110 protein-coding genes and 2 tRNA genes (1 of these 112 running past the window's edge) are annotated in these 112847 nt (G+C 66.8%); 57 read left to right on the forward strand and 55 right to left on the reverse strand.

Translation table 11 applies throughout. The features are described 5' to 3' along the window. Nucleotides 1–132 precede the first annotated feature (132 nt). The 4 genes from WQQ_RS11430 to WQQ_RS11445 form a co-directional block, all read right to left on the reverse strand. Nucleotides 133–681 (reverse strand): MSMEG_0567/Sll0786 family nitrogen starvation N-acetyltransferase, encoded by a 549-nt coding sequence (locus tag WQQ_RS11430; protein WP_007185332.1) that lies wholly within the window; start codon nt 679–681, stop codon nt 133–135. Nucleotides 682–685: 4 nt separating this feature from the next. Further along, entirely contained in the window at nt 686–1759 is a 1074-nt protein-coding gene (locus WQQ_RS11435; RefSeq protein ID WP_040454279.1) for an MSMEG_0568 family radical SAM protein, read from the reverse strand. A gap of 70 nt (nt 1760–1829) precedes the next feature. Next, nucleotides 1830–2813 carry a Nit6803 family nitrilase gene (locus WQQ_RS11440; RefSeq protein WP_007185334.1) on the reverse strand — a complete coding sequence of 328 codons (984 nt, stop codon included), beginning with the start codon at nt 2811–2813 and terminating at the stop codon, nt 1830–1832. A gap of 110 nt (nt 2814–2923) precedes the next feature. After that, nucleotides 2924–3406, reverse strand: coding sequence for an MSMEG_0572/Sll0783 family nitrogen starvation response protein (locus tag WQQ_RS11445; protein ID WP_007185335.1), 483 nt, complete (start codon nt 3404–3406; stop codon nt 2924–2926). A gap of 398 nt (nt 3407–3804) precedes the next feature. Here WQQ_RS11445 and WQQ_RS11450 point away from each other — a divergent pair, with 398 nt between their 5' ends. The 11 genes from WQQ_RS11450 to WQQ_RS23025 all read left to right on the forward strand — a co-directional run bounded on the left by WQQ_RS11450 (nt 3805) and on the right by WQQ_RS23025 (nt 12365). After that, the gene (locus tag WQQ_RS11450) at nt 3805–5205 is read left to right on the forward strand and encodes an aminotransferase-like domain-containing protein (RefSeq protein ID WP_007185337.1); all 1401 of its coding nucleotides are present in this window, start codon (nt 3805–3807) and stop codon (nt 5203–5205) included. An 11-nt stretch (nt 5206–5216) separates the two neighbouring features. After that, nucleotides 5217–5753: a gluconokinase gene (locus WQQ_RS11455; RefSeq protein WP_157534665.1), complete on the forward strand. Its 537-nt coding sequence runs from the start codon at nt 5217–5219 to the stop codon at nt 5751–5753. A gap of 55 nt (nt 5754–5808) precedes the next feature. After that, nucleotides 5809–6402, forward strand: a complete 594-nt coding sequence (gene rsmD / locus WQQ_RS11460) for a 16S rRNA (guanine(966)-N(2))-methyltransferase RsmD (protein ID WP_007185339.1) — start codon at nt 5809–5811, stop codon at nt 6400–6402. 34 nt (nt 6403–6436) lie between these two features. Next, a complete protein-coding gene (gene coaD / locus WQQ_RS11465; RefSeq protein WP_007185340.1) occupies nt 6437–6940 on the forward strand; it encodes a pantetheine-phosphate adenylyltransferase in 504 nt (167 codons plus the stop codon). Nucleotides 6941–6977: 37 nt separating this feature from the next. After that, on the forward strand, nt 6978–7994 hold the full coding sequence (locus WQQ_RS11470; protein ID WP_007185341.1) for a bile acid:sodium symporter family protein: 1017 nt from the start codon (nt 6978–6980) through the stop codon (nt 7992–7994). Between the two features lie 11 nt (nt 7995–8005). Further along, nucleotides 8006–8296, forward strand: coding sequence for a YfhL family 4Fe-4S dicluster ferredoxin (locus tag WQQ_RS11475; protein ID WP_007185342.1), 291 nt, complete (start codon nt 8006–8008; stop codon nt 8294–8296). Between the two features lie 161 nt (nt 8297–8457). After that, nucleotides 8458–10128 carry a gamma-glutamyltransferase gene (gene ggt / locus WQQ_RS11480; RefSeq protein ID WP_007185343.1) on the forward strand — a complete coding sequence of 557 codons (1671 nt, stop codon included), beginning with the start codon at nt 8458–8460 and terminating at the stop codon, nt 10126–10128. 118 nt (nt 10129–10246) lie between these two features. After that, a complete protein-coding gene (locus WQQ_RS11485; protein ID WP_007185344.1) occupies nt 10247–10879 on the forward strand; it encodes a MotA/TolQ/ExbB proton channel family protein in 633 nt (210 codons plus the stop codon). 10 nt (nt 10880–10889) lie between these two features. Continuing rightward, nucleotides 10890–11273 carry an ExbD/TolR family protein gene (locus WQQ_RS11490; protein ID WP_007185345.1) on the forward strand — a complete coding sequence of 128 codons (384 nt, stop codon included), beginning with the start codon at nt 10890–10892 and terminating at the stop codon, nt 11271–11273. Continuing rightward, a complete protein-coding gene (locus tag WQQ_RS11495; RefSeq protein ID WP_007185346.1) occupies nt 11270–11680 on the forward strand; it encodes an ExbD/TolR family protein in 411 nt (136 codons plus the stop codon). The genes WQQ_RS11490 and WQQ_RS11495 overlap by 4 nt, the downstream gene beginning before the upstream one ends. Before the next feature lie 13 nt (nt 11681–11693). Further along, nucleotides 11694–12365: a TonB family protein gene (locus tag WQQ_RS23025; protein ID WP_007185347.1), complete on the forward strand. Its 672-nt coding sequence runs from the start codon at nt 11694–11696 to the stop codon at nt 12363–12365. Nucleotides 12366–12411: 46 nt separating this feature from the next. On the opposite strand, the gene xth is transcribed toward WQQ_RS23025, so the two are convergent. Beyond that, the gene (gene xth / locus WQQ_RS11505) at nt 12412–13176 is read right to left on the reverse strand and encodes an exodeoxyribonuclease III (protein WP_007185348.1); all 765 of its coding nucleotides are present in this window, start codon (nt 13174–13176) and stop codon (nt 12412–12414) included. A gap of 304 nt (nt 13177–13480) precedes the next feature. On the opposite strand from xth, the gene WQQ_RS11510 reads away from it, so the two are divergent. The 6 genes from WQQ_RS11510 (at nt 13481) to WQQ_RS11535 (ending at nt 22080) form a co-directional block, all read left to right on the forward strand. After that, nucleotides 13481–14362, forward strand: coding sequence for a 4-hydroxy-tetrahydrodipicolinate synthase family protein (locus WQQ_RS11510; RefSeq protein WP_007185350.1), 882 nt, complete (start codon nt 13481–13483; stop codon nt 14360–14362). Between the two features lie 165 nt (nt 14363–14527). Continuing rightward, nucleotides 14528–15151, forward strand: a complete 624-nt coding sequence (locus WQQ_RS11515; protein ID WP_007185351.1) for a TIGR02466 family protein — start codon at nt 14528–14530, stop codon at nt 15149–15151. A 10-nt stretch (nt 15152–15161) separates the two neighbouring features. After that, nucleotides 15162–17732, forward strand: coding sequence for a fused MFS/spermidine synthase (locus tag WQQ_RS11520; RefSeq protein ID WP_007185352.1), 2571 nt, complete (start codon nt 15162–15164; stop codon nt 17730–17732). A 171-nt stretch (nt 17733–17903) separates the two neighbouring features. Further along, nucleotides 17904–20174 carry a hypothetical protein gene (locus WQQ_RS11525; protein ID WP_007185353.1) on the forward strand — a complete coding sequence of 757 codons (2271 nt, stop codon included), beginning with the start codon at nt 17904–17906 and terminating at the stop codon, nt 20172–20174. 92 nt (nt 20175–20266) lie between these two features. Beyond that, the gene (locus tag WQQ_RS11530) at nt 20267–21130 is read left to right on the forward strand and encodes a peptidyl-prolyl cis-trans isomerase (protein ID WP_202800656.1); all 864 of its coding nucleotides are present in this window, start codon (nt 20267–20269) and stop codon (nt 21128–21130) included. Beyond that, nucleotides 21127–22080 (forward strand): HupE/UreJ family protein, encoded by a 954-nt coding sequence (locus tag WQQ_RS11535; protein ID WP_007185355.1) that lies wholly within the window; start codon nt 21127–21129, stop codon nt 22078–22080. Before WQQ_RS11530 ends, WQQ_RS11535 begins: the two co-directional genes overlap by 4 nt. Nucleotides 22081–22317: 237 nt before the next feature. Here the strand turns inward: WQQ_RS11535 and WQQ_RS11540 are convergent, their stop codons facing one another. Continuing rightward, nucleotides 22318–24093, reverse strand: a complete 1776-nt coding sequence (locus tag WQQ_RS11540) for a monovalent cation:proton antiporter-2 (CPA2) family protein (RefSeq protein ID WP_007185356.1) — start codon at nt 24091–24093, stop codon at nt 22318–22320. A 288-nt stretch (nt 24094–24381) separates the two neighbouring features. On the opposite strand from WQQ_RS11540, the gene WQQ_RS11545 reads away from it, so the two are divergent. The 3 genes from WQQ_RS11545 (at nt 24382) to WQQ_RS11555 (ending at nt 28024) form a co-directional block, all read left to right on the forward strand. Continuing rightward, nucleotides 24382–24777 (forward strand): Hsp20/alpha crystallin family protein, encoded by a 396-nt coding sequence (locus WQQ_RS11545; RefSeq protein ID WP_040454057.1) that lies wholly within the window; start codon nt 24382–24384, stop codon nt 24775–24777. A gap of 20 nt (nt 24778–24797) precedes the next feature. Further along, nucleotides 24798–27248, forward strand: a complete 2451-nt coding sequence (gene lon, locus WQQ_RS11550; RefSeq protein ID WP_007185358.1) for an endopeptidase La — start codon at nt 24798–24800, stop codon at nt 27246–27248. 203 nt (nt 27249–27451) lie between these two features. Then, complete coding sequence (locus WQQ_RS11555) at nt 27452–28024, forward strand: SMI1/KNR4 family protein (protein ID WP_040454059.1); 573 nt, start codon at nt 27452–27454, stop codon at nt 28022–28024. 65 nt (nt 28025–28089) lie between these two features. On the opposite strand, the gene WQQ_RS11560 is transcribed toward WQQ_RS11555, so the two are convergent. Further along, nucleotides 28090–30405: an acyl-CoA dehydrogenase domain-containing protein gene (locus tag WQQ_RS11560; RefSeq protein WP_007185360.1), complete on the reverse strand. Its 2316-nt coding sequence runs from the start codon at nt 30403–30405 to the stop codon at nt 28090–28092. Between the two features lie 187 nt (nt 30406–30592). Here WQQ_RS11560 and WQQ_RS11565 point away from each other — a divergent pair, with 187 nt between their 5' ends. Together WQQ_RS11565 and WQQ_RS11570 are read left to right on the forward strand one after the other, a co-directional pair. Beyond that, nucleotides 30593–31465 (forward strand): acyl-CoA thioesterase, encoded by an 873-nt coding sequence (locus WQQ_RS11565; protein ID WP_007185361.1) that lies wholly within the window; start codon nt 30593–30595, stop codon nt 31463–31465. Nucleotides 31466–31502: 37 nt separating this feature from the next. After that, nucleotides 31503–33371 (forward strand): M1 family metallopeptidase, encoded by a 1869-nt coding sequence (locus WQQ_RS11570; RefSeq protein ID WP_007185362.1) that lies wholly within the window; start codon nt 31503–31505, stop codon nt 33369–33371. Between the two features lie 117 nt (nt 33372–33488). Here the strand turns inward: WQQ_RS11570 and WQQ_RS11575 are convergent, their stop codons facing one another. Further along, nucleotides 33489–33749 carry a YkgJ family cysteine cluster protein gene (locus WQQ_RS11575; protein WP_157534667.1) on the reverse strand — a complete coding sequence of 87 codons (261 nt, stop codon included), beginning with the start codon at nt 33747–33749 and terminating at the stop codon, nt 33489–33491. Between the two features lie 67 nt (nt 33750–33816). Between WQQ_RS11575 and WQQ_RS11580 the strand changes: the two genes are divergently transcribed. Next, nucleotides 33817–34563 carry an SDR family oxidoreductase gene (locus WQQ_RS11580; protein ID WP_007185364.1) on the forward strand — a complete coding sequence of 249 codons (747 nt, stop codon included), beginning with the start codon at nt 33817–33819 and terminating at the stop codon, nt 34561–34563. On the opposite strand, the gene WQQ_RS11585 is transcribed toward WQQ_RS11580, so the two are convergent. After that, nucleotides 34554–35492: a LysR family transcriptional regulator gene (locus tag WQQ_RS11585; protein ID WP_007185365.1), complete on the reverse strand. Its 939-nt coding sequence runs from the start codon at nt 35490–35492 to the stop codon at nt 34554–34556. The genes WQQ_RS11580 and WQQ_RS11585 overlap by 10 nt on opposite strands. Before the next feature lie 122 nt (nt 35493–35614). Between WQQ_RS11585 and WQQ_RS11590 the strand changes: the two genes are divergently transcribed. Together WQQ_RS11590 and WQQ_RS11595 are read left to right on the forward strand one after the other, a co-directional pair. After that, on the forward strand, nt 35615–36232 hold the full coding sequence (locus WQQ_RS11590) for an FMN-dependent NADH-azoreductase (RefSeq protein WP_007185366.1): 618 nt from the start codon (nt 35615–35617) through the stop codon (nt 36230–36232). Between the two features lie 160 nt (nt 36233–36392). Continuing rightward, complete coding sequence (locus tag WQQ_RS11595) at nt 36393–37247, forward strand: pirin family protein (RefSeq protein WP_007185367.1); 855 nt, start codon at nt 36393–36395, stop codon at nt 37245–37247. 77 nt (nt 37248–37324) lie between these two features. Here the strand turns inward: WQQ_RS11595 and WQQ_RS11600 are convergent, their stop codons facing one another. Genes WQQ_RS11600 through WQQ_RS24655 form a run of 4 tightly spaced genes read right to left on the reverse strand, consistent with a single transcriptional unit; the run spans nt 37325 to nt 42440 of the window. Further along, entirely contained in the window at nt 37325–39139 is a 1815-nt protein-coding gene (locus WQQ_RS11600; RefSeq protein WP_007185368.1) for a DUF885 domain-containing protein, read from the reverse strand. Between the two features lie 51 nt (nt 39140–39190). Next, nucleotides 39191–40576 (reverse strand): sigma-54-dependent transcriptional regulator, encoded by a 1386-nt coding sequence (locus tag WQQ_RS11605; RefSeq protein ID WP_007185369.1) that lies wholly within the window; start codon nt 40574–40576, stop codon nt 39191–39193. Then, nucleotides 40573–42219 carry a two-component system sensor histidine kinase NtrB gene (locus WQQ_RS11610; protein WP_192812973.1) on the reverse strand — a complete coding sequence of 549 codons (1647 nt, stop codon included), beginning with the start codon at nt 42217–42219 and terminating at the stop codon, nt 40573–40575. The genes WQQ_RS11605 and WQQ_RS11610 overlap by 4 nt, the downstream gene beginning before the upstream one ends. Beyond that, nucleotides 42216–42440, reverse strand: coding sequence for a hypothetical protein (locus WQQ_RS24655; protein WP_007185371.1), 225 nt, complete (start codon nt 42438–42440; stop codon nt 42216–42218). Before WQQ_RS24655 ends, WQQ_RS11610 begins: the two co-directional genes overlap by 4 nt. A 150-nt stretch (nt 42441–42590) precedes the next feature. On the opposite strand from WQQ_RS24655, the gene sucC reads away from it, so the two are divergent. Together sucC and sucD are read left to right on the forward strand one after the other, a co-directional pair. Then, a complete protein-coding gene (gene sucC / locus WQQ_RS11620; protein WP_007185372.1) occupies nt 42591–43757 on the forward strand; it encodes an ADP-forming succinate--CoA ligase subunit beta in 1167 nt (388 codons plus the stop codon). Nucleotides 43758–43760: 3 nt separating this feature from the next. Continuing rightward, complete coding sequence (gene sucD / locus WQQ_RS11625; protein WP_007185373.1) at nt 43761–44639, forward strand: succinate--CoA ligase subunit alpha; 879 nt, start codon at nt 43761–43763, stop codon at nt 44637–44639. A gap of 92 nt (nt 44640–44731) precedes the next feature. On the opposite strand, the gene WQQ_RS11630 is transcribed toward sucD, so the two are convergent. Beyond that, nucleotides 44732–46801 carry an NAD(+) synthase gene (locus WQQ_RS11630; RefSeq protein ID WP_007185374.1) on the reverse strand — a complete coding sequence of 690 codons (2070 nt, stop codon included), beginning with the start codon at nt 46799–46801 and terminating at the stop codon, nt 44732–44734. Between the two features lie 86 nt (nt 46802–46887). Then, nucleotides 46888–47820: an outer membrane protein assembly factor BamD gene (locus WQQ_RS11635; RefSeq protein ID WP_007185375.1), complete on the reverse strand. Its 933-nt coding sequence runs from the start codon at nt 47818–47820 to the stop codon at nt 46888–46890. 96 nt (nt 47821–47916) lie between these two features. Between WQQ_RS11635 and rluD the strand changes: the two genes are divergently transcribed. Beyond that, nucleotides 47917–48942 carry a 23S rRNA pseudouridine(1911/1915/1917) synthase RluD gene (gene rluD, locus WQQ_RS11640; RefSeq protein ID WP_007185376.1) on the forward strand — a complete coding sequence of 342 codons (1026 nt, stop codon included), beginning with the start codon at nt 47917–47919 and terminating at the stop codon, nt 48940–48942. 21 nt (nt 48943–48963) lie between these two features. Here the strand turns inward: rluD and yrfG are convergent, their stop codons facing one another. Then, on the reverse strand, nt 48964–49644 hold the full coding sequence (gene yrfG / locus WQQ_RS11645; protein ID WP_007185377.1) for a GMP/IMP nucleotidase: 681 nt from the start codon (nt 49642–49644) through the stop codon (nt 48964–48966). Nucleotides 49645–49661: 17 nt separating this feature from the next. On the opposite strand from yrfG, the gene cysQ reads away from it, so the two are divergent. Both cysQ and WQQ_RS11655 read left to right on the forward strand, forming a co-directional pair. Then, entirely contained in the window at nt 49662–50468 is an 807-nt protein-coding gene (cysQ, locus tag WQQ_RS11650) for a 3'(2'),5'-bisphosphate nucleotidase CysQ (protein WP_007185378.1), read from the forward strand. A 7-nt stretch (nt 50469–50475) separates the two neighbouring features. Further along, the gene (locus tag WQQ_RS11655) at nt 50476–51003 is read left to right on the forward strand and encodes a M15 family metallopeptidase (protein ID WP_007185379.1); all 528 of its coding nucleotides are present in this window, start codon (nt 50476–50478) and stop codon (nt 51001–51003) included. A 14-nt stretch (nt 51004–51017) separates the two neighbouring features. Here the strand turns inward: WQQ_RS11655 and mtnC are convergent, their stop codons facing one another. The 7 genes from mtnC to radC form a co-directional block, all read right to left on the reverse strand. Beyond that, nucleotides 51018–51695, reverse strand: coding sequence for an acireductone synthase (gene mtnC, locus WQQ_RS11660; protein WP_007185380.1), 678 nt, complete (start codon nt 51693–51695; stop codon nt 51018–51020). A 139-nt stretch (nt 51696–51834) separates the two neighbouring features. Beyond that, entirely contained in the window at nt 51835–52416 is a 582-nt protein-coding gene (locus tag WQQ_RS11665; RefSeq protein ID WP_007185381.1) for a 1,2-dihydroxy-3-keto-5-methylthiopentene dioxygenase, read from the reverse strand. Beyond that, nucleotides 52413–53021, reverse strand: a complete 609-nt coding sequence (locus WQQ_RS11670) for a methylthioribulose 1-phosphate dehydratase (protein ID WP_007185382.1) — start codon at nt 53019–53021, stop codon at nt 52413–52415. The genes WQQ_RS11665 and WQQ_RS11670 overlap by 4 nt, the downstream gene beginning before the upstream one ends. A gap of 156 nt (nt 53022–53177) precedes the next feature. Continuing rightward, nucleotides 53178–54641, reverse strand: coding sequence for a magnesium transporter (gene mgtE, locus WQQ_RS11675; RefSeq protein WP_007185384.1), 1464 nt, complete (start codon nt 54639–54641; stop codon nt 53178–53180). Nucleotides 54642–54792: 151 nt separating this feature from the next. Beyond that, nucleotides 54793–54963 carry a 50S ribosomal protein L33 gene (gene rpmG, locus WQQ_RS11680; protein WP_007185385.1) on the reverse strand — a complete coding sequence of 57 codons (171 nt, stop codon included), beginning with the start codon at nt 54961–54963 and terminating at the stop codon, nt 54793–54795. A gap of 4 nt (nt 54964–54967) precedes the next feature. Continuing rightward, on the reverse strand, nt 54968–55204 hold the full coding sequence (rpmB, locus tag WQQ_RS11685) for a 50S ribosomal protein L28 (protein WP_007185386.1): 237 nt from the start codon (nt 55202–55204) through the stop codon (nt 54968–54970). 249 nt (nt 55205–55453) lie between these two features. Then, nucleotides 55454–56128, reverse strand: coding sequence for a RadC family protein (radC, locus tag WQQ_RS11690; protein WP_007185387.1), 675 nt, complete (start codon nt 56126–56128; stop codon nt 55454–55456). 66 nt (nt 56129–56194) lie between these two features. Between radC and coaBC the strand changes: the two genes are divergently transcribed. The 3 genes from coaBC to argB are packed head-to-tail and all read left to right on the forward strand — an operon-like array spanning nt 56195 to nt 58819. Then, on the forward strand, nt 56195–57409 hold the full coding sequence (coaBC, locus tag WQQ_RS11695; RefSeq protein ID WP_007185388.1) for a bifunctional phosphopantothenoylcysteine decarboxylase/phosphopantothenate--cysteine ligase CoaBC: 1215 nt from the start codon (nt 56195–56197) through the stop codon (nt 57407–57409). Between the two features lie 36 nt (nt 57410–57445). Then, nucleotides 57446–57904 (forward strand): dUTP diphosphatase, encoded by a 459-nt coding sequence (gene dut, locus WQQ_RS11700; protein ID WP_007185389.1) that lies wholly within the window; start codon nt 57446–57448, stop codon nt 57902–57904. 51 nt (nt 57905–57955) lie between these two features. Then, nucleotides 57956–58819, forward strand: a complete 864-nt coding sequence (gene argB / locus WQQ_RS11705) for an acetylglutamate kinase (RefSeq protein ID WP_007185390.1) — start codon at nt 57956–57958, stop codon at nt 58817–58819. 41 nt (nt 58820–58860) lie between these two features. On the opposite strand, the gene pyrE is transcribed toward argB, so the two are convergent. Continuing rightward, nucleotides 58861–59505, reverse strand: a complete 645-nt coding sequence (pyrE, locus tag WQQ_RS11710; RefSeq protein WP_007185391.1) for an orotate phosphoribosyltransferase — start codon at nt 59503–59505, stop codon at nt 58861–58863. Between the two features lie 73 nt (nt 59506–59578). Here pyrE and WQQ_RS11715 point away from each other — a divergent pair, with 73 nt between their 5' ends. Continuing rightward, nucleotides 59579–60358 carry an exodeoxyribonuclease III gene (locus WQQ_RS11715; protein ID WP_007185392.1) on the forward strand — a complete coding sequence of 260 codons (780 nt, stop codon included), beginning with the start codon at nt 59579–59581 and terminating at the stop codon, nt 60356–60358. 16 nt (nt 60359–60374) lie between these two features. Here WQQ_RS11715 and WQQ_RS11720 read toward each other — a convergent pair whose 3' ends face one another. The 23 genes from WQQ_RS11720 to WQQ_RS11830 form a co-directional block, all read right to left on the reverse strand. Further along, complete coding sequence (locus WQQ_RS11720) at nt 60375–61688, reverse strand: AmpG family muropeptide MFS transporter (protein ID WP_007185393.1); 1314 nt, start codon at nt 61686–61688, stop codon at nt 60375–60377. Nucleotides 61689–61751: 63 nt separating this feature from the next. Next, complete coding sequence (locus WQQ_RS11725) at nt 61752–62384, reverse strand: GNAT family N-acetyltransferase (protein ID WP_007185394.1); 633 nt, start codon at nt 62382–62384, stop codon at nt 61752–61754. A 33-nt stretch (nt 62385–62417) separates the two neighbouring features. Beyond that, nucleotides 62418–62714, reverse strand: coding sequence for a DUF6763 family protein (locus tag WQQ_RS11730; protein WP_007185395.1), 297 nt, complete (start codon nt 62712–62714; stop codon nt 62418–62420). A gap of 69 nt (nt 62715–62783) precedes the next feature. Beyond that, nucleotides 62784–63698 carry a phosphoribulokinase gene (locus WQQ_RS11735; protein WP_007185396.1) on the reverse strand — a complete coding sequence of 305 codons (915 nt, stop codon included), beginning with the start codon at nt 63696–63698 and terminating at the stop codon, nt 62784–62786. A gap of 165 nt (nt 63699–63863) precedes the next feature. Continuing rightward, a complete protein-coding gene (gene trmB / locus WQQ_RS11740; protein WP_007185397.1) occupies nt 63864–64556 on the reverse strand; it encodes a tRNA (guanosine(46)-N7)-methyltransferase TrmB in 693 nt (230 codons plus the stop codon). Next, nucleotides 64553–65368, reverse strand: coding sequence for a thiazole synthase (locus WQQ_RS11745; RefSeq protein WP_007185398.1), 816 nt, complete (start codon nt 65366–65368; stop codon nt 64553–64555). Before WQQ_RS11745 ends, trmB begins: the two co-directional genes overlap by 4 nt. Before the next feature lie 25 nt (nt 65369–65393). Next, nucleotides 65394–65594 (reverse strand): sulfur carrier protein ThiS, encoded by a 201-nt coding sequence (gene thiS, locus WQQ_RS11750; protein ID WP_007185399.1) that lies wholly within the window; start codon nt 65592–65594, stop codon nt 65394–65396. A 216-nt stretch (nt 65595–65810) separates the two neighbouring features. Beyond that, entirely contained in the window at nt 65811–66137 is a 327-nt protein-coding gene (locus WQQ_RS11755) for a hypothetical protein (protein ID WP_157534668.1), read from the reverse strand. Between the two features lie 190 nt (nt 66138–66327). After that, a complete protein-coding gene (ltrA, locus tag WQQ_RS11760; RefSeq protein ID WP_050997669.1) occupies nt 66328–67998 on the reverse strand; it encodes a group II intron reverse transcriptase/maturase in 1671 nt (556 codons plus the stop codon). Nucleotides 67999–68018: 20 nt separating this feature from the next. Continuing rightward, nucleotides 68019–68092: transfer RNA gene (locus tag WQQ_RS11765), tRNA-Gly, on the reverse strand. A 1130-nt stretch (nt 68093–69222) separates the two neighbouring features. Beyond that, nucleotides 69223–69450, reverse strand: coding sequence for a hypothetical protein (locus WQQ_RS11770; RefSeq protein ID WP_007185401.1), 228 nt, complete (start codon nt 69448–69450; stop codon nt 69223–69225). Nucleotides 69451–69493: 43 nt separating this feature from the next. Beyond that, entirely contained in the window at nt 69494–70183 is a 690-nt protein-coding gene (locus WQQ_RS11775; RefSeq protein WP_007185402.1) for a glycine zipper 2TM domain-containing protein, read from the reverse strand. Between the two features lie 138 nt (nt 70184–70321). Beyond that, complete coding sequence (locus WQQ_RS11780; RefSeq protein ID WP_007185403.1) at nt 70322–71305, reverse strand: AgmX/PglI C-terminal domain-containing protein; 984 nt, start codon at nt 71303–71305, stop codon at nt 70322–70324. After that, nucleotides 71302–71817: an ExbD/TolR family protein gene (locus tag WQQ_RS11785; RefSeq protein ID WP_007185404.1), complete on the reverse strand. Its 516-nt coding sequence runs from the start codon at nt 71815–71817 to the stop codon at nt 71302–71304. The genes WQQ_RS11780 and WQQ_RS11785 overlap by 4 nt, the downstream gene beginning before the upstream one ends. Next, nucleotides 71814–72338 carry an ExbD/TolR family protein gene (locus tag WQQ_RS11790; protein WP_007185405.1) on the reverse strand — a complete coding sequence of 175 codons (525 nt, stop codon included), beginning with the start codon at nt 72336–72338 and terminating at the stop codon, nt 71814–71816. The genes WQQ_RS11785 and WQQ_RS11790 overlap by 4 nt, the downstream gene beginning before the upstream one ends. Nucleotides 72339–72360: 22 nt before the next feature. Continuing rightward, nucleotides 72361–72990 carry a MotA/TolQ/ExbB proton channel family protein gene (locus WQQ_RS11795; RefSeq protein ID WP_007185406.1) on the reverse strand — a complete coding sequence of 210 codons (630 nt, stop codon included), beginning with the start codon at nt 72988–72990 and terminating at the stop codon, nt 72361–72363. Between the two features lie 58 nt (nt 72991–73048). Next, on the reverse strand, nt 73049–73387 hold the full coding sequence (locus WQQ_RS11800) for a hypothetical protein (RefSeq protein ID WP_007185407.1): 339 nt from the start codon (nt 73385–73387) through the stop codon (nt 73049–73051). Further along, complete coding sequence (locus tag WQQ_RS11805) at nt 73384–76719, reverse strand: tetratricopeptide repeat protein (RefSeq protein ID WP_007185408.1); 3336 nt, start codon at nt 76717–76719, stop codon at nt 73384–73386. The genes WQQ_RS11800 and WQQ_RS11805 overlap by 4 nt, the downstream gene beginning before the upstream one ends. Continuing rightward, nucleotides 76716–78185 carry a tetratricopeptide repeat protein gene (locus WQQ_RS11810; protein WP_007185409.1) on the reverse strand — a complete coding sequence of 490 codons (1470 nt, stop codon included), beginning with the start codon at nt 78183–78185 and terminating at the stop codon, nt 76716–76718. Before WQQ_RS11810 ends, WQQ_RS11805 begins: the two co-directional genes overlap by 4 nt. Continuing rightward, the gene (locus WQQ_RS11815; protein ID WP_007185410.1) at nt 78182–78733 is read right to left on the reverse strand and encodes a hypothetical protein; all 552 of its coding nucleotides are present in this window, start codon (nt 78731–78733) and stop codon (nt 78182–78184) included. The genes WQQ_RS11810 and WQQ_RS11815 overlap by 4 nt, the downstream gene beginning before the upstream one ends. Further along, nucleotides 78730–79416 carry an outer membrane beta-barrel domain-containing protein gene (locus WQQ_RS11820; RefSeq protein WP_007185411.1) on the reverse strand — a complete coding sequence of 229 codons (687 nt, stop codon included), beginning with the start codon at nt 79414–79416 and terminating at the stop codon, nt 78730–78732. Before WQQ_RS11820 ends, WQQ_RS11815 begins: the two co-directional genes overlap by 4 nt. Beyond that, nucleotides 79413–79766: an SH3 domain-containing protein gene (locus WQQ_RS11825; protein ID WP_007185412.1), complete on the reverse strand. Its 354-nt coding sequence runs from the start codon at nt 79764–79766 to the stop codon at nt 79413–79415. Before WQQ_RS11825 ends, WQQ_RS11820 begins: the two co-directional genes overlap by 4 nt. A gap of 201 nt (nt 79767–79967) precedes the next feature. Next, nucleotides 79968–80897 carry an alpha/beta hydrolase gene (locus WQQ_RS11830; RefSeq protein WP_007185413.1) on the reverse strand — a complete coding sequence of 310 codons (930 nt, stop codon included), beginning with the start codon at nt 80895–80897 and terminating at the stop codon, nt 79968–79970. 168 nt (nt 80898–81065) lie between these two features. Between WQQ_RS11830 and WQQ_RS11835 the strand changes: the two genes are divergently transcribed. The 16 genes from WQQ_RS11835 to WQQ_RS11910 all read left to right on the forward strand — a co-directional run bounded on the left by WQQ_RS11835 (nt 81066) and on the right by WQQ_RS11910 (nt 98227). Beyond that, entirely contained in the window at nt 81066–81314 is a 249-nt protein-coding gene (locus tag WQQ_RS11835) for a FeoA family protein (protein WP_007185414.1), read from the forward strand. Continuing rightward, the gene (gene feoB / locus WQQ_RS11840; RefSeq protein ID WP_007185415.1) at nt 81311–83146 is read left to right on the forward strand and encodes a ferrous iron transporter B; all 1836 of its coding nucleotides are present in this window, start codon (nt 81311–81313) and stop codon (nt 83144–83146) included. Before WQQ_RS11835 ends, feoB begins: the two co-directional genes overlap by 4 nt. After that, nucleotides 83143–83430 carry a hypothetical protein gene (locus WQQ_RS11845; RefSeq protein ID WP_050997671.1) on the forward strand — a complete coding sequence of 96 codons (288 nt, stop codon included), beginning with the start codon at nt 83143–83145 and terminating at the stop codon, nt 83428–83430. Before feoB ends, WQQ_RS11845 begins: the two co-directional genes overlap by 4 nt. 106 nt (nt 83431–83536) lie before the next feature. Continuing rightward, nucleotides 83537–85339: a M61 family metallopeptidase gene (locus WQQ_RS11850; RefSeq protein ID WP_237715056.1), complete on the forward strand. Its 1803-nt coding sequence runs from the start codon at nt 83537–83539 to the stop codon at nt 85337–85339. A 31-nt stretch (nt 85340–85370) separates the two neighbouring features. After that, nucleotides 85371–87251, forward strand: coding sequence for an AMP-dependent synthetase/ligase (locus WQQ_RS11855; protein ID WP_007185418.1), 1881 nt, complete (start codon nt 85371–85373; stop codon nt 87249–87251). 103 nt (nt 87252–87354) lie between these two features. Beyond that, nucleotides 87355–88029: a glycerol-3-phosphate 1-O-acyltransferase PlsY gene (gene plsY / locus WQQ_RS11860; RefSeq protein WP_007185419.1), complete on the forward strand. Its 675-nt coding sequence runs from the start codon at nt 87355–87357 to the stop codon at nt 88027–88029. Nucleotides 88030–88039: 10 nt separating this feature from the next. After that, on the forward strand, nt 88040–88990 hold the full coding sequence (locus WQQ_RS11865) for a biotin--[acetyl-CoA-carboxylase] ligase (protein WP_007185420.1): 951 nt from the start codon (nt 88040–88042) through the stop codon (nt 88988–88990). Next, on the forward strand, nt 88990–89718 hold the full coding sequence (locus tag WQQ_RS11870) for a type III pantothenate kinase (protein WP_007185421.1): 729 nt from the start codon (nt 88990–88992) through the stop codon (nt 89716–89718). Before WQQ_RS11865 ends, WQQ_RS11870 begins: the two co-directional genes overlap by 1 nt. Before the next feature lie 75 nt (nt 89719–89793). Next, nucleotides 89794–89869: transfer RNA gene (locus tag WQQ_RS11875), tRNA-Thr, on the forward strand. Nucleotides 89870–90692: 823 nt separating this feature from the next. After that, the gene (locus WQQ_RS11880) at nt 90693–91583 is read left to right on the forward strand and encodes an SDR family NAD(P)-dependent oxidoreductase (protein WP_007185422.1); all 891 of its coding nucleotides are present in this window, start codon (nt 90693–90695) and stop codon (nt 91581–91583) included. 69 nt (nt 91584–91652) lie between these two features. After that, entirely contained in the window at nt 91653–94214 is a 2562-nt protein-coding gene (locus WQQ_RS11885; RefSeq protein WP_007185423.1) for a TonB-dependent receptor, read from the forward strand. A gap of 70 nt (nt 94215–94284) precedes the next feature. Then, a complete protein-coding gene (locus WQQ_RS11890) occupies nt 94285–95529 on the forward strand; it encodes an NADH:flavin oxidoreductase (RefSeq protein WP_007185424.1) in 1245 nt (414 codons plus the stop codon). Between the two features lie 20 nt (nt 95530–95549). Next, the gene (locus WQQ_RS11895) at nt 95550–96182 is read left to right on the forward strand and encodes a YtfJ family protein (protein WP_007185425.1); all 633 of its coding nucleotides are present in this window, start codon (nt 95550–95552) and stop codon (nt 96180–96182) included. A 176-nt stretch (nt 96183–96358) separates the two neighbouring features. Then, complete coding sequence (locus tag WQQ_RS11900; RefSeq protein ID WP_007185426.1) at nt 96359–96712, forward strand: hypothetical protein; 354 nt, start codon at nt 96359–96361, stop codon at nt 96710–96712. Nucleotides 96713–96826: 114 nt separating this feature from the next. Then, the gene (locus WQQ_RS11905) at nt 96827–97576 is read left to right on the forward strand and encodes a CoA transferase subunit A (RefSeq protein ID WP_040454068.1); all 750 of its coding nucleotides are present in this window, start codon (nt 96827–96829) and stop codon (nt 97574–97576) included. Nucleotides 97577–97579: 3 nt separating this feature from the next. Beyond that, nucleotides 97580–98227, forward strand: a complete 648-nt coding sequence (locus WQQ_RS11910; protein ID WP_007185428.1) for a 3-oxoacid CoA-transferase subunit B — start codon at nt 97580–97582, stop codon at nt 98225–98227. A gap of 13 nt (nt 98228–98240) precedes the next feature. On the opposite strand, the gene WQQ_RS11915 is transcribed toward WQQ_RS11910, so the two are convergent. Continuing rightward, on the reverse strand, nt 98241–99305 hold the full coding sequence (locus WQQ_RS11915) for a T6SS phospholipase effector Tle1-like catalytic domain-containing protein (RefSeq protein WP_007185429.1): 1065 nt from the start codon (nt 99303–99305) through the stop codon (nt 98241–98243). A 268-nt stretch (nt 99306–99573) separates the two neighbouring features. Between WQQ_RS11915 and WQQ_RS11920 the strand changes: the two genes are divergently transcribed. Continuing rightward, on the forward strand, nt 99574–99996 hold the full coding sequence (locus tag WQQ_RS11920; protein ID WP_007185430.1) for a hypothetical protein: 423 nt from the start codon (nt 99574–99576) through the stop codon (nt 99994–99996). On the opposite strand, the gene WQQ_RS11925 is transcribed toward WQQ_RS11920, so the two are convergent. Continuing rightward, nucleotides 99973–100185, reverse strand: coding sequence for a hypothetical protein (locus tag WQQ_RS11925; protein WP_007185431.1), 213 nt, complete (start codon nt 100183–100185; stop codon nt 99973–99975). The genes WQQ_RS11920 and WQQ_RS11925 overlap by 24 nt on opposite strands. Nucleotides 100186–100256: 71 nt before the next feature. On the opposite strand from WQQ_RS11925, the gene WQQ_RS11930 reads away from it, so the two are divergent. Beyond that, nucleotides 100257–100610 carry a hypothetical protein gene (locus tag WQQ_RS11930; RefSeq protein ID WP_007185432.1) on the forward strand — a complete coding sequence of 118 codons (354 nt, stop codon included), beginning with the start codon at nt 100257–100259 and terminating at the stop codon, nt 100608–100610. Between the two features lie 49 nt (nt 100611–100659). Here the strand turns inward: WQQ_RS11930 and WQQ_RS11935 are convergent, their stop codons facing one another. Then, on the reverse strand, nt 100660–100857 hold the full coding sequence (locus WQQ_RS11935) for a hypothetical protein (RefSeq protein ID WP_040454071.1): 198 nt from the start codon (nt 100855–100857) through the stop codon (nt 100660–100662). A gap of 143 nt (nt 100858–101000) precedes the next feature. Between WQQ_RS11935 and WQQ_RS11940 the strand changes: the two genes are divergently transcribed. Beyond that, the gene (locus WQQ_RS11940; protein WP_007185435.1) at nt 101001–102869 is read left to right on the forward strand and encodes an ATP-binding cassette domain-containing protein; all 1869 of its coding nucleotides are present in this window, start codon (nt 101001–101003) and stop codon (nt 102867–102869) included. A 22-nt stretch (nt 102870–102891) separates the two neighbouring features. On the opposite strand, the gene WQQ_RS11945 is transcribed toward WQQ_RS11940, so the two are convergent. After that, nucleotides 102892–103728, reverse strand: a complete 837-nt coding sequence (locus tag WQQ_RS11945) for an SDR family oxidoreductase (protein WP_007185436.1) — start codon at nt 103726–103728, stop codon at nt 102892–102894. A gap of 100 nt (nt 103729–103828) precedes the next feature. Between WQQ_RS11945 and WQQ_RS11950 the strand changes: the two genes are divergently transcribed. Beyond that, complete coding sequence (locus tag WQQ_RS11950; protein ID WP_040454072.1) at nt 103829–104749, forward strand: LysR family transcriptional regulator; 921 nt, start codon at nt 103829–103831, stop codon at nt 104747–104749. 21 nt (nt 104750–104770) lie between these two features. Here the strand turns inward: WQQ_RS11950 and WQQ_RS11955 are convergent, their stop codons facing one another. Both WQQ_RS11955 and WQQ_RS11960 read right to left on the reverse strand, forming a co-directional pair. After that, entirely contained in the window at nt 104771–106102 is a 1332-nt protein-coding gene (locus WQQ_RS11955) for a GGDEF domain-containing protein (RefSeq protein ID WP_007185438.1), read from the reverse strand. Between the two features lie 67 nt (nt 106103–106169). Then, on the reverse strand, nt 106170–106658 hold the full coding sequence (locus tag WQQ_RS11960; RefSeq protein ID WP_040454073.1) for a GAF domain-containing protein: 489 nt from the start codon (nt 106656–106658) through the stop codon (nt 106170–106172). A 152-nt stretch (nt 106659–106810) separates the two neighbouring features. Here WQQ_RS11960 and WQQ_RS11965 point away from each other — a divergent pair, with 152 nt between their 5' ends. Then, nucleotides 106811–108040, forward strand: a complete 1230-nt coding sequence (locus WQQ_RS11965; protein ID WP_007185440.1) for an HPP family protein — start codon at nt 106811–106813, stop codon at nt 108038–108040. On the opposite strand, the gene WQQ_RS23030 is transcribed toward WQQ_RS11965, so the two are convergent. Further along, nucleotides 107989–109071 (reverse strand): phospholipase A, encoded by a 1083-nt coding sequence (locus WQQ_RS23030; RefSeq protein WP_050997672.1) that lies wholly within the window; start codon nt 109069–109071, stop codon nt 107989–107991. The two genes, WQQ_RS11965 and WQQ_RS23030, sit on opposite strands and share 52 nt — an antisense overlap. A 70-nt stretch (nt 109072–109141) precedes the next feature. Further along, entirely contained in the window at nt 109142–109750 is a 609-nt protein-coding gene (locus WQQ_RS11975) for a type IV toxin-antitoxin system AbiEi family antitoxin domain-containing protein (protein WP_007185441.1), read from the reverse strand. A gap of 163 nt (nt 109751–109913) precedes the next feature. Here WQQ_RS11975 and WQQ_RS11980 point away from each other — a divergent pair, with 163 nt between their 5' ends. Continuing rightward, a complete protein-coding gene (locus WQQ_RS11980) occupies nt 109914–111671 on the forward strand; it encodes a monovalent cation:proton antiporter-2 (CPA2) family protein (RefSeq protein WP_007185442.1) in 1758 nt (585 codons plus the stop codon). A gap of 87 nt (nt 111672–111758) precedes the next feature. Next, nucleotides 111759–112847: the 5' portion of an adenylate/guanylate cyclase domain-containing protein gene (locus WQQ_RS11985; protein WP_007185443.1), read on the forward strand. The gene runs 195 nt beyond the window's last position; only the first 1089 of its 1284 coding nucleotides appear in the window; its start codon is at nt 111759–111761; the stop codon falls past the right edge of the window.

Raw genomic sequence — 112847 nt, forward strand, 5'->3', positions numbered from 1 at the left:
GTGCGTCACCAGGGTGTGCTTTCTCTTGGTTACTTCTCTTTGCACAAGCAAAGAGAAGTAACGCCCGACCGGCGAGGTCAAAACTCTCCGTTCGCAACGACACCCGCGCGGTAGCCCCAACAGGCGCCATCGCTAAGCCGCCATCCGAACGCTGCTATAAAACCGCAACTCGTTCAAATCACGAGGCGCATAAACCGCAGCCGCCAGATCCGCCTCCATCAACACATGCGGCCTGCCTTGCACCACCACCGCCTCCAGCGATCGCCAATGCAAGCGCTCGAACAGCCGCACGTTCTGCACCTGCACGGTTGCCAAGAACCGCGAACAACCCCGCGCATGCGCCGTGCTCACCGCATGAACGATCAACTGCGTTCCCAGCCACGCCGCCCCGCGATAATGCGCATGCACGGCCAGCCGCGATCCGTACCACAAGCCGTCATCGGAAGCGCGATGGATGCGCACCGTCCCCACTACGTCCTCGGCCATGCCGGCGACACAGGCGATCGCCGCGATCGAAATCGCCCGCTCGTCGATCGCATCGCGATCATCGTCCTCGAACACCTGCTGCTCGGCGCAGAACACCGCGCGCCGCAGTGCGAGGCAGCCGCGCTGCTCCCAGCTGTTCTCGACGTGCTTGACGATGTATTCGCCCGGAATGAACGGCGTCGGCGCAATGTTCATTGGCTCACTTCTTCTCGTAGGCGGACAAGGACGAGCAGGCGCCGCAACGCCCGCAACCGGCCTTGATGTCGGCCGACTTCAGGCCGCCCTCGACGAGCATGCGGCCGAGCGGTTCGACGATGGCCCGCATGAACATCGGATCGGGCGAAGGATGGTTTTCGAGCGGCGTGCCCGAGTTCGGAACGAAGGGCACCACGAACGGATAAACGCCGATCGCGATGAGCCGCTCGCACATCTCGAGTATCGCTTCGCGCGTGTCGCCGAGGCCCGCCAGAATGTAGGTGCTGACCTGCCCGCGACCGAACACCTTCACCGCGTCGGCGAAGGCGGTCATGTACTGCTCGATCGTCACCGTGGCCTTGCCGGGCATGATGCGTTCGCGCACTTCGGGCGTGACCGCTTCGAGATGCATGCCCAGGCTGTCGACGCCGGCGGCTTTCAGGCGCGAGAACCAGATCGGGTCATCGGGCGGCTCGCATTGCGCCTGGATCGGCAGATCGACCGCCGCTTTCACGGCGAACGCGGACTCGCACAAAATCTCGGCACCGCGATCGGTGAAGTTCGGCGTGCCGGTAGTCATCACCATGTGCTTGACGCCGTCGAGTTCGACCGCGGCTTTCGCCACTTCGGCGAGCTGCTCTGGCGTCTTGCGATTGATCGTGCGGCCGTTGGCGAGCGATTCGCCGATCGAGCAGAACTGGCAGCTCGTGCTGCGGCGTCCGTAGCGGATGCAGGTTTGCAGCACGGTGGTCGCGAGCACGTCGTGGCCGTGCAGCTGCGCGATCTTGCCGTACGAAATGCCGTCCGCGGTTTGCAGCCTGGTGAATTTCGGTTGCTTCGGAAAGCTGATCGTTGCGAGCTTGCCGCCGTCGCGATGCAGGCGCACGCGGCCTTCGGCATCGGGCGCATCGGCATAGAACGGCGATGCCGCCGCTGCGCCCGTATGCACCGGAATCATCACCGTGTGGCCGTCGATGGTCACGGCCTTGTGATCGGACGGCCCTGCGCCGCCGCGACGGCTCGGCGCGCCGGCATCGAGATCGGCGAGGCGCAAGCCTTTCGACTGCAACTCGGTGATCAGTTCATTGATCGATGCGCCGATCGATGCCTCGACCGGTTCTGCGTCGAGCTTCAACGAGGCAGCAGCGTCATTCGGCAGCGGACGGTTCATCGCTCGTGCTCCGTGGCAGCGAAAGGGAATCGGATGAGGACAGATGCCGCGGCGCGGCGGCGCGTGCATCGAGGTTCAGCGACAGCAACTCCGGTCGCGCGTAGTGGCCGACCGAATCCATCATGCGTTTGCGCTTGGTGACCAGCGCCATGTCGAGCGTGGCCACGACCATGCCTTCGCCTTCGCGCAGGGGCTCGACCACGTGCTTGCCTTCGGGCGAAATCACCGCGCTGTAGCAGCCGCCGCGCATCGCCTTCTGCAATTGCGGATCGGGCGTGATCTGCGCGATCTGCTGTTCGCTCAGCCAGCCCGTCGCATTGACGACGAAGCAGCCCGATTCGAGCGCGTGATGGCGCATCGTCACTTCCATCTGCTCGGCGAAGATCGGGCCGACCAGCGAGCCGGGAAACTGCGAGCAATGGATCTGCTCGTGCTGCGTCATCAGCGCGTAGCGCGCGAGCGGGTTGTAGTGCTCCCAGCAGGCGAGCGCACCGACGCGGCCGACGGCGGTGTCGACGACTTTCAGGCCCGAGCCGTCGCCCATGCCCCAGACCATGCGCTCGTGATACGTCGGCGTGATCTTGCGACGCTTGAGCGCCAGCGTGCCGTCGGCGTCGAAGATCAGCTGCGTGTTGTACAGCGTGCCGTGGTCGCGCTCGTTGACGCCGAGCACGACCACGGCCTTGTGCTTGCGTGCCGCAGCCGCCACCGCATCGGTGGCCGCGCTCGGCACCGTCACCGCCTCTTCGTAAAGCTTCAAATGCGCCGGGCCCATCTGCACGGCCGGCGTGATGAACGAAAAGTACGGGTAGTACGGCACCACGGTTTCGGGAAAAACGACCAGCGTCGCGCCGCGTTCGGCGGCTTGCGCGATCGCATCGCAAACCTTGGCGATGGTGCCTTCGCGGCTGCCCAGTACGGGCGACAGCTGCACGGCGGCGACGGTGACGGAGTGGCTCATGACGGCGCTCGGTGATGAATCCAGCACGGCGGGTCGCGACCCGCCCTACGCAGCGGTCGCAGGGTGGGTTGGCGCGTAGCGCGTCACCCACCACCACGACGCCCCGTTCCTTACAGCGTCCAGGTATCCAGAATGAAAGCGCCGGCCTTGCGATGCAGCAGGATCAGGTCGAGCACGTCGAGCGGATTGATCGGGCGAATGCCCGGCTGCAACGAGGGTTCGCCGTGGCCGTAGAGCGCCTGCAGTGCGAAGCGGCAGGCGTAGACCTTGCCGCCTTCGTCCATGAAGGCCTTGAGCTGGTTGTTGAAGTTCTGATGGCCCGGAAACGCTTCGTCGCCGATCTTCGGAAAACCGCGCTGCACGCCGAGCGTGACGCCGGGGCCGTAGAGCAGCACGGCGGTTTCGAAGCCCTTGCGCTGCAAGCGCTTGGCCTGCAGCAGATTGACGAGGCCGATGGAGCCTTCGAACGCCACGGTGTGGAACGTGATCAGCGCTTTTTCGCCGGGGTCGGCTTTGACGTCGGGAAACACTTTCTCTTCGTAGTCGACGAAGAAATCGCCTTTCTCGTGAGCGGGTTTGTTGACTGCGGGCATGACGGTCTCCGGTGGGTTTGATGGACCGTCGCGTCTCGCGCCGGCCGCTTGCTGCACCGGAACAAGGGCAACCGATGTGCCATTGATCGCACGATCAAAGCGCCTGCGATGCGATCAATAAGAGACATTACGGAAGCGATTCGAAAAATTTTTCGAGCTGTTTTCTAAAGATCGGAAGTGTTGCGCATTGATCGCATGCGTTTCCGACTTCGCTCGCGGAATGCCGGACCCGACGTGTGCCTCGGCGCGGTGCGGGAATGGCCCGTGACGGGGCAATCGAGCACCATCATTGATCGCATTGAAATGCAATCAAAAAGCAACAATTTTCGGAATGTTGCGGCTATAGTGCGATCACTTCATCCCGCGCTCGCACCGCACTTCGGAAGCCTCACGACTCCATGTCCAACGAAGCCAGCCGCTGGGCCGCCGCCATCCGCGCGAGCGACAAGCCCGCCTATCTCGCCATCGCCGACGCGCTCGCCGACGACATCCAGTCCGGCAAGCTCGCCGCCAATCAACGCCTGCCGACGCTGCGCGTGCTCGCCACGGCGCTCAAGCTCAACTTCACGACCGTCGCGCGTGGCTATGCGGAGGCGCAGCAGCGCGGGCTCATCGATACGCGCGCGGGCAGCGGCACCTTCGTGCGCGAAACCGTGCGCAGCGGGCCGGTGCGGCGAGCCACGTCGAACGTGCTCGTCGACATGACCATGAACATGCCGCCCGAGCCGCAGGATCGCGCGCTGCTCGCCCGGCTGCGCGAGGGCATGAGCTCGCTGTGGAACGAGAGCGATGCCTATGCGCTGCTGCGCTATCAGGAATTCGGCGGTCACTTCGATGATCGCGAAGCCGGCGCGCACTGGCTCGCGCCGAACGTGCCGGGCATCAACGGCTCGCGCGTGCTGGTCTGCCCGGGCGTGCAGGGCGCCTTGTTCGCGCTGTTCACGGTGCTCGCGCGGCCCGGCGACGGCATCGCCTGCGAGGCGGTGACCTATCCGGGCATCAAGGGGCTTGCGGCCCAGCTCGGCATTCGCCTGATCGGCCTGCCGACCGATGACGAAGGCATCGATCCCGAAGCCTTCGGCGCGCTCTGCGCGTCCGATCTTCCGAAGGCGCTGTACCTGAATCCGACCTTCAACAATCCGACCACGGCGACGATGTCGCGCGAGCGTCGCGAGGCGATCGCCGAGATCGCGCGCCGCTACAGCGTGCCGATCATCGAGGACGATCCCTACGGCATGCTGCCGGTGAAAACGCCGGTGTCGCTCGCCGCGCTCGCGCCCGAGCTGACGTTCTACGTCACCGGCTTCGCCAAGTGTCTCGGCGCGGGATTGCGCATCGGCTACGTGACCTTGCCGAACGCGCGCTACGCCGCGCGTGTCGCGGCCGCGATGCGCACGACCACGGTCATGGCCTCGTCGTTCATGGTCAAGCTCGCGACGCGCTGGATCAACGATGGCACCGTGCAGGCGGCGACGAATGCGATTCGCGAAGAATCCAGGCTGCGCCAGCAGATGGCGCGCGAGGTGCTGCGCCAGGCGCGCTATCGCTCGCAGCCCGAAGCCTTCCACTTGTGGCTCGAGGTGCCCGAGCCGTGGACGCGCATCGAGTTCGCCACGCATCTGCGCGCGCACGGCGTCGGTGTGGTGGTGTCGGATACCTTCACGGTGACCGGGCCCGCACCCGAAGCCGTGCGTGTCTGCCTCGGCGGACCGGCGAGCCGCGAAGAGTGCCGGCACACGCTCGAAATCATCGAAGACGCCATCGAGCAATCGCCCGCGATGGCCTCGCGGGTGATGTGATGACGACGACGATGAAGACGGCGTGCGTGATCGTCTGCATGGGCGTTTCGGGCAGCGGCAAGAGCACGCTCGGGCGTTTGCTCGCCGAGCGGCTCGGCTGGCGTTTCATCGAGGGCGACGAGCTGCACACGCCCGGCAATCTCGCCAAGCTCGGCGCCGGCGTGGCGCTGACCGACGAGGACCGCGCGCCCTGGCTCGCGGCGGTCGCGCAGGTGATCGACGATTGTTTCGCTTCGGCAGACTCGGCCGTGGTGAGCTGCTCGGCGCTGCGGCGACGCTATCGAGACCGCATTCGCGGCGCGCACGCGCAGGTCGGCTTCATCCAACTGCATGCGGACGAGGCGCTGCTGCGCGAGCGGCTGGTGCGGCGGCGCGATCACTTCATGGCGGTGTCGCTGCTGCGCAGCCAGTTCGAAACCCTGGAGCTTCCGCAGCCCGACGAGCCGGCGCTGAGCCTCGATGTGGCAGCGCAGCCGCTCGCGGCGCTCGTCGACCGGGCCGAGCCCTGGGTGCGAGGTTTGGAGCAAAGCTTCAAAATCGCCGAATGACTCTGCTTCGCTCTGACTTCAGCTTCACCGCGCCCGTCGCGACGGGTGCCCGCGCATGAGCCGGCGACCGCTCGGCAAGCTGCGCATCATCGGCGGCCAGTGGCGTAGCCGCATCGTCGATTTCGTCGACGGTGACGGCGTGCGGCCGACGCCCGATCGCGTGCGGCAGACGCTGTACGACTGGCTTGCGCCGTACATCGAAGGCGCCGAGGCGCTCGACCTGTTCGCGGGTTCGGGCGCGCTCGGGCTCGAGGCGCTGTCGCGCGGCGCGGCCTTCGTGACCTTCTGCGAGCGCGGAGCCGAGCAGGCGCAGGCGATTCGCAGCGCGCTGCAAAAGCTCGGCGCCCACAACGCGCAGGTGCGGCAGGACGAGGCGCTTTCGCTGCTGGCCCGCGAAACCCGGCAATACGATCTCGTGCTGCTCGATCCGCCGTATGCGAGCCCGCTGCTGCAGCAGGCGCTCGATGCGCTGCCGGCGCGGCTCAAGGCCCACAACCGCGTCTACCTGGAATGGCCGCGTGGCCAGCCGCCGCAGCTCGCCGCGGGCTGGAGCCTGCTGCGCGAGAAGCAGGCCGGGCAGGTCTGCTTCGGGCTCGCGAGCTGGAGCGCGCCTTCGGAGCCGCCGGCCGGCGATCCGGCCCTCGGGTAGACTGGCCGCCCGAGCCATCAGCGGAGACCGAACGGTGAACAGCCTGCCGCCCATCGTCGCGGCCTACAGCGGCACCTTCGATCCGGTGACGCTGGGCCACAGCGACATCATCCATCGCGCCGCGCGCATGTTTCCGCGCCTGATCGTCGCGGTGGGCCACAACGTCGCCAAGAACCCGCGCTTCTCGCTCGAAGAGCGCGTGGCGCTGATCCAGCAGGTGGCCTCCGATCTGCCGAACGTCGAGGTCAAGGGCTTCTCGGGCCTGGTGGTCGATTTCGCGCGCGACAACGGCGTCAACGTGCTGGTGCGCGGCGTGCGCACGGTGGTCGACGTCGACTACGAAAAGCAGATGGCGGTGATGAACCGCGATCTGTATCCGCAACTCGACACCGTGATGCTGACGCCGGCGCCCGAATACGCGCACCTGTCGTCGAGCCTCGTGCGCGAGCTCGCGAGCCTGGGCGCTCCGGTCGAAAAACTGGTGCCCAAGGCCGTCATCAAGCCGCTGCTCGAACGCTTCGGCCGGCCTTCGAATTGATTGATGGCTGAGTGATGCCCCGAGCGGTTTTACCGAAGTGAAGACGCTGCTGAACCGCCTGCCGGTCGACGGCTTCGTGCTGCTGATGATCGGCACCGTGGTGCTCGCCGCGCTGGCGCCGCAGATCGGCGCGAGCGACGGTCCGCTGCATCTGGACGTGGTGACCGAATTCGGCGTCGCGCTGGTGTTCTTCTTCGCGGGCGCCGGGCTGTCGTTCGCGAATCTCAAAGCGGGTGTGACGAACTGGCGGCTGCACCTGCTCGTGCAGCTGTCGACCTTCGGCGTGTTTCCGCTCATCGGCATCGCCTTCATGCTGATCGGCCGCGGCTGGCTGCCGGAGGGCCTGCTCGCCGGCTTCTTCTATCTGTGCGCGCTGCCGTCGACGATCTCGACCTCGATCGCGATGACGACGATGGCGCGCGGCAATGTCTCGGGCGCCATCTTCAACGCCACGCTGTCGAGCCTGCTCGGCATGGTCGTCACGCCGCTGCTGGTGAACCTGTTCCTGCATGTGGGTGGCGACGGCGGCGCATCGGGCGGCTCGATGCTCGACCAGTTCAGCAAGATCGCGACGCAGCTGTTTCTGCCGCTGGTGGCGGGGCAGATCGCACGCCGCTGGATCGGCGGCTGGGTGGCCCGCAACAAGTCCTTCGTGAGCAAGTCGGATCGGCTGGTGATTCTGCTGATCGTCTATTCGGCCTTCTGCGATTCGACGCAGGCCGGCATCTGGTCGCAGTACGGGGCGATCACCTTGCTGCAGACCGGCGTGCTCGCGCTGATCCTGCTCGCACTCGCGCTGAGCGCGACGATGTTCGCCGCGCGGCGCTTCGGCTTTTCGAAGGAAGACGAAATCGCCGGCGTGTTCTGCGGATCGAAGAAGAGCCTCGCGGTCGGCATTCCGATGGCCAAGCTGCTCATGGGCGACACGCCGCTCGGGCTCATCGTGCTGCCGATCATGTTCTATCACCAGCTGCAGCTGATGGTCTGCACGGTGATGGCCCAGCGCTACGCCGCGCGCGCGCAGCCCGGCGCAGACGGCGTGCCGGCCCGCTAGGAACGCAGACGATGTCGCTCAAGATCACTGACGAGTGCATCAACTGCGATGTCTGCGAGCCCGTGTGCCCGAACCAGGCGATCTACCAGGGCATCGAGATCTATGAGATCGACCCGTCGCTTTGCACCGAATGCGTCGGCCATTTCGAGGTGCCGCAGTGCCAGCGCGTGTGCCCGGTGAACTGCATTCCGCTCGATCCCGAGCACGAAGAGTCGCGCGAGCAGCTGCTCGACAAGTATCAAAAGCTGGTGGCGCTGGCCAAGCTCGAGCCTGCGTCGCCGCCTGATGGAGATGAGGCATGAAAGGGATGGTCATCCGGTTGCTCGAGCTGGCGCTGCAACTGAATCATCCCCTCTCCCGCGTGCGGGAGAGGGGCAGGGGTGAGGGAGCGCTGTTGGGTGATCGCGTGCGCTTTTCGGGCAGCGCTCCCTCTCCCGCACGTGGGAGAGGGGAACAGCGTGTTGTGGCTGCGCTGCTGCTTTGCTGCGGTTTTGCACTCAACGCACAGGCTGCCGAACTTGCCACCAAGCCCACCGCCTACGCCGTCGCGAGCGCGCATCCGCTGGCGACCGAGGCCGGGCTCGAAGTGCTCGCCGCGGGCGGCAACGCTTTCGACGCGGCGGTCGCGGTCAGCGCGGCGATCGCGGTGGTCGAGCCGACCGGATCGGGCATCGGCGGCGGCGGTTTCTGGCTGCTGCATCGCGCGGCCGACGATTTCGAAACTTTCGTCGATGGCCGCGAAACCGCTCCGCTCGCCGCGAGCGCGACGATGTACCAGGACGCAGCGGGCAAGGCCATCGACAAGCTGTCGCGCGACGGCGCGCTGGCGGCCGGCATTCCGGGCGAACCGGCTGCGCTCGAACATCTCGCCAAGACCTACGGCAAGCTGCCGCTGGCGCGGTCGCTCGCGCCGGCCATTCGCTATGCGCGCGATGGCTTCGCCTGCGACGACAAGCTCGCCGATGCCTTCGGCTACAGCTGGAAGCGGCTCTCGCCGGCCGCCAAGGCGACCTTCGCGGTCGATGGTCAGCCGCCCAAGACCGGCGCCCTGCTGCGCCAGCCCGAGCTCGCGGCCACACTCGAACGCCTCGCCGCGCAAGGTCGCGATGGCTTCTACAAAGGCGAAACCGCGCGCCTGCTGCTCGCCGGCGTGAAGGCCGAGCGCGGCATCTGGACCGATGAGGATCTGCAGCGCTACGCCGTGATCGAGCGCAAGCCGGTGGAGCTGCATTTCCGCGACTACCGCATCGTCACCTCGCCGCCGCCGTCGGCCGGCGGCATCACGCTCGGCGAAGTGCTGCAGCAGCTCGAACTGCTCGATTTCAAGGGGCTGAGCAAAGGCGGTGTCACCGCCAGGCATCAGCTCGTCGAAACCCTGCGCCGTGGCTATCGCGATCGCGCGGCGTATCTCGGCGACCCGGATTTCGTGCAGGTGCCGACGGCCGAGCTGCTGTCGCGCAGCTACGCGCGCGAACTCGCTGCGAGCGTGACGCCGAACAAGGCCACGCCGAGCAGCGTGCTGCCGCCCGCCAATCCGTACAAGGAAGGCGACAACACCACGCACTTCTCGATCCTCGACGCCGAGGGCAATCGCGTGGCGGCGACGCTGTCGATCAACCTCTCGTTCGGCTCGGGCTACATGCCGCCCGGCACCGGCGTGTTCCTCAACGACGAGATGGACGATTTCGCCGCCAGCGAAACCGCGAGCAACGCCTATGGGCTGATCGGCTCCAAGGCCAACCTCGTCGCGCCCGGCAAGCGCCCGCTGTCGTCGATGACGCCGACCTTCGTCGAAGGCCCGCGCGGCCTGCTGGTGCTCGGCACGCCGGGCGGCAGCCGCATCATCACCATGGTCTTGCTCGGCCTGCTCGATTGGATCGACGGCGGCTCGGTGGCCCATCTGGTGGCGCTGCCGCGCATTCACCATCAATATCTGCCCGACGTGGTCGAGTTCGAGCCCAACGCCCTGAGCGCCGAAGAGCAGCAGGCGCTGCGCGGCATGGGCTACGAGCTCAAGCAGTCGCGCACTTACGGCAACTTGCAGGCCGTGAGCTGGGACCCGAAGAGCGGCGTCGTCGAAGCGGCCTCGGACCCGCGGGCGGTCGGCCAGGCCAAGGTGGTTCCGGCGCGTTGACGTGTTCTGTTCCTGTCTCCCGCGTGCGGGAGAGAGTCCCGCCGAAGGCGGGGAGAGAGGGGCTTTCGACGTTGCCGTTCGAGCCCGACAAAAACGCAGCAAACAAGAGAACTAGGGAATGTCACAGGCTTTGGAATGGTTGCGGCTCGGCGGGCCGACCATGGCGGTGTTGCTGCTGCTGTCGGTGGCCACCGTCACCATCGTGCTCGTCAAGCTGTGGGAGTTCTGGGACCAGCGCATCTGGGATACGCGCTTCGTGCCGCGCGTGATCGAATCCTGGCAGCGCGGCTTCGCCGACCAGGCGCTGTCCGCCATTGCGGCTTCGCCTTCGCCGCTGGCCGAAGTCATGCGCGAGGCGATCACGCTGCGCGTCGACGACACGCTCAACGATGCCCAGGCGCGCGAGCGCATCGAAAGCTTCGCGGCCCAGCGGCTCGACGCCTTGCGTGGCCTGCTGCGCCCGCTCGAAGTGATCTCGCAAATGGCCCCGCTGCTCGGCCTGCTCGGTACCGTCGCCGGCATGATTCAGGCGTTCCAGCAGCTGCAGGCCGCCGGTGATCGCGTGAGCCCCGCGATCCTGTCGGGCGGTTTGTGGGAGGCGCTGCTGACCACCGCGGGCGGCCTGGCGATCGCCATCCTCGCGCTCGCCGCGTTCAACTTCCTCGAACGCCAGGTCGAGCGCCTGCAACTGCGCATGGAGGCCGTGCTCACGCAGCTGCTGACCTCCGGCCCGGCGCTGCGCGGCAGCTGAGTTCGCCTTCGTGCGCCTCGCCGCCAGGCCGCCGCGCCGACGCAACACCATCGTGCTGACCTCGCTGGTCGACGTGATGTTCGTGCTGCTGTTCTTCTTCATGCTGGTTTCGAACTATGGCGACTGGCGCAGCTGGAGCCTGGCGCTGTCGAATCCGGTCGACGCGGCGAGCGGCGAATCGCTGGTGATCGAAGTGCTCGGCGACGGCCGCTACCGGCTGGCCGGGCAGAGCGCCTCGGTCGGTGAAGTGGACGCCGCCTTGCGTCGTGGCCCGGTGCGCGCGGTGCTGGTTCCGGGCGCCGGCGTGAGCCTGCAGCAGGTCGTCGACGCGCTCGACACGCTCAAGCCCTCGGGCGCCGAACTCACGCTCGGCCGCGCGGCCGAAGCGCCATGAAGCTCGCGACGCCCAAGCCGCGTTCGTCGGTCTCCATCGACATGGTGCCGATGATCAATTTCGCGTTCCTGCTGCTGATCTTCGTGATCCTGGTCGGCGCGATCGCCGCGCCCGACGCCTTGCCGGTGAATCCGCCGCGTTCGAACGCAAGCGCCCAGCAGCAGCCCGACCCGGACACCGTCGTCATCGATGCGAGCGGCCGCGTCGCCTTCGAAGGCCAGATCGTCGAGCCCGACGAACTGCTGCTCAAGGCGCAGAGCTGGCAGGCCGGCGCGGGCGACCAGGCGCTGATCGTCAAGGCCGATGCCGAAGCGCAGGCCGAGCGCGTGGTGGTGATACTCGAAGTGCTGCGCGCCGCTGGCGTGATCCGGGTGCAGCTGCTGACGACGCAGCGCGGCGGCGGCTGAGGCCTGGCCGGCCGTGAAGACGGCGCTCTCGCTGTACGTCGCGATCGCGGTGCATCTGCTGATCCTGCTCGGACTGGTGCTCGGTTCGGGCAGCGGGTCGCAGTTGCCGTTCGGCGTAGGCAACGGGCTCGGTGATGGCAAGTCCGAGCAGGCTGCGCCGCTGGCATCAGAGGCGGACAAGCCAGCTGCTGCGTCGCCATCGCAGCAGCAGCCGCAGCAGAATCCGAGTCCGGAACGCATCGCCGACAGGCTCGGGCTCGCAAGCAAGCCCGTGCAGCTGGGCAGGCCCGCCGCATCCGAAGCCACGCCGCAGACGTCGGCCGGGATTTCGTCTGCGCCGCGCACGAACCAGAGCGGGGCGCCCATCGCAGCGGGCGCATTCGCCAGAAGTGGTGGCTCTGCCGGCGGTGGACGCGGGGGCTATCTGGCCGACCTGCGTCGTCACCTCGACCGGCATCGCCGCAGCCTGCCCGGCGTGCTCGCCTCGGCGCGCAGCGAAGTGGCGTTCACGGTCGCGGCGGACGGCGGCGTTTCGGCATTGCGCCTGCAGAAAAGCTCCGGTGTCGCCGCACTCGACCAGGAAGCGCTCGCTCTGCTGCGACGCGCCGCCCCGCTGCCGAAGCCGCCCGATGGTTTGACGCGCGAGCTCATCGTCCCGGTCTCGGTTGGCGCTCCGCGCCCGTAGGGTGCTTGGCGGCGCGGACGCGTCAGCCGCCGTCGTTGCTCGGCCCTCAGTCGAAGACCGCGATCACCGGCGCATGGTCCGACGGCCGCTCGAGGCGGCGTGGGACCAGGTCGATCGTCACCGCCGTGAGCGTCTGCGCGAGCACGGGCGAGGCGAGCACGTGGTCGATGCGCAGGCCCATCTTGCGGCGGAAGGCCATCTGCCGGTAATCCCACCAGGTGAAGCGATTGCCCTCGGGCGTCTTCTGCTCGAAGCAATCGACTAGGCCCAGCGCCAGCAGCTTCTGCAGAGCTTCGCGCTCGAGCGGCGAGCACAGCACGTCTTCAGCCCAGGCCACCGGGTCGTAGACGTCGGCATCGCCAGGCGCGATGTTGAAATCGCCGACCACGGCGAGCTTGGGATATTTCGTGAGCTCCACACGCACGTACTCATGCAGGGCGGCGAGCCAGCGCAGCTTGTATTCGTACTTCTCGCTGCCGACGGACTGGCCGTTGACGACGTAGCAGTCGATCACGCGCACGTCGCCGATGGTGGCCGCGATCACGCGCTTCTGCGGATCGTCGAAGCCCGGAATGTCGCGCGACACGTCCTGGGGTGGATCGCGCGCGAGGATCGCGACGCCGTTGTAGGTCTTCTGCCCGTTGGTCACCGCATGCCAGCCGGCGGCCGCGAGTTCCGCATGCGGAAACGCCGCGTCTTCGAGCTTGAGCTCCTGCATGCCGAGCACATCGACGGGATTGGCGGCGAGCCAGTCGAGCAGATGCGGCAACCGCACGCGCAGCGAGTTGACGTTCCAGGTGGCGATCTTCATCAGGCATCGAGCGATGGATTTGAGGTGCATGATGCCACGCGGCAGCGCGCTCCTCGATTGACGCTGCGTTTGGCGCCCGGGGATACTGCGCGCATGTCCATCGTTCGCGCCTTCCTGTTCTGCACGCTGCACGGCTTCGCCGCCGCGTCCGGCTGCGCGAAAGACAAAAAACCCGCGTCCTCCTGACCGGGCGCGTGTCCCGTCAGGTTCGCTGACGGGCGTTTCATCCAAGCGTTTTTCTGATCCTTCGAACCCCTCGCGAGCCTGGCCTTTTCGGTCGGTTCTTTCGTCATGGGAGTTTGAAATGAGCAGTACTGCCGCAACTGATTTTTCCGGCATCTGGGTGCCGCTGGTGACGCCGTTCTCGGCCGACGGATCGGTCGATCACCCCGCCTTGAGGGCGCTCGCGACGAAGCTCGCGCCGGATGTGGCGGGCTTCGTCGTCTGTGGGTCGACCGGCGAGGCGCATGCGCTCGACGAGCGCGAGCAGCTGGCAGTGCTCGACAGCGTGCGGGCCGCGGTGCAGGGCGCGCGCATCGTCATGGGCCTGGGCGGGCCGCATCGCGGACGCCTGCACGAGCAGCTCGCGGCCTTGCGCGAGCGTCCGCTGGCCGGCCTGCTGGTGTCTCCGCCGTATTACGTGCGGCCCTCGCAGGCCGCGATCGTCGATTACTTTCTGGATCTGGCCGATCGCGCGGCTTGCCCGCTGATCGCCTACAACATTCCGTATCGCACCGGTGTGGCGATGGAGTTCTCGACTTTCGAGCGCATCGCAAGGCACCGCAACATCGTGGCGGTGAAGGACTGCGGAGGCAGCCCGGCGCTGACGCTCGACCTGATCACGCGTACGCCGCTGCAAGTGCTCGCGGGCGAAGACGGCAACATCCTGAGCACGCTGTGCGCGGGCGGCGTCGGCGCCATATCGGCTGCGGCGCATGTGTTCCCCGAGCGCTACACCGCACTCTTCGAGGCCATTCGCGAGCAGCGCTCGAACGAGGCGCGCGAGTTGTTTCATGGGCTCTGGCCGCTGATTCAATTGCTGTTCGAAGAACCCAATCCGGCCGGCGTCAAGGCGGCGCTCGCGCATCAGGGGCTCATCGATGCGCGCTGTCGCGCGCCGATGGCGGCTGCGACACCGCCCATGCGCGAGCGGCTTGCGGCCAGGCTCGCCGCGATGGGCGCCTGAGCATCGCCTGCATCGCTTGAGCGCTCGGCAGCGCGGGCCGGTCGCACGCGGCCGGCCCGCGGCTGACACGAAACGATCATCTGCGCCGGGCACCATGGCACGTTCCGTGGTGCCGCTGGCGGCCGCGGTCATCGGCACACGATCGGCAAAGAGACTCGACGCGGCATGGATGAAATCATCGGCCTGTTCCCGACGCCCTTCCTGCGCGCGCGGGCGACGCTGGGCCCTGCACTCGTCAAAGGCCTGGCCGAGCATTTCGGCCGCAACACCACCAACGAGAACAACTCCTCGACCAGGCTCTCGCACACGGCGATGCTGCAGCCGAGCGAAAGCCCCCTGTTCTCCGAGGCGGCCGGGCTCATCACGCCGAAGATCATCGAGTTCGGCGCGCAGCTGTTCGGCGAGCAGATGGGCTGGGCGATCAAGGAAATGTGGGTCAACGTGCTCGAAAACGGAGGGCACCAGGCCATGCACACGCATGCCAACAGCTTCGTCTCGGGCGTGGTGTATCTGACGCCGGTGCATGCATCGGCGCAGACGGTGTTCATGAAGTCGCCCGGCGGCAGCGAGTTCATCTTCAAGAACGATCATGCGCGCACCAAACCCGGCGCCTACAACGCCGACAAATGGGTCAGCCCGGCGCCGCAGCCCGGCGACCTGGTGCTGTTTCCGAGCTATCTGATGCACGCGGTGCCGCACAACCAGGGCGAGCGGCGCATCACGCTGTCGTTCAATGCCATTCCGCTGCGGCTCGACTCCTGGGGCTACACGATCCGTTTCGGCGCTTGAGTCATCGCTCATGTGGCGCGTGAAGGCTTCGCTGCTGGTGATGGCGGCTTCCGGTTTCGCCGGGCTGGGCTATCAGATCGTCTGGACGCAGCAATGCGCGCTCTGGCTCGGCCACGAATCGGCGAGCGTGCTCGCGGTGGTCGGCGCCTTCTTCGGCGGGCTCGCCGCCGGCGCGCTGCTGTTCGGATCGCGCATCGAAGCCAGTGCGAAACCCTTGCGCTGGTACGTCGGCTGCGAACTCGCGATCGCGGCCTGGAGTCTGGTGCTCGCACTGGCGATGCCGTGGATGAGCGATGGTTTGCTCGGCCTGATCGGAGCGCAGCCATCACCGCCCTGGCAATGGGCGGTGGCGTTCGCTGGAAGTTTTTTGCTGCTGCTGCCGGCGACAGCGGCGATGGGCGCGACCTTGCCGGCGATGGAAAAGCTCGCCGCGCAGTGGCAGCGCCGCGGCCGCTCGATCGCGCCGCTCTACGCGAGCAATACCGTCGGCGCGGTCTGCGGCGTGCTTGCGATCGCGTTCTGGCTGGCGCCCGAACTCGGCTTGCGGCGCACGGCGGCGGTCTGCATCGCGCTCAATCTGCTGTGTGCGTTCGGAGCCGCCTCATTGTTTCCACAGCGCGCGACGGCTGCGATCGCGCCGGCCGGCGGCGAGGCACGCCAGGCTCGTTCGCTGCTCATCCGGCTCGCGGCGACCGGCCTGCTCGGCATCGGCTTCGAAGTGCTGGTGGTGCGCGTGCTCAGCGAAGTCGCCGAAGACACCGTGTACACCTTCGCCTTGCTGCTCGCGGTCTATCTGGTCGGCAGCGCGCTCGGCGCCGCGGTTTATCAGCGACTGCGATCACGCGTGCGCGATGCGGAGCGCTTCGGCGATGCGCTGCTTGCCGCGCTCGCGGTGAGCTGCCTGCTTGGCACTGCGAGTCTGTGGTACGCCGATGCGCTCAAGCAGCAGTGGCTTGCGCTGTTCGGCTTCGGCATGCGCGCCGCGCTGAGCGTCGAAGCGCTGCTCGCGCTCGGCGTGTTCGCATTGCCGACGCTGTTCATGGGCGCGGTGTTCAGCGATCTGAGCAATCGCGCGCATGCGGCCGGCGTGCCGTTCGGCCGCGTGCTCGGCGTCAACACGCTCGGGGCGGCGGCGGCTCCGCCGCTGTTCGGCGTGCTCGCGCTGCCGATGCTCGGGCCCAAGTTCGCACTGCTGCTGCTCAGCGCAGGCTATCTCGCGCTGATCGCCGCGCGTCGCTGGCGTTCGCCGATGCTGTGGTTGCCGGCGGGTGTGGCGTCCTTGCTGGGTCTGCTCGCGCCTGCACTCGCGATCGTCGAGGTGCCCGAAGGCGGACACGTGGTCGAGTACCGCGACGGCGTGATGGCCGCGGTCAGCGTGGTCGAGGATGCGCAGGGGGTGCGTCGGCTGCGCCTCGACAATCGCCAGCAGGAAGGCAGCAGCGCGAGCCTGCGCGTCGATGGGCGCCAGGCCTGGCTGCCGATGCTGCTGCATCCGCAGCCACGGCGTGCCTTGTTCCTCGGGCTCGGAACCGGCGTCACCGCCTCGACCGCCGCGCTCGATACCGCCGTCGAAGTCGATGCGGTGGAACTGTTGCCCGAGGTCATCGATGCCTCGAAGCACTTCGCCGATGTCGTTTCGGCACAGCCGAATCCGCGCCTGCATCGGATCGCGGCCGACGCGCGCCGCTACGTGCGGGCGAGCGAGCGGCGCTACGACGTCGTCGTCGCCGACAATTTCCATCCGGCGCGCAGCGGCTCGGGCTCGCTCTACACGGTCGAGCATTTCGCGGCGGTGCGCGAGCGACTGAGCGACGACGGCCTGTTCTGCCAATGGCTGCCGCTGCATCAGCTCGACAACGAAACGCTGCGCAGCATCGTGCAGTCGTTCGTCGTGGTCTATCCGCACGCCAGCGCGATGTTCGCGAGCAACAGCCTGCAGACGCCGGTGCTCGGGCTCGTCGGCCGGCGTGACGACGGAGGCTTCGACTTCGAATCGCTGGGCCGCAGGCTCGCGAGCGTGCGGGCCGAGCGCATGCCGGCCGAGTTCGGCATCGAGGACGAATTCGCGCTGCTCGGTGGTTTCGTCGCGGGCCCCGCCGCGCTGAAGGCCTTCGCGGGTACTGCGCCGGCCAATACGGACGATCACCCGGTGGTGGCCTATCGCGCTCCGGCGATCACCTACGCGCCCGATTCGCTGCCGGGCGATCGCATGATCGAACTGCTGCGGCAATGGCGCATCGAGCCACGGGAACTCCTCGGCCCCGCTGTCGGCGCGGACCCTTTGCATCGGCTCGCCGCGTACTGGCGCGCGCGCGATCGCTTCGTCGAATCCGGCCGCGCGGTGCAGCCTTCACCCGACGCGCGCCGGATGCTCGCGCAAGTGCGTGAGCCGCTGCTCGAGGTGCTGCGCACGAGCGCGGATTTTCGTCCGGCCTACGACCCCTTGCTGTCGATGGCGCGCACTCTCGCAGCGGTCGACGAGCGTGCCGCCCGCAACTTGCTCGAACGGCTCGCCGAGCTCGCGCCCGCGCGCGCGGAAGCGCCGGAGCTGCTCGAAAAAATGGCTCCGCCAGCCCCTTAAATAAAAATTTAGGCTCCTGTTTGGGAGGCAGTTGCCGGATGCCGCGATCGATATAACCAAAACGTCACGGTCTGGTCATTCAGCCCACAGACACTCCCGCCGCTACTCGTGCCGCGATTCGTCACGGCTCGCCGGTAGAACAACTTTTCCAAAAGATTTGGGAGTACAGGGATGAAGATGAGCGGCAATTTCAGCAAGACCCAGATGGCCCTCGCGGTGGCCGCTGCGGTCGGTGCGGGCGCGGCGATGACGCCGGGCAGCGCCGAGGCGGCGACCGGCCATTACGTGGCGGGCGATTTCCACAACCACACGACCTGCTCGGACGGCGCCGTCTCGATGCAGAAGATGATCGGCAAGTCGACCGACAAGGCCGACGGCAGCTTCGGCCTCGACTGGTTCGTCCAGGCCGGACACGGCGGCAGCGGCAACCGCAACTGCACGCTGGTCGAAGACGAGAGCCTGACCACCCCGGTGTACCCGTACGTCGCCGGCCAGGGCCCGACCACGACCTGGCTCAACAGCTCGCCTGCGGTCCAGCCCAAGGGCCTGGTCTCGGGTTCGGGCAACAGCCGCAACATGTGGCGCTGGCAATCGATCCAGGAGTACCAGTACCCGGTCAACGAGTACCTCGGCACCCTGAAGAAGATTCCGGTGTTCACCGGCGTCGAATCCAACGGCCCCGGCCACGAACACATTTCGATGGCGGTCATCACCGGCCAGATTCCGGCTTCGCTCGACAAGCCCAAGGCCACGCTGCCGCAGGGGCCGATCGTCGCCCCGAACACCAGCCGCTATACCGCGGTCGGCAACGCCGACGCGCTGGCGCAGTGGGAGTACTGCTTCGACCGTAACGACACCGACACCAGCCGCGGCAACGCGGTGGTCGGCAGCTCGGTCGGCAACAACTGGGACTGCTCGGTTCCGGGCCTCGCCAATTCGGCCGACGTGAGCTGGAACGCCACCGCGCTGAAGCTGATGCCGGCTTCGGGCACCGGCACCGGCGACCGTGGCCACGCCAAGTCGCTCGCCTCGCTCGAGTGGATGGAAGCCTTCCATCCGGAACAGTCGTACTACGTGCCGGCTCACCTCGAACGTCCGGGCCCGTTCAACCCGAACGGCAACAACGGCTACAACATCGAGCACCTGCGCGACTTCAACAACGCCGCTCCGCAGGTCGCCTTCGGCTTCGAAACGCAGCCGGGCCACCACGCTTCGGACAACCGCGGCGAATACTCGGTGGGACGCAACAACTTCGGTAGCGGCGTCGGCCAGGTCGACTCGGTCGGCGGCACCACCTACGGCGGCACCGGCGTCTACGGCGCGGTGGTCGGCGGCGTGTGGGACGCGCTGCTCGGCGAAGGCCGCAACTGGTGGTTCTTCGGCAGCTCCGACTGGCACAACCGTGGCCAGTTCAGCCCCGATGACCGTCGCTCGACGCAGGACTTCTACCCGGGCGAATACCAGCACAACTACACACTGGTGCGCGACCGCAAGAACCGCCAGCAGCCGCAGGACATCGTCGACGGACTGCGCACCGGCAACACCTTCGTCACCGAAGGCGAGCTGATCGATCGCCTGTCGTTCGTCGCCTGCGTCGCCAAGCCGGCCGAAGGCGGCAAGAACGAAGCGCGCGTCAACGAGATCTCGCTCGAAGCCGCCGCCAACAACGAAGCGCTCGGCGTGAAGGGCTGCGCCACCATGGGCGAGAAGCTCGTGGTTCCGGCCGGTGCGGACGTGATCGTCTCGATCGTCGTGCGCGATCCGGCGGGCACCAACTTCTCCCCGTACACCTTCCCCAACCCCTCGCTCGCCCAGGTCAACATCACCCAGCCGATCAACGCGCCGGTGCTCGACCACGTCGACCTGATCCGTGGCCTGGTGACGGGCTACAAGAGCCCGAGCTCGGGCGAGTACTACGGTGAATGGCCGCGCAACACCGCCTGGCTGAAGGAAGACGGCACCACCGCCGATCTCTCGGTGGTTCCGGCCGGTGCGAAGAACCTCAGCGCCGCGGTCGTCAAGACCTTCGGCAACGGCGGCGCCAGCGCCTGGAAGCCGGTGCTTTCGCCGGTCGACGGCAGCACCTTCCTGCAGATGAGCTACCGCATTCCGGCGGTCAACGCATCGCAGTACGTGCGTCTGCGCGGTACCAACCTGCCGGCTTCGGTTCCGTATGAAACCGACGCCAACGGCAACCCGCTGGCCGACGTCTACACCAACGCCGGCAACACCGCCCGCCTGGCCATTCCGTGCAACACGGCGCACAGCGCGAACAGCCAGTTCGACGGCTGCCCGGATCACCTGCCGACCGCGTCGGCCGGCCCGATCTCGGGCAAGAAGGCGGTGGCATACGACGTCGCGGCCTGGTCCGACCTGTGGTTCTACAGCAACCCGATCTACCTCGAAGCGGTGGGCGGCACGGCTGTGGCGGGAGTCCAGTAAACACCGATGGCGAGTGTTTGAAGCTGCATGAGCGCCGCGCGATTTCGCGCGGCGCTTTTTTCGTTTTCTTAGTCGAAACAGATCAGAGCCGCATGTCCACACTGCATTCCACCTCCAACCAGGGTTTCTCCACCTCCTCGATCCGCTCCGCGTCCGCGACGAGTTGGCTGCGCGAGCCGCTGCTGCATTTCGTCCTGCTCGGCGCCCTGCTGTTCGGGCTCGACCATCTGTTGCTCGAACCCGAGAGCGACGGGCACCTGATCGTTGTCGGTCCGGAGGTCGATGCCGAAGCGGTCGCGACTTTCGAGCGCATCCGCGGGCGCAAGCCCAACGTCGAAGAGCTCAATGCCCTGCATCGCATCTGGCTCGACAACGAAGTGCTTTATCGCGAAGGCCTGGCGATGCAGGTCGACAAGGGCGATCCGGCGATCCGCGAACGCGTGATCTTCAAGGCGCTCAGTGTCATCGACGCCAACGTCAAGCTGCCGCCGATCGACGAAGCCGAGCTGAAAAAGTGGTTCGAGGCCCGCCACTCCAAGTACGACGAGCCGGCGCGCTACGATTTCCAGGAAGCGGCCATCTCGGGCGACCACTCCGAAGCGGCCGTGCGCGATTTCGTCAAGGCGCTCAACAACGGCACGCCCGGTGATGCGCAGGCCGGATTGCGCGTGTTCAAGGATCGCCCGATCGCCAATCTCGTGCAGGCCTACGGCGCCGATTTTCCCAAGCAGCTCGAAGCGGCGACGGTCGGGCAGTGGCAGCCGATCCAGACGCGCGACGGCTGGCGCGCGATTCACGTCGATGCCGTCAAGGCTCCGGTGGCTGCCGACTTCGACAAGCTGCGTCCGGTCATCTATCAGGATTGGAAGGACGCGACGGCCTCCGAGCAGCGCTCGGCCGCAGTCGCCGAATGGGCCAGGAAGTACCGCATCGAATACCCGGCGGTTGCGCCGTGAACGGCCTGCTTCGTTGGGCCTGTGCCGCGATCCTCGCGCTGCTGCCGGCCTGGGCGCATGCGCATGAAATGACCATGGCCGAGATGGAAGTTCGCGAGATGGTGCGTGGCGACTTCCTCTGGCAATGGTCGGCGGTCAGCGACAAGCGCCCGGAAGAACTGGAGCTCAGGCCGATCTTTCCGCAGAGCTGCAGAGTCGACGAGAAGATGCTGCATTGCGGTGACGGCGGCCTGCGCGGCACGCTCGAGATCGTCGGCGTCGGCAAGGGCTATTCGGCCGCGATCGTGAAGATCACCTGGCTCGACGGCCAGACGCGCGTGTTCACGCTGACCGGCGGCCAGCCGAGGATTCAATTGTTCGGCGGAGCCGAGGACGAGCGCGGCAATGCGGAGATCGCCAAGGCGTATTCGATCCTGGGTGTCGAGCACATTCTGTCGGGCTTCGATCACCTGATGTTCGTGATCGGCCTGCTGTTCCTGGTCGGCTTCAACAAGCGCCTGCTGTGGACCATCAGCGCCTTCACGCTCGCGCACAGCATCACGCTCGCACTGAGTTCGCTCGGCCTGCTGACGCTGCGTCCGCCGCCGGTGGAGGCGACGATCGCGCTGTCGATCATGCTGGTCTCCGCCGAGGCGATGAACCCGAAGCTCACACTCTCGCGCCGCTTTCCGGCCGCCGTCGCGTTCCTGTTCGGCCTGGTGCACGGCCTCGGCTTCGCCGGTGCGCTCAAGGAGATCGGCCTGCCGCAGCACAACCTGTTCATGGCGCTGCTGAGCTTCAACCTCGGCGTCGAAGCCGGGCAGCTGCTCGTGGTCGCCGCGGCGTTCGTGCTCTACAAGCTGCTGTCGCGCTTGCCGCGTTTCGGGCTTGCACGCAAGCCGGCGCTTTATGCGATCGGCAGCGTGGCGGCGTACTGGTCGATCGGTCGCATCGTCGGCATCTTTTACTGATGGACTGATGGACTGATGGACTGATGGACTGATGGACTGATGGACTGATGGACTGATGGACTGATGCACTGATGCACTGATGTGCGTTCGCCCGCCGAAGGCGGGGAGAGAGGGTTCACCTGAAAAGTGCGCGCACTTTCCGAGCCTCCCCTCTCGGTCCTTCGGACCCCCTCTCCCGCGAGCGGGAGAGGGGACCAGCACACGCAGCCGCATCACCACCACGCGCCAGGCGAAGCACTAGGTCCCGTTCCGCTCCAGGTCCCGGATCGGCAGATTGCCGACGATCAGCGCGCGGCCCGCGAACAGGCCGCCCGCGAGTTCGAGCGCAAGGCGATCGGCGTCGCGGCGGCGGAAGTCGGCGATCGACTCGGCGGCCTCCTCGGGCGTCTGGCCGAGCTGTTCGAGCGCGTGTCCGGCCATCGCGAGCGCCGATTCGAAAGTCTCGCGAATGTAGTAATCGGCACCCGCGTGCTCGAGTTCGAGCACGTGCTCGCGGTCGAACGCGCGCGCGAGCACCGGCACCAGCGGAAACTCGGCCTTCACGAGTTCGACGATCCTGAGCGTGGCCTGCTTGTCGTCGGTCGCCACGACGACGAGTCGCGCATGGTGCGCACCGGCCGCATGCAGGATGTCGAGCCGCGTGCCGTCTCCGTAGTACACCTTGAACCCGAACGCTTCCGAATCGCGGATGTGCTGGGCATCGGTCTCGATGATCGACAGCGAGCAGCCCTGCGCGATCAGCGGCTGGCTGACGATCTGGCCGAAGCGCCCGAAGCCGATCACGAGCACGCTCGATTCGAGATCGGTCGCATGCTCGACCCCGTCGAGCGAGGTGGCGATCTTCGGCATCAGCTTGTCGTGCGCGATGATCATGAGCGGCGTGAGCGCCATCGAGACGATGATCGTCGCGGTCAGCAGCGCGCTGCCTTCGGCGTCGATGATGCCGACCGCGGCCGCAGCCGCATACAGCACGAAGGCGAACTCACCGCCTTGCGCCATCAGCACCGCGCGCTCGATGGCCTGCCGATGGTTGCTCTTGAACAGCCGCGCGATCACGTAGATGCCGAGCATCTTGAGCAGCATGTAGGCGACCACCGAGATCGCGATGAGCCGCCAGTGATGCGCGACCACCGACAGATCCAGTGCCATGCCGACGCCCAGAAAGAACAGGCCCAGCAGAATGCCGCGGAACGGCTCGATGTCGGCCTCGAGCTGATGGCGGAACGCGGATTCCGACAGCAGTACGCCGGCGAGAAACGCGCCCATCGCCATCGACAGGCCGCCGAGCTGCATGAGCAGCGCCGCGCCGAGCACGACGAGCAGGGCCGCGGCCGTCATCACTTCGCGAGCGCGCGAGGTCGCGAGCAGGCGGAACAGCGGATCGAGCAGCCAGCGTCCGGCCGCGATCAGCGCGCCGACGGCGGCCAGACCGATGAAGATGCTCACGAAGCGCTCGGTCATCGTCGCGCTTTGCGTGCTCGGCGCGAGAAAGGCGACGAGCGCGAGCAGCGGCACGATGGCGAGGTCCTCGAGCAGCAGCACCGCGACGATCTTCCGGCCGCTCGGAGCGTTGAGCGTGCGGCGTTCCTCGAGCACCTGCATGACGATCGCGGTCGACGTCAGCACGAAGCCGGTGCCCGCGATCAGCGAGGCGGCCAGCGGATAGCCGAGCGCCACGCCCACGCCGCAGAGCAGGCCCATGCAGACCAGCAGCTGCGCGAGCCCGAGGCCGAAGATCTCGCCGCGCATCGCCCACAGCCGAGTCGGTTGCATCTCGAGCCCGATGACGAACAGGAACAGCACCACGCCGAGTTCGGCGACGTGCAGGATCGCCTGCGCGTCCGAGAACAGGCCCAGGCCGAACGGGCCGATCGCGAGCCCGGCGGCGAGATAGCCGAGCACCGAGCCCAGGCCCAGCCGCTTGAACAGCGGAGCCGCCACCACGCCGGCTCCGAGCAGGGCGACGATGGGTACGAGATCGAAGCCGTGCGCGGCGGTTTCGTGCGCCGTCATCGGCCGGTTTTCCTGCTCGCTCGCTCGTGCATCCGTTTATCTCGTTCGTTTCGCCGACGAAAGGTCGGCGCTTCTCGATCCATGAGAGCCATCGTGCAGGCTCCGGGCGATTTTCTCCCGATTCCGGCTCCGATCGCCATGCCGCATTCAGCCGGCTCTAAGCGCCATGGGCGCACACGGGACGGAGCAGGCGGCGAACGCCGAGCCGGCAGCGGATTGAATGCGGCCTGGTCGTCACCACATAGAGCGCAAGGACAAATCGGTCGTTCGATCGGGGGACTCCAGCAAATGAGCCGTAAGGATTCGCAATGGATGTGGGCGGAGGCCGTCGAGATGCTCGGCCGGGCCGAGCGTCTGCAACGGCAATTCTTCCACCCGGTGCGCGGGGCCGCGCAATCGGCCTGGGAGCCGCCGGTCGATGTGTTCGAAACGCACGAAGCGTTCTGGGTGATCGTCGCGCTGCCGGATGTCGCGCCGGCCGACGTGGAACTGATCGTCGATGGCCATGAGCTCGTCGTCGCCGGTCTGCGTGCGACTCCGCGCGAACTGCGCGGCGCCGTCATCCATCGCATGGAGCTGCCTTACGGCCGCTTCGAACGCCGCATCGCATTACAGGGCCGCTTCGAACTCGTCGAACGCCGGCTCGAAAACGGTTGCCTCACGCTGGGTCTGCGCAAGCTTTGACGCTTGGAGCCAAAACTCGAATGAACATCAAGAACACGATGCAATTGTCGGGCGAAACGCCGACGCCGCTGCGTGCCGAGAACGCGAACGCCGCGAGCAACACCGCGCCCTCATCGTCCGCAGCTCCGGAGAAGCCGCGCTACGAACTGCCGGATGACGCCATCATCCTGCTGCCCGTGCGCAACATGGTGCTGTTTCCGCAGATGGTGCTGCCGCTGTCGCTGGGCCGCGACTGGGCCATCGAGGCTGCGCAGGAAGCGGCGCGCACGCAGCGCCCGGTCGGCATCCTGTTGCAAAAGGACCCGCAGACCGAAAGGCCCGGCGAGGGCGACCTGCATCGTGTCGGCACGGTTGCGAACATCCTGCGCTATGTCACCGCGCGCGACGGCGGGCATCACCTCGTGCTGCAGGGTGAGCAGCGCTTTCGCGTGATCGAATTCCTCAAGGATCTGCCGTTCGCTGCGGCGCGCGTCGAGCGCATTGTCGAGGACGACACCCGCAGCACCGAGATCGAAGCGCAGTTCCACGCGCTCAAGCAGCGCGCGGTCGAGGCCGTGCAATTGCTGCCCGATGCGGCGGCCGAACTGGTGCCGACCGTGCAGGCGATCGAATCGCCGGGCCAGCTCGCCGATTTCGTCGCCGGCTATCTCGACATCAAGCCGGCCGAGAAGCAGGAATATCTCGAGACCTTCGATCTGCTCAAGCGCCTGCAGAAGCTGCAATGGCTGCTCGCGCATCGAGTGGAAGTGCTGCGCCTGTCGCGCGACATCGGCCAGCAGACCAAGGAGACGATGGAGAAGCGCCAGCGCGAATTCATGCTGCGCGAACAACTCAAGACGATCCAGAAGGAGCTCGGCGACGACGAGGAAGGCGGCGCCGAACTCGAAGAACTCGAGAAGGCGATCGCCGAAGCCGGCATGCCCGAGGACGTGGAAAAGCAGGCCCGCAAGGAGCTCAAGCGGCTGCGCGCGATGGGCAACAGCGGCGCGGGCGAATCGTCGATGGTGCGCACGTATCTGGACACCCTGGTCGAGCTGCCGTGGAGCAAGCTCGGCGGCCACGACGTGGACATCGCCAAGGCGCGCGCGGTGCTCGACGAAGATCATTTCGGGCTCGACAAGATCAAGCGGCGCATTCTCGAATTCCTCGCGGTGCAGAAGCTCAATCCGCAAGGCCGCAGTCCGATCCTGTGCTTCTCGGGCCCGCCGGGCGTCGGCAAGACTTCGCTCGGCCAGAGCATCGCCAAGGCCACGGGGCGCGCGTTCGCGCGCGTCTCGCTCGGCGGCGTGCACGACGAGGCCGAGATTCGTGGCCACCGTCGCACCTACATCGGCTCGCTGCCGGGCAACATCATCCAGGCGCTCAGGAAGGCCGGCACGCGCGATGCCGTGATCATGCTCGACGAGATCGACAAGCTCGGCGCGGGCGGCTTCCACGGCGATCCGTCGTCGGCGCTGCTCGAAGTGCTCGACCCCGAGCAGAACGGGACGTTCCGCGACAACTATCTCGGCGTGCCCTTCGATCTGTCGAAGGTCATGTTCATCGCCACCGCCAACGTGCTCGACACCATTCCGGGCCCGTTGCGCGATCGCATGGAGATCATCCAGCTCGCGGGCTACACCGAGGCCGAGAAGCTGCAGATCGCCCAGCGCTATCTGGTCGAGCGCCAGCGCAAGGCCAACGGCTTGAGCGCCGAGCAGGCCAGCGTCAGCGAGGCCGCGCTGCGCGAGATCATCGGGCACTACACGCGCGAATCGGGCGTGCGCAACCTCGAGCGCGAGATCGGCACGGTGTTTCGCGCCGCGGCGATGAAGATCGCCGAAGGCACCGCGCAGAAGGTCGAGATCGATCGCGATCAGCTCACCGGGATTCTCGGTGCGGCGCACTTCGAGAACGAAGTCGCCCAGCGCGCCGGCGTGCCGGGTGTGGCGACGGGTCTCGCGTGGACGCCGGTGGGCGGCGACATCCTGTTCATCGAGGCACAGCGTGCTCCGGGCCGCGGCCATCTGACGCTCACGGGCCAGCTCGGCGACGTCATGAAGGAAAGCGCCCAGGCCGCGCTGACCTTGGTGAAATCACGTCACCTGGAGCTCGGACTCGACATCGAAACGCTCGCCAGGACCGACGTGCACGTGCACGTTCCAGCCGGTGCGACGCCCAAGGACGGACCCTCGGCGGGTGTCGCGATGTTCATCGCCCTGGCTTCGCTGCTGACCGGCCGCAAAGTGCGCGCGGATGTCGCGATGACCGGTGAAATCAGCCTGCGCGGCCTGGTGCTGCCGGTCGGCGGCATCAAGGAAAAGGTCATCGCCGCGCATCGCGCGGGCATCAGGACGGTGATGCTGCCGGCCCGCAACAGGCGCGACTACGACGACATTCCGCAGGAGGTTCGCGAGGACCTGAAGTTCGTCTGGCTCGAGCGCGTCGACGAGGCGGCAGAGGTCGCGATGGAGGCATCGTTGGCGGCGTGACCCTTTGCCTGGGTGCAATGAGGTTTCCACCCAGGCAAAGGTTGCTCGTCAGACACAAAGACGGCCCTCGGCAGATGACTCCAGATTGGTTGGTCAATAGTGAGGCGCGAGCTCCCGTTTGGTTGTGCTCGGTGTTCGCTACGGTTTTTCGTGCGCGCGACTTTGGTTTTATCGAGCATGCGAGCGGTGCCTGCTCGATAGGAATGAGGGACAACTTCCGAGTCGGTGAAGAGCGTTGGTTTCATACGCTCTATCCCGGGCTCCCATCCACGACCTGTCGCCTTCTGCATGACGACTTTGGCGCCAGGATGACGGCTCCCGCTCAGGTGCATTGGCCCCTGGGCGGGCTGCGAGAAGCGCTGTCCTACCGTGGCCCTGTTCCGCCATTTCCCCAGGCATATAAAGAATTCCTTTCGCTGCTGAATGGAGCGCGGTTGTTCGCGGGGCATCTGCGCCTTTTCGGCGTGAGCACCTGTAGAGATTCAGCGGAGGGAAACTGGCAGCCGCACGAACTCATTTCCGCGAACATCTTCAACAGGCCGCGTAACGTCGAAGACAGCTTGCTGATCGTCGGGCAATACCCGTGGGACGGTTCGGTCCTTGGTATGCGTGAAGACGGCGCGATTGAATGGTGTGATCGTTTGACTGGTGTTCGGAGACGCCGATGGTCTTTATTTGGTGAGCTGTTGCTCGAGGAAGTGGAGCGCCTAACTGCCAGATTTGACGAGCGTGGTCAGCTCATCGATTCCAACCGGCCTACGATCCCGAACTACTGATCGTTTTCTTCGTCATATAAGTCAACGTGAGGGCAAGGCTTTTGTGAAAATGCCCTCATAGTCGACTAAGCCACCCCGCCGTCGCGCCAGTGCTGCCAGTCCTCGCAGAGGTTGTAGGCGCTGCGCAGGCGGTCCACTTCGACGCCGTCGATGATGCCGAGCTTTGATGCCTGGGCGATCTGATCGAGCGGGAAGGCCGGTTCGATGCGGCCGTCGTCGATCGCCTGGTGCAGCTTGCGTTGCGCCGGCGCGGCGGCTTCGAGGGCGATGTCGATGCGGTCGAGCAGATTGTCGACGGTGCCCGGGGCGGTGGCGTTTGGCAGGGCGCAGAACAGGCGCTGGCGCATCGGCCCGGGCGTCTGCAGCCAATGCACGATGCGCGCGGCCTCGGCGTCGGAATGCATCGGCGTGAGCCGGCCGGCCGGCAGCAACAGCAGGCGCAGCTTGGCCATATGCCGCTTGGTCGGCTGCTGGAAGATGAAATCGTCGAGCCCGGCTTCGATGCGCCGGCAGCTGCGCTCGCACCAGGCGTCGAGCAGCGGCAGCTCGTCGCGCCCGGTGCTCTGGCCGGAGGCGTCATAGAGAGCGGCGGCGAGCCCTAGCGTGGCGGCCAGCGCCTCCATGAGGCTGGCCTCGGCGGCGCCGTCGGCCGGGCCCCGATTGCGCCCGAGAATCCAGGCGTCGGCCGCACAGGCGAGCGCGGCGCGGTAGCGCGCGAGGCGTTGCCAGTGCCGCTGCATCCCGGTTTCGGGAACGCGCGCGAGGCGTCCGTTGGTGAGCGCGAGCAGCAGGCTGCGCGCCTGATGATGGGCGAGGGCGCCGAGCAGCGGCCACAGTGCGGCGTCGAAGCGAGCCAAGGCCAGCCCGTAAGGCTGGGCGCCGGCGGCCGACAGCAGCGCCTGCAGGGCCGGGAAGCTGGCGAGCAGCAGCGGTTCGAGGCGCGGCTTGGGTAGCAGCGGCGACAGGCTGCGACTGCCGTCGCCGGGGCCCCGGCGCGGCGACAGCGGAGCGAGCTGGTGCATCACGCTCTCGTGCAGGCGATCGGCCAGGAACGCGGCCAGGGCCGCGAGCGCCGGCGACAGCTCGCCCGCGCTGCCGGCGAGCAGGCGCTGCACGAGGTCGAGGCCGTAGCTGTCGAGCGCGGCGTCGCTGAGCGCACGGTCGCGCGCGGCCGGACGCGGGGTGGGAATGCGGTGATGGGCCAGGATGCGCGACTGCGTGGCCGCCCGGCGCAGCGCCCGCATCGCCTCGCCGGACGCGATCGCCGCATGCGCCCGGCACAGGGCGATCAGCCCGGTGTCGAGCTGGGCGCGGCCATCGCCGGCGTCGGCCGAGGTGCCGAGCAGGCGTTCCATCGGCACGAACACCGCGTTCGCGCGCAGGCCCACGAGCGGCAGCAGCAGGTCGTCGGTGGACGGGGCGAGCAGTTCCAGGCCCTCGATGTCGCGCGGAACCAGGATCGCGGCGCTGCGTGCTCCGGCTGCGGACTCGGCGCCGAGCAGGTTCTCGGGATCGTGCAGCGGCAGGCTCAGCAGGAACTCGTCGGCCATCGGCACTGCGCTCTTCTCGAAGCGCAGTTCCAGGCCGAGATTCTCGCGCCCCTTCCAGAGGCCGCGGCGCACCAGCGCGCGGTCGGGCGACTGGCGCTCATCGTCGGCCCAGGGCGAACGGTGGGCCAGCGTGCCGAGTTTTTCGCCGCTGCCGAAGCGCGGCAGGAACAGCCGCTGCTGGAAGTCGTTGCCGTGCGCCCGCACCGCGCTGGTCGCCGCGCCGGTGACCGCGAGCAGGGCCACGGCCGGACCGCCGCCGTCGAGAGCGGCGATCGCCTGCAGCACATGGTTGCGCTCGGCCGGGTGCAGGTTCAGGCCATCGAATTCGAGCGGCAGATCGAGCCCGAACAGACCGGACTGGCGCAGCGCCGCGAGCGCGGCGGGCGACAGCGCGTCGGGCTGCGCGGCCAGGCGCGGGGCGAGGTTCTGGACCGCGGCGGCCCAGCCGTCATCGTCCGCCTCGGCGCTGGCGGGCGGCTCGGCGCTGGCCGGGTGGCGCAGCACTTCGGCGTCACCGAACAGGCGCTGCTCGGCTGTGGGCTGGCCGGACGGCGGCTGCAGATCGCGCAGGCCCGGGCGCGCCGGCAGCAGGTAGCGCTGCACCGCGTCGAGCGCCGGCCGCGTGAGCCATTCCTCGCGCAGCGCCGAGACCGACAGCGGAACCGCGATGCCGACGTAGACGAGCAGCCAGAGCCCGAACAGGCCCGGCGAATGACCGAACACGCCGTACGCCAGCAACAGGGCGGCATAGGCGGTCAGCGCGGTCTTGAGGCCACTGCGGTGATAGGCCAGCGCGACCGTCAGTATCAAGCTCAGCAACAGCCAGAGCACACGCGCTCCTCGTTCGAATGAGTTGTACGCCCCCCGGACGTCGGTCGAGCATACGACATGCGCGCGCCCGCTCGCAGAGCCTGCTGCGTGCGCGGGCAACCCCGGCGCCGAGCTCAGAGGCTGGCCCAGCGGCGGGCCGCGCCGGCTTGCTACAGTCGCGATCTTCATCTTCACGGCGAGGCTGGCGATGAGCCGCATTCAGGAATTGGTCGATCTACTCGACCTCGAAGTCATCGACGACAATCTGTTCCGCGGGCTCTCACGCGATCTCGGCGGGCGTAGTGTCTACGGCGGCCAAGTGGTGAGCCAGGCGCTCGTCGCCGGCAGCCGCACCGTCGCCGAGGGCGATGTGCATTCGCTGCATGCCTATTTCCTGCGGCCCGGCGACATGAGCCACCCGATCATCTACGAAGTCGATCCGGTGCGTGACGGGCGCAGCTTCACCACGCGGCGCGTGCAGGCGATCCAGCACGGCCAGGCGATCCTGACGATGATCGTCTCGTTCCATAAAGCCGAGGAGGGCTGGGAGCATCAGGCGCAGATGCCCGACGTGCCGCCGCCGGAGACCTTTCCGAGCGAACGCGAGCGGCGCTTGAAACTGCTCGAGACCATCGAGAATCCGCTGCCGCGGCTGCGCCAGTTCCTCACGCAGGACACGCTGTTCGATATCCGCCACGTCAAGCCGGTGGACCTGTTCGAGCACCAGCCGATGCCGCCGCGTGAAGCGTTCTGGTTCCGCACCGTCGATCGCCTGCCCGACGATCCGGTCGTGCACCGCTGCGTGCTCGCCTACGCCTCCGATTTCGGCCCGCTGGCGACCACGCTGCTGCCGCACGGCGTGGGCTCGGCGAATCCGCACCTGCGCATGGCCTCGATCGATCATGCGCTCTGGTTCCATCGCCAGGCCCGCGTCGATGACTGGCTGCTCTACGTGCTCGATTCGCCGAGCATGCAGAGCTCGCGCGGACTGTCGTTCGGCAGCATCTTCACGCGCGACGGCAAGCTCGTCGCCAGCGTGGCGCAGGAAGGCCTCGTGCGGATCGCGCGCCAGGAGGCCTGAGATGGCGATAAGGTTTTCCGTCCTGAAATGCGCTTGCTTGCGCAGCCTGCAGCTGCTGGGTGTCTACATGGCTTCCTCGATGAGCGTCGCCGCCGAACCGCCGCTGCCGGCGACCGAGCCGCACAGCTACGCGAATCCGCAGCAGATCCGCGTGCGCGAAGTCGCGCTCGACCTGGCGGTGGATTTCGAGCGCAAGCGCCTGTCCGGAACCGTCGATCTGGCCATCGAGCATGTCGATCCGAAAGCCCGCGAGCTGCTGCTCGACACGCGTGCGCTGGACATCGAGCAGGTGCAGACGCGCGCGGAAAAGGGCGATTGGAAGGCCGCCGAATTCAAGCTCGCGGCGCCGGACCGTGTGCTCGGCTCCAGGCTCGGCATCGCGGTGCCGGGCGATGCGCAGAGCGTGCGCGTTCGCTACTCGACGGTGCCCGACGCCTCGGGCCTGCAATGGCTCACGCTCGAGCAGACCGCGGGCAAGCGGCAGCCGTTCCTGTTCACGCAGTCGCAGGCGATTCACGCGCGCAGCTGGATTCCGCTGCAGGACACGCCGCTCGTGCGTGCTCCGTATCGCGCGCGCATCAAGACGCCCAAGGGCCTGCGCGCGGTCATGAGCGCCGAGATGCACGACGAGCCGGACGCCGACGGTCGCTGGCGGTTCGAGATGCCGCAGCCGATTCCGAGCTACCTGATCGCGCTCGCGGTCGGCGACCTCGCGTTCAAGAGCACCGGCAAGCGCACCGGCGTCTATGCCGAGCCTTCGATGCTCGATCGCGCGGCCCACGAGTTCGCCGAGACCGAGAAAACCATCGAGCTCGCCGAAAAGACCTACGGCCCGTATCGCTGGGGCCGCTACGATCTGCTCGTGCTGCCGCCGAGCTTCCCCTACGGCGGCATGGAGAACCCGCGGCTCACGTTCGTCACGCCGTCGGTCATCACCGGCGATCGCAAGCTGGTTTCGCTGATCGCGCACGAGCTCGCGCACAGCTGGTCGGGCAACCTCGTCACCAACGCGACCTGGAGCGATTTCTGGCTCAACGAGGGCTTCACGACCTACCTGACGTATCGACTGACCGAAGCGCAGTACGGCCAGGCTTTCGGCGACATGGAGCGCGTGCTCGGCTATCACGACCTGCTAGATTCGATGGAGCGCGCCGACGTGGCCGATCGCTCGCTGATCCGCGAGACGCCCGCGGCCGATCCGGACGAAGTCTTCAGCTCGATTCCGTACGAGCGTGGCGAACTGTTCCTGGTCTGGCTCGAACAGCGCTTCGGCCGCGAGGCTTTCGATGCGTTCCTGCGCGGCTGGTTCGATGATCACGCGTTCAAGAGCGCGACCACCGCGCAATTCCTCGCCTACCTGCAGGACAAGCTGCTGGCGCGGCAGCCCGGCAAGGTCAGCGCGGTGCAGCTCGATGCCTGGCTCAAGGTGCCGGTGCTGCCGGATTCGGCGGTGCTGCCGACCTCGTCCGCGCTGACCGAAGTCGAGCAGCAGCGCGAGCGCTGGCTCTCCGGCAAGCTCGGCACCGCGAAGTTGCCGGCGTCGACCTGGGCCGTGCAGCAGTGGCAGCTGTTCCTCGATTCGATGCCGCAGAGCGTGACGCGCGAACAGCTGCAGCAGCTCGATGCGCGCTTCAAGCTCACCGGCACGAGCAACCAGATTCTCGGTTCGAGCTGGCTGCGCCTGCGCCTGGCCGCGGGCGACAAGAGCGCCTGGCCGGCCGCGGAAACCTACCTGCTCGGCGCGGGCCGCATGCGCCTGATCACGCCGCTGTATCGGGCGCTCGCCAAGACACCCGAAGGCCTCGCGTTCGCCAAGCAGGTCTATGCCAAAGCGGCTCCGGGCTATCACCCGATCGCGCGCGAGGCGGTCGAGCGGATCCTGCGCGGCGAGCAGGCCGGGGTTTAGCGCTCGAGTCGCAGGTACAGCGGTCCTTCCCGCGAAGGCGGGAATTCGGCTCTTCGAGATTGGCGCTGGCCGCCGCTGGATTCCCGCCTTCGCGGGAATGACGAAAAGTGGGTTGCGCTAAGTGAGCGGTCGCGTGAGCCGTTCGAGTTCGCTCAGGGACAACAGGGCCTCGTCGCGCGTCGTGCCGCACATCTCCGCGCTCGCCTTGAGGCCGCCGCAGAACGCCGGACGCCGCGGGTCGCCGAACAGTTTGCAGCGCAATTGCACATCGAGTTGCACGCAGGCGACGCCGGCCGGCTTGCCGTGCGGCATGCCCGGAATCGGGCTCGTGATCGAAGGCGCGATGCAGCAGGCGGCGCAGTGGGAACGGCATTGCATCGGCATAGTCTACGGTCAGCTGTCACGGTGTACGGTCGCATGCATCGCTTGGTCATCGGAGCTGGTCATGAAAGATCGCGTCGCCCTCGTCACCGCGGGCGCTCAAGGCATCGGGCTGGCCTGCAGCAAGGCTTTCGTCGAAGCGGGCTTGCGCGTGCTGATCGTCGATACCGACGGCAAGGCCGGTCGCGAGGCGGCGAAATCGTTCGGTGATCGGGCGCAGTTTCTGAAAGGCGATGTCGCCGATGCGGCTTTCATCGCCGAGGCGGTGAAGGCCGCCGACAGGCTAGGGCGTTTGCACAGCGTGGTGTCGAACGCCGGCATCATGATCCGCAAGCCGGTAGCCCAGCTCACGCTCGCCGACTGGAACCGCGTGCTGTCGGTGAACCTGACCGCGGCGTTCCTGCTCGCCAAGCATGCGGCGCCGCTGCTGCGCAAAACCAAGGGTGCTTCGATCACGCTGATCGCCTCGAGCCGCGCGCTGCAATCGGAGCCCGATACCGAAGCCTACGCGGCGACCAAGGGCGGGCTCGTCGCGCTGTCGCATGCGCTGTCCGTGAGCCTGGGGCCGAAGGTGCGCGTGAACTGCGTGAGCCCGGGCTGGATCGAGACGAGCGAGTGGCAGCGCTCCGACAGGCGCCGCAAGCCGCAGCTGAGCAAAGCCGATCACGCGCAGCATCCGGCCGGTCGCGTCGGCGAGCCGCCCGACGTCGCCGCGCTGGTGCGCTTCCTGGCCTCGGACGAAGCGGGCTTCATCACCGGCGCGCATTACCTCGTCGACGGCGGCATGACGCGCAAGATGATCTACGTCTGAGGCGCTGCGTCGCCCGGATAGACGTGGCCATGCGCCCGGCACTGGACGCGCACTTCTTCGCGCAGGATGTCGGCCATCAGGCAGGTCGCCGGGCCCGCGGCGTCGCCGTCGGTGACGATCAGGTAGAGCGGCACCTGGCGGTCGGCGCCGTCGCGCATCGGCAGCGGTTTTAACGCTCCGCTTTGCAGTTCGCCGCGGATCATCTCCTCGGGGTACCAGGCGAAGCCCAGGCCCATCGTCACGGCGGTGATCGCGGTGGCCTTGTTGCTGACGGTCCAGCGCTGCTCGGAGCCCATCCAGCCGCCCGATTCACGCGGAGTCTGCCGCGCGGTGTCGCGGACCACGATCTGCCGGTGCTGGCGCAGGTCATCGTAGTTGATCTGGCGTCCGAGCCGGTGCAGCGGATGATCGGCGCTGGCCACCGCCATCGCCTTCATCGTCAGCAAGGTTTCGCCCGAAAAACCCGGCGGCACGTGGCTGTTGATCGCCAGGTGCACGCGATGCTGCAGCAAGGCCTCGTCGGTGCCGCCGAGCACGGTCTCGTGCAGTTGCAGGCGCGTGCCGGGCGCCTGTTCGGCGAAGCGGGCAAACGTGTTCAGCAGCATCCAGGTCGGGAAGATGATCTCCACCGCGAGCCGCAGCTCGGGTTCCCAGCCGGCCGCGAGTGTCGCGGCGGCCGATTCGATGCGTTCGGACTCTTCGAGCAGGGCCTTGGCGCGCCGGTACAGCAGCTGGCCGTTGGCCGTGAGCCTGGCCTTGCGGCCCTCGATCTCGAACACCTTGAGATCGAGCAGGAATTCCAGCTTGCCGACCAGATAGCTGACGCTGGATTGGGTCTTGTGCAGGGCTTCGGCGGCCTGCGCATAGCCTCCAGCCTCGACCACGGTAACCAGGGCACGCCACTGTTCCAGCGAAATCTTGGGTTGCATGAATCGAATAATTCGAACGGTTTGGCCGAATTATTTTGCTTTTTTATCGAGCCAGGCAATATTTAAATAGAGCTCCCCGATGCTTCGGCATCACCGACGCATCAAACGAACCGGAGAGCGCCATGACCACCACCACCGAACCGACCCTGCTGCAGATCAACACCAGCCTGTTCGCCGAAAGCGGCAATTCGAGCGCGCTGTCCGAGCGTTTCGTGAGCGAATGGCGCAAGCGCCACCCGAACGGCCGCGTGATCGTGCGCGATCTGTCGCGCAACCCGGTTCCGCATCTCGACGGCGCTCGCGCGGCGGCCCTGTTCACGCCGGCCGAGCAGCGCACGCCCGAGCAGAACGCGGTGGTCGCCGAATCCGACGCGCTGATCGCCGAGCTCAAGTCGGCCGACGTCATCGTGCTGGGCCTGCCGATGTACAACTTCGGCGTGCCGTCCCAGCTCAAGTCCTACCTCGACCACGTGGCGCGCGCGGGCGTGACGTTCCGCTACACCGCCACCGGTCCGGAAGGCCTGATCGGCGACCGCAAGCTTTACGTGATGGCCGCTCGCGGCGGCATCTACAAGGACCTGCCGGCCGACACGCAGACCGGCTTCGTCAGGACTTTCTTCAACTTCATCGGCATTCGCGACGTCGAGTTCGTCTATGCCGAGGGCCTCAACCTCGACGCGGCGAGCAAGACGCGCGCGCTGGAAGCGGCGGGTGAACAGATCGACCGTCTCGCGGCGTAAAGTTTTGATCCTTCTCCCTGCGGGAGAAGGTGCCCCGTAGGGGCGGGTGAGAAATTCTCAGGGATAGCGACGCTTGCTGTGCCGGAGAATCCCTCACCCCTACTCCTCTCCCGAAGGGGAGAGGGGTTTTCCACGCACAGGAGCAACCCAGGAGTATTCCATGACCACCCCGCGCCAACTCAGACAAACCATTCCGGGCCAGCCGACTTCCGACGGGGCCGGCGTCAAGCTGTCACGCTCGATCGGGGCGATGCCGGGCCTGCGCGTGGATCCGTTTCTGATGCTCGACGAGTTCTACACCGACCAGCCGAGCGATTATCTGGCCGGCTTTCCGGCGCATCCGCATCGCGGCTTCGAAACCGTCACCTACATGCTCGACGGGCACATGCAGCACAAGGATCACCTCGGCAATACCGGTGATCTTTCGCCCGGCGACGTGCAGTGGATGACGGCCGCGCGCGGCATCATCCATTCGGAAATGCCGCAGCAGACCGAAGGCCGCATGCGCGGCTTCCAGCTCTGGCTCAACCTGCCGGCGGCCGAGAAGATGAAGCCCGCTTCGTATCGCGACATTCCGTCGGCGCAGATTCCGAGCGCGCCGCTCGATGGCGGCGGAACCGCTCGCGTGATCGCCGGCCAGCTCGTGCAGGATACCGGCGTCACCGTCGGCCCGGTTTCGGGTGGAACGACCGATCCGCTGTACTTCGATCTGCATGTCGATGCCAATGCGCAGGTGAGCGTGCCGGTGAGCTCGGGTCACAACGCCTTCGTCTATCTCTACGAAGGCAGCGCGAGCATCGACGAGCGTCCGATCGCCCTGCGCGGCGCGGCCTTGCTGTCGGATGGCGATGCGCTGTTGGTTCGAGCCGGCGAGAGCGGTGCGCGCATGCTGCTGATCGCGGGCAAGCCGCTGCACGAGCCGGTCGTGCAATACGGCCCTTTCGTGATGAACACGCGCGAGCAGATCGAGCAGGCGCTGGCCGATTATCAGAGCGGGAATTTCGGTCGCAGCTGATCGCGGTTGACGTGACGCCTTGAAAACAAGAAGCGCGGCTCTGTTCGAACCCAGAGCCGCGCTTCCTGCGTCTGCATTCAGGGATTCTTCGCCGGAGCCGGCTTGCGGCTCTTGATCCAGGCATCCATGCGTGCTTCGAGTATGTTCAGCGGCACCGCGCCAGAGGCGAGCACCGCGTCGTGGAAGGCGCGAATGTCGAAGCTGTCGCCGAGCTCGCTTTCCGCACGCGAGCGCAGCTCCTTGATCTTGAGCTCGCCGATCTTGTACGCGGTCGCCTGCCCGGGCATCGCGATGTAACGATCGATCTCGTTGACGATGTCGAGCTCGGTCTTCGGGCAATTGCTCTTGAAGTAATCGATCGCCTGTTCGCGCGTCCAGCCCTTGGCATGCAGGCCGGTATCGACGACCAGGCGCACCGCGCGCCACATCTCGTAGCTGAGCTGGCCGAAGCGCGAATACGGGTCCTTGTAGAGCCCGAGTTCACCGCCGAGCGATTCCGAATACAAACCCCAGCCTTCAACGTAGGCCGTGAAGCCGTTGCCGTACTTGCGGAAGGCCGGCATTTCGCCGAGCTCCTGCTGCAAGGCGAGTTGCAGGTGATGTCCGGGCACCGCCTCGTGCGAGGTCAGCGCTTCCATCTCCCACTTCGGCCGCGTTTCCGGCTTGTAGAGATTCACGTAGTAGTAACCGGCGCGTCCGCCGCCTTCGGCCGAGGGCGGATAGTAGTAGGCGGTGGTGGTGTCGGGCGCCGAAATATCCGGAATCGCACGCACACCATAAGGCGTGCGCGGCAGCTTGCCGAACAGGCGCAGCAGCTCGGGCTCGATGCGCTTTGCGATCAGCGTGTAGCCGGTCAGCAGATCGTTCGGGTTCTTGTAGAAGAACTGCGGATCGCTGCGCAGGAACCGGAAAAAAGCGTTCAGATCGCCCTTGAATCCGACCTGCTCGCGAATCGTTTCCATCGCTTCGCGTATACGCGCGACTTCCGCCAGGCCGATGTCGTGAATGCGGTCGGGCGTCAGCGAGGTGGTCGTGTTCGAGCGCACGAGATACGCATAGAACTCGGCGCCGCCGGGCTGCGCGGAAAGCCCGACCGCGTCGGGCGATCGCGGCAGGTACTCGGTGTCGAAATAAGCTTGCAGGCGCTGGTACGCGGGCAGCACGACATCGCGCACCGCAGCTTCGCCTTCACCGCGCAGGCGCTCGGCTTCGCTGGCCGGCAATGAGGGGTTGATCGTCCTGAACGGCGCGTAATACGCGGAGAGCTTCGGATCGTCGACGAGCTGCTGCGCGATCTGGCTCGACACGCGCCGCATGATCACCTGCGGATAGCCGCGGCCCTGCGCGATGCCGAGCTTCATCAGTGCGATGGTCTGATCGGTGTAGCGGCCGAAGGCGCGCAGGCGCGCGATCCAGTTGTCGTAATCCTTGACGCTGTCGAAGCGCAGCGCCTCGAGCACTTCGTTCGCCGTCTGCAGGCCGTTGCGCTGCTCGATCGGGCGCAGGTGGCCGCCGTGCTCGTAGAACTGCTCGCTGTCCTCCATGAGCTGGCGGAACAGGTCGTAGTTGAGCTGATCGTCGATATCGAGCTTGCCGCGATCGATCGTCGCGAGCTTTTGCAGCGCCTGGCGGTTGCCCGCGCGATGCTTGGTAATGGCTTCGGGCGACAGATCGTCCCAGCGATCGTTGAAGCGCGCATCGCCCAGATAGGTCGCGAGCAGGGGGCTCTCCTGCAGATTGCGTTCCCAGTCCTGCTGGAACAGCGCGTGCAAGGCCGCGGTGGAATCGGCCGCGATGGCCGGTCGCGCTCCATCGGGAGCCCTGTTGTCGCAGCCTGCGACCAGCAACAGCGCGGATGCCGCGCAAGCCTGCGCGAGTCTGGCAATGCTCATGCTCGAACCTTTCGTGTGGGGCTCGCGGAAAAGCGCCGCGCGACCGCGGCGTCAATCCATGCCCAGTTTCTTGAGTCTATAGCGCAGCTGGCGAAAGCTCATGCCGAGCAGCTCGGCCGCGCGGGTCTTGTTGTAGCGCGCCTTTTCGAGCGCAGCGCGGATCGCTTGCTTCTCGATCTCTTCGATCTGCTCGTCGAGCGCCGGCGCGGCGTCGCCACGGGAGGGCGTCGACGCGGATTCACCGCCGCCGCCGCGCAGTTGCAGATCGCCGGCTTCGATGCGCTCGCCGTCGCACAGCGTGATCGCGCGTTCGAGCAGGTTCTCGAGTTCGCGCACGTTGCCCGGGAAGTCGTAGCTCGTGAGTCGTTGCAGCGCGGCGGCGTCCAGCGTCGGCGTCGCCGTCATGCCGGCTTCGGATGCCAGGCGCTGCAGGATGCTCTGCGCGAGCAGGGCGATGTCGCCGCGACGTTCTCGCAGCGCGGGCGTGCGCACGTCGATCACGTTGAGCCGGTAGTACAGGTCCTGTCTGAACGCGCCGCTCGCGACGAGCGCGGACAGGTCGCGATGCGTGGCCGAGATGATGCGCACGTTGACCGCGAGTTCGGCTTCGCTGCCGACCGGCCGCACACGCCGCTCCTGCAGCGCGCGCAGCAGTTTCACCTGCATGTGCAACGGAAGGTCTGCGACTTCATCGAGAAACAGCGTGCCGCCCTCGGCCGATTGGAACAGCCCGTTCTTGTCGCGCAGCGCGCCCGTGAAGCTGCCTTTGAGATGGCCGAAGAACTCGCTCTCCATGAGCTCGTTCGGAATCGCGCCGCAATTGACCGGCACGAACGGCCCGCTGCCGCGCGGGCCGCGTTCGTGGATGAGCCGGGCGACGAGTTCCTTGCCGGTGCCCGATTCGCCGTGGATATGCACGGGCGCCTGGCTGCGCGCGAGGCGTTCGATGAGCCCGCGCAATTGCTGCATCGCCGGGTCGTGGCCGAGCAGGCCGCCCTGGTCTTCGCCGGCTTCGGGCCTGGCCGGCGCGTTCGCCGCCGGCGTGCTCCTGAGCCGCAGGCCGGTCTCGACGAGCTTGCGCAGGGCCGCGAGATCGACCGGCTTGGAGACGAAGTCGAAAGCCCCGGCCTTGAGGCTTTCGACCGCGGCCTGGGCGTTGCCGTAGGCGGTGATCACCGCGATCGGCATGCCGCAATGACGCTTCTGCACGAACTCGACGAGTTCCACGCCGAGGCCGTCGGGCAGGCGCATGTCGGTGAAGCAGAAATCGAAGCTGCGTTCGGCGAGCCAGCCGCGCGCCTCGGACAGCGTGGCTGCGGATTCGGTCTTCACGCCCATGCGCGAGAGCGTGATCTCGATGAGCTCGCGAATGTCCGCCTCGTCGTCGACGATCAGGGCCGTGGCGGGCACGGCGGACTTGGCGGATACGCGGGTCATTGGGCGGGCAAGGGACTCGCGAAGCTGATGCGGAAGCGGGCCCCGACGACTTCGTTCGGTGACTCGGCGCCGCGGTAGGCGATGCGCGCCTGATTGTATTCACAGAGTTCGCGCGTCAGGAAAAGCCCGAGGCCGGTTCCCTGATGAGCGGTCGTGAAGAAGGGTTCGAACATGCGTTCGCGCAAGGCTTCGGGAATGCCGGCGCCATTGTCGGAGACTTCGAGCCAGGGCTTGCCGAGTTCGTCCACACCGGCCGACAGCAGCACCATCACCGACGAGCTTTCGCTCGCGCCATGGCTGAACGCGTTGTCCCAGAGGTTGAACAGGATCTGCTGTAGGTGATCGGCATCGAAGCGCACCGAAAGACTCGCCGGGATGTCGAGCAGCTCGATCGGCCGTGGTTGGTCAGGGAAGCCTTCCTGGTAGTGGCCGGCGAAGCGCACGAGGCAAGCCTTGAGCGCGAGCGTCTGCGGGTTGGCGGGCTCGCGGCGCGACATCGCAAGCACGTCGCGTACGATCTTCTCGATGCGTTCGCTGTGGCGGCGGATCATTTCGAGCAGGCGCTTGTCCTGCGCGTGATCGTCGTGCGTGAACACCTCGGATTCGGCCAGCAGCTCGGTGGCGTGATGGATCGCCGACAGTGGGTTGCGGATTTCGTGCGCGATGTTCGCCGACAGCCGGCCGAGCGCTGCGAGCTTCATCTGCTGCGCCTGCTCGCGCAGGCGTGTGGCATCGTCGAGCACGATCAGCGCGGCGCCATGGCCGTCGTAGTGCCGGCCCAGGCGCGAGATGCGCGGAATGATTTCGGCACCGTCGGCATGCAGGCTCAGCGGCGTGGCATCCGAATGCCCGCTTTCGCGCCAGTGCCGCAACACGCGGGCGATCGGCGAGGCATGCGGTTCGAGTCGCGCGCCGTGCAGGTCGTCGCTGAAGCCGAGCAGCTGCGCCGCGGCCGCGTTGTAGCTGCGGATGTAGCCGTCGTCGTCGACCACCAGCACGCCGCTCTGCATGCTCGCGACGATGCTTTCGTTGAGTTCGGACAGGCTCTCGAACTCGCTGCCGACCTGCTCGGCGAGCGCCTCGCTCGCTCGCGCGCGCCGAGCCACCGTATTGGCCGCGAGCCCGGCGCCGAACAGCATCAGGCCGAGCACGCCGGAGGCGGTGAAATCGCTCGACTGCGTCTGATGATCGAGCCCGCGCAGAATCTCGACCCCGAACACCGCCAGCGTGGCGATGGCCGCCTGCAGCATCGCCATGCGCCGGGACATCACCAGCGCCGCGGCCACCACCGGGGTGACCAGCAGCGTGCCGAGGCCGGTGCCGATGCCGCCGCAGGTCAGCAACAGCAAGGCCAGGCTGGCGATGTCGATGCCCACCTGCAGCTGAGCCTGCGCCGCCAGCTCGGGCTGACGCCGCGGCAGCAAGCCCATCAGCACCAGCGCGGAGACGCCGTAGAGGATGCAGGTGCTGCGGAACGATTCGCTGTGGACCGCCGGAAACAGCTGATCGGCGTAATCGCTTTCGAAGATGAAGACGAGCGCCGAAACCAGCAGCAGCCGGTACAGCGACAGCAGGCGCAGGACGCGCCATTCCTCGTTCCTCGTCGGCAACGATAGCGGTGCCGGCGAAGCGGGGTCGATCAATCCGAGCACCGGCCGCAGCGGCCGCTGCGGGACAAGGTGGAGACGGGCAGGTAAGTGCCGCACTGAGGACAGCGTGCCATCGGTTCGAAACGCTCGCGGTCGGCTTGCGGGTCCTGCCGATGATTGTGGCCGCCGGGCGGACGCAGCTGACCGCTCCATTGCTTCCAGAGCGTCCAGCCGAGCCAGGCGAGGCCGGCCAAAATCAGCAGTCGAGTGAGCATTCCGAGATCCAGATCGCAGGAGCGGCGAGTCTAGCCCGCGGCCGGGATCGGTGGCGGCATTGGCCGACAGGCGTTTTGCAAGGGCCTACTATCGCGTACCTACTATTTAGTAGAAAATCGACAGGCTTAATCCGCCGAAGAGAGACGATAATGAACCTGCACGAATATCAGGCCAAGGCGTTGTTCGCGCGCTATGGCATCCCGGTGCCCGAGGGCATTCTGGCCGAGAGCCCCGAAGCGGCCCGCGCCGCGGCCAAACAGCTGGGCACCGAAAAGGTGGTGGTGAAGGCCCAGGTCCACGCCGGTGCGCGCGGCAAGGCCGGTGGCGTGAAGCTGGTCGACAGCCCCGAAGCGGCCGAAGAAGTGGCCAAGAACCTGCTCGGCAAGAACCTGGTGACGATCCAGACCGACGCCAAGGGCCTTCCGGTGAACTCGGTGTACGTCGAGAAGCCGTCGAACATCGCGCGCGAGCTGTACCTGTCGGCCCTGGTCGACCGCACGCAGGAAAAGATCGTGTTCATGGCCTCGCCGGACGGCGGCATGGACATCGAGGAAGTGGCGCACAACACGCCGGAACGCATCAAGCATGTGTTCGTGTCCCCGACCGCCGGCCTGCAGCCCTACCAGGCGCGCGAACTCGGCTTCTTCCTGGGCCTGAACAAAGAGCAGGTCGAGCAGTTCACCAAGGTGCTGACGGGCCTTTACCACATCTTCACCGAGCGCGACGCCAGCCTCGTCGAGATCAATCCGCTGATCGTGACCAAGGAAGGCAACATCTTCGCGCTCGACGGCAAGCTCAACTTCGACGACAACGCGCTGTTCCGCCAGAAGGAAATCGCCAGCCAGCGCGATCCCTCGCAGGAAGACGAGCGCGAGCGCCTGGCCAGCAAGTACGACCTCAACTACGTCACGCTCGAAGGCAACATCGGCTGCATGGTCAACGGCGCGGGCCTGGCGATGGCGACGATGGACATCGTCAAGCTGCACGGCGGCCAGCCGGCGAACTTCCTCGACGTCGGTGGCGGCACCACGGCCGAGAAGGTCACCGAAGCGTTCAAGCTCATCACGAGCTCGCCGGAAGTGAAGGCGATCTTCATCAACATCTTCGGCGGCATCGTGCGCTGTGACCTGATTGCCGAAGGCATCATCGCCGCGGTCAAGCAGGTCGGCCTGAAGATCCCTGTGGTTGCCCGTCTGCAGGGAACCAATATGGAGAAAGGACAAGCGTTGTTACGCGAATCCGGCCTGGCGGTCACGCCGGTCTCCGATCTCACCGAAGCGGCGCAGACGGTCGTTCGTCTGGCGCAGGGGAAGTAAGCAATGTCGATCCTGATCAACAAAGACACCAAGGTCATCTGCCAGGGCTTCACGGGCAAGCAGGGCACCTTCCATTCGGAACAGGCGATCGCCTACGGCACCAAGATGGTCGGCGGCGTGTCGCCGGGCAAGGGCGGCGGCAAGCACCTGAACCTGCCGGTGTTCAACACCGCGCATGACGCGGTCAAGGACACCGGGGCGGATGCGACGATGATCTACGTTCCGGCGCCGGGCGCGGCCGACGCGATCCTCGAAGCGGCCGACGCGGGCATCAAGGTCATCATCTGCATCACCGAAGGCATTCCGGTGACCGACATGATCAAGGTCAAGGCCACGCTGCGCGCGCAGTATCCGAACAGCGTGCTGATCGGACCGAACTGCCCGGGTGTGATCACGCCGGGCGAATGCAAGATCGGCATCATGCCGGGCCACATCCACAAGCCGGGCAAGATCGGCGTGGTGTCGCGTTCGGGCACGCTGACGTACGAAACCGTGCACCAGACCACGCAGAACGGCCTGGGTCAGTCGACCTGCGTCGGCATCGGCGGCGACCCGGTTCGCGGCCTGGGCTTCATCGACGTGATCAGCCTGTTCGAGAAGGATCCGCAGACCGAAGGCATCATCATGGTCGGCGAAATCGGCGGCAGCAGCGAAGAAGAAGCGGCCGAGTACATCAAGGCCAACGTCAAGAAGCCGGTGGTGGCCTACATCGCGGGCGTGACGGCGCCTCCGGGCAAGCGCATGGGCCATGCCGGCGCGATCATCGCGGGCGGCAAGGGCACGGCGGACGAGAAGTTCGCGGCGCTCGAAGCGGCCGGCGTGAAGACGGTGCGTTCGCCGGCCGATCTCGGCGCGGCCATGCTGTCGCTACTCAAGAAGTAAGCTTCCAAGCTTCTGGAGTGGTTCGAAAGGCCCGCGCAAGCGGGCCTTTTGCTTGGCGCGGCCTGGGCCTTGGCCGCCATTTCGGCACGCCGCTATTTCGGCACTTTGTCGTCGAGCTCGCGCAGCCAGACCTGCGCATTGCCGTCCGACGGCGCGCGCCAATCCCCGCGCGGGGACAGCGAGCCGCCGGCGACGACTTTCGGGCCGTTCGGCATCGCCGAGCGCTTGAACTGGCTGAAGCCGAAGAAGCGCCGCACGAACACCTCGAGCCAGCGGCGGATCACCGGCAGCTCGTAGGCGAGTTGCTTCGCCTCGGGCAGGTGGGCGGGCCAGTGGCCGCGCTGCGCATCGCCCCAGGCGTGCAGCGCCAGGAACGCGATCTTGCTCGGCTTGAAGCCGTAGCGCAGCGTGTAGAACAGGTTGAAGTCCTGCAGCGCGTACGGGCCGATCTTCTGCTCGGTGCTCTGCATCGCCCCGCCGGCGTCGGCCGGAATCAGCTCGGGTGAAATCTCGGTGTCAAGGATGCGCTGCAAGGTCGGGCCCACCTCGCTGCTGAACTGCCCGCTCGCGATGACCCAGCGGATCAGGTGCTGCAGCAGCGTCTTCGGCACGCCCGCGTTGACGTTGTAGTGCGACATCTGGTCGCCGACGCCATAGGTGCACCAGCCGAGCGCGAGCTCGGACAGATCGCCGGTGCCGACGACGAAGCCGCTGTGCCGGTTGGCGAGCCGGAACAGATAGTCGGTGCGCAGGCCGGCCTGCACGTTCTCGAAAGTCACGTCGTAGACCGCGGCGCCGCGCTCGCCCCTGGCGTACGGATGATCGAGATCGGCGAGCATCTGCTGCGCCGCCGGCTTGATGTCGAGCTCGCCATAACTCACGCCGAGCGCCTGCATGAGCGCGATGGCGTTGCGCTTGGTGTCGTCGCCGGTGCCGAAGCCCGGCATCGTATAGGCGCGGATGTCCGAACGCGGCAGGCCGAGCAGGTCGAAGGCCTGCGCCGTCACCAGCAGCGCCTGCGTCGAATCGAGCCCGCCCGAAACGCCGATCACCGCGACGCGGCTGCCGGTGGCGCGCATGCGCTGGGCCAGGCCGCTGACCTGGATGTTGTAGGCCTCGTAGCAATCCTGATTGAGCCGCTGCTCGTCGTTCGGCACAAACGGATAGCGGTCGACGCTGCGCAGCAGGCCCAGGTCGCGGATCGGCGGCGCGAGCTCGAATTCGATGCGGCGGAAGCTCGCGCTGCGCGGCTGCAGGCGCGCGTTGTCGTCGAAGGTGCCGATGCGCAGGCGTTCCTGGCGGATCAGGTCGAGGTCGAGATCGGCGATCGCCATGCGGTCGCCGCGCGGGAAGCGGTCGGTGGTTTCGAGCCGGGTGCCGCACTCGAAGATTTCGGCCTGGCCGTCCCAGGCCAGGTCGGTGGTCGACTCGCCCGAGCCCGCGGCCGCGTAGACGTAGGCGGCGAGGCAGCGCGCCGACTGCGACTGGCACAGCAGGCTGCGCGTGTCGGCCTTGCCGATGGTGATGTTGCTGGCCGACAGGTTCGCGAGCACGGTCGCGCCGGCCAGCGCGGCGGTCGCGCTCGGCGGGATCGGCACCCACAGGTCTTCGCAGATTTCGGCGTGGATGACGAGGCCGTTCAGATCGCTCGCGGTGAACAGCAGGTCGCTGCCGAACGGGGCCTGCAGGCGGCCGATGCGGATTTCCTGCGTCTCGCAATCGTGCCCGCTCGCGAAATGCCGGCGCTCGTAGAACTCGCGGTAGTTCGGCAGGTGCATCTTCGGCACCACGCCGAGCAGCTTGCCGCGATGGATCGCGAGCGCGGCGTTGTAGAGCCGGCCGCGATGGCGCACGGGGGCGCCGACGAGCAGCAGCGGCAACCAGTCGGCCGAATAGGCGACGAGGCGCTCGACCTGCGTTTCGACCGCATCGAGCAGCGCGTCCTGCAGCAGCAGATCGTCGATCGAATAGGCCGACAGCGCGAGTTCGGGAAACACCAGCAGCGCCGCGCCCTGTTCGCCGGCCCTTGCGGCCAGGCGCGCGATGGATTCGGCGTTGGCCTGCGGATCGGCCAGCGCGACTTCGAACGTGCAGGCCGCTACGCGGGCGAAACCGCGCCGGTACAGGGACAGGAACTCGGTGGGTGCAGGGTCGTCAGCCATGAGATCGCTCGTCGAAGCTTTGCGATTCTACAGACTGCCCCGGTGCGCTGAACCGTCGCCGAGCCGTCGCCGACGCTGGCCCTGGCTCAGGGCTGCGGAGCAGCGGGGTCGGCGGCGGCCGGCGTGGTTCCTTCCGGGGGCGGTACCGCGGTCGAATCGGGCACGTCGGCGTTGTCGCTGCCGCCGAGCAGGCGCTTCCACCAGGGTGCTTTCTCGGTGCCGCCGAGATCGAGCACCGCAGCGCCCGGGTTGGGCTGGCCGGCGAGCAGGCGGGCAGCATCGTCGGCCTGCTCGTTGAGGCCGGCACGGCGATAGGCCGATTCCATCAATTCGAGTGCCTCGAAAGTGGCCGGAGCGCCCGGATACTGCGCGATCACCTGCTCGGCGCGCTTGGCCGCGGCGATGTAGGCCCCGCGCTTGACGTAGAAGCGCACCACGCCGACTTCGTGCAGCGCGATCTTGTTGCGCAGGTACACCATGCGCTCGCGCGCATCGCTGCGGTATCGGCTGTCCGGGAAGCGCTGGATCAGCATCGAGAAGTTGTCGAAGGCGCGGCTATCGGCCGAGACGTCGCCCAGGTAGCTCTGTACGCCGAGCATGCTGCTGAACGAAGGATCGCGATAGAACTCGGTCAGGCCCTTCAAGTACAGCACGTAGTCGATGTGGCCATTGCGCGGATGCTCGCGCATGAACTTATCGGCTGCCGACAGCGCGCGGTCGCTGTCGGAATTGCGGTACAGCGCATAGATGCGCTCGATCTCGCCCTGGGTGGCGATCTCGGTGAACGGGTAGCGCTTGGACAAGTCCTCGTAGTACGCGATGGCGGACTGCCACTGGCTCGAATCCAGGTCCTTGCGGGCCAGTCTGTACAATGCGGCTGCTTCGGCCTTGAGTTGAGCCTCGCTCTTCTCGCTCGTGTCGAAGGCCGGTCCCTTCTTCTTCTCGTTGCTGCAGGCGGTGACGCCCAATGCGAGAGCGACCACGAGGGCCGCCGCCAGGGAACGCTGGTAGTTCTTCATTCTCGGGATGGCGAGGAGAGCAGCAATCGTGCTGCGAACACAGACGAGTGAACGGCCGCTAGGCGGTCTTGGAGACAGCTTTGCGGAGTATAGCCCATGAACACTGAGGCACCGGACGACTTAGATGACCTCGACAGCGCCGGTTCAGTTCCGCAGGAGAGCGGGCGTCCGACCGCCGAGGTGACGCCCGAGCTCGACGGCCTGCGTCTCGATGCGGCGGCCGCCCGGCTGTTCGAGGGTCACTCGCGCTCGCGCATCCAGCAGTGGATGGAGGAAGGCAGCCTGCTCGTCAACGGCGCGCCGGTGAAACGCCTGCGCGACCTCGCCCGCACCGGCGACAGGCTTGAACTGCTCGCCGATGCGCCCGAAGCCAACTGGGACGTGACGCCGCAGGACTTGCCGATCGACGTGGCCTACGCCGACGATGCGATCGCGATCATCCGCAAGCCGGCCGGGCTGACCGTGCATCCGGGCGCCGGCCAGCGCGCCAGTACCCTGCAGAACGCGCTGCTGCATCACTTCCCGCAGACCATCAACGTGCCGCGCGCCGGCATCGTGCACCGGCTCGACAAGGACACTTCGGGCCTGCTCGTGGTGGCGCTGACGCCGGTCGCGCACACGCGGCTCGTCGAAGCGCTTGCCGATCGCGACATCGGCCGCGAATACGACGCGCTGGTGACCGGCGCGATCGTCGCCGGCAGCACCATCGACGCCCATATCGGTCGGCATCCGCGCGATCGCCTGAAGATGGCGGTGACCACGGCCGGCCGCCGCGCGGTGACGCATTACCGCGTGCAGGAGCGCTTCAAGCATCACACCCTGCTGCGCGTGAAGCTCGAAACCGGGCGCACGCATCAGATTCGCGTGCACCTGGCGCATCTGAAGTGGCCGATCGTCGGCGATGCACTCTACGGCGGACGCGTCGCGCGCGGAGTCGGCATGAGCGAGAAGCTGCGCGCCGCGCTGCTCGCGTTTCCGCGCCAGGCCCTGCATGCGCGCGAGTTGCAGCTGGAGCATCCGATCACCGGCGAACTCATGCATTTCACGGCCGAGCCGCCGGAAGATTTCCAGGCGATGCTCGAATTGCTGCGCCGTGAAGAACGGCGCAACAACGCGCTTTAATACGGCGAGTCGATCAGCCAGTTAAAGCGGCAGCAGATCGCCGAGTCCGTCGCTCCAGGCGAACTCGGTGGCCTCGGCCTCGCTGAGCTCACGCGGCGGGCGCGTCGAATCGGGCCGCCGCATCGCGACGATCTGGCCGACGCCGTAGGCCCTGGCCGCGCGCAGCACCGGCAGGCTGTCGTCGGCGAACAGCGAGCTCTCGCGCGGGAACGCGTGCCGGGCCTGCAGCGCATCCCAGAACGCGGGGTGTTCCTTCGGCGCGCCGAACTGATGCGATGAGGCGATCACGTCGAACATCGGGCGTAATCCCACTTGATCGAGCTTGATCTGCCAGGCGTCCGGATGCGCGTTGGTGACCAGCCAGAGCTGCCGGCCCGAGGTTTTCACCGCTTCGAGGAACGCCAGGCTGTTGCCGATGAAGGCGACGCGCTCGCGAATCTCGTGCTTGAGCTGCTTGAGATCGAGTCCGGTGACCTCGCTCCAGTAATCGGTGCTGTACCAGGGCAGCGTGTGCTCGATCGCGCGGAACTTCGGCAGCAGCTCCTCGTGTGCTTTTTCGAGTGTGAGCCCGCGCGCCTGTGCGTAACGCTGCGGCACCAGGTCCATCCAGAAATAGTTGTCGAAGGCCAGGTCGAGAATCGTGCCGTCCATGTCGAGCAGCACGTGGTCGATCCGGCTCCAGTCGGGTTGCGCTTTCTTCATGGGCCTATCATAAGCCCATGCCCTACACCGACCTGCTCGAATCCGCGCTGTGCATCGCCACGCAAGCCGGCGAGCGCATCATGGCCATCTATCGCTCGGGCGATTTCACCGTCACCCACAAGGGCGACGATTCGCCGCTCACGCAGGCCGATCTCGCGGCGCATCGGTACATCGCCGACGAGCTCGCCAGGCTCGCGCCCGAGATTCCGCTGCTGTCGGAAGAAGACGCGGACATTGCGTATTCCACGCGCAGCACCTGGACGCGTTACTGGCTCGTCGATCCGCTCGACGGCACGCGCGAGTTCATCCGCCGCAATCCGGATTTCACCGTCAACATCGCGCTGATCGTCGACGGCTATCCGCAGCTGGGCGTCGTGCATGCGCCGGCACTCGGCATCAGCTGGATCGCAGCAGAGGGCGTGGGTTGCTGGCGCATCGAGAACGGCGAGCGTCGAGCGTTGAAGACGCGCCGCAAGCCCGAGCTGCCGGTCTTCGTCATCAGCCAGTCGCACCAGAACCCGGCGCTCGCCGAATTCCTCTCGCGCGCGCCGAAGCACGAGGCCGTGAGCCGCGGGTCTTCGCTCAAGTTCTGCCTGATCGCCGAAGGACTCGCCGATCTGTATCCGCGCACCGGTCCGATTTCGGAATGGGATTCGGGCGCCGGCCAGTGCGTCGCCGAGCAGGCCGGAGCACAGGTCCTGCGGCTGCCCGCGCGCACGCGCCTCGGTTACAACGAGAAGGCCTCGTTGATCAATCCGCTGTTCGCGGTGATCGGCGATCCGTCGGCCGACTGGGACGCGGTGCTCGCGAGCATTCGCGCTTGAGCGGGCGGTGAGCGCAAGCGTCGCCGAATTGCTGCGCGAACTCGGCGTGACACCGGCCGAGCTGCGCCGACGCGGGCTCAAGCGCTACGCGCAGGCGCGCACGCTGACGCCGGTCGGACTCGGCACCGACGGCCGCGACAAACTGCTGCATCCGCGCGCGGCGCGAGCTTGGCATTTGATGTGCGAGGCCGCGGCGGGCGAGGGCATCGAGTTGCTGCTGATCTCCGCGTTTCGCAGCGTCGATTATCAGATGCACCTGATCCGAGCCAAGCTCGCTCGCGGGATGACGATCGAGGACATCCTGCGGGTGAATGCGCCGCCGGGCCACAGCGAGCATCACACCGGACTGGCGGTCGATATCGGCAGCGCGGACGTTGGAGCACTCGACGAGGCTTTCGAGGACACGCCCGCGTTCGCCTGGCTCATGGTCCACGCGCAGCGCTTCGGCTTCGTGATGAGTTATCCGCGGAACAATGCACAGGGCTATCTCTACGAGCCCTGGCATTGGTGCTGGAAGCCTCGGCCACGCGGCTGAGGCGCAAGCAGGCCTCAGCCCAGCGGAACCTGCGAAAAATCGCGCGCCTGCGGATGCGCCTCGAACGGCTTGGCGTTGTCGTCGCGCAGCAGCTGGACGGTTTGCAGGCCGGCTTCGCGAGCGGCGTCGAGCTCTTCGCCGACATCCGACAGAAACAGCACTTCGCCGCCCGCAAGCCCGATCTGCTTGAGGATTTTTTTATACGACGCCGCTTCGCGCTTGCCGCCGACGCGGGTATCGAAATAACCCGAGAACAGCGGCGTCAGATCGCCGTATTCGGTGTGGCCGAAGATGAGCTTCTGCGCCTCCACCGAGCCCGACGAATAGACGTACAGCGCGAGCCCCTGCGCATGCCAGCGGCGCAGGAACTCGGGCGTGTCGGGGTAGACGTGACCTTTCAATTCACCGGCCTCGTAGCCGGTTTTCCAGATCAGGCCTTGCAGGGTCTTCAGCGGCGTCGCCTTGCGGTCTTCGGCGATCCACTGCTCGAGCGTGTCGGCCGCCTCGTCGATCGACAGATCCCAGCCGACCACGGCTTCGACATCGTCGATGAGCGACTGAATCTGCGCGTCTCCCGCATGCTCGCGCAGAAAGCGCCGCAGGTGCGCTTTGGCATAGGGGAACAGGGTTTTGTGGACGAACTCGATCGAGGAAGTTGTTCCCTCGATGTCGGTCACGATGGCCTTCAGCATGCTGACTCCGGAGCCATCCGTGGCGCAATGTTCCGGCCCGGCCCTCCATGGCCGGGCGCCCGCCGCAGACAACCTCCGCTGGACGCTGCCTTTTTTCCGGCTCGCCCCTCGATGTCCGTCACGGTTGCTTCGATGCCCATCAGGCCGCCAGCGTCTTCGCAAGATCCGGATAGTGCGGCGCTTCCAAGCGCGGGAAGCGATCAGCGATCTTGTCGCCCGTGAAGGTCGCCACCCAGCCCTCGGGCGTGGTGAACAGGCGGATCGCCTTGAGCTGCGGCTCGGCGCCGAGGTCGAACCAGTGCGTGATGCCGGCCGGCACGTTGAGCAGGTCGCCCTGCTTGCAACGGATCGCGTAGACCTTGCCGCCCGCGCGCAGGTTGAACAGGCCCTCGCCCTCGACGAAGAAGCGCACTTCGAAATCGTCGTGGGTGTGCTCGTGCAGGAACTTGTCGCGCATCGCGGCGCGCTGCGGGTGATCGGAATACAGGCTGATCACGTCGACGCTCTTGAAGCCGTAGGCCTTCATGAGACGGTCGATCGGTTCGCGATACGCGGCGATGATCTCGTCCTGGGTCGCTTCGCGGTCGAGTTCGGCCGAGGCTTCCCAGCGCTCGAACGAGACGTCGATCTTCGCGAGCTGGTCGCGAATGTCTTCGAAGCTTTGGTGTACGGACAGGGCCTTGTCGGCATCGCCGTCGGAATAAATGCGCAGCTCGCTCATCGTTTGTTCTCCAATTCCCTCAACTCGCACTCGAACATGAACTCGAGGGCTTCCACGCGGTGACGTGCTTGCGCCACCGTGCTACCCCAAGCGTACAAACCGTGCCCGGCGATCAGATACGCTGGCATGGCTACCTTCTTCATATGGTCATTCACGCGCGATGCCAGTCGCTGAATGTCCTGATCGTTCTCGAAAACCGGTATTTCCACCGCCGCGTCGTGTGTGGCGATGCCCGGCAGCAGCTTGAGCAGCTCGTAGCCGGCCAGGCGGATCGACTCGTAACGTCGCGACAGCAGCGTGTTGGCGACCGAATGCGTGTGCAGCACCGAGCCCACGCTCTCGTCGAAGCGATAGACCTGGCAATGCAGCAGGGTTTCGTACGAAGCCTTGCGGCTGCGGTCTTCCGGAGCGCCGTCGAGATCGGCGACCAGGAACGCACTGTCGTCGAGCTCGCCCTTATGCCAGCCGGACGCCGTGATCAGCATGCGGTCTGACGACAGGCGGGCCGAAAAGTTTCCGCCGGTCGCCGGCACCCAGCCACGCTGATGGAACAGCTGGCCCGCGGCGATCATGTCGCGGGCGGGTCGCGAAATTTCCAGGCTCACGGTCGGGGGCTCGAAAAAAGGGGGCGCACTGTACGGGATCGTCTGTGACAGCCGCAATCGCGGACGCGGCGGGAGCGGCCTCGCGGGGCTGGCGGCGAATTGTGCGCGGCGAAGGTGAATTTGTCGCGCCGAGCGCTAGAAGATCGGGTGATTTGCTCAGACCAGGAACAGCGCGGCCAGTCCCAGAAAATAAAAGAAGCCCATGCTGTCGGTGGTCGCGGTCAGGATGATGCTCGAGCCCATGACCGGATCGCGGCCGAAGCGATGCAGCAACACGGGCGCGCAGACGCCGATCAGGCTCGCGGTCAGCAGGTTCAGCACGAGCGCCACGGTGATGACCGCAGCCAGCGCGAGGTCGTGATACAGCACGATCGTCGCGATGCCGAGGATCAAGCCGCACAACAGCCCGTTGAACGCGGCGATGCGCAGTTCCTTTTCGAGCATGCGCCAGAGCTGATGCGAGCCGAGCTGGTTCAGTGCCAGCCCGCGAATCACCAGCGCCGCGCTCTGGTTGCCCGAGTTGCCGCCGATGCTCGCGACGATCGGCATCAGCGCGGCGAGCGCGACCAGCACTTCGATGATCGGCTCGAACGCGCCGATCACGCGCGAGGCCATGAACGCGGTGACCAGATTGATGCCGAGCCAGGGCCAGCGCGCGCGGGCGCTCTTGAGCACCGGCGCGAACAGATCCTGCTCATCGGACAGACCGACCTGGCGCAGGCCTTCGCTGTTCGCGCGCTCGCGCATTTCGTCGACGACGTCGTCGACCGTGAGCCGGCCCACGACCTGGTCATGCAGGTTCACGACCGGCGCCGAGACGAGGTCGTAGCGCTCGAAGGCGTCGACCGCGTCGCGCATGCGATCGTCGGTGAAGAAGAACACCACGTCACGCGTCATCTCGGCCGAGACCGGCGTCTCGGGATCGCCGAGCACCAGGCGCGACAGCGACAGCAGTCCCTGCAGGCGGTTGCTGCGATCGACGACGAAGATTTCGCTCGTGTGCGGCGGCAGCGTTTTGAGCCGGCGCAGCAGGCGCTGCACGGCTTCGAGCGAGGCGTCCTCGCGAACCGAGATGAACTCCATGTCCATCAGCGCGCCGACCGATCCTTCCGGGAAGGACAGCATCGAGCGCACTTCGGCCTGGTCGGCATTGTCGAGCCGGGCGACGACCTGTTGGCCGACCTCCTCAGGCAGGCTGCTGACGAGATCGGCGATGTCGTCGGAATCAAGCGGGGCGACGACGGCTGCGATGTCCTCGGGCGCCATGTTGGCGACCAGCGCCCGGCGCACGTTGTCCGAGGTTTCGAGCAGCACCGCACCGCGACGGTCCGCGCGCACCAGCGACCACGCGAGATCGCGCGCATCGGGCTCCAGGGACTCGAGCACGAAGGCGATGTCGGCCGGATGGAAACTCGCAAGCCGGGCTTCGAGCGCGGCCTGATGCTGGCGCTCTACGAGCTGCGAGACCACGTCCTGGCGTCGCGTGGTATCCGTGCCCTGTCGCTGCAGCAGTTCGCGCTCGACCGCCTGCCGCGACAGCAGCTCGATCACCTGCGCACGCGCCTGCTCCAGATGCCGGTAGTGCGGCCGCTGTGCGCTGGTGTCGGCTGGCTCGATCATGGGCGTGATCCTACGCAGCGAGGCGAAACGACAAATGACGAAGCCCGCGCGAGGCGGGCTTCAAGTCACCAGAAGCGAAAACGCCACCGCAAAAGGTGGCGCCTCGCATCGAACAAAACATTCGCTCCGTGCTACGGAGCGGCGGTTTCGCTCACTTGATCTTGGCTTCCTTGAAGACCACGTGCTTGCGGACGATCGGGTCGTACTTCTTGAACTCGAACTTGTCCGGCGTGTTCTTCTTGTTCTTCGTGGTGGTGTAGAAGAAGCCCGTGTCGGCGGTCGACACCAGCTTGATCTTTTCGCGTTCTTTTTTCTTTGCCATGGCCTTAGACCTTCACGCCGGACTTGCGGATTTCGGCGAGCACCACATCGATGCCCTTCTTGTCGATGATGCGCAGGCCGTGGTTGGACACGCGCAGCGAGACGAACTGCTTTTCGGCCTCGACCCAGAAGCGGTGAGTGTGCAGATTCGGCTCGAAACGGCGACGACGCTTGTTGTTAGCGTGGGAAACCGTGTTGCCGACCAGCGGCTTCTTGCCGGTGACCTGACAGACTTTGGACATGACGCAACCCCTGGGATGAATCTGGTAAAGGACGATTCCGGGCCCAAGAAGCCCGAAAGGGCGCGCAAGATACCAGCGAAGCTTGTCCTCGGCAACCACTTTCGAGCAGGCCGGGAGACGGGGAACGGGAGACGAGAGATGTAGAAGCAGGATCGTTGCGACTTCACTGGCGTGCGGCCTCGGCAGGGCTTTTCATTTTGTGTCTCCCGTCTCCCGTCTCCCGTCTCCCGTCTCCCGTCTCCCGTCTCCTCAGAGCCAGCCGCGTTCGGCGAACGATACGGGTCTGCCTTCGCCGACGACGAAATGATCGAGCACGCGAACGTCGACGAGGCGCAGCGCCTCGCGCAGGCGGTCGGTCAGGATGCGATCCGCGGCGGACGGCTCGGCGATTCCGCTCGGATGGTTGTGGGCGAAGATGATCGCCGCGGCCCCCAGCCGCAGCGCCGCCTTGACGACTTCGCGCGGATAGATCGAGGCGCCGTCGATGGTGCCGTGCGTGATCGCCTCGTAGGCGATCAGACGGTGCTGGCTGTCGAGGAACAGCGCTGCGAAGACTTCGTGATCGAGCCCGCGCAGCCGGGCCTGCAGGTAGCGGCGCACGGCGGATGGATCGCTCAGCGAATCGCGCTCGCGCAGGTCTTCGTCGAGATGGCGGCGGCCCATTTCGAGCACTGCCTGCAATTGCGCGTACTTGGCCTGGCCGAGCCCGTGCGCCGAGCAGAACTCGCGCTGCGAGGCCGCGAGCAGTGCCCGGAGGCTGCCGAAGCGGGTCAGCAGTTCGCGCGCCAGATCGACCGCGCTGCGCCCGGGCAGACCGGTGCGCAGGAAGATGGCGAGCAATTCGGCGTCGGTGAGGATGGCGGCGCCGCGCATCAGCAGCTTTTCGCGCGGGCGGTCGCTGGCGGGCCAGTCGCGAATGCTCATGGTGTTGGGCTCTGTCGGAAGCGGAGCGCCGAATTTATCGGCGCGCGTAACAGTAGAATCCGCCCCATGTCACAGAACCTCGCTCCGGCTTTGCACGGTCGCCGCATCCTGCTCGGCGTGACCGGCGGCATCGCCGCCTACAAGGCGGCCGACCTGACGCGCCGGCTCATGGAAGTCGGCGCCGAGGTGCAGGTGGTGATGACTGTTTCCGCGCAGCACTTCGTCGGGGCGGCGACTTTCCAGGCGCTGTCGGGCAAGGCGGTGCGCAGCTCGCTCTGGGACGAAACGGCCGAGGCGGCGATGGGGCACATCGAGCTCGCGCGCTGGCCGGACCTGATCCTGGTCGCGCCCGCGAGCGCCAATTTCATCTCCAAGCTCGCGGTCGGTGCGGCCGACGATCTGCTGTCGACCCTGTGCCTGGCCACCGACAGGCCGATCGCGGTCGCCCCGGCGATGAACCGGCTCATGTGGGCCAATGCGGCGACGCAGGACAACGTGCTGACGCTGCAGCGTCGCGGCATCGCGATTCTCGGGCCGGGCGCGGGCTTCCAGGCTTGCGGCGAGACCGGCGAAGGCCGCATGCGCGAGCCGCTCGACCTGCGTGCCGACGTCGCCCGCTTGCTGTCGTCCGGCCCGCTGTCCGGCGTGCGCGCGGTGGTCACCGCCGGGCCGACGCGCGAGCCGCTCGATCCGGTGCGCTTTTTGACCAATCGCAGCTCGGGCAAGCAGGGCTATGCGGTCGCCGCCGCTTTGCGCGACCTTGGCGCGAGCGTGACGCTGATCTCCGGGCCGACGAGTCTGGCGGCGCCGGCCGGCGTGCAGCGCATCGACATCGAAACCGCGCAGCAGATGCTCGACGCCTCGCTCGCCGCCGCGGCGCAGGCCGATGTGTTCGTCGCCGCCGCTGCGGTGGCCGACTACAAGGCCGCGCAAATTGCCGGGCAGAAGATCAAGAAGAACGATGCCGAGCTGAGCCTGGCGCTCGCCCGCACCGAAGACGTGCTGGCTCGCGTTCGCGCCGCGTTTCCGCAGCTGTTCCTGGTCGGCTTCGCGGCCGAGACCGAGAAGCTCGAGGAGCACGCGCGCGGCAAGCTCGCGCGCAAGGGGCTCGATCTGATCGCGGCGAACTGGGTCGGCGAGGGCAAGGCTTTCGACCAGGAACACAACAGCCTGCAGGTATTCGGCAAGGACGGCTCGGTGCATGCCATCGAGTCCGCCTCCAAGGCTGAAGTCGCGCGCCGGCTGGCAGCGCTGATCGCCGAGCGCTTGCCGCGCATCTAAGATAATAAATTCAATAACGCTTCAAAAGAATATTAAATGTCACAGAAAATCCAGCTCAAGCTGCTCGACCCGCGTCTGGGCCGCGACTATCCGATTCCCGCCTACGCCACCGAGGGCTCGGCCGGGCTCGACCTGCGCGCGATGCTCGACGAACCGCTGACGCTCGAACCCGGCGCGACCGCGCTGATCAAGACCGGCATAGCGATCTACATCGGCGATCCCGGCCTGGCGGCGGTGATCCTGCCGCGTTCGGGGCTCGGCCATAAGCACGGCATCGTGCTCGGCAACCTCGTCGGGCTGATCGATTCCGACTACCAGGGCGAACTCATGGTGAGCTGCTGGAACCGTGGACAGACCGCGTTCGAAATCGCGCCGGGAGAGCGCATCGCCCAGCTCGTACTGGTGCCGGTGGTGCGCGCGGACTTCGAGTTCGTGAGTGATTTCGTCGCCAGCGAACGCGGGGCCGGCGGGTTCGGTCACACCGGCCGGCATTGATTTTGTATTTCTCAAAATAAACAAATTCGACATTTAGGCACAAGAAGCCGCATGCCCATCGATCTCACCAGCGCCCAGACCACCGCCCGCGTCCTGACCGAAGCGCTGCCGTACATCCGCCGTTTCGCCGGCAAGACCTTCGTCGTGAAGTACGGCGGCAACGCGATGAAGGACGACGACATGATCGCCAGCTTCGCGCGTGACATCGTGCTCATGAAGCGCGTCGGCATGCACCCGGTGGTCGTGCACGGCGGTGGGCCGCAGATCGGCTCGCACCTGGAGAAGCTCGGCAAGGAATCGAAGTTCATCGAGGGCATGCGCGTCACCGATGACGAGACCATGGATGTGGTCGAAATGATGCTCGGGGGGCTCGTCAACAAGGCCATCGTCGCCGCGATCCAGAAGCAGGGCGGCCAGGCCGTGGGCCTGACCGGCAAGGACGGCGGGCTGATCCGTGCGCGCAAGCTGACGATCAAGGGCCAGGACATCGGCCAGGTCGGCGAGGTCGAGGCGATCGATCCGCGGGTGGTCAAGCACCTGGAGGCCGGCGGCTTCATTCCGGTGATCGCCCCGGTGGGCGTCGGCTCGCAGGGCGAGGCCTTCAACATCAACGCCGACCTCGTCGCCGGCAAGATGGCCTCGGTGCTGCAGGCCGAGAAGCTCATGTTGCTGACCAATGCGCCGGGCCTGATGGACAAGGCCGGCAAGGTGCTCACGGGCCTGACCGTGCCGCAGGTCGAAGGCCTGATCGCCGACGGCACGATCTACGGCGGCATGCTGCCGAAGATCCAGTGCGCGCTCGACGCGGTCGCCAGTGGCGTGAAGACCGCCGTCATCATCGACGGCCGGCTCGACCATTCGGTGCTGCTGGAGCTGTTCACCGACGAGGGCATCGGCACGCTCATCAAGGGCTGAGCGCAGCGGGAGCGCGGCTCCCGCCGGGCCTCTTCAGCGGTTCAATCCTTGACGCCGTACTGCGCCTGATAGGCGCGGATCGCTTCGATCGTGCTCGCGTCGCCGCCGTTGCTGGTCAGGTAGGCGAGCAGGTCGCGCACGGTCACGAGCGGCTTCACCGGCAGGCCGGATTCGGTGAGTTCCTGCACGGCCGAGCGGCCGTTGGGGCCGACTTCCTGGCGATCGAGCGCGGTCATCGCGGCGACCGGCGTGGCGCCGGAATCCTTCAGCAGCGCGAACGACTGGCGCAGCGCGGTGCCGGCGGTGAGCACGTCGTCGACGATGATCACGCGCTTGCCCTTCACATCGGCGCCGACCAGCACGCCGCCTTCGCCGTGATCCTTGGCCTCTTTGCGGTTGTACGCGAACGGCACGTCGCGGCCGCGTTCGGCGAGCGCGCAGGCGATCGCAGCGACCAGCGGAATGCCCTTGTAGGCCGGGCCGAACAGCAGATCGAATTCGAGCCCCGAGCCGATCAGCGCGTCGGCGTAGGCGTGCGCGAGGCGCCGCAGGCCGGCGCCGCCGGCGATCTTGCCGAGGTTGAAGAAGTAGGGGCTGACGCGGCCCGACTTGAGCGTGAACGAACCGAACTTGAGCACCTCGTGTTCGAGGGCGAGTTCGAGGAAAGCGGTTTGGTGGGGCAGCATGGCGATAGCAGTCCGACTGATGAAAACGGCGCGATTATCGCGGTTCTGAGCCGATTTGCGGCACACTCGCCGCATGAAACGAATCATCTCGCTGAACTGCAACGGCATCCGCTCCGCTGCCAAGAAAGGCCTGTTCGAGTGGCTCGAACAGCAGAACGCCGACATGCTCTGCCTGCAGGAAACCAAGGCCCAGCCGGAGGATCTGGAAGGCCTCGACACCTTCGCGCCGAAGGGCTGGCACGCGCATTTCAACAGCGCGCTGCGCAAGGGTTACAGCGGCACCGCGATCTATTCGCGCGAGAAGCCGAACGCGGTGCTCAACACGCTCGGCGCCTCGGAATTCGACGACGAAGGCCGCTACATCGAAACGCGTTTCGGCGATCTGTCGGTGGTTTCGCTGTACCTGCCGTCGGGCTCGTCCGGACCGGAGCGGCAGGAGTCGAAGGATCGCTTCCTCGAATTCTTCCTGCCGAAGATGCGCGAGTTCATGGGCGAAGGCCGCGACTACGTGATCTGCGGCGACTGGAACATCGCGCACACCAACAAAGACCTCAAGAACTGGCGCAGCAACCAGAAGAACTCGGGCTTTCTGCCGCATGAGCGCGCCTGGCTCGACATGCTGTTCGGCCAGGTCGGCTGGGTCGACGGCTATCGCGTGCTGCATCCCGATACCGAAGGCGAGGCCTACACCTGGTGGTCGAATCGCGGCCAGGCCTGGGCCAACAACGTGGGATGGCGCATCGACTACCAGATCGTCAGCCCGACCCTGCGCGACAAGCTGCGCGCCGCGAGCGTCTACAAGACCACGCGCTTCTCCGATCACGCGCCGCTGATCATGGATTACGACGTCTGAGTCGACGCGACCACGCTCACTCGGCGGTGGATTGCGAGGTCTGCGGAATCGACTCCGCCGCGAGCCCCGAGCGCCAGAGCCAGGCGTAGAGCATGATGCCGGGCAGCGCGGCGACGGTCGTCAGCAGGTAGAAGTTCACGTAGCCCATCGATTCGATCAGCCGTCCAGCGGTCGAACCCGTGAGAAAGCGTCCGACCACCGAGGCGGCCGCCGACAGCAGCGCGAACTGCGTTGCCGTGAAGTTCAGGTTGCACAGCGCGGACAGATAGGCCACCACCACCACGCCGCCGATGCCGCTGGCGATGTTCTCGAAGCAGATCGCCCCGGCCAGCAAGGCATTGCTGTGTCCGGCCGTCGCGAGCAGCGCGAAGCTCAGGTTCGAGATCGCCATGAGCACCAGGCTCAGCATCACCGAGCGCTGCAGGCTCAGGCGCGCGTAGACGATGCCGCCGATGAAGATGCCCGCCAGATACGCGAAGAAGCCGAAACCGACGTCATACGTCGCGATCTCCTCGTTTGAAAAGCCGAGGTCGTTGAGCAGCAGCCGCAGCGTCAGGTTGGCCAGCGTGTCGCCGATCTTGTGCAACAGCACGAACAGCAGCACGAGGAACGCGCCGCGGCGGCGGAAGAATTCGACCAGCGGCCCGGCAACCGCGTCATAGAGCTCGCCCCAGCCGCGGCTCGGCGCCACCGCCTGTCGGCGCGTGGGCTCGCCCATGAGCAGGCCCGTGAGCGCCGCAGGCAAGGCGAAGATCGAACAGCTCGCATAGGCCGCGCTCCAGCCCAGGCGCGCCGACACCAGCAAGGCGAGCGCGGCCGCGAGCACCGAACCGATGCGCCAGCCGTATTGCGACATGCCCGAGCCGACGCCGAGCTGGTGCGGCTCGAGCAGTTCGATGCGATACGCGTCGATGACGATGTCGAAGGTCGCGCCCGCGACGCCCATCAGCACGGCCGCGAGCGCGACCACGCCAAGCCCGTGCTCGGGCCTGACCGAACCCAGAAAGCAGACCGCCGCGATCGCCAGCAGGCTCGAAAGCCAGAGCCAGGTCACGCGCTGGCCGAAGCGCGACAAACCCGGCAGGCGCAGGCGGTCGATCGCGGGAGCCCACAGGAACTTGAAGTTGTAGACCAAAAAGGCGAGCGAAAACGCAGTGACGCTGCGCTTGTCGATGCCGTCCTGCGCGAGTCGCGTGGTCAGCGTCGCCCCGATCATCGCGTACGGAAAGCCCGAGGAAACGCCCAGCGCGAGCGCGGCGAGCGCGGCCGGCTCGGCATAAGGACGCACGACCGACGGCAGCCGGTCGCGCCAGGTGGCGGAGATGGTCATGCGTGCATGGTAGGGAAGCTGTGCGCCACTTGCTTCGCATCCCGCTTCCGGAAGAGAGGGAGTTCAGGCCGCCGGAGCACGTCCGAGCTTGAGCAGGATCTCGGCGAAGCGCCGGCCGACGCTGGTCTGGTCCGGCACCAGGAACGGCCGGTTGTAGACCCGCAGCGAGAGCCGGTCGACGTTCGATGCGCGGCCTTCGAACTGTCCTCCGAGCGCCTTGATCTGCGCGATGAAGCGGGCGTTGTCGCTCGTCACGTCGTAATAGAAGCGGCGGATGCCGGCGCGATGCGCGGTCAGGTGCAGGCAGGCGTGCAGCAGCATGCCGGCCCCGCGGCCCTGGTAGGGCTCGAGCACGACGATCGCCGCATCGGCGCTCTTGCGGTCACCATTGATGCGCTGATAGCGCGCGAGCCCGACGCCGGGCTCCTGCGGGCGCTCGCGGTTCATGCAGCCCCAGCCGGCGCGGTCGATCTGGTCGAGGTCGGTGAGCTTGTCGACCATCTCGTCGGTGAGCTGCGAGACGTCTTCGAGAAAGCGGCGCCGGCGCGCGAGCTGTGACATCTGCGTAAAGCCGGCCTTGAGCCGGGCTCCGTCTTCGGGCCGCAGCGGACGCACCTGTACGGGCGTGCCTTCGTCGAGCCGGAACTTGAACTCGCGCCGCAGCCGCGGAACGCGATAGCGGTCGAACAGCACCATCGGCGGGTTTCCTTTCCGCCGTGCCCCGGCGGGTCAAACGTAGTCGTCGTGATCGTCGAGCTGTCGGAGTGCTTCGTCGCGCGAGGGCGGCGGGGCCTCCAGATCGAAGTCTTCGCGGTCCAGATCGAGTGCGCCCGAATAATCTTCCGGCGCGGCGCAAGGCTGCGCGGCCAGTTCCACCCAGGCGTCGAATTCGATCTCTTCGAGCGAGCCATCGAAGTGCTGCACCAGCACGATTTCGGTCTCGGGGTCCACGCCCACGATCTCGAAGGAGCTACCGCCGGCCTCGAACCATTCGCCGACGGAAAGACCTTGTAGCCATTGCGCCATGATCGGCCTCCCGTGCGCCGCCGTAACGGGCCGGCGACACCGTACTTCTACGCCGCTTCACGCAGGGCTTCAAGCCGCTTCGGGCGGTTGCGACGGATGCAGCGAGGCGAACGCGGCGTCACGCCGCTGGATCAGCTTTTCGAGCGCCGGCAGCAGGATCGCTTCCATCGCGGTTTCCATCTGGTCGCCCGGCACCACGAGCGTGTTGGCGTTGGACTTGAAGGCGCCGAAGATCTGCTGCTCGTACTGGTCGAGGTCCGACGACAGCCGGCTGTGATCGTTGAAATGGATCACCACGAGGCTTTCCTCGTTGCCCGGAATCTCGCGCACCACGAAGGGGTTGCTGGTATCCACCAGCGGCACGCGCTGGAAGTTCACGTCGGTGCGCGAGAACTGCGGGGCGATGTGGTTCACATAGTCCGGCATGCGGCGCAGGATGGTGCTGGTGACTTCCTCGGGCGCGCTGCCGCGCTCGTCGGTGTCGCGGCGCAACTTCTGGATCCACTCCAGATTGATGATCGGCACCACGCCGACGAGCAGGTCCATGTGCTGGACGATGTTGGCGTCTTCGCCGACGTAGCCGCCGTGCAGGCCCTCGTAGAACAGCACGTCGCTATGCGCCGGCAGCGGTTCCCAGGGTGTGAAGGTGCCGGCCGCCTGGCCCACTTCGGCGCCCTCGATCTCGGTGTGCAGGTAGCGCCGGCTGATGCCGGTGCCGCGTTCGCCGAAATCACGCAGCAGCGTCTCCAGGCGGGACAGCAGGTTGGCGGTCGGGCCGAGCAGCGAGAAGTGCTCGCCACGGATGCGCGCGCGGGCGATCGCCTTGCGGTTGCCGTCGCGATCGTAGGCATGGAAGGCGTCGCCTTCGACGATCGCCGCCTTCAGGCTCAGCCGTCGACACATGCGCTCGAACGCCCGCAGCGCCGTGCTGGTACCGGCACCGCTCGATCCGGTGACGCCTATGATCGGATGTCTGACCGACATGTGATATAAGATATGAAACTATTCCCGAAATGGATGAATGATCTCAAAGGGGCAGCCGCCTCCAGAACTGCGGTGGGCTACCCAGGAATGCCGAAGAACATTCAATTACCACGCCGAGCATGACGCGGTCGACCTCAACGCGTCCTGACCGGAGACGTGCGCTCGTCAGCGCTTCTGCAGCAGCAGGTCGAAAACCTCATGGCCGAGCCGTTCGCCGCGCGCTTCGAAACGCGTTTTCGGCCGCGTCTGCGCGCGTTCGGCATAAGCGCCGCCGGGTGCCAGATTGACGAGTTCGGGCGTCGCGCGCACCGATTCGAGCATGTGCTCCGCATACGGCGCCCAGTCGGTCGCCATGCGCAGCAGCCCGCCGGGTTTGAGCGCACCGACGATCAAAGCGAGGAACTCCGGCTGCACCAGGCGCCGCTTGTTGTGGCGCTTCTTGTGCCAGGGGTCGGGAAAGTAGATGACGACTTCGGCCAGCGAGCCCGGAACCAGCCAGTCGCGCAGCACCTCGACGGCGTCGTGGCAGGCCACGCGCAGGTTGGTCGAGCCCTGTTTTTCGGCCAGCATCATCACGCGGCCACAGCCCGGTCGATGCACTTCGACGCCGATGAAATCGTGCTGCGGCTCGTTGAGTGCGCGGGATAGCAGGTGATCGCCGTTGCCGAAACCGATCTCGAACACCACTGGCGCTTCGCGGCCGAACAGCGTGGCCGGGGCCAGCGGCTGGGCTGGCGCATCGAGGCCGTAGGTCGGCCACAGCGATTCGAGCGCGAGACGCTGGCCGTCGGTCATGCGCCCTTCGCGGCGCACGAACGAGCGGATGCGCCGGTGCGGCGCGTCGGCTTCCAGGCTCAAGCGCCGCCGCCGATGACGCCGGTGATCGGCGACGAGGCGCTTGCGTAGCGGCGCATCGGCATGCGCCCGGCACGGAAGGCCTCGCGGCCGGCGATGATGCCGTGGCGCATCGCGCTGGCCATCAGCACCGGGTCGCGCGCTTCGGCGATCGCGGTGTTCATGAGCACGCCGTCGCAGCCCAGCTCCATCGCGATCGCGGCGTCGCTCGCGGTGCCGACGCCGGCGTCGACGATGATCGGCACGGTGGCGTTCTCGACGATCGACAGGATGTTGTAGCGATTCTGGATGCCCAGGCCCGAGCCGATCGGCGCCGCCAGCGGCATCACCGCGACGCAGCCGATCTCTTCGAGCCGCTTGCAGATGATCGGGTCGTCGCTGGTGTAGACCATCACGTCGAAGCCGTCCTTGACGAGCGTCCTGGCGGCTTCGAGCGTGGCCGGCACGTCCGGATAGAGCGTCTTGGCGTCGCCGAGCACTTCGAGTTTCACGAGCTTGTGGCCGTCGAGCAGTTCGCGCGCGAGCCGGCAGGTGCGCACCGCGTCCTCGGCCGTGTAGCAGCCGGCCGTGTTCGGCAGCAGCGTGTAGCGGCTGGGCGGCAGCACGTCGAGCAGGTTCGGCTCGTTGGGGTTCTGGCCGATGTTGGTGCGACGTACGGCGACGGTGACGATCTGCGCCCCGCTGGCATCGCTGGCCCGGCGCGTCTCTTCGAGATCCTTGTACTTGCCGGTGCCGACGAGCAGGCGCGAGGTGTAGCTCACGCCAGCGATGACCAGCGGATCGCCCGCAGGGGTCGGGGAGACGGAATCAGCCATTGTTGGACTCCTGATGCGGGGCGGCTCAGCCGCCGCCGATGGCCTGCACGATCTCGACGCGATCGCCTTCGTGCAGCCGGGTTTCGTGATGGATGGAGCGCGGCACGATGTCGCCGTTGATTTCGACGGCGTAGCGCTTGCCCGCGAGGTGCAGCTGGTCGGCCAGCGCCGAGACGCTACAGCCGTCCGCTGTGCTGAATGACTGGCCGTTGAGCACGATGTTCATCTGGTCTCGTCGGCGCGGTTCCGAGCTGGATGCAGTGGAGCGGGTGACGGGAATCGAACCCGCGTCAGTAGTCGGGTAAGGAGGTGGCCTTGCGGCCACCCCCTCCCCTTAGAACCGTGCATGCAGTTTACACCGCACACGGCTCAGGCAGCTTGGAGCTTCAAAGCATTTCTCCAAAGCCGGTGACGCACCGAATATCCGGCGGTCGTTTCTTTTCTACTTCCCGCGCACCCCTCGCTGATCACGGTAGACAGAACACTGACGGAGCAGCCGCAAGCCAATGTAGCTTGCGGCCGGCTCGTCAGCCTGCCAAAGCCCCATCCGAGCCTCACCATGCATGACGACGGCAACTTCCTCATACGAATGCCGTTCAAACAACTCTGTCATACACGACCGAAACTGTTCAGCCAATAGCGGATTCTGTTGAGCATCACTCAGCTTCATCATGGCCTCGAAAAAGCTCTTTTGAGCTTCGACTGCACCACGGATATAGCCAGCACCCAACATTGCATCCCGCTGATTGGTGCTTTGGACCATCTGCATGACATCGCCGGCCGTCCACCGTCCATCCTTTGAGGCGGCTATCACTGAATCCGATAGGCCACCCCACAGTCCGAACAGCATTACCAACGACATGCTTTTAGATACGCGCGTTCTCGACACGACGATTCTCCCTGTCAGAAACATAAGTCCCTGAAAGAAAAAAAAAAAAGCCGCGTTCTACAGAAAACAGCTAAGTCGCTCCTTCCTGTCGTCCCTTACCTTCGGCCTCGCAGCCTCCGGATCGGGAATGAACCTGCCGATGACAAGTCGGGTGCAGCAGCAACAGGTTGGTCGGCTTGTCTGAACCTCCGTCCACTCGGCGAACCTTGTGATGGACATGCCATCGAGTCTGCCGGGTGATCCGTTGATTGCAAACGGGGCACCGTCCTTCCTGCTCTCGGTATAACCATGCCAACTTTTTCCTTCCGTTCAAAGTCGCCGTCATTCGACGCGTGAGAATCTCGTCAAAGTAGGCCTCCCATTCCCGGTCGTACGGGTTGGCTTCCGACTTGATCTTGAAGTGCTCCCGGAACGGAAAGTCCGAGTACCTCAAGAGCCGCTGCTCATCGGTGGCGAACACCCAATCGCGGGCACCTTCCCTGCGGAAGTAACGCTGTTTAACCCAGCGCTTGCCCTTGTTCGGATGCCGCCTCTTGGCCCACGCCCACAACTTTCCCCAAAGCAAGTGATCCATCTTCTTGGAGGTCTTCGATACCGCAACAGGCGTGTGATACCGCGCCCAACCGCGAATGATCGGGTTGAGCTGCGCTACCACCGCGTCCTGCTTCGAAGCCCGCAGTCGATGCACCACCTGCCGAAGCTTGTCGTAATGCGCGAGTCGATTCTTCTTGGACGGTCTGACCATGAAACCCTCGCGGGTCCACCGGACATTCCATCCCAGGAAGTCGAAGCCGTCGGTGACGTGCGTGATCTTGGTCTTCGTCGGCGAGAGGCATAAGCCGCGTTCCGCCAAAAATTCCTCGACCACCGGCTTGACCTGCGCTTCCAGCAACTCTTTCGAACTGCCGGTCACGATGAAGTCATCCGCGTACCGCACGACGTGGACCTTGTGCTTGCGACTCTTGAACCGTTTTTCCAGCAACGATTCGAGTCCGTCCAGCGTCATGTTCGCCAATACAGGACTGATGATGCCGCCCTGTGGCGTTCCGGCTTCAGTGGGTTTGAGCTGGCCCATGTCTACCACACCCGCCTTCAACCAGCGTCGCAACACCTTCCGGTCCGTTGGAATGTGGCGCAGCAGCCAATCGTGACTGATGTTGTTGAAACACCCCTTGATGTCCGCTTCCAGCACCCACTTCGATGAATGGCCACGCGCCAGCAAATTCTTGCACTGGACGATGGCATCCGCCGTTGAGCGATGAGAACGGAATCCGTAGGAGTTGGCGTCCGCCGTGGTTTCCGCGACCGGATCGAGTGCCAGCAGATACAGCGCCTGCATGGCTCGATCCTTCATGGTCGGGATTCCGAGCGGCCGCTTTTCCCCGTTGGATTTCGGGATGTGGACCCTTCTCAGTGGCTTGGGCTTGTAGCCCTTGCCGGTTAGCAACATAACCGCTTCCCGCTTGGATTCCGGTGTGGACCAGGTTTCCCCATCCACGCCCGGCGTCCTGCGGCCTTGGTTCTCGGTGATTCGACGAACAGCCAGCGCTTTCGCGCTCGTCGAATGAGTCAGCAACTTTTGCAGGCGTTTAACCCCGCGCCAGTCACCTTCCCGCGTCGCCTTCGCAATGCGTGTCTGCAACCTCCGAACAACCCGGTTCGCGCTGGCCCAATCAATGCTGCGCCAGTCTTGCCAAGCTGCGGAGGCAACATCACACGCCGATACTGCTCGTGCATCCATATCAACCTCCGATGGAGATATGGAGCGGGTGACGGGAATCGAACCCGCGTCACTTGGTTGGGAACCAAGAGCTCTACCATTGAGCTACACCCGCCCTGATCGAAAACCCATCGAGGACGCACGTCTCCCCTTGCGGGGATATTGCATCCCCTCTGGGGCCATTGGTTGCAAACTTGTCTTGCGACAAGCCACCTGTCGGAAGTCTGCTCAGCTTTCGCTGGCGGCCATGTTCCATGCCGCTATGCGATCCATTATAGATCGCCATTCGCTTACTCCGACATCCTTTACCTGCTACGCCGTCAACGACTCTTGCGAGTCGCCTTGTCCGACCTTCCCGCTGCACCAGCCGGGAAATGTCACTCCTGTGTAGCACGGCATGAACTGGATCGCGCGGCGCAGATAACGCCGCCGTCGTAGTTCGAATAGAACGCTTGGCACCTTCCGAAGAAGGCGCTCAGAACGGCCGTTGATCGCCCGGAGAAACGGGCTTTCGGATGGAGTGTGTCAGACGTCGCAACAGGCTTACCCTGTTCCGCATGTGCAACACGAGTGAGGAGGACCCTGCCTTTTCGCCGGTGATCTTGCTTGTCTGCGTGTGCCGACCAAGCAGCAGCACATCCGATCACATGCCCATGCGGGCCGGAGCTACAGCCGATGCAGCGCTCCGTTTAGCTTCACGACGATTACCACGGCAGTTCATTGCCTTAGTCCTTTCACTCAAGCCTTGCATCCGTGTACGCGCATCTCGCACACGCACGTCTCCCCTCACGGGGCATACGCGCCCCTCAGGGGAATTACGTTGTCAGAACGCTCAGCACCTAACCGTTACCAGTTGGGCACCGTTCCTAGGCTGCGGGGGGCAGAACCCCCGGTCTGGTCATGTTTCGCGCAAATTGCGCACGCCAGACAGTTGCACATGCGGCTTTCGCCGCTTCGATTTCGGGGCATTGCGCCGTCGATCTCGATACCACTTGGAGGCTAGTTTTGATACTCTTTAGTCCATGAAATTCATAGACTTAGTGGCATCTAGGCTAGCGGCCTAAGCGACTTTCAGGTCGCACGCTTGGGAAGCTACAGCTCTACCATTGAGCTACACCCGCAATGCGCCATCTGAAGAATGGATTGCGGACCGCAGTTTACCGCGTCGCCCGCTCCCGATGAGAAGCCAAAACGAAAAAAGCCCACCGCGAACGGATCGCGGCGGGCTCGGAGCAGAACGAGGGCTTAGAGGTTTTCGCTCAAACGGCGCGGGCCGAGGCGCCGTTCGATGCCATTGGGACCGCCGACGTTGACGCGCCGACGGTCGCGACCTTCGGCGGTACGACGATCGAGACGGGCGTATTTCTGTTTGGTCTGGTCGGGCTGCTTGTAGGTCAGCAGGCCATAGCAGAACACCAGCGCGCAGACCGAACCGATCGTCCAAGTCGCCACATCGAAGAGCCAGTTGACCATCGCAACCTCCAAGCGCGCCGCCTGAGGCGGCGCCGGACGGCGCTTATCTCAACTGGAGATTGTTGCCATCCACGCGAACAGGAGTGCCGACGGCAAGTCCGGCGGCGCTATCGACCTTGACGGTCTGATAGCCGCCATTGTCCATGCGCACGCCCACTTCATAGTAAGTCGAGGCACGAGCGGAGCGTTCGATCTGATGACCGGCGACGCCGCCGCCGATCGCCCCCGCCGCAGTCGCGAGATCCTTGCCGCGGCCGCCACCGAACTGATGGCCGATCACGCCGCCGGCCACCGCGCCCGCGATCGCGCCCAGACCCGAGCCCTGACCCTTGGCACGCACTTCGTTGATCGAGGCGACGGTGCCGCAGTCCTGGCAGACCGGAGCCGGTGCCGGCGCGGGGGCCGAGTACGAGGGCTGCGACTGCGAACGCGAAGCGCTGGCGGCGCGCTCGGCCTCACGCTGGCGACGGGCGGCTGCGGCGGCGCGTTCCTGCTTCGCCTTGGCTTCCGCTTCGGCTTCCTCCTGCCTGGCCTTGGCTTCGTCGAGTTCCGCCTGCTTGGCGGCGGCGTCGGCCTGGGCTTTGGCGAGTTCCTCCTGGGCCTTCTGCAGTTCGAGCGCCTGCTGATCGGCTGCGGCCGCGGCTTCCTCGGCGTCCTTGTCGGTGGGCGGGGCACAGGCCGAAATCGTCAAGGTGAGCGCCGCGACGGCGGCGTAAGCAGTGCGGAATTTCATGGAAGGCCTCGAATGATTTTTATATGCGAGCCGGAGCTGGCTCGCGGTGCCATCTTTGCGGCGAAAGCTGAACGAAAACTGAGTTCGCGGTCAGCTTTCATCGGTTCTTCACAATCGCCCGCGGCACCGAAACCGTTTTCAGTTCGCCGGGAAGAAATCGAGCGGCTTGGTGATGGTGGTGGCCGCCGTGTCCTTGGCCTCGAAGCGGAACAGCTTCACGCGGCCGACCAGTCTGCCTTCCAGATCAGGGTCTTTGAGCTCGCTCGACACCACCTCGCAGCTCGATACGCTGCCGTCCGGCTCGATCGTGAGCTTGAGCACGAGCTTGCCCTGCAGCGCCGGGTTGTCGCGCAGGGCGCGGTTGTAGAGCGCGTAGATGGCGCCCTTGTTCTGGTCGAAAACCTCCTCGACTTCTTCACGATCGCGGCCACCGCTGCGCTTGCCTTCGGCCTTGGCCGCGGCGGTGTTGGCGGCCGCCTTGACCTTCTCGGTGCTGCGCTCGGCCAGCCCGGTGGCGCCGGTGCTCTTGCCGAGCGAGGCGGTATCGACACCGCCGCTGGACCGTGCATCGCCGCCGAGGGCGCCCGATGCCGCCTGCTTGGGCGGCGCGCCGGTTCCGCTGATGACGGCGGCGCCGCTGGCGACGCGCTCGGCGGCCGAGGAATCGCGCATCGCCGCGAGGTCTTCGCTCATCGAGGCCAGGCCGGCCTTGGCGGCGCGCTGGCGGGCGGCTTCGGCGCGCTGCTCGGGCGTCGGTTCGGCCGGCTTGGGTTCCTCGATCTTGGGCGTCGGCTCGGGTTTGGGCTCTTCGACCTTGGGCTTGGGCGCCGGAACCGGCTCGGGCTTGGGCGCTTCGACGACCGGCTCGGGTTCGGCGACGGCTTCCACGGGCGGCGGCGGTGCCGGCGGAGGCGGCAGCAGCTGGGCGTACTGGCGCACCGGCGGCGCTGCGGGTGCCGCGGTCTTGCGCTCGAAATGCAGCAGCGACATCGCGATACCGAACAGCAGCACCGGAACGCCGACTTCGATGCAGATGAGCCTGAAGCGCCGGTCCGCGGCGTCGTTGAGCTCCCAGCTTTCCCAGCGGATCGGCGGGCGCGGGTTCAAGCCGGCGGCGCTCACGAGCTCTTCCCCGAACTGCGGTTGACCGCGAGCGAGATGCGCGCGAAGCCGGTATCGCCGCCGCAGGTCGCCATGACCTTGTTGAGCAGGGCGAACGGCAGGTCCTTGTCGGCCATGATGTTGACCTCGCCGCGCGTGGGCTTGGCGGCCGGGTTGCCCGGATCGCCCTGCAGCGGCACCTGCAGCAGGCGCTCCTTGAGCCGACCGAGCACGGCGCTGGTGTCGGCCTCGGCCTCGGCGACGCTCATCACCGGCTCGCCCTGGAACAGGATGCTGTCCCGCGTGACCATGACCACGGCCATGTCCTCGGGCTGCTGCTGCGAGACCGACGGCGGCAAGGTCAGCGAGGGCGGCGTGCGCAGGGTCTGCACGCTGGTCGAGGTCAGCATCAGGAAGAACACCAGCGTGGTGAACACGTCGATCATCGAGACCAGGTTCAGCGGCACGGCGTCCGGGCGCTCGGCCTTGCGCAGCATGCGGCGCCGGCGCGTGGCGTTTCCGAGCAGGCTCATGGGGCGGGCTCCGATGCGGAGGGCGCGGTTTCGGCAGCCGGGGCGACGCCGACCGACACTTCGGGGAACAGTTCGTAGGCCGCGGTCGGATCGGTGCGCACCGCGTCCATCAGCGCGACCAGGGTTTCATACGAGACGCTCGGTTCGAGCAGCAGCGAAATGCGCTTGTCGTCGGGCGTCGCCGACTTGAGTTCGGTCAGCTTGGCGACGAGCCCGCTGTAGTCATAGGCGCTGCCCTGCTTGGCCCAGGTCTGCAGCGGCTGGCCGTTGTCGGCCAGCGTGAGGCCGTCGCCGCGCACCACCACGCTCAAGTCCTGCTGCGCGGGTGGCGGTTCGGCGCTCGCCACCGGCGGGCCCGGCAGCTCGATGCCGAGCACCGAGACGCCGATCTGATTCACGAGCAGGAAGAACACCAGCACCGTGAGCACGTCGATCATCGACACCAGGTTGAGCTCGCCGCCGCGCCGCCTCTTGGCACGGCGCATCGCGCGTCGGGTGTTCTTGGCCAGTCCTTGCATCATCGCGGCGCGTCCTGGCGGTTGATCAGTCTTCGAGCCCGAGGCTGTTGAGGAACTTCACCGCCGCCATTTCGATCTGGTCGACCAGCGAGTCGGTGACCGACTGCAGCCAGGAGTGGATCAGCAAAAACGGAATCGCGACCATCAGGCCGAAGGCGGTGCAGTTCATCGCTTCGGACACGGCCCCCGAGAGCAGGTCCTGCTTCTGCGCCGGGTTGACGTCGGCCAGCGCGCCGAAGCCGTGGATCAGGCCGATGATCGTTCCGAGCAGGCCCAGCAGCGTGGCGACGTTGGCGAAGGTGGCGAGGTAGTGCGTGCGGCGCTCGAGCTGCGGCGTCACTTCCATGAGGCTCTCTTCCATCGCGCGCTCGACCGGGCCGCGCTTGGTCGCGCCCTTGGAGCGGGCCAGGCCGTAGCCGAGCACGCGGCCGATCGCGGTGGTCGAGTTCGAGGCGATCTTCTCGGCCTCGCTGTAATTGCCCGCGTTGATCAGCGGCAGCAGGCGGCTCCAGAGCGTGCGGCTCTCGTTGTGCGCCTTCTTCAGATAGATCATGCGTTCGATCGTGATCGCGAGCCCCAGTGCGAGCAGCGCCAGGATCGGATACATGAACAATCCGCCCGCCTGGAAGAAACCGGGGATATTGCTGAGGCTCATGAGGCTAGTCCTTGCTCTGGGTGTTTCGGTTCGGGTGTGGGGGCAGCTGCGGAGACGGTCACGGCGTCCCCGCGGGTTTGGCATAGCGCAGCTCGCGACGGTATTCGACGCGATTGACGGGTTCCAGGACCTGGTTCAGCAGGGTGTCGTCGGGCGCGCCGCGCAGTTCGGCCGCCGAGGCGCGCTTCCACGGCAGGATGTTCATGACCGTCGGCAGCTCGCGGCTGCCGGTGATCGAGGTGGAGTCGAGTTCGAGCACGGAGCTGGAATTCACGCTTGGTTGCGGATCGTCGGCCGCGGGCTTTCGGGCCTGCGGTTCCTGCGCCATCGCGGCGGCTGACAAGGTGCAGCAAACGGCAAGCCACAAGCTGCCCGGCAGGCAGTGCAAGCGCGTCATGGCGTGGTCTCCTTGGCGGCGGCCGGCGCACCGGTGCGGCGCTTGAGGTCGGCGATCCAGCGGCCCACCTGCGCATCGGGCTGCGGCAGCAGCGCCTGATAGCGCTCGTATTCCTCGAGCGCGACCCGCGGCTTCTGCAGGAACAAATCGTTGACGACGCCGCGGTTGTGATGGGCGGCGGCGTAGTTCGGATCGAGCGCGATCGCCTTCACGTAGGCCTCGTCGGCGGCCGCGAACTGCGCATGCCGGCGCAGCCAGATGCCGAGCTGGTGCTGGGCCGGGGCGAACTTCGGGAAATCCTTCGCCGCCTGCTTGAGCACCCGCTCCTCGTCGGCGTTGCGGTTCATCTGCCGGTAGACCAGGCCGAGCATGACCGCCGGGCCCGGCAGGTTCTTGTAGTCGGCGGCGAGCGTCTTGAACGCGGCTTCGGCGGCGGCGGTGTTGCCGGATTCGAGCGTGGCGACGGCCGCGTTGAATTCGGTGGTCGCGCGCGCCGACATCGCGGTGCCGGCCGGGGCGATCGGAACCGAAACCTCGGGCTGCTCGCCCTTGGCGTAGCGGCCCGGCGACAGCGCGGCGAGTTCGATGAAGCTCTTCTGCACCCAGAGGTCGTAGATCCCGTCCTTGGCGCGCCTGGCGTTGGCCTCGTGGATCGCGATCGCCTTGTCCTCGAACGGGAAGATCTGCTCATCCAGCAGCAGGTCGTACTGTTCGAGCGCCTCGGCGTCGAGGTCCTTGGGCCGCTCGGACGTCTTCAGCGCCTTGGCGAGGTCGTGGTAGAGCTCGGCGGTCTCGTAGGTGGCTTCGGTCGCCACTTCGGCGACGCCGTAGTCGGCCGCTCGCGCATAGGCGTTGAGCGCGTTGTCGAGGCGCTGGCGCTTGGTCGCCAGGCTGCTCTTGAGCGGCAGCGTCAGCGCCACCTGGCGGTACGCATCGCGGGCGGTCTGCGCGGGCAGCAGCGAGGCGCGCGCGGCCAGCGCCCGTGAGCGCTCGGTGCGCTGATCGCCGCCGGCCGCTTCGAAGTTGACGAGACGGCGGCCCCAATCGGCGCGAACGTCTTCCTGTCCGCTCTTGGCCGCGAGGTCGACGAGCTTCTGGTAGCCCTCGATCGCGATGTCGAAAGGCTGCGGATAGCGCTCGACGTACTGGCGCAGCGCACGCTCGGCGGCGGCCGGATCGCTTGGCTGCAGCAGCTCGGCCGAATGCCAGAGCGCCTCGCGCTGCAGGGTCGGGTCGGCGCCCGGGGTTTCGGCGATGCGCTGCAACTCGCCGGCCGCCGCGCCCGGGTTGCCGGTCTTCTCGTAGGTGGTCGCGAGCGTGCGCGTGACTTCGGACACTAGCGGATCACCCGCGTGCTGCTGGCGGAACGCCAGCAGCATCGGAATCGCCTGCGCGGGCTTGCCGGCCTTGAGCGTGGCCATCGCGGCGTCGTAGTCGGCGGTCACGCGGATCTTGGTTTCGGGCGCCTCTTCGGCGACGCGCGAGAAGTGCTCGGCCGCCTGCAGCGCTTGGCCCGAAGCCTGCGCCTGCTCGCCCTGGCGGTAGATCGCGGCGGCGAGGCGCTCGGCGGTTTCCTGGTCCGGCGGCGAGCCGGCCGGCGCGAGCTTCTGCACCTGGATGTAGGCCGCTTCGGCGCGCGCGTAGTCGGCCTTGTCGAAGCTCGCGTGGCCGATCACGCGCCAGGCGACGCGCCTGGAGGCGTCGTCCGCGTCGGCGTTCCGCGTCACCGCTTCGGCGGCCGCGAGCGCCGGCGCGAGGTCGCCGGCTTCGAACAGCCCGGCGGCGGCGTTCGACTGGATCTGCGCCGATTCCTTGCGCTGCGGGAAGCTGGTCGCGAAGCGCAGGTCGGCGTTGAGACGCTGGCGCTTCCAGGCGGTCTGCTCGGCCCCGGACAGCGCGGCTTCGCGCTTCTGATACGCCTGCAGTGCCGCGAAGCCCGCGTCGGAGCGGCGGCCGAAATTCGGATAGTCGTAGGCCGCCGTTTCATAGGCCTTGATCGCGCCGGGCAGGTCGCCGCGCTCGTAGAGCAGGTCGCCGAGCAGGAACTGCGCCTCGGGCGCCTGGGCATCCTGCGGGAAATAGCTCGCGTAGCGGCGGTACTGATCGGCGGCCTGCTGGCCGTCGGCGCTGCGTTCTTCGGGCTTGCGCTGAGCGTTCTGCGACAGCGCGTGATGCTGCTGGGCGAGCATCCAGACGGTGTCGCGCAGGTAGTCGACGGCTTCCGGCTGCGAGCTGCTCTGGCGGCCGGACCAATACGGCTGATCGAGGCCGAAGCGCTTGACGTAGTCCTCGCGCAAGGCCAGCGCCTGGCTCGAAAAACCGCCGGCCTCGAAGGCCTTGATCGCCTGGATCTGGAAGGCCGGCGCCTGCGGATGCCGCGGATGCGCCTCGACGAAGCCGGTCAGCGTGGCGGCGACGTCGGTGTAGCGCTCCTGCTTGAGATAGATGCCCGCGAGGCTTTCGTAGAGCAGGTAGCCATAGGCCGGATCGCCGTGGGCGGCGAGCTTTTCGCCGACCGTTTTCGGCGAGCCGATGTTGAGGCAGGCCAGCGCCATCGCGCGCAGGCTGTCGTCGATCAGTTCGCGCTCGGGGCGCGACATCGACTTGAGATGGGCGTCGAGCCGGTCTTCGGGTACCGGGCCGAGCCGGCGATCGAGCAGCGCGAAGAAGGATTTCAGGCTGGCGTCGTAATCGTCCTGCTTGAAGCGCGCCCAGCCTTGCTTGTAGATGGACGGCTCGTAGTACTGATTCGCGCCTTGCGGTCCGCGCTCGGCGATCGCGGTGAACGCCGCTTCGGCCTCGCGATACTGGCGCTGCGCGAACAGGATCTCGCCGCGCCGGAACTGCGATTCGACGATCACCGAAGACTGCGGAAAGCGCTGCGCCAGCTCGTCGAGCGAGGCCAGTGCGGCCTTGGTTTCGCCGGCACCTTCCTCGGCGCGCGCGAGCTGGTAGAGCACCTCGTCGTTGCGCGCGTCGTCCGGGTAGCGGCGCAGCAGATCGCGATAGCGCTCGGCCGCCTTGCGGTACGCGGCCTTGCGCGCCTCGGGGCTGCCTTCGGCGGTGTCGGCGGCTTCCAGCTCCAGATCGGCGATCCGGCGCAGGGCCTCGGCGGCGAGCTTGGGATCGGCCTGCGGCTGCTGCAGATACTGCTGGTAGCCCTCTCTCGCGCGCTGGTTGGCGTCGCCGACCGGCGGCTCGGGCGGCAGCTCGGGACGGCGATCCTGCAGGCTGCCGAGCGTGCCCTGGCGCGGCGGCGGGTCTTTTTTCTTGTCGTCGTTGCCGAACCACATCATCGACGTGGCGAGCAGGGCGGCGGCGGCGGCGCTCATTTGGGAGCCTTCGGCGGCGCGATGGCCGAGCGGTCGAGCAGCTTGGCCTGGGCGAAACGCGCTTCGGCCTGGTAGGCGCGCAGGCGCTGCTGGCGCTGTTCGATCTCGCGCAGCAGCACGTTCTGCAGGGCCTGGCGCTGGCGATCGAGCAGGCGCTCGCTGGCCTCGCGCAGGCGGCTCACGCGCGCCGAGGCGCCGGCCCAATCCGACGATGGCGCCTGCGCCGACAGCTCGCTCACACGGCCGCTCCAGTCGGCGAGCCGGCTCTTGAGGAAGACGAGCTGGCGCGCGTTGCGCAGCCCGGCCTGGAAGCCGTTGCTGGCGATCAGTTCGGAAAAGCCGCGGTATTCGGGTGCATCCGGAATCTGCTGCAGCGGGGCGATCGGGCGGCCGTCGTCGCGCTTGGGGGTGCCGTCTTCGGAGGCCAGCTGCGCGACGAGCCCGTCGACCAGGCGATCGACGTAGGCCGGCTGGCGGATCGCGTTGGCGAGGCCGCCCAGGCGCTGCGATTCCTGCTCGTAGCGATCGACCGCCTTCTGGTATTCGACCGCCGCGGCGCTCGGTGAGCCGGCGCGGGCCATCGCATACGGCACCGCGAGCAGCGACTCCTGCACGGCCACGTCGCCGCCGTCGCGGCTCGCGAGTTCCATCCACGGAACCAGCGCGTCGCGATCCTGCCCGAGCCCGGCTTCGGCCCAGCCGAGGCCGAGCAAGGCCTTGCTGGTGCTCTCGCCTTCGAGGCGCACGCGCCGCAGCGTGTTGCGGGCGTCTTCCCACCGCTGCGCCTGCAAATAGGTGTAGCCGAGCGCGGTGTTGGCGCGGTCGCGCAGGTCGAGCTGCTCAGCGGCGCGCAGGCCGGAGTGATCGATCTGGTCGAGCTGCGCGGCGCCCTCGTCGATGCGGTTCGCGCGGATCAGCGCGACGCCGAGGTTGTAGCGCGCGTAGCTCATCCAGTCGCGGCTGCCGCGCCAGTCCTGCAGCAGCCTGGCGGCCTCGTCGAAGCGGCCGGCGTCGATCAGCAGTTCGGCCTTGAGCATCTGCCGATCGGCTTCGAGATCGCCGCGCAGCGGGGCGTCGATGCGAGCCAGGGCGGCGAGGGCTTCGGCATCGGCTCCGCGCTGGTGCAGCGTGCGCGCGAGTGTGAGCCAGATCGGGTTGCGCACGTCCGGCCGCGTCTCGGTCTGCAGCACGCGCTCGAAACTCGCGAGCGCGTCGCGGGACTGATCGAACGACAGCAGCAGCCCGGCCATCAGCAGCTCGCCTTCGGTGCCGCTGGCCTGCGGCCGGCCCTCGGAGCGCGCGACGAGCAGGCGGGCGAGGGCGTCGAACTCGTCGCCCTGGAAGTAGTGGAACAGCACGTCGCCGTAATAGAGGTCCTGCAGCGGATGCGCGTCCGGCGGCGGCTTGGCGGCGGCGCTCGCGGCGATCGCGAGCGAGGCGAAGGTGCCGGCCAGCAGGCGCCTCAAGGCAGCACCTTGGCGCTGAACGCCGGTTGCTGCGGACCTTCGCCGTCGATCACGCGCAGGTCGATCCGGCTCGGCTGGCCGGCCTGCGTGAAATCGACGCTGGCTCCGCGGCGGTAGCGGCGGCCTTCGGGCCCGCGGCCCGTGAACACTGCGAGCAGCTGGTGCGCACCGGGTGAGGTGGTGCCCACATGCAGCTGTTGCGCGGCCCCGCGTGTGAGCGCAGCGCTTTCGGCATCGGAATAGCGATGCTCGGCGATGGTCTTGCCGTCGAGTTCGACGCGCAGCGTTTCGAGCTTGAAGAACGCGCCGATGTCGGTGGCGACGAAGACTTCGAGGCGATTCGCGGCCGGATACAGGCGGCTGGTTTCGAGCTGGCGCAGGTCGCGCTCGAGTTCGAGCGCCTCGCGCTTGAACGCCTGCGAGTCGGCGTCGAGAGTCGCGTCTGCGGTCGCCACCGCCTGCGCGGAGGCGGACGCACAGGCGCCGATCGCGAGCAGCCCGGCGGCCGCGGCGACGCTACGCCAGCCTGCGCGACTCGGTGCGATCAAAACAGGGCCGCCAGTCCGAAGGTGAATTGGGCGTTGTGGTACAGGTGCTTGTCGGACCACATCTGGTCCGTGAGCTCCAGCCGCACCGACAACCAGTCGCGCGGCATGAACTTGATGCCGCCGCCGAGGTGATAGGAGCCGAAGTTGTCGCCCTCGTAGCTCGAATAGCCGCCACCGCCGATCGCGTAGATCTGGAACGGCAGCGTGTAATTGCGGCTCAGATAGATGTCGCCCGGCGCGAGCTTGTAGCCGAGGCTCAGGCCGAAGCTGTCGTAATCGTATTTCTGCGCCTCGTTGAGGCCGACCAGGTCGCGCAGTTCGTCGTAGCCGACGTTCGACGAGAATTCGTAATGGGCTTCGACGAAGAAATTCTCGGTCTTCTGATAGGCCACGCGGGCGCCGTAGACGGCGAAGCCATCCTTGCGATCCACTGCGATCAGCCCGACATAGCCGCCGACCTCGTAATCCTGCGCCTGGACCTTGCGCACTTCGGGTTCGGGCCGCGCCAGATTCGGGTCGACCACCTGCGAGGAGGCCTGCTCGCCGGGCAGCGGACGGGCGCTCGGCTGGGTGCGCTCGGTGCGGTCGCCGAACAGGCTGCAGCCGCAGAGCAGCAGGGCCGCGGCGGCGAGAGCGGGAAGCTGACGCGCGTATCGGCGCGATGCCAGGGGGAGCACACTCATTCGGCTTTCGGATCCTTGTTCTGGGCGGCGGCTCGACGCTGCTTTGCGACGGCGTGCCGGCTGGGCTCGATGCCGGCGGCCCTGAGCGACTCGCCCATCTGCTCTTCGGACACCCAGCCTTGCTGGCCTTGCTCGGTGCGTAGCAGATACCAGTCGGTGCGGCGCTTGATCAGCTCCACGTGCTCGCCGCGTTCGGCGATGTTGGCAACCGGATAGCGTCGGTCGGGAAACGCGCGCAAATCGAGAAAGGCCTCCTGGACGTCGACCGCGGCGTAGCGCGCCTCGTCGGCCAGGGCCGAAGGCGGCAGCATCGCGGCGGCGAGCCAGATTCCGTACTGCCAGCTTCTCATCGACTTCCTGATGTCCGAGCGGGGCGCTAGGCAAAAAAGGCCGGGACGCGCATCACTGAGGGCTCTTGGAGCCCGGGGGGTAAGGTTTGTTTCTACACATTCGACTGACCCGGACTGCCATGCAGGCTTCGTTCCGGGGGCGTGCCGTTCAGTCCGTGAACGAGCCCGTTAATCTGCCAGACAAGTGTGAATCGTCTATGGCTAAGTTGAACGCTGGATGAAGGCGGCGATGGCCGCGAGCGCGGCGTCGGCTTCCGGAAGCAGCTTCGGCATTGCCTGCCAGACGTGCCAGACCCCGTCCCAAACCTGCAATTCGACCGGAACCCCGGCACTCTGCGCTGCCGTGGCCAGGCGCGTGGAATCGTCGAGCAGGATTTCGTGGCCGGAGACCTGGATCAGCATCGGCGCGAGGCCGCGCAGGTCGGCGAACAGCGGTGAGGCGAGCGGGCTGCGGGCGTCGCGCTGGCCCAGATAGGCATTGACGTAGCGCTCGGTGCTGTCCGGTGCAAGCACCAATTCGGTGCCCCGGTTGGTGCGTATGCTGCCGCCGCTGATGGTCAGATCGGTCCAGGGTGACAGGCAGATGACCCCGCCGGGCTGCGGCACACCGGCCTCGCGGGCCGCAAGCGCGCAGGCCAGGCTCAGCCCGCCGCCGGCGGAATCGCCGCCGATGAAGATTCGCCCGGCCTCGATGCCCGAATCGAGCAGCGCTCGGTAGGCGGCGAGCGCGTCGTCGAGCCCGGCCGGAAACGGATGTTCGGGCGCGAGCCGGTAGTCCGGCATCGTCACCGTGGCGCCGGTCAGCAGGGCGAGCCGGCTCGCCAGCGAGCGGTACAGCGAGGCCGCGCCGACCGCGTAGCCGCCGCCATGCAGGTAGAGCAGGTGCAAGCCGCTGGACCGTGGCGGCGTCACCGTGAGCGTCGGCAGTCCGGCGAACGTACCGGCCTCGATGCGCGTGCCGCGCACCTCGAACAGCCTGGCCGAGCCGCCGGCGCGCAGCAGTTGGCGGCGCTGGGCTTCGAAGCTGCCCGTCCTGCGCATCGCGCGGCCGATGGTCAGGCGGATCAGCGGGCGCAGCAGGCGGGCCCGGATCGAAACGGGGCGCGGGTTGGCGTAGCGAAGGAGGGACATGGGACAGGGAATGAACGCGGATGCACGAACTTCGCCCGTCGTGCCCCGGGGGGCCATGGTCGAGCGGCCCGTGGGCTGCGGCCCATCAGCGAGTCGGCGGGCATCAGGGCGGGGCGTTACCGATCGGTTTATAATAAGAACTGTTCTCATCCATCAAGGTCTTCCCCGATGCGGCTGTCCGAGCTGTCGCGTGGCGTCGCCGCCACCATCCGATCCGTCGACGACGCGACGCAGCCCGATCCGATCGCCGGACGCCTGCGCGAGCTCGGTTTCGTCGCGGGCGAGGCGGTGCGCATCGTCGCGCGCGGGCCTTTCGGCGGCGATCCGCTGCTCGTGCAGATCGGCTCCACGCAGTTCGCCCTGCGTCGCGTCGAAGCCGCGCGCGTGAACATCGAGACGCAGGCGGTGGCCACGTGAGCGCCTCCCTGCGCATCGCCCTGGTCGGCAATCCCAACTGCGGCAAGACCGCGCTGTTCAACGCGCTGACCGGCAGCCGCCAGAAAGTCGCGAACTACGCGGGCGTGACCGTGGAGCGCAAGGAAGGCCGCTTCAGCACGGCGTCCGGGCGCAACGTCCAGGTGCTCGACCTGCCGGGCGCCTACAGCCTCGCGGCGACCAGCCCCGACGAGGCGGTCACGCGCGATGTCTGCATGGGCCGCTTCGAGGGCGAGCCGCGGCCCGACCTGATCGTCGCGGTCGCCGATGCCACCAATCTGCGCCTGCACCTGCGCTTCGTGCTCGAGCTCAAGCGCCTCGGCCTGCCGATGGTGCTCACGCTCAACATGATGGATGCGGCCAAGCGCCGTGGCATCGTCATCGACAAGGCCAGGCTCGAGCAGCGGCTCGGCGTTCCGGTGGTCGAGACCATCGCGGTCAGACGCGGCGGCGCGCAGGCCCTGCTCGCGACGCTCGACGGCGCACTCCCGCCGGTTCCGCAACCGCTGCCCGACTCGGCCGACGTGCATGCCGAAGTGGTGCGCCTGCTCGCCGACTGCGTGTCCATGCCCAAGCGCAGCCCGGGGCTCGACGAGGCGCTCGACCGCATCCTGCTGAACCCGGTGCTCGGCCTGGCTGCGCTCGCGGTGCTGATGTTCTTCATGTTCCAGGCCGTGTTCTCGTGGGCCGGGCCGCTCATGGACGGCATCAGCTGGCTGTTCGACACGCTCGGCAACTTCGTCGGTGAAGCCTTGCCCGAAGGCCCGCTCAACAGCCTGCTCGTCGACGGCATCATCGCGGGAGTCGGCGGCGTGCTGGTGTTCCTGCCGCAGATCCTGATCCTGTTCTTCTTCATCCTGATACTCGAGGAATCGGGCTATCTGCCGCGCGCCGCGTTTTTGCTCGACCGGCTCATGCTCGGTGCCGGCTTGTCGGGGCGCTCGTTCATTCCGCTGCTGTCGAGCTTCGCCTGCGCGGTGCCCGGCATCATGGCCACGCGCAGCATCCAGGATCCGCGCGATCGGCTGGCGACCATCCTGGTCGCCCCGCTGATGACCTGCTCGGCGCGCCTGCCGGTGTATGCGCTGCTGATCGGCGCCTTCATTCCGGATCGGGCGGTCGGCTGGTTCAACCTGCAGGGGTTGGTGATGTTCGGGCTCTACTTCGCGGGCATCTTCTCGGCGCTGATCGTCAGCTACGCGATGAAGCTGTTCGGCCGCAGGCTCACCGACCAGAACGTGTTGCTGCTCGAACTGCCCTCGTATCGCCTGCCGCATGCGCGCGACCTGCTGCTCGGGCTATGGGAACGCACGCAGATCTTCGTCAGGCGCGTCGGCACCATCATCCTCGCGCTGACCGTGCTGCTGTGGTTTCTGTCGAGCTATCCGGCGCCACCCGAAGGTGCCACCGGCGACGCCATCGACTACAGCTTCGCCGGCATCGTCGGCGGCTGGCTGCAGGTGATTTTCGAGCCCGTGGGCTTCAACTGGCAGATCTGCGTGGCCCTGATTCCGGGCATGGCGGCGCGCGAAGTGGCGGTCAGCGCGCTCGCGACGGTGTACTCGCTGTCGGGCACCGACGACGAGGCCGCCAACCAGCTGGTTCCGCTGATCACGGCGCAATGGTCGCTCGCCACCGCGCTGTCGCTGCTGGCCTGGTTCGTCTATGCGCCGCAGTGCATCTCCACGCTCGCGGTCATTCGTCGCGAAACCAACTCGTGGAAGATGCTCGGCATCTCGGCGGGCTATCTGTTTTTGCTCGCCTACGGAGCCGCGTTTGCCACATACCAGATCGCGCGTATGCTCGGTGCATGAATACCCTTCTCGTCCAGACGTTGATCGTTTTCGTCTGCGTGCTGAGCGCGGTGGTCTACGTGCTCGCGCGCTATCTGCCGCGCAAGCAGATCGCCAACTGGCTCGATGCGCATGGATACGCGCAGTCCGCCGCGCTGCTGCGTCCGGCCAAGGGTGGTGGCGGCTGCCATTCGGGTGACGACGGCGGCTGCAGCAGCTGCGGCAGCTGCGCTTCGGCCGAAGCGCCCAAGCGCGAAGCCGTGGCCGGCAACGAGCATCCGCTGCACTTTCATCCCAAGCGCTGAGCCCAGCCGAACCCGCCGTCAGGCCGGTCCATGAGCGCTTCGGCACAGGCGTGACGCAGTGCACAAGCGAGCGTAGAATCGCGGCTCTTTTTTGCCCAGCCGCATCTTGAAAACCATCGTTTTGGACGCCGCACCGAACATCGTCCGCTACCAGGTTTCGATTCCTGATTCGCGCAGCCATCGCTACGCGCTGCGCTGCGAGCTGCGAGCGCAAGGCCCGGTCGAATTCCGCCTGCCGGGATGGATACGCGGCAGTTATCTGGTGCGCGATTTCTCCAAGCACGTGATCGGCCTGCGCGCCTGGCGCAATGGCCGCGAGCAGGCCATCGAGCGGCTCGACAAGCGCAGCTTTCGGCTCGCCGGCGATGGCGAGGTCGTACTCGAATACGAGGTCAACGCCTTCGACGAATCGGTGCGCAAAGCCTTTCTCGATACGCGTCGCGGCTTCTTCAACGGCAGCTCGCTGTTCTATTGCCCGCGCGGCTTCGAGCAGGCGCGCTTCGAAATCCGCATCGACAAACCTCGCGATGCGCTGTGCGCCGACTGGAAGCTCGCGACCACGCTGACGGCGGTAGAGACCGATGCCGACGGCTTCGGTCTCTACGCCGCCGAAGACTACGAAGCGCTGATCGACCATCCGGTCGAAATGGCGGCGTTCCAGCGCTACGACTTCGATGTCGACGGCGTTCCGCACGCGCTGATCCTGTCGGGCCGCGTCGAACTCGATGCGCAGCGCGTGACGGCCGATCTGGCCCGCATCTGCCATGTCGAGCGCGAGCTGTTCCGGCAGCAGCCGCAGCTCGATCGGTTCCTGTTCCTGACCAACGTCGTGGGCGCCGGCTACGGTGGGCTCGAGCATCGCAGTTCGACCGCGCTGATCTGCTCGCGCGGCGATTTTCCGCGCGTCGGCAAGCCCGAGCTGAGCCGCGAATACCGCACCTTCCTGGGCCTGTGCTCGCACGAGTACTTCCATTTGTGGAACGTCAAGCGCATCACCGCGCAGGCCTTCCTCGAAAGCGATCTCGGCCGCGAGGCGTACACGCGCGATCTGTGGCACTACGAAGGCGTCACGAGTTACTACGACGACCTGTTCCTGCTGCGCGCGGCGATCATCGAGCCTGCGCTGTATCTCGACCTGCTCGCCGAGAGCGCGACGCGCCTGCAGCGTGCGCCCGCGCGGCTCGTGCAGACGCTCGAAGACGCGAGCTTCGAGACCTGGATCAAGTACTACCAGCCCGACGAAAACTCGGTCAACGCGAGCACCAATTACTACGTCAAGGGCGCGCTCGTGGCGCTCTGCCTCGATCTGGTGCTGCGCCTGCGATCGAGCATCACGCTCGACGATGTGATGCGCACGCTGTGGACGCGCTACGGCGCGCCCGGCATCGGCGTTCCCGAAGGCGGGCTCGCGGCCGTCGCGCAGGAATTGTCGGGCCTCGACCTCGGCGGCTTCTTCGATCGCGCGCTGCGTTCGACCGAGGAGCTGCCGCTGGCCGAACTGCTGCAGGAGTTCGGCATCGCCGCCACGCTGCGCGCGAGCACCTCGGCGCTCGACGATGGCGGACGCACGCAATCGAAGGCCCAGGTGCGCTGGGTCGGTCTGCGCCTGCGGCCCGGTGAAACCGGCATCGCGCACGTGATCGCCGGCAGTCCGGCCCAGCGCGCCGGTCTTTCGGCCGGCGACCAGCTCGTCGCGCTCGATGGCCTGCGCATCACCGCGCAGAACTGGGCGCGCAGGCTCGATGCCTACGAGCCCGGCGCCCGCGTCGAACTCGCCTACTTCCGCGGCGAAGAGCTGCTGACGACGCGGATCGACATCGCCGATGCCCCGCTCGACACCTGGACGTTCACGCTGGCCGAAGCCGATGCCGAACGTCTGGCACGCCGCCAGGCCTGGCTCGGCGTCTGAGCCTCACGCCTTTCTTCACCGGTCGATCGCTATGTCATTCTCGCGGGCTTCGCTGGCCGAATCGTCTGTCGCCGGATTCGATGACGCGGGGCTGCTGATCGAAAGCGAAGTTCGCACGCTGGCCGATCTCTACGTCGCGCGTGCGCGCCGCACGCCCGATGCGATCGCCTGCCGTTACCATGACGTGCTCAGCGGCAGCTGGAAGGATTGCAGTTGGCGCGATCTGCAGCACAAGGCGCAGTGCTACATCGCCGGATTTCGCGCGGCGGGACTGGTGGCCGGCGAGCGGGTGGCGGTGCAGGCGCAGAACGGTCCGCGCTGGCTCGCCATCGATTGGGCCGCGCAAACGCTGGGCCTGGTGCTCGTCGGCCTCTACAACGAAGACACGCCGGGCAATACCGCGCACCTGCTCGACAACAGCGGAGCCGCGCTCGCCTTGCTGCGCGATGCCGACAGCTGGCGCCAGACCAAGGCCCTGCGTGCGTTTCCGCTGCTGCGGCGCGTGGTGCTGCAGCAAGGCGATTCACAGGGTCTCGGCGACGGCTTCACCGCCGTTTCGACGCTCGACGAATGGCTGCCGCAACCGGCCGAAGAGGCCGGCGAGCTGCCCGCGATCGATGCCGATTCGCTCGCCACCATCGTCTACACCTCGGGTTCGACCGGGCCGAGCCGCGGCGTGATGCTGTCGCATCGAGCCCTGCTCGCCAACGTGTTCGCCTGCACCCGCGCGCTGACGATTTCGTCCGACGATCGCTACTTCTCGGTGCTGCCGATGGCGACGCTGTTCGAACGCGTCGCCGGTGCCTACGGAGCCGTCGTCGCCGGTGCGACCACGGTCTACGCACGCAGCGCCGCGCAGCTCGGCGAAGACCTGTTCGCAGGCCAGCCGACCTTGCTGATCGCGGTGCCGCGCGTCTACGAGCGCCTGCACGCCGCGGTGATGGCCGGGCTCGAACAGGCGCCTGCGCACAAGCGCGCGCTGTTCAATCTGGCGATCGAAGCCGGCTGGGCGGCGCGCCAGTGGCAAGGCCGCCGCCGGCTCTCGCTGAGCAGCGCGATCGCGCGCCGTGCCCGCGATCAGTTCATCGCCCGGCTCGGCGGCCGGCTGCGCTTGGCGGTATCGGGCGGCGCGCCGCTGGCACCCGAGATCGCGCGCCTGTTCATCGGGCTCGGCGTGCCCTTGCTGCAAGGCTACGGGCTCACCGAAGCCGGGCCGGTGGTCAGCGTCAATCGGCTCGACGACAACGATCCCTGCAGCGCCGGCCTGCCGCTCGACAACGTCGAAACCAGGCTCTCGCCCGACAACGAGCTGCTCGTGCGCTCGCCTTCGCTGATGCTCGGCTACTGGCAGGATGCGGAGGCCACCGCCGATGCGCTCGACGACGCCGGCTGGCTGCATACCGGCGACAAGGTCAGCCGCCTCGATGCGCATCGCATCTACCTGATCGGCCGGCTCAAGGAAATCATCGTCACCTCGACCGGGCGCAAGGTGTCGCCGAGCGAAATCGAGCAGCGCCTGCTCGGCGAGCCGATCGTCGAGCAGGTGATGATCGTCGGCGAGGCCAGGCCGTTCCTGACCGCGCTGGTGGTGCCGAACGCCGAAGCACTCGCCGCGATGCGCGCCCGTCTCGGCTTGGCGCCCGGCGACGATTCGCCGATCGCCCGCGCTCGCCTGGAGGCCGAATTGCTGCAGCGCTGCCTGCAGCGCCTCGCGAGCGGAGACGGCAACAGCCTGCTGCGCGCGGTCGCCCTCGTCGACGGTCCGTGGAGCGTCGCCAACGGCCTGCAGACGCCGACGCTCAAGCTCAAGCGCAGCTGCATCGCGCGCCAGCACGAGCCCGATATCGAGCGCCTTTACGCGGGCCATTTCCTGCCCGCGAAGACTGACTGCTCCTGCAACGCGGGCGTTTGAGCGCTTCGGCCCGGCTGGATCGAAGGCGCGCGCGCCGAGCCCGCGCCAGAGGGCTAAACTCCAGCGCAAACAACACTCCATCGCGCGCCGTCCTGCTACGGACATGACCGAAGCCCTCGCCAAGACCGTGCTGGCCTATCTGCTCGGCAACCTCATGGGCGGCCAGATCGTCGGCCGCCTGCGCGGCGGCGTCGACCTGCGCCAGTTCGGCAGCGGCAACGTCGGTGCGACCAACGCGCTGCGCACGCAGGGCAAGGGGTTCGCGGTCGCGGTGCTGCTGATCGACGTGCTCAAGGGCGTGATCGCGGCGCTGCTGGTGCCGGCGCTGCCGTGGCCCGCCGCGCTCGGCGGAGGCGATGCACTGCCGCGCGAAACGCTCGGCTATCTGTGCGGCGTCGGCGTCGCGCTGGGCCATTGCTATCCGGTCACGCTCGGCCTGCGCGGCGGCAAGGGCGTGGCGACGCTGGCCGGTGTGTTCGGGGCGCTGATGCCGCTGGCGCTGCCGGGCATGCTGCTGGTCTTCGTGCTCGTGATCCTGTTCAGCGGCTACGTCAGCGCGGCCACGCTCGGCGCCGCGGTGTTCGCGCTGCTGTGGGCGCTCGTCATCGACGGTCACGGCCCGCTGTCGGCGCCCGCGCTGTTCACGGTGGCGATGGCCGCGCTCGTCACCTTCAAGCATCGCGAGAACATCCGGCGCTTGCTGCGCGGTGACGAACATCGATTCGAAAAAGCCCGGCTGATCGGCCGCTGGCTCGAGCGCAAGAAAGAACACGGATGAAGCAGCGGGCATGAACGACCTCATCGATACGCTCGCCGACGGCGCCTGGCATTCGGGCGAAGACCTCGCGAACGCCGAGGGCGTGACGCGCGCGGCGGTAGCCAAGCGCATCGAAAAGTTGCGCGATCTCGGGCTCGACGTCGAGGCGCGCCAGGGGCTCGGCTATCGGCTCGCGCAGCCGCTCGAACGCCTGCGTGAAGCCGAGCTCGCGGCGGCGGCGCCATCGGCCCGCGTGCGCGTGGTCGGCAGCACCGATTCGACCAACCAGCAACTGCTCGTCGCCGATGCGGCCGACGATCCGCAAATCCTGTTCGCCGAATTCCAGACCGCCGGCCGTGGCCGGCGTGGGCGGGCCTGGCGCTCACCGTTCGGGGCCAACCTGTACCTGTCGCTGGCCTGGTCGTTTTCGAGCTGGCCGCCGCAGCTCACCGCGCTGCCGCTCGCGGTCGGCGTCGCCTGCGCCCGCGCGGTGCAGGCGCAGGGCTTGAGCGAGGTGCAGCTCAAATGGCCGAACGATCTGTACGCCGCCGGCCGCAAGCTCGGCGGCATCCTGATCGAGCATCGCGGCGAAGCCGGCGGGGCCTGTCGCGTGGTGATCGGCATCGGGCTCAACGTGGCGATGTCGGGCGCGCAGGCCGAAGGCATCGACCAGCCGTGGATCAGCCTCAACGAGGCGCTCGCCGCGGCGCAGCGTCCGCCGGCCTCGCGCAACGCACTCGCGGCCCGCTTGATCCGCGAGCTGCTTGCGATGCTGCAGCCGTTCGAGACGCGGGGCTTCGGCGCCGACCGTGCGGTCTGGGCGCAACTCGATCTGACGCGCGATCGCGCGGTCACGCTGAGCGGCGAGCCACCGGTTTCCGGCATCGCGCGCGGCGTCGATGAAAGCGGGGCGCTGATCGTCGAGGTCGATGGCCAGCGCCGGCTCGTGCATTCGGGCGACGTGAGCCTGAGGCTGGCCTGATGCTGCTGCTCGACATCGGCAACAGCCGCATCAAGGCGGCGATCGCGCGCGGGGATGCGCTGGAGCCGATCGCGACCGTGAGCCATGCCGGCGACGCCGTCGCGGCCATCGCCACGCTGCCCGATCTCGACGCGCGCGCGCCGGTGTGGATTTCGCAGGTGCTCGGTCCGGCCGCCGAAGCGCGCCTGACCGAGGCCGTGCAGGCGCGCTGGTCGCGCGCTCCGCGCTACGCACGCTCGGTGGCCGAACTCGGCGGCCTGCGCAACGCCTATCGCGAGCCCGAGCGGCTCGGAGTCGATCGCTGGCTCGTCCTGTTCGCGGCTTGGTCCGAAGCGCCGAACCGCGCCGCCGTGATCGTCGACGCCGGTACCGCGCTGACCGCCGATGTCATCGATGCGAGTGGCCGGCACCAGGGCGGCTTCATCGCCGCCGGGCTGCTGACCGCGCAGCGCGCCGTGCTCGGCGCCACGCGCTTTGCCACGCGCGACGAGCACGCGCGCTACGACGCCGGCCTGGGCCTGGACACCGAGGCCTGCGTGCGCCAGGGCGCGATGCTGGGCTGCCTCGGCGCGATCGATCGCGCCGCTGCCATCGCCGGAGCCGAGGCGCAGCGCTGGATCACCGGCGGAGACGCAGAAACGTTGTTGACCGGCCTCGGCGCCGGCTGGCGCCATCGCCCGCTGCTCGTGCTCGAAGGCCTGCGCGCGCTGGCCCGAATCAGCGGCTGATCGCGCCCGGGCCGTCGCGGCTCGCAGACGACGCGGCCGAGCGTCTCGGTTAATATTCGCGCCCCACGTGTGCAAGCCGGCATAGCTCAGTTGGTAGAGCGGCGCATTTGTAATGCGAAGGTCGCGGGTTCGATTCCTGCTGCCGGCACCAGCAACCTTACCGAAGCTCGCCGACAACTGCCGATTTGCGCAATAAACACTAGCGCGACGCAGAGTCAGGGCCTCGAAGGCTGCCGGTAGATGCCGATACAGCCTGCAATATGAGTGAGTAACACCAGGAGTAACGGCCGCTTTGCCGGCCGCTCCCGCGGCAAGTTACCCGCCATGCCGCTTACTCACGCGAAGCTGCAAAGCCTGAACCCGAAGCCCGCGGTTTATCGCGTGGCCGACTCCGCCTGTGCATTGAGCTTGCGCCGGCCGGCTCCCGGCAGGCGCGCGATGAGGCCCGGGGATGCTGCGTAAGGGCCTCGATCCGAGCAGCCACCGGAAGCAAGCGCGCCTGGCGCTCGATACCGCGGCCGAATGCGTCGCGTCGTCGAAGCGCGATCAACCATTGAGGTGCGCATCACTCAACTGCGCAGAGCGGACTCGGTATACATCCCGATGTTGGGTGGATTCGAAGCGATCGAGGATCGGCGCTTCGGCGCGTCGCGCATTCGATTCATGGCGTTTCCAGAACACTGGGCGATCAGTTGGGGGATAGTGGTTGGATCGGGCCATCGCCGATTCGGAATCGACTTCGGACGAGCGCCTGCGAGCCGTCAAAGGGATGCGGTGGTGCGACTATTCTTAAAAACTCGCATCGCCGAAAACCGCCTTCGCGGGGTTTTCTTGTGCCCGCCTCCGTGCCGAGCGCATCGACCAGCTTTGCACTGCGGCTGCAATGCCGAACGCGCCTGGGCGCGCTCGTCTGTTTGGGGGATAACAGCTCACCGGACGTGTCGTACGTTGCGGTAATGGGAAGGGCACATGTCTTGATCACCGGTGGAGCCAGCGGCCTCGGACTAGGCTGCGCCACGCATTTTCGCCGGCTCGGATACGACCTCACCCTGGCCGATGTGGATGCCGCTGCTTCTGAACGCGCCTTGCTGATGCTCGCCGCCCTGCCGGGCCCAGGCTCCTTGCGGGTTCAGGCGGTGGATCTCTCCGATCCCGCGAGCATCGCGACGGCCGCAGAATCATTGAAAGCCCGTGCGCAGCCGATCGATGTGCTCGTAAACAATGCGGGCATCTATCCGCCGGCGCTGCGGCGCGGGAATGCCGAAGGCCACGAGCTCAGTTTCGCGATCGCGCATCTGGGCCATTTCCGGCTCACGCATGCGCTGTGGCCACTGCTGGAATCCGCAGCGGCGGCGCGCGTGATCAGCATCTCGAGCCTGGTTCAGCGCCAGGCCCACATACAACTCGACGATCTCGACTGGCGGCATCGCTACGTTCCGATCTTGGCGTACCGGCAGACCAAGCTCGCCTGCCTGCTGTTCGCGCTCGAGCTGCATCGTCGTTTGCAGGCGGCCGGGCATCGCATCTCGAGCTATGCGGCGCATCCGGGTGTGTGTCGCACGCAGATCGGACGCAACCGCCCACGTTCCGCACAGGACAACGCCTGGCAGCGCCTTGCCACGGCCGCGCTGGCCACGGGACTGAGCCATATGGGCCAGTCGCCCGAAGCTGGCGCACGGCCGGTGATCGCGGTGGCGACTACCAACGAATTCCCTGCAGGCAGCCTGGTGGGGCCGCGCTGGCTCAACGAAAGCTTCGGTCGGCCGGTGCGCATCGCGCTGGGCCGCGCCGCGCGCGATCCCACATCGGCGGCAGCGCTATGGACGCGCACCGAGGAACTCACGGGCTTGCGCTGGCCGCTTTGAATCAATCGCAGCCGGCCTCGACGCCGGAGCTGCGCGAATACATAAAAAGATGTAGCGGGGGAGAGCGTCATGACGAAGCGGGTCTGCCTGTGGGCGCTTGGATCGCTGGTCGTGCAGGCCGGCACCGCCGCCGCGCAGCAGAGCGGTGCCGGGGAGCCGCTGGAGACCATCGCGGTCGCACCGCTTTCAGCTGCGGAGGCCCCGCCGCCACCGCCACCGAGCACGCGTGCAGGCTTTGCGCAGCTCGAGGAAGTCATCGTCACGGCGCAGCGCACGGCCACCACGCTGCAGGACACGCCGATCTCGCTCGAGGCCTTCAACGAAGAGAAGCTGCAGATGCGCGGCATTGGCGGCGTGGAAGACCTCGGCACCAATGTTCCGAGCATGGTCATCGAGCCGCATCCGCTCTCGAACACCACGCTGCGCATCACCATCCGCGGTGTCGGCATCACCGATTCGCAGGTGACGCAGGATCCGGCCGTGGGCATCTATCTCGACGGCGTCTACCTGGCGCGCTCGGTGGGCCTGGCGCTGGATCTCGCGGACATCCAGCGCATGGAAGTACTGCGCGGCCCGCAGGGTGTGCTGTACGGGCGCAATTCCACCGGCGGTGCGGTCAACATCGTGACCAAGCGGCCCGATCCGACCATGTTCACGATGGATCACCGGGTGACCATCGGTCAACGCGATCTGTTCGTCGGCAAGAGCTCGTTCAACGTGCCGGTCACCGACGACTTCGCGGTCAAGTTGGCGGTGCTCGGCAGGCAATCCGGCGGCTTCGTCGAGAACACCGGCGAAGGCGAGGACTTCGGTGATCGCGAGGCGCTCGGGCTGCGCTTCGACATGCGCTGGCTCGCAAACGACGATCTGACCGTCGATTACGGTTACGACTACACCGATCTGAAGTATGTGAACTACATGTTCCAGGGCGTGTTGCTGCCGGAGACGCAGCACGGGCTCGCCGAGTTCTTCAAGCCTTATGCGGTGGCCAACTCGGTGTATTCCGATCGCCGGCTCGACAAGCTCGCCTCGGGCGCGCCGATGGAGAAATCCGGCGCCAAGGTGAGCGGCCACACGCTCACGCTCACCCAGCAGCTCGATGCCTTCGAGCTCAAGTACATCGGTGCCTATCGCAAGCTCGAGGACTCGCAGTATCCCGATCTGAGCGGTGGTGGCGGCGACACCGGCTACCGCGTCGACCTGAACATCTACGACAGCGCGGCGGCGCGGCTCGCCAACGGTGGTGAACCCACGCCGCTGGTGATTCCGGTGTCCTACCAGCACCAGTGGTCGCACGAGCTGCAGATCAGCGGCGTCGCCTGGGACGAGCGCGTCAGTTACATCGCCGGCCTGTACTACTTCACCGAAAGCGGCGGTGAGGATGGCGGTCCGCTGCATCACATCCAAAGCGCGACGGTCGATCCGCAGCAGACCGATGTGCTGCTCGCTCTGCTGCCCGCGGGCTTGCGCGGTTTGCTGCAGGACAACGCGCTGCCGCGGCTGTCCGCCTACTGGGATTACAACTACGGCATCCGCAACAAGGCCTATGCGGCCTTCGGCCAGTTCAGCTTCCGGCCCGATACCTTCGACCGCCGGCTGAGCCTCACGCTGGGTCTGCGCGCCTCGCGCGACGAGCGCTATGCGATCAAGGATTTCATCCAGCGGCAGTATCTCGAAGTGCGGCTGCGCGATCTGAGCCTGGCCGCGGTGCCGGTCCCGGCGGCCATCGTCGGCAGCCCGGACGATTTCGTCGGCGTGGAAGCCCGCAGCGACTACGACGACATTTCACCGTCGGCCACCGTGCAGTACGAGCTCACCGACATGGCCAAGGCCTATCTGTCGTATTCCACCGCTTACAAGAGCGGCGGCTTCAACCTGCGCGATCCGCAGATCTCGGCCGCCTCGGGTCCGGCCTCCGATGGCACCAACTACGGCTTCGGTTTCGTCGAAGGCTACAAGCCCGAGCGCGTGAGTTCCTGGGAACTCGGGCTCAAGAGCGAGTGGCTCAATCGCGCGCTGCGCTTGAACGGCGCGGCGTTCTACAGCGACTACACCGACATGCAGACCAACTTCATGATCGCGGGCACCATCTCGGACACCAAGTCGCGCAACGCGGGCAAGGCCCGCATGCTCGGCCTCGAACTCGAAGGTGCGCTCATTCCGGCCGAAAACCTCATGCTCGGTTTCCAGTACGCCTATCTGGATGCGCGCGTGCTGGAAGTCATCGACGTCAATGGCGACAACGTCGCCAACCTGTATCCGTTCATCGCCGCGCCGCGGCATTCGGGCGTGCTGTTCGGCGACTGGACCATCGCGCGTCCGCGGTGGGGCGAGCTGCGCGCATACGTCAACTGGAACTATCTGGGCGATCGCACGGGCTTCGTGATCACCGAGGAGCGCCGCGGCCTCACCGCGATCGACGGCTATGGCCTGCTCAATGCGCGCATGATGGCGAACAACATCCGCATGGGCCGCGACGGCACGCTCGACATCGCGCTGTGGGGCAAGAACCTGCTCGACAAGGAATACGAACTCACGGCGGTCGACAATCTGCCGCATGCCGACCGCGCGGTGATCTGGGGCGAGCCGCGCCTGCTCGGCATCGATTTCATCTACCGTTTTGGCCGGTGATGCCGATGCGCCGCACAGCGCTCGTCGGGCAGGCATCATCCGCGCCGCGAGGCACGCTTCCGGAGCTGCCATGAGCAACGAACTCGAGCGCGCGTATGCGCCGTGGAAGCTGGGCCCGCTGACACTGCGCAACCGCTTCATCAAGAGCGCGACCAACGAGGGCAATGCGCCGGGCGGCACGCCGACGCAGGCGCTCGTGAGGCATCACCGATCGATGGCGGCCGGCGGCGTGGGCATGACCACGGTCGCTTACTGCGCGGTCAGCGCCGACGGCCGCACGTTCGAAGACCAGGTGATGCTGGGGCCGGCGAGCCGGCCGCATCTGCGCGCGGTGACCGATGCGGTGCATGCCGAGGGTGCCGCGGCCTGCGCGCAGGTCACGCATGGAGGCGCGTTCAACTTTCTTTCAAAGCTGTCGACCTCGTCGCCCGTGAGCGCCTCGGGCGGGCTCAACCCGCCGGGCTTTCTGAGCGGACGCGTGTTCCGGCATGCGGCCAGCGCGAGCGAACTGCGCAGCCTGCGCGAGCAGTTCGTGCAGGGCGCCCGCGAGGCGCGCGCGGCCGGCTTCGATGCGGTCGAAATCCATATGGGCCATGGCTATCTGCTAAGCCAGTTCCTGTCGCCGGCCTACAACCGCCGCCGCGACGAATACGGCGGCTCGGCGCAGCGGCGCGCGCGCTTTCCGAGCGAGGTGCTCGCGGCGGTGCTCGACGCGGTCGGCGCGCACATGGGCGTGAGCTGCAAGATCAGCATCTTCGAAGGCATGCGCGGCGGCGCTACCGTGGACGATGCCATCGTCACCGCGCAGACCATGGCCTCTGCGGGCGCCCATCTGATCGTCAACAGCGCGGGCATGAACGTGGAATCGCCCTGGCACATCTTCGGCAGCGCGATGCCCGAGGGCATCGGCGGGGAGAACGCATCGGCGATGATGCGCTTCGGCAACCGGATGCTGAAATGGCAGCAGCCGCCGATCGAATTCCAGCCGCTGTACCTGTTGCAAGCCGCGCGCCGCATCCGCGCGCAAGTGCGCGCGCCGCTGGCCTATCTGGGCGGCGTAACCTCGGTGGACGACATCCGCAGCGCGATCGCCGAAGGCTTCGACGCGATCGTGGTCGGGCGCGCGCTGATCCATCGCCCGGACCTGCTGCTGGCTTTCCGCAGCGGCGAACTCAGCCGCTCGGGCTGCGACCATTGCAATCGCTGCGTGGCGCTGATGTATTCCGCCGGCGGAACCCGCTGCGCGCTCACGAGCCGGGAAGACATTGCCGCCAACCGTACCCCGGCCGCGACGGCCGACCAGCCGGTCGGCTGAGGCGCATCCACGAGGTGCCCGTGCGCAAGCCGCAGTCCAAGCCGAGCCCGGCGTCCCGCCGGCTGCGGCATGCCGCAGCCGGCCTGTTGGGCGGCCTGCTGCTGTGCGCACAGCCCGGCGCGCAGGCCGATGCGGCTGGCAGGGTGCTGGCGCCGCTGGTCGTCGAGACGCGCGGAGAGTTGCTGCTCGACAGCAGCGGCAGGCCGCGCTACGAGCGCTGGTCGCTGGCGCCGCTGCGGGCCTTCGAACACATCGGCATGCTCATGGTGTTGCCCGCGCGCATCGCCACGCGCAGCCAGATCGCCCCGCTCGAAAGCGCGATCAAGGCCCGGCGCTACGACTACCGGCGCCTGGTCTCGACCAGCGTCATCAATCTGGCCGACGCCACCTGGGCGGTGGGCCTGATGATGGAGGGCGAGATCAGCAAGCAGAAGAAGGCCGAGCCCGACGTGCATCTGGTGATCGACGATGCCGGCGGCGTGCGTCGCGCGCTGGACCTGCGCGAGGCGGTCATCCACGTGCTGCTCTACGACTGCGAGGGCGAACTCGTCGACCGCCACGAGGGCGGCTTCACGCAGGCGCAGGCGCAGCGGTTCATCGAGCGCATCGATGAGGCCTTGCGGGGCCCGTCCTGCGGCGATTCCCGGTCCTAGCCGGGTGCTCGCAAAGGCGCGCGGCGATTCTGGCCGATAGCTGGCGCCGGCCAGCCCTGCGCGCCGTGGCGTTACGACATTCCCGTTCAGCCGCATGACACCCGGCGCGACGCAGACTTTTGCGACCGCGTCTTGCGGGCCTTTTCATCAAGCCTTTTCTACAAAGGGGACTCGGAATGGAAGCCAAGTCGATCGTTGATTCGGTCAACGACAATGTGTCGAACGCGAAGCTGCAGGCGCAGCGCCTCATCAGCCACGGCGAGGGCGTGCTGAACGCCGGGACGCAATCGCTGCAGTCGGCCAAGGCGGTCGTCGTCAAAGGCGGCAAGGACGTGGTCCATGTCGTCAAGGAAACGGCCGAAGAACTCAAGCGCACCTTGAAGGAAGGCGTCAACGACGTCAGCGAAAAGCTGTCGCGCATCGCGACGCCGACGCACAAGGAGCAGTGGATCGATCGCAAGAACGCGGTCAAGGCCAAGAAGCGCCGCAAGCGCGAAGAGGCCCAGGCCCAGGTTTCGGTGGCACAGTAAGCGCGGTCGAGTAAGCGCGGCCGGACGCTTTACCTCGCGGGCCGAGGTGGCGAACCCCTCGAGCGGATGAGGCCGTCGTCGCGGCGAGCGGCTACGGTGTCTCCGGTGAGCCGAATGGCGAGGAGGCGACCCGTGCAGTCCAAAATCTATCCCGACGCCGCGAGTGCGCTCGACGGCGTCGTCCGCGATGGCATGACGATCATGTCCGGAGGCTTCGGCCTCTGCGGCATTCCGGAGAACCTGATCCTGGCGCTCAAGCAAACCGGCGCGAAGGATCTGACGGTCATCGGCAACAACGTCGGCTGCGATGGCCACGGCATGTGGCATGTGCTCGCCAACAACCAGATCAAGAAAGTGCTCGCGAGCTACGTCGGCGAGAACAAGATTCTGGAATCGCGCTACATGAGCGGCGAGATCGAGATCGAATTCAATCCGCAGGGAACGCTGGCCGAACGCATTCGCGCCGGTGGCGCTGGAATTCCCGCCTTCTACACACGCACGGGCTACGGCACCAAGGTCGCCGAAGGCAAGGAAACGCGCCAGTTCGACGGCGAGTGGTACGTGATGGAAACCGGGCTCACGGCCGATGTGTCGCTCGTCAAAGCCTGGAAGGCCGATACCGAAGGCAACCTCGTCTATCGCAAGACCGCGCGCAATTTCAATCCGATGATCGCCACCGCCGGCAAGCTGGTGGTGGCCGAAGTCGAGATGCTCGTCGAGCCCGGCGAACTCGATCCCGACCAGATCCACACGCCCGGAATTTTCGTCGACCGCATCGTCGTCGGTGCGCATTACGACAAGCACATCGAGCGCCTGACGACGCGCCAGCGCAAGGCCGGCGCCGCTGCCGGCACGGAGGTCTGAGCCATGGCCTGGACACGCGAACAGATGGCGGAACGCGCCGCCAAAGAATTGCGCGACGGTTACTACGTCAACCTCGGCATCGGCATTCCGACGCTCGTCGCCAACCTGATTCCGCCCGGCATGAAAGTCACGCTGCAGAGCGAGAACGGCATGCTCGGCATGGGCCCGTTTCCGTACGAGGACGAAGTCGATCCCGATCTCATCAACGCGGGCAAGCAGACCATCACCGACCTGCCGCAGACGAGCTATTTCTCGAGCGCGGACAGCTTCGGCATGATTCGCGGCGGGCACATCAACCTGTCCATCCTCGGTGCGATGCAGGTCGCGCAGAACGGCGATCTGGCCAACTGGATGGTGCCCGGCAAGATGATCAAGGGCATGGGCGGGGCGATGGACCTCGTCGCCGGCGTCAAGCGCGTGGTGGTGGTGATGGAGCACAACGAAAAGTCCGGAGCGCCCAAGCTCAAGCGCGAATGCTCGCTGCCGCTGACGGGCAAGGGCGTGGTCGATCTGGTCATCACCGAACTCGGCGTGTTCGAAGTGGATCGCAAGGGCCAGCAGCTGCCGCGCTTGATCGAACTCGCCGATGGCGTCGAACTTGCCGAAGTACGGAGCAGGACCGAAGCCGAGTTCGACGTCGTCTTGCGCTGAGTCCTGGCGCGTCTCAGTTCGTCGGCGGCGTGAGCGCCAGCGCCTCGGCCGCGAGCGGGCGTGTCGTGAGCACATCGGCATGGGCGCGCAGCGACTCGGGCCGATACGCCGGGTCGGCCTGCCACTTGCGCCAGACCGAAGGATCGAGCGTCTCGTTGATCGAGCCGCCGATCCTGCGGTGATGGCGCTTGCCGCCCTTGACGAGCTTGTAGAGGCCGAAGGCGAATTCCGAGTACGAATCGTGCGGCGGGTCCATGACGTCGGAAGCCTGCACCGGCACCGGCGAAGCGAATGCGAGCCCTGCGGCGGCGGCCTTGTCCTGTATCCAGCGCAGCGGAAGGTTCTGCAGGCGGCCGTCGGAATAGCCGCCACCGACGTCCGCATGCGCGCCCACGAACCAGCGCTGCTCGACCTCCCGGTTCGACGGCTTGATCTGCGTCCACAGTGTCGGCGCGAAATCCTTGCGGTGCCCGTCGATCGCCAGTGCCTGATACGCGTGGTTCACGATCTTGCTGAGCGCGGTGTCGTGAAACTTGTATTCGTCGCGACCGAACGGCACGCCGGACAGCGGAACGCCGAGTTCGCCGACCGTATCCCAGACGCCGATGAAATGAATGCGTACCTCGTGCGAATGCTCGCGCCGGAAGCGCAGCGCGATTGCGCTGTCCGGGTCGCTGCGGCGATCGCGGTAGAGCCGATGGGCGGTGCGAACGGTGGCTTCGTCGGCCTGCCTGAGCACTCCGCATTTGCGCACGAGCCCGGCCAGGCTGCGCGCGGTGTAGGCCCCGCGGCTCAATCCGAAGAGGTAGATGCGATCATCCGCGATCGAGCCGGAATGCTGCAGCGCGCGCGACAGCCAGCGGTAGCCGTCGCAGATGTTTTGTGTAAGTCCGGCTCCGAATGCGCCGCCGAGCAGGCGATCGTGCCATTGGGTGCCGACGCCCCTGTCGTAGTAGCGCTGCTGCACGCGACCATCGGCCGTCGCGTCGAGCACGAGCCGGGACAGGCGCGACACGTTGGTGCGATCCTTTTGCGTGTTCCACGTGCCGTCGAAAAAAAGCGCCAGATGCTGAGGCATGCCGATCTCCCTTCGTTCACCTCGTGGTCCGCATGGTAGCCGGCCCGTGGAGCGGGCTCTGTCAGCCGAAGTCGCCGGACGCATCCGCTGTTTCGGTGCGACCGCGCGTCTGCACTTCAATTGACTTGCCCCAGGGGCGACCCTAGCCTTGCGCGGCAACGCGACCTGCCGCATGCAGGGCTCGCGGACGACAGCCGAACGGCGAATTTCTCGTGCGATCGGTCCTCAACGCGGTTGGCTTGCGACACTCTCGCAGGGAGCGGATGCGGTGAATTCGCTGGTGATCTTCGGTGTCCTGTCGACGGCCTTGCTCGCAGCCGCCATTTTCCGGCGCTACGTCTACGTGCCTTCGCTGCCGGCCAGCGGGCGCTGCACGCTGGTCATCGACAGGCTCGTTCACTATCAGCTGCCGCTCACGGTGATGGCGCGCGGCCTTCGCTATGCCGATCGCGGCCTGCCCAAGACCGCTCGGCTGATTCCGGAAGGCGAGTCGCACGCTGCGCCGGTGCGCGTCGAGATCGAAGGGCACGTCGTCGGTTATCTGCATGCGGCTGACGCGCAGCGCTATCGCGCATCGCTCGCGGCTTCCAGGCGCGCGGTGCGCGCGTACAAGTGCCGCTCGGAGATTCGTGGCGGGGAAGGCGACAGCTACAGCGTCTGGCTGGATCTACCGCAGCCGGTGATGGGCTGACTTGCGCTGGTCGGTCTCGATCGCCGAGCGCAGCGCGTCGTCGACTTCGAGGCAGGCCTCGCCGAGCGGACGTGCCCAGGCGATGCGACCCTCCTGCAGCTGGTAGACGAGCAGCCGCCCCTGCCACTCGATCACGCCTAGGCCGGGCGACATGCGGTAATCGGTCGGCGGGTCGTGGGGTTCGCTCATGGCGGATCAAAAACGGGCGGGACGGCGGGCCCAGATTATCCAAGCACCCCCATGAACGCTAAGCTGCCCGAATGACTTCGTTGAAAACACCCGTTTCCGACCCCTTGTCCCCGCAAGACCGCGACCGCCTGCGCGATCTGCCGCCCGAGGCGCGCATGCGCGCCATGCACAAGAAGCTGCCGCGCAGCTGGCGGGGCCCCTTGATCGGCGTGGGCATCACACTTGCCGTGCACCTGGTCATCGTCGGCGTGGTGTGGGTACGCAGCAGCAAGATCGAAGCGCCCGTCAACGTGTTCTTTCCGCTCATGTTTCCGCTGGCCGAGCAGAAGCCCGCGGACGCCGGCCCGGCGCCGGATGCGGCGCCCAAGCCCCAGGCGATCGCGCCGGACGCCCCGGCCGAGCCTGCGCCCGAAGCGGTCAGGTAAGAGTCGGCGCCGGCGCCGGCGCCGGCGCCGGCCGGTGTGGAGCGGCTGTCTAGCGGCTGTCCTTGTCGAACATCTTGCCGACGGCCGCCAGGAAGCTGGAGCCCAGGAACACCACGCCGCAGGTGGCCAGGCTCTTCCACATGAATTCGCTGCTGTGGCTCATCCAGATCATCGACAGCGCCAGGCCGATGGCCACGACGATCGAGACCAGGCAGATGGAAAAGCAGATTTTGCTGACGACACTCATGGATGCGGCCGGTCGGAATCAGCGGCCAGTGTAAGTCAGCCGCCTGGCAGCATGCCGTAGACTGCCGGCCCCGCAGCCCGTCCGGATGATATTGGCCGGTGACGCCTGCGGTGCCTCCTCCTTAGCCGATTCAACGCCAAGTCATGCTGCTCACGCTCCGCGACGTTTCGCTCAACCTTGGCAGCACCGTGCTGCTCGACAAGGCCTCCTTTACGCTCGAAAAGGGCGAGCGCGTGGCGATCCTCGGTCGTAACGGGGCCGGCAAGTCGACCCTGCTCAAGGTCATCGCGGGCGAGGTCGCGACCGATGGCGGCGAGATCCTGCGTGCCCAGAGCCTGCGCATCGCCCGGCTCGTACAGGACGTTCCGACGAGCGCGCGCGGCCGCGTCGCCGACGTCGTCGCCCAGGGGCTCGGCGCGGCCGGCGAGCTGCTCGCGCGCTACCACGAGCTCGTCGCGGCCGAGCGCTACGACGATCTCGGCAAGGTGCAGGCGCAGATCGAGGCGATCGACGGCTGGTCGCTCGACCAGCGCGTCTCCGAAACCATTTCGCGGCTCGATCTGCCGGCCGACGCCGCCTTCGAAAGCCTGTCGGGCGGACTCAAGCGCCGCGTGCTGCTCGGCCAGGCGCTGGTGCAGCAGCCGGACTTGTTGCTGCTCGACGAGCCGACCAACCATCTCGACGTCGAATCGATCAGCTGGCTCGAAGAATTCCTCAAGAGCTTCTCGGGCGCGATCCTGTTCGTGACCCACGATCGCGCCTTTCTGCGCAACCTGGCCACGCGCATCCTCGAACTCGATCGCGGCTGGCTCACGAGCTGGCCGGGCGACTACGAAAACTACCTGCGCCGCAAGGAAGAGCGCGCGCACGCCGAAGCGCAGGAGCGCGCGCTGTTCGACAAGCGCCTGGCGCAGGAAGAAGCCTGGATCCGCCGCGGCATCGAGGCGCGCCGCACGCGCAACATGGGCCGCGTCGAACGCCTGATGCAGATGCGCCAGCAGTTCGCGGTGCGCCGTAACCAGCAGGGCAACGCGCGCATGCTGATCCAGGAGGCCGACCGCAGCGGCAAGCTCGTCGCCGAGGCCGACAACGTCGCGTATGCGTACGGCGACAAGACCATCGTGCGTGGCCTGTCGACGACGGTGCTGCGTGGCGACAAGCTCGGCATCATCGGCCCGAACGGCGCCGGCAAGACCACGCTGATCAATCTCCTGCTCGGCCGCCTGCAGCCTACGAGCGGCACGCTCAAGCTCGGCTCGAACCTGCAGATCGCCTACTTCGACCAGCTGCGCGGCGGGCTCGACGAGAACGCCTCGGTGGTCGACAACCTCGGCGACGGCAAGGATTTCGTCGAGGTCGGCGGGGCCCGCAAGCACGTCATGGGCTACCTGCAGGATTTCCTGTTCACGCCCGATCGCGCGCGTTCGCCGGTGCGCGCTTTGTCGGGTGGCGAACGCAACCGGCTGCTGCTCGCCAAGCTGTTCGCGCGGCCGAGCAACCTGCTCGTGCTCGACGAACCGACCAACGACCTGGATCTCGAAACCCTCGAGCTGCTCGAAGAACTGCTGCTCGATTACGAGGGCAGCGTGCTGCTGGTCAGCCACGACCGGGCCTTCGTCGACAACGTGGTCACGCGCTGCCTGGTGTTCGAAGGCGAGGGCCGCATCAACGAATACGTCGGCGGCTACAGCGACTGGCTGCGCCAGCGTCCGGCGCAGACGAGCAAACCCGCGTCGAACAAGCCCGCCGCGGTCGCCGCGCCGCCGATCGTCAAGCAGACCGCCGCCGCGCCGAGGCTTACGTCGAAGGAAAAGCGCGAGCTCGACGAGCTGCCCGCCAAGATCGAACGTTGGGAAGCCGAGCAGGCCAAGCTCGCCGACCAGCTGTCGGCCGATGGTTTCTACGATGGCCCGAAGGAGCAGGTGCTCAAGCTGCAGCAGCAGCTCGACGCGCTCGCGCAGACGCTGGCGACGGCCTACGCGCGCTGGGAGCAGCTCGAAGCGCTGCGCTGAAGGCGCTCGGCCCTCACACGCTTCACCGGGCGTGCGCCGTGTCGGCAGCGAGCGCGATCTGCTTCTGCGCCTCGAGCGCTTCCAGCCGATTGCGCAGGGCCGAGCTGATCGACTCGTAGGCTGAGCTGCCGAGCGCGAGGCGCAGCGGCGGATTCGTCGCTTCTGCCGCCGCGATCATGGCGTCGACGGTTTTCGCCGCATCGCCCTTGAGCGGAAAACTTCCCGAGTTCACTGCGCGCCGCACATCGGCGGCCGGCGTGTGTTCGTAGCTCGGCAAGGGCCGCGCATGATCGAGACCTTCAGCGAAGCGGGTGCCGGTCGGTCCTGGTTCGACGATCACGAAGTCGATGCCGAACGGCGCGACTTCTTGCGCGACGGCTTCGACGAAGCCTTCGATGCCCCATTTGGTCGCGTGGTAAAGGCTGAAGTTCGGATACGCGATCTGCCCGCCTTCGGATGACACTTGAACGATGCGCCCGCCGCCTTGTTTGCGCAGATGAGGCAGCACGGCGCGAATCAGCTGGATCGAGCCCACCAGGTTCGTCGCGATCTGTCGCTCGATCTGGGCATCGCCGACTTCCTCGGCAGCGCCGAACAAACCGTAGCCCGCGTTGCTGACCGCCACGTCGATGGGGCCGAAGCGGGTGAACGCCGCGTCCACCGCTTTTCTCAGCGCCGGGGTGTCGGTGACATCCAGCGCGAGCACCTGTAGGCGATCGCCGTATCGAGCACGCAGCGCGTCGAGCACGACCGGGCGGCGAAGCGTTGCGACGACGCGATCGCCGCGCGAGAGCAAGCGTTCGGTGAGGAGGCGGCCGAGGCCGCTCGATGTTCCGGTGATGAACCAGGTTTTCGCCATGGCGTGCTCTTCTTGCTGGAGGGTGGGTTCAGCGATGTGCGCCATGGTAGGGGTCGATTTGAATCATGATAATGGTCAACAAATTGGATGTATCGGTGAAATGAAGCCACCAATCAGCACGCCGACGCTTGCCGACCTTCGAGCGTTCATGGCCGTAGCCGAGCACCGCAGTTTTCGGCGGGCCGCCGAATTGCTGGGGCTGACGCGATCCTCGCTGAGCCATGTGATGCGAGGGCTCGAAGAAAAAATGGGGGTGCGGCTGCTGCATCGGACCACCCGCAGCGTGTCGTTGACCGATGCCGGGGAGCGGCTGATCGGGCGCCTCGATACGGTGCTGAGCGAGCTCGATCACCTGCTCGACGAGGTCTCGGGCGAGCAGGGCCGGCCGATGGGCACGCTCAGGATCAACGGCAGCGAAGGCGCCATTCGCCAGCTGCTGCAGACGGTGGTGCCCGAGTTCTTGCGACGGTATCCCGGCGTCGAACTCGATCTGGTATCCGACGGGCGCCTGGTCGATATCGTCGAACAGGGTTGCGATGCCGGCGTCAGGCTCGGCGAAGCGGTGCCCAAGGACATGGTCGCGGTGCCGTTGACTCCCGAGCTGAGATTCCTGACGGTCGCCGCTCCGAGCTACCTCGCCGCACATCCAGCGCCGAAGCTGCCCGATGCGCTCGCTCGGCATCAATGCATCCGCCAGCGCCTGCCCAGCGGCAAGCGCTATCGCTGGGAGTTCCGCAAGCGACGGCAGGAGCTGGCGATCGACGTGCCTGGCGCACTGACGCTCGACAACAGCCAGCTCATGGTGGAAGCGGCGATCGCCGGCCTCGGCATCGCCTATGTTCCCGAGCCCTATGTGCGCGCTGCCCTGGCCGATGGCCGCTTGCTGGCCGTGCTGGTGGACTGGTGTCCGCCGATTCCGGGGCTATGCCTGTATTTTCCGAACAATCGCCGGGTTCCGACGAGCTTGCGGCTTTTCATCGACCTGATCCGGGAGCGGTCGGCCGCAGGCCAGGTGACGTGATTCGATCGAGCCGATCGCTGCTCAGCCCTCCAGGCAACAGCGATTGCGCCCATTGCGCTTGGCCTCGTAGAGCGCCGCGTCGGCGCGATCGAACAGGCTCAGTGCGGTGTCGCCGTCGCGAAAGCCGGCAATGCCGCAGGACACCGTGACTTTCACCGGCTGCTTGCGAAAGTGGAAGCCCAGCTGTTCGACGCTCAGGCGCAGGGCGTTGGCGACGGCGAGCGCCTGCGCCGGCACGGCTTCGATCAGCATGACGAATTCCTCGCCGCCGTAGCGGCCGAAGAAATCCGCGTCGCGCAGCCGCCGCGACCAGTGCTGCGCGAGCACTTGCAGCACCTTGTCGCCGGCCTGGTGGCCGTATTGATCGTTGATGCGCTTGAAGTGATCGACGTCGATCGCGGCGAGGCAGCGCGGCCTGCGATCTCGACCGAACAGCTGCAGATCGGCGGCGATGCGCTTGTCGTAGGCGGCGCGGTTGGGCACGCGCGTGAGCGTGTCGGTGCCGACCTGGCGTTCGAGTTTGCTGACCGAGCGCGTCAGCACGCGCGTCTGGTTTTCGAGCGTTTCGATGCGCTCGTACAGGGCTTCGGTGCGCTCCTTGTAGGCCAGCGCACGGGTTTCCTCGCGGCTGCGGTGATCGCGCACGCGCTGGTCGATCGTGGTGAGCCGGCGATAGACCTGGTCCTGCAGGCTGCCGAGATCGGTGGCCTCGCGCGTCTGGCTGATCAGCGCCTGGGTTTCGTCGAGCAGCTGTTGGCCGAAGGTGCGCTGCTCGTGCTGCGCGCCCCGCTGCTCCTCGTTTTCGCACTTGAGATGGCGTGCGATCTCCTCGAGCCGCTCGCTGAATTGCATCAGCAGGCGGTCGGATTCGAGCTTGGCGCGCTGTACGGCGCTGGCCTGTGCCTGCGACAGGTCGGCGATGCCGACCGCCACTTCGGCGAGCGCCTCGTCGCGCCCTGCGGCTTCGAGCTGGGCGCGCAGCGCTTCGGCGCGCGGCAGCGCGGGCAGCTGATCGAGCAATCGATGCAGCGTCTTGCGCAGTCGGTCGCCGTCGATGACTTTCGCCACCGCCGTCGTCGACGCATGGTCGAGCGCGGCGACCGAGCGCGTCAGCGCATCGAGCAGGCTTTCGAGCGGCGCAGGCTCGGCCGGCTTGCGCAGCGTGGAAATAACGGCGTTGAGCGAATCGTCGAGCGCGTCGTCGAGCCCGCGCGCTGCGATGCAGAGCCGGCCGGCGATGCGGCGCAGCAGCTCGTCGGTCTGGCGCCACTGGCGCTCACGGCGATCGAGCTCCTCCACAGCCTCGCGGTAAGGCTGCTGCCAGCGATCCGGCGGCTCGATAAGCTGACCCATGCGGCGATTCGAAGGACTGAGGCGGTAGAGCCCGACTATCGGCCGCGGGTGGCGAAACTGTAGGGACTCAGAGCACCGAAGCGTCGATCCACAGCGCGGCGAGCGCTTCGAGTCCCTCCCGATCCTCGGCGTCGAAGCGCCCGACCTTCGGGCTGTCGAGATCGAGCACGCCGATCAGCCGGTCGCCCGAAACGAGCGGCACGACGATTTCGCTGTTGGAGGCGGCGTCGCAGGCGATGTGCCCCGGAAACGCGTGCACGTCGTCGACGAGCTGAGTGACGCGCCGGCTCGCCGCCGCTCCGCAGACGCCGCGATCGAGCGCGATGCGCACGCAGGCCGGCTTGCCCTGGAAAGGGCCGAGCACGAGCTCGCTGCCGTCGAACAGGTAGAAGCCGGCCCAGTTGAGGTCGGGCAGGGCGTGGTAGATCAGCGCGGACAGATTCGCCGCGTTGGCGATGCGATCGTGCTCGCCGGCGAACAGGCCGCTCGCCTGGGCAGCGAGCTCGGCGTAGAGCGTGGGCTTGTCGGCCGCGGACAGCGGGGTCGTTTCGAACATGCGCCGAGCTTGAACCGCGGCGCCAGCGCCGGCAACCACGCCAGGCTCCGTCCCGGCTCGGCCGACTGTGGACGGCGGTCGTGTTCCAATACCCGCCTTTGCCCGCGCATTCACCCGTGCGGTCAGCGGCGCGCACACGATCGGAAGTCGGCATGAACAAGTCCCGCATGGCATGGCTCGAAAGCCTGCTGCCCACCCAGACTTCGGTGAGCCAGGCCGAGCGCCTGCGCTCGGGCCTCGGCGCCCTGCTAGGCGTGTTGCTGACCGGGCTCGCGAGCGCCTGGGCGCTCGGCTTTTCGAGCGCGACGGCCTGGCTGATCGCGCCGATGGGCGCCTCGGCCGTGCTGCTGTTCGCGGTGCCGGCCAGCCCGCTCGCGCAGCCCTGGTCGGTGATCGGCGGCAATGTCAGTGCGGCGATCATCGGCGTGAGCTGCGCGCGTTTCATTCCCGAACCGCTGCTCGCCGCGTCGGTCGCGATCTTCGCCGCCATCGGCACCATGTTCGCGCTGCGTTGCCTGCACCCGCCGAGCGGAGCGGTGGCGCTCACGGCGGTACTCGGCGGGGCCGCCGTTCGCGAGGCCGGCTACGGCTTCGTGGTCGCGCCGGTGCTGCTGAACTCGGTGCTGATTCTCGCCGTGGCGATGATCTACAACCGCCTCGTCGGCCGGCGCTATCCGCATAGCCAACGCGTGGAAGCGGTGCAGGCGCACGGCACCGCCGATGCCGTGCCGAGCGCCCGCCTGGGTTTCTCGCTCGACGATCTCAAGGGCGCGGTGCGCAGCGTCGACCAGGTGCTCGACATCAGCGTCGACGATCTCGAAGACCTGCTGCGCCGTACCGAGCAGCGCGCGTTCGCGCGCCGCTTCGGCCAGACCGTGTGCGCCGACATCATGTCGCGCGACGTGATCGCGGTGGATTTCGCCACGCCGCTCGCCGAAGCCTGGGCGCTCATGCAGCGGCACGCGCTGCAGGCGATGCCGGTGATCGATCGCGGTCGCTTCGTCATGGGTCTGGTCACGCGCACGGATTTCTTGAAGCACGCCGACCCGGCCGAATTCCCGGGGCTGGGCCAGCGCCTGCGCCGCTTGCTCAAGCGCACCGAAAGCCCCTACACCGACAAGGCCGAGGTCGTCGGCCAGATCATGCAGGCGCGCGCGAAGACGGTGCCCGACAGCCTGCCGATCGCCGAACTGGTGCCGCTGATGTCCGATGCGGGCCTGCACCAGATCGCGGTGACCGACGAGCGTCGCCGGCTGGCCGGCATGGTCACGCAGACCGACCTCGTCGCCGCGCTCTACGACATCAGCCTGCTGCGCGACGCCGCCAACGATCAGCGCGAGAACGCGATGCCGAGGCCGACGCGCGTGACCGAGTCGTTGTAGTCGAGCAGGCTTTCGCCGTAGCCCTGCCAGACATAGAGCTGATAGAACATCGAGCCGTCCCTGGACGGGATCGTGTAATTGAGGTTGAACGCGCCGTGGCCGGTCTCGGGGTTCATGCGGACCATCGTGTGGATCACCTGGCCCTTGCCGATCTGGCGCTGGAAATGCAGCTCGCCGTAGCCGTAGTGATCGATCAGGTCCGGGTTGTCGTCGCCCTTGGGATCATCGGGCGTCTTCTTGTTGTCTTCGGGAATGCGGTACCAGGCCTTCGCGTAGATCAGCAACTTGCCCTTGGCCCGGAACGGGGCGAAGTACACGCGGTTCCAGGAGCGTGACAGCGGCACGTCGTGGCCATTGGATTCGTGCTCGATGCCGACGTCCGCCCCCCAGTAGTTCCATTGTTTCGGATCGGGCGTGAAGCGGTAGAACAGCTCGGGGTTGTAGTCGGTTTCGCGGAACGGGCGCGAGCGGTCGGCATCGTAGACCTGCCAGAACGATTTCTGGCTGTAGCCGAAGTAGAGCGGCATGCCGAACAGCCGCGCCTTGGCGCTGATCGCGAACAGCACCTCGGTTTCCTTGCCGTCGTAGTCGCCGCTCCAGGTCGCCGGCAGAAAGTACATCGGCTTGTGCGTCGACAGGCCCTTGCCGACCGAGACGATCGAATAACCGTCGCCGTCGTCCCCACGCAGCCGCGAGAAGAAATCGCGCTTGGCGAGCGCCTGCGCCTGCTTCTGTTCGGCGGTCGGGTGGGCTGGGTCTTGCGCGCAGCCCGCGCAATCGCCGCCGAGGATCGGGCTGATCGCCTGCGGCTTGACGGCGCTGGCCGGCGGATCGGCGGTGATGATCGGATCGGCAGCGGCGGGATGATCGGTCAGCGGAGGCGTGGGTGCGCCCTGGGCGGAAACGAGTGCGGGAAACAGGCCGAGTGCAGCGATCAGCAGAGAGCAGCGGATCGCAATGAAGCGCCGGGTGAGCTGCCGCGCTCCGCAGCATGTGCCAGAGCGGTGCCCGGACTCCTCACGTACCGTCAAGTACGCTCCGGCCCCTGCGCGCCGTCCTCGCGCATCCTGCGTTCGCTCACGACGCCCAATCAGCGCTTCATCAAGAGGCCAGCGCATCGACATACGGCTTCATCACCCTTTCAACCCGGCACAGCTTGGCGAAATACCAGAGCTTGTCCTTGTGCACCTTGTGTGCGAGGAAAGCCGCGCGCAGCGCGTCGACCGCAATGTGCGGGCCGATCTTGTTGCGGAACTTGAACAGATCGGCCAGCGTTTTTTCGAGACTGTAGATGTTCACCTCGACGCCTTCGATCAAATGCGTCTCGACGCCTTCGGTGAACGCCGGGCCACCGAGACGGGCGACCTTGACCTCGGGATAATCGAGCCGCGGCCTCGCGGCACGACGCTCGATGGCGATGTAGACCTCGTCGGTGAGCTGTTCGGCCAGGCCGTGGAACGCGAGAGCGGAACGCAGGCAGATGACGCCGTTGGGAACCGCGCGCCCGGCGACCGCGAGCGTCAGATGCGGGGTGACGACCTTGTCGGCGAGCACGTAGCTGCCGCGTCCCACCTTCTTGATTAATCCCTTGTCGCACACACGTCGCAGGTACTCGGCTTGAATGCCTTCCGCAGCCAGATCCTTCGGACGCAGCACGCCGAGCTTGCCTGCAAGCTCGACGATGCGATCGGATTTACTGGGTTCATCCATTGAGAACGCTAGGCGAGTGTGTGCAAGCGTAAAATTGTTTTAGGAACTGTTTATATTTGATAACAAGTTCAAAAGTATTGCAAGAGATTGCGGTAACTGATTAATTCTAAATAGATTGTCCTCTGTTCAGGTTTGCCGGACGGAGATTTTCGGGGAAGTCTGGATGCTGGTGAACGTGGCGCTTTTCCTGACGGCGGCGGTGCTGTTCGTCCCATTTTTCAAGCGCTTGGGTCTCGGCGCGGTGCTCGGCTACCTGTGCGCCGGTGTCGTCATCGGTCCCTGGGGATTGGCGCTCATCGCCGATGTCGAATCGATTCTTCACGTCGCCGAATTCGGCGTGGTACTGCTGCTGTTCGTGATCGGTCTGGAACTGCAGCCTTCCCGTCTGTGGCGTTTGCGTTCGACGGTGTTCGGCACCGGCGGCCTGCAGGTCGCACTCAGCACGCTCGCCTTGTTCGTGATCGGCTGGGCCTGGGGTATCGCGCCGGTGACGGCGTTCATCGCTGCGTTCGGCCTGGCGATGTCGTCGACCGCGTTCGTGCTGCAGATGCTCGCCGAGCGCGGCGAACTCAGCACGCGTCACGGACGCTCGGCGTTTGCGATCCTGCTGTTCCAGGATCTGTCGGTGATTCCGTTTCTGGCGCTTGTTCCGATGCTCGCGATGGGCAGCAAACCCGACGTGCATTCGCCCGAGCTGTGGATCGGCACCGCCAAGGCGGTCGGCGCGATCGCTGTCACCGTGATCGGCGGTCGCTACCTGCTGCGTCCGGTGCTGCGCTGGTTCGCCAAGACCGGTGTTGCCGAAGTGTTCACCGCGGCCGCGCTGCTGGTCGTCGTCGGCACCGCGCTGGCGATGGAGTTCGTCGGACTGTCGATGTCGCTCGGCGCTTTCCTGGCCGGCGTGCTGCTCGCCGATTCGGAATATCGCCACGAACTGCAGGCCGACATCGAGCCGTTCAAAGGCCTGCTGCTCGGTTTGTTCTTCATCGCCGTCGGCATGTCGGCGAACGTCGGGCTGGTGGTGGAGAGACCGCTCGACGTGATCGGCGTGGTCGTCGTGCTGATGGTGGTCAAGGCCGCGGTGCTCTACCTGGTCGGCCGGCTCTCCGGACTCGAAGCGCACGCCTCGCGATCGCTGGCCCTGGCACTGTCGCAGGGCGGTGAATTCGCCTTCGTGCTGTTCGGCGTCGCCGCGAGCTCGGGCGTGCTCGACACGCCCTTGCGCGAGCTGCTGATCGTCTCGGTGACCTTGTCGATGATCGTCTCGCCGCTGCTGTATTCATTGCACGCGCGAATTCAACCCACGCGAGAGCCGGCGCCCTACGATGTCATCGATGTCGCCGCCACCCAGGTCGTGATCGCCGGCTTCGGACCGTTCGGCCAGATCATCGGCCGTATCCTGCGCGTGAAGCGCATCAGCTACACGATTCTCGACAAGAGCGCGGACAACGTCGCGTTTCTGCGCCAGCTCGACATTCCGGTGTTCTACAGCGATGCCTCGCGTACCGAGGTGCTGCGGGCTGCGCATGCGGGGCAGGCCAAGCTGTTCGTCGTCGCGATCGCCGACCGGGACGAATCGCTGCGCGTGGTCGAGGCGGTGAGGAAGCTCTATCCGGGCCTGCCGATCATCGCCTGCGCGCGCACGCGCCAGCACGCGCTCGAGCTGCTCGATCGCGGCGTGCAGCAGGTGATCCGGCGCAGCTATCTGTCGTCGCTCGAAGCCACGCGCCAGGTGCTCATGATGCTCGGCGAAAGCGAGGGCCAGGCGCAGCGCTACATCGATGCCTTCCGCCAGCACGACAGCAAGGTGCTGCTGCGGCAGATGGCCGAGCCACGCGATGAGCTCAACGTGCTCAAGAGGGCGCGCGAAGGCGCTCGCGAGCTGCAGGAGCTGTTCGATGCGGACGCCGGGCAGAAGTAAGTCGTTGGCTGTACGGCGCTGTCCGCTCGTCGGGCGCAATCGCATAATGCGGCGAACCGAGCCTGGGCCGAGGAGCCGCGGGACGTCATGGACTATCTGATCCCGTCGCTGCTGGTCTCGATCGTAGCCGTCGGCATGGCGCTCGCGTTCCTGTCGGCCGACCGCAAGTCGGGCACCTCGCGCGCCTTGGCCCTGGCGCTCGCCGCGACCGGCCTGTCGATTTTCCTGAACGGCTATCTGGTTCCGGGCGCGCACGAAAACCCGGCCTGGTCCGGCTGGCTGGCGCTGCCCGAGACCATCGCTCTGATCGCGATGCTCGAATGGCTGCTGCGCGTGCGCCGTACGATGCCGGTTCCCGAAGGTTTCGATACGCGCGTCGGCGACCGGCTGCAGCGGCTCGGCCAGTTCAGCGCCGTCGTCTACCAGCTGTTCGCCTTGATCTGGCCCGAGATCCGGGCGCACCAGTTCCTGCATCTCAAGAGCTTCGACACGATGTCGCAGGGCGGCTTCTGGCTGTTCGCCACGCCAGTGCTGACCACCGTGCTGTGCGGGCTCGGCTCGCTGTTGCTGCTGCTCAATCGCCGGCCGGAACTGGCCGAGCGCATCCGCCTGCTCGCGTTCTCCGGCGCGGTGCCGTTCTGCGTCGCCGGCCTGGTGCTGCCGGCCGACATCGGGCCGATCTCGATCGTCGTCGGCGAGATGATCCTGCTCGTCGGTGCCGTGCACTACCACGTGCTGCAAGGCCAGCGCGGCCTGTTCATGTCGCGATTTCTGTCGCCCGAGGTGGCCCGGCTGGTGTCGCACGCCGGGCTGCAGGCGGCGATGCAGGAGCGCCAGCTCACGCTGAGCGTGGTCGCCTGCGACCTGCGCGGCTTCTCGCGCTTCGCGAGCGAGGTGCCGTCGGGCCGCGTGATCCAGGTGCTGCGCGAGTACTACGACGCGGTCGGCCAGGTCGTCGCCCAGTACGGCGGCACGATCAAGGACTACGCGGGCGACGGCGTGCTGGTGCTGGTCGGCGCGCCGATCGCGCTGCCCGACCATGCGGCGCGCGCGGTCGCGCTGTCGCATCAGCTGCGTGCCGCCTGCGAAGCGCTGGTTCCGCGCTGGGCCGCGCTCGGACCCCGGCTCGGGCTCGGCGTCGGCGTGGCCACCGGCAGCGTCACCGTCGGCGTGATC

Origin of the sequence: Hydrocarboniphaga effusa AP103 (genome assembly GCF_000271305.1) — a bacterium.
Classification (GTDB): domain Bacteria; phylum Pseudomonadota; class Gammaproteobacteria; order Nevskiales; family Nevskiaceae; genus Hydrocarboniphaga; species Hydrocarboniphaga effusa.

Coding starts and splice junctions, on each gene's coding strand:
- WQQ_RS11430 (WP_007185332.1), bottom strand. CDS start 681: ATGAACATTGCGCCGACGCCGTTCATTCCGGGCGAATACATCGTCAAG.
- WQQ_RS11440 (WP_007185334.1), bottom strand. CDS start 2,813: ATGAGCCACTCCGTCACCGTCGCCGCCGTGCAGCTGTCGCCCGTACTG.
- WQQ_RS11445 (WP_007185335.1), bottom strand. CDS start 3,406: ATGCCCGCAGTCAACAAACCCGCTCACGAGAAAGGCGATTTCTTCGTC.
- WQQ_RS11450 (WP_007185337.1), top strand. CDS start 3,805: ATGTCCAACGAAGCCAGCCGCTGGGCCGCCGCCATCCGCGCGAGCGAC.
- WQQ_RS11455 (WP_157534665.1), top strand. CDS start 5,217: ATGAAGACGGCGTGCGTGATCGTCTGCATGGGCGTTTCGGGCAGCGGC.
- rsmD (WP_007185339.1), top strand. CDS start 5,809: ATGAGCCGGCGACCGCTCGGCAAGCTGCGCATCATCGGCGGCCAGTGG.
- WQQ_RS11475 (WP_007185342.1), top strand. CDS start 8,006: ATGTCGCTCAAGATCACTGACGAGTGCATCAACTGCGATGTCTGCGAG.
- WQQ_RS11485 (WP_007185344.1), top strand. CDS start 10,247: ATGTCACAGGCTTTGGAATGGTTGCGGCTCGGCGGGCCGACCATGGCG.
- WQQ_RS11495 (WP_007185346.1), top strand. CDS start 11,270: ATGAAGCTCGCGACGCCCAAGCCGCGTTCGTCGGTCTCCATCGACATG.
- xth (WP_007185348.1), bottom strand. CDS start 13,176: ATGAAGATCGCCACCTGGAACGTCAACTCGCTGCGCGTGCGGTTGCCG.
- WQQ_RS11510 (WP_007185350.1), top strand. CDS start 13,481: ATGAGCAGTACTGCCGCAACTGATTTTTCCGGCATCTGGGTGCCGCTG.
- WQQ_RS11515 (WP_007185351.1), top strand. CDS start 14,528: ATGGATGAAATCATCGGCCTGTTCCCGACGCCCTTCCTGCGCGCGCGG.
- WQQ_RS11520 (WP_007185352.1), top strand. CDS start 15,162: ATGTGGCGCGTGAAGGCTTCGCTGCTGGTGATGGCGGCTTCCGGTTTC.
- WQQ_RS11525 (WP_007185353.1), top strand. CDS start 17,904: ATGAAGATGAGCGGCAATTTCAGCAAGACCCAGATGGCCCTCGCGGTG.
- WQQ_RS11530 (WP_202800656.1), top strand. CDS start 20,267: ATGTCCACACTGCATTCCACCTCCAACCAGGGTTTCTCCACCTCCTCG.
- WQQ_RS11540 (WP_007185356.1), bottom strand. CDS start 24,093: ATGACGGCGCACGAAACCGCCGCGCACGGCTTCGATCTCGTACCCATC.
- WQQ_RS11545 (WP_040454057.1), top strand. CDS start 24,382: ATGAGCCGTAAGGATTCGCAATGGATGTGGGCGGAGGCCGTCGAGATG.
- lon (WP_007185358.1), top strand. CDS start 24,798: ATGAACATCAAGAACACGATGCAATTGTCGGGCGAAACGCCGACGCCG.
- WQQ_RS11555 (WP_040454059.1), top strand. CDS start 27,452: ATGAGGGACAACTTCCGAGTCGGTGAAGAGCGTTGGTTTCATACGCTC.
- WQQ_RS11565 (WP_007185361.1), top strand. CDS start 30,593: ATGAGCCGCATTCAGGAATTGGTCGATCTACTCGACCTCGAAGTCATC.
- WQQ_RS11575 (WP_157534667.1), bottom strand. CDS start 33,749: ATGCAATGCCGTTCCCACTGCGCCGCCTGCTGCATCGCGCCTTCGATC.
- WQQ_RS11580 (WP_007185364.1), top strand. CDS start 33,817: ATGAAAGATCGCGTCGCCCTCGTCACCGCGGGCGCTCAAGGCATCGGG.
- WQQ_RS11585 (WP_007185365.1), bottom strand. CDS start 35,492: ATGCAACCCAAGATTTCGCTGGAACAGTGGCGTGCCCTGGTTACCGTG.
- WQQ_RS11590 (WP_007185366.1), top strand. CDS start 35,615: ATGACCACCACCACCGAACCGACCCTGCTGCAGATCAACACCAGCCTG.
- WQQ_RS11595 (WP_007185367.1), top strand. CDS start 36,393: ATGACCACCCCGCGCCAACTCAGACAAACCATTCCGGGCCAGCCGACT.
- WQQ_RS11600 (WP_007185368.1), bottom strand. CDS start 39,139: ATGAGCATTGCCAGACTCGCGCAGGCTTGCGCGGCATCCGCGCTGTTG.
- WQQ_RS11605 (WP_007185369.1), bottom strand. CDS start 40,576: ATGACCCGCGTATCCGCCAAGTCCGCCGTGCCCGCCACGGCCCTGATC.
- WQQ_RS24655 (WP_007185371.1), bottom strand. CDS start 42,440: ATGCTCACTCGACTGCTGATTTTGGCCGGCCTCGCCTGGCTCGGCTGG.
- sucC (WP_007185372.1), top strand. CDS start 42,591: ATGAACCTGCACGAATATCAGGCCAAGGCGTTGTTCGCGCGCTATGGC.
- sucD (WP_007185373.1), top strand. CDS start 43,761: ATGTCGATCCTGATCAACAAAGACACCAAGGTCATCTGCCAGGGCTTC.
- WQQ_RS11630 (WP_007185374.1), bottom strand. CDS start 46,801: ATGGCTGACGACCCTGCACCCACCGAGTTCCTGTCCCTGTACCGGCGC.
- WQQ_RS11635 (WP_007185375.1), bottom strand. CDS start 47,820: ATGAAGAACTACCAGCGTTCCCTGGCGGCGGCCCTCGTGGTCGCTCTC.
- rluD (WP_007185376.1), top strand. CDS start 47,917: ATGAACACTGAGGCACCGGACGACTTAGATGACCTCGACAGCGCCGGT.
- yrfG (WP_007185377.1), bottom strand. CDS start 49,644: ATGAAGAAAGCGCAACCCGACTGGAGCCGGATCGACCACGTGCTGCTC.
- cysQ (WP_007185378.1), top strand. CDS start 49,662: ATGCCCTACACCGACCTGCTCGAATCCGCGCTGTGCATCGCCACGCAA.
- mtnC (WP_007185380.1), bottom strand. CDS start 51,695: ATGCTGAAGGCCATCGTGACCGACATCGAGGGAACAACTTCCTCGATC.
- WQQ_RS11665 (WP_007185381.1), bottom strand. CDS start 52,416: ATGAGCGAGCTGCGCATTTATTCCGACGGCGATGCCGACAAGGCCCTG.
- mgtE (WP_007185384.1), bottom strand. CDS start 54,641: ATGATCGAGCCAGCCGACACCAGCGCACAGCGGCCGCACTACCGGCAT.
- rpmG (WP_007185385.1), bottom strand. CDS start 54,963: ATGGCAAAGAAAAAAGAACGCGAAAAGATCAAGCTGGTGTCGACCGCC.
- rpmB (WP_007185386.1), bottom strand. CDS start 55,204: ATGTCCAAAGTCTGTCAGGTCACCGGCAAGAAGCCGCTGGTCGGCAAC.
- radC (WP_007185387.1), bottom strand. CDS start 56,128: ATGAGCATTCGCGACTGGCCCGCCAGCGACCGCCCGCGCGAAAAGCTG.
- coaBC (WP_007185388.1), top strand. CDS start 56,195: ATGTCACAGAACCTCGCTCCGGCTTTGCACGGTCGCCGCATCCTGCTC.
- dut (WP_007185389.1), top strand. CDS start 57,446: ATGTCACAGAAAATCCAGCTCAAGCTGCTCGACCCGCGTCTGGGCCGC.
- argB (WP_007185390.1), top strand. CDS start 57,956: ATGCCCATCGATCTCACCAGCGCCCAGACCACCGCCCGCGTCCTGACC.
- pyrE (WP_007185391.1), bottom strand. CDS start 59,505: ATGCTGCCCCACCAAACCGCTTTCCTCGAACTCGCCCTCGAACACGAG.
- WQQ_RS11715 (WP_007185392.1), top strand. CDS start 59,579: ATGAAACGAATCATCTCGCTGAACTGCAACGGCATCCGCTCCGCTGCC.
- WQQ_RS11720 (WP_007185393.1), bottom strand. CDS start 61,688: ATGACCATCTCCGCCACCTGGCGCGACCGGCTGCCGTCGGTCGTGCGT.
- WQQ_RS11725 (WP_007185394.1), bottom strand. CDS start 62,384: ATGGTGCTGTTCGACCGCTATCGCGTTCCGCGGCTGCGGCGCGAGTTC.
- WQQ_RS11730 (WP_007185395.1), bottom strand. CDS start 62,714: ATGGCGCAATGGCTACAAGGTCTTTCCGTCGGCGAATGGTTCGAGGCC.
- WQQ_RS11735 (WP_007185396.1), bottom strand. CDS start 63,698: ATGTCGGTCAGACATCCGATCATAGGCGTCACCGGATCGAGCGGTGCC.
- WQQ_RS11745 (WP_007185398.1), bottom strand. CDS start 65,368: ATGGCTGATTCCGTCTCCCCGACCCCTGCGGGCGATCCGCTGGTCATC.
- thiS (WP_007185399.1), bottom strand. CDS start 65,594: ATGAACATCGTGCTCAACGGCCAGTCATTCAGCACAGCGGACGGCTGT.
- WQQ_RS11755 (WP_157534668.1), bottom strand. CDS start 66,137: ATGCAGATGGTCCAAAGCACCAATCAGCGGGATGCAATGTTGGGTGCT.
- ltrA (WP_050997669.1), bottom strand. CDS start 67,998: ATGGATGCACGAGCAGTATCGGCGTGTGATGTTGCCTCCGCAGCTTGG.
- WQQ_RS11770 (WP_007185401.1), bottom strand. CDS start 69,450: ATGGTCAACTGGCTCTTCGATGTGGCGACTTGGACGATCGGTTCGGTC.
- WQQ_RS11775 (WP_007185402.1), bottom strand. CDS start 70,183: ATGAAATTCCGCACTGCTTACGCCGCCGTCGCGGCGCTCACCTTGACG.
- WQQ_RS11785 (WP_007185404.1), bottom strand. CDS start 71,817: ATGAGCCTGCTCGGAAACGCCACGCGCCGGCGCCGCATGCTGCGCAAG.
- WQQ_RS11790 (WP_007185405.1), bottom strand. CDS start 72,338: ATGATGCAAGGACTGGCCAAGAACACCCGACGCGCGATGCGCCGTGCC.
- WQQ_RS11795 (WP_007185406.1), bottom strand. CDS start 72,990: ATGAGCCTCAGCAATATCCCCGGTTTCTTCCAGGCGGGCGGATTGTTC.
- WQQ_RS11800 (WP_007185407.1), bottom strand. CDS start 73,387: ATGACGCGCTTGCACTGCCTGCCGGGCAGCTTGTGGCTTGCCGTTTGC.
- WQQ_RS11805 (WP_007185408.1), bottom strand. CDS start 76,719: ATGAGCGCCGCCGCCGCCGCCCTGCTCGCCACGTCGATGATGTGGTTC.
- WQQ_RS11820 (WP_007185411.1), bottom strand. CDS start 79,416: ATGAGTGTGCTCCCCCTGGCATCGCGCCGATACGCGCGTCAGCTTCCC.
- WQQ_RS11825 (WP_007185412.1), bottom strand. CDS start 79,766: ATGAGAAGCTGGCAGTACGGAATCTGGCTCGCCGCCGCGATGCTGCCG.
- WQQ_RS11830 (WP_007185413.1), bottom strand. CDS start 80,897: ATGTCCCTCCTTCGCTACGCCAACCCGCGCCCCGTTTCGATCCGGGCC.
- WQQ_RS11835 (WP_007185414.1), top strand. CDS start 81,066: ATGCGGCTGTCCGAGCTGTCGCGTGGCGTCGCCGCCACCATCCGATCC.
- WQQ_RS11845 (WP_050997671.1), top strand. CDS start 83,143: ATGAATACCCTTCTCGTCCAGACGTTGATCGTTTTCGTCTGCGTGCTG.
- WQQ_RS11855 (WP_007185418.1), top strand. CDS start 85,371: ATGTCATTCTCGCGGGCTTCGCTGGCCGAATCGTCTGTCGCCGGATTC.
- plsY (WP_007185419.1), top strand. CDS start 87,355: ATGACCGAAGCCCTCGCCAAGACCGTGCTGGCCTATCTGCTCGGCAAC.
- WQQ_RS11865 (WP_007185420.1), top strand. CDS start 88,040: ATGAACGACCTCATCGATACGCTCGCCGACGGCGCCTGGCATTCGGGC.
- WQQ_RS11870 (WP_007185421.1), top strand. CDS start 88,990: ATGCTGCTGCTCGACATCGGCAACAGCCGCATCAAGGCGGCGATCGCG.
- WQQ_RS11885 (WP_007185423.1), top strand. CDS start 91,653: ATGACGAAGCGGGTCTGCCTGTGGGCGCTTGGATCGCTGGTCGTGCAG.
- WQQ_RS11890 (WP_007185424.1), top strand. CDS start 94,285: ATGAGCAACGAACTCGAGCGCGCGTATGCGCCGTGGAAGCTGGGCCCG.
- WQQ_RS11900 (WP_007185426.1), top strand. CDS start 96,359: ATGGAAGCCAAGTCGATCGTTGATTCGGTCAACGACAATGTGTCGAAC.
- WQQ_RS11905 (WP_040454068.1), top strand. CDS start 96,827: ATGGCGAGGAGGCGACCCGTGCAGTCCAAAATCTATCCCGACGCCGCG.
- WQQ_RS11910 (WP_007185428.1), top strand. CDS start 97,580: ATGGCCTGGACACGCGAACAGATGGCGGAACGCGCCGCCAAAGAATTG.
- WQQ_RS11915 (WP_007185429.1), bottom strand. CDS start 99,305: ATGCCTCAGCATCTGGCGCTTTTTTTCGACGGCACGTGGAACACGCAA.
- WQQ_RS11925 (WP_007185431.1), bottom strand. CDS start 100,185: ATGAGCGAACCCCACGACCCGCCGACCGATTACCGCATGTCGCCCGGC.
- WQQ_RS11930 (WP_007185432.1), top strand. CDS start 100,257: ATGACTTCGTTGAAAACACCCGTTTCCGACCCCTTGTCCCCGCAAGAC.
- WQQ_RS11935 (WP_040454071.1), bottom strand. CDS start 100,857: ATGAGTGTCGTCAGCAAAATCTGCTTTTCCATCTGCCTGGTCTCGATC.
- WQQ_RS11940 (WP_007185435.1), top strand. CDS start 101,001: ATGCTGCTCACGCTCCGCGACGTTTCGCTCAACCTTGGCAGCACCGTG.
- WQQ_RS11945 (WP_007185436.1), bottom strand. CDS start 103,728: ATGGCGAAAACCTGGTTCATCACCGGAACATCGAGCGGCCTCGGCCGC.
- WQQ_RS11950 (WP_040454072.1), top strand. CDS start 103,829: ATGAAGCCACCAATCAGCACGCCGACGCTTGCCGACCTTCGAGCGTTC.
- WQQ_RS11955 (WP_007185438.1), bottom strand. CDS start 106,102: ATGGGTCAGCTTATCGAGCCGCCGGATCGCTGGCAGCAGCCTTACCGC.
- WQQ_RS11960 (WP_040454073.1), bottom strand. CDS start 106,658: ATGTTCGAAACGACCCCGCTGTCCGCGGCCGACAAGCCCACGCTCTAC.
- WQQ_RS11965 (WP_007185440.1), top strand. CDS start 106,811: ATGAACAAGTCCCGCATGGCATGGCTCGAAAGCCTGCTGCCCACCCAG.
- WQQ_RS11975 (WP_007185441.1), bottom strand. CDS start 109,750: ATGGATGAACCCAGTAAATCCGATCGCATCGTCGAGCTTGCAGGCAAG.
- WQQ_RS11980 (WP_007185442.1), top strand. CDS start 109,914: ATGCTGGTGAACGTGGCGCTTTTCCTGACGGCGGCGGTGCTGTTCGTC.